This is a genomic window from Nonomuraea sp. NPDC047529 (genome assembly GCF_040642995.1).
In the GTDB taxonomy this organism is placed as follows: domain Bacteria; phylum Actinomycetota; class Actinomycetes; order Streptosporangiales; family Streptosporangiaceae; genus Nonomuraea.
Map to the genome: position 1 here is coordinate 27,400 of NZ_JBEYTJ010000021.1, position 115,343 is coordinate 142,742.

The window sequence follows — 115,343 nt, forward strand, 5'->3', positions numbered from 1 at the left end:
CTGGGGGGCGGGGGGCTCCCCCGGGGGTGGCGCCCCCATTGCCCGCGGGCCGCCCCCGGGGCCCCCCGGCGGGCGGGGGGGGGCGGGCGGGGCCGCGGGGAGAGGTCAGGAGATGGTGAGGGTGCCGTTCGTGTTGCGGGCGCAGGTGACGATCGTGCGGGGCGCCGCGGTCAAGGCGCCGGTCAGGCACTGGCCGAGGACCGTGTGGCCCGCGGCGTTGGGGTGCCACGACTCCTGGCAGGTCTGGAAGTAGGTGACGCAGGTGTTCGCCGCCCGCTGGATGCCGATCTTGTCCCAGCCGGACAGGCTCGTGATGAACGTGCCGGACGGCCCGTCCTGCACCCGGACCGGCGTCGCCAGCGCGCCCGCCGGGCTGTCGGGGTTCTCGCAGAGCCTGGCCCCGTCGAAGGCCTTCTGGACGTCCAGCACGCGCAGGTCGGCCGCCGGGCGTTCGGCCGCCAGCGTGGCGTACGCGTTCTTGACCAGGGAGCCGAGGTTCTGGGAGAACACGTGTCCGGGGGCGAGGCTCGCACGGTGGATCGGGCACCCGGCGGCGTAGCGCTCAGCGCCGAGGGCGCGGAACTTGTCGCGGGTGTCGGTGCGGCCGTCCTCGTCGTAGTACTGCGGGGCGACGTCGGGCGGCAGCGGGTTGGTGTAGGTCTGCAGAATCACCTGGTGGGTGCCGTCGGCGTCGATCTGGTCGAGGGTGTCGAGGATCTGGCGCAGGGCCGCGGCGGTCTCGGTGGTGGCGGCGGCGACCTCGGTGTCGGTGGCCAGGTCCGAGGCGGTGCAGGGTTTCTGCGGCACCTCGCCCTTCAGATAGGCCCAGAACTCCCACCAACCCGTCCAGGCGTCGGCGATGAAGCGGTTGGCGCACAGCGTGGCCACGTCGCCGAAGGTGAACTGGGTGTTGTTGGAGCCGAGTCCGACGAGGACGACGTCGATGTCGTGCGTCTGCGCGAGGGTGCGCAGCTGATCGAGTTGCGAGGCGACGGTGCGGCCCTCGTCCCGGGCGCTGGCGGGGTTGGCGATGTCGGCGGGCTGGGCGCCGGAGCACGCGAGGTTGAACCGTTGCTGGATGCCCGGGAGCGACGCCTTGAACACCGAGGCGTTCGCCGACCGGTGACAGAAGTAGGCGTTGCTGTTGGCCGCCGACCAGCCGGGGAAGGCCTGCGCCGTACCGGAGGCGTCGACGACGGGCTGGTAGTCCCCCGCGCCCTCCCCGCTGATGAAGCTGTCGCCGAGCGCTACGGCGGTGGTGGGCAGGGCCGCCTGCGCCGGTCCACTCTGCACGGCCTGGATGCCCGCCGCGCTCACCAGGAGCATGACAACCGCGGCGGCACGCTGGAGGAACCCCACAAGCGCCTCATTTCCTACTAAATAAGTACGAAATTCGCATATGTGGATCACAACATGCCGGACCAAGGGCGTCAACATGCCCGTGGGGTCAATCAGCGTGGACGGCGTGCGGCACCTTCCTACGGGATGCGGCCATCGCCGACCCAAGGATGAAGGCGGCGTATCCGCAGGCCACGGCCAAGCCCGCCCAGGGTGGGAGCGGGTGATAGCCGGCCAGCAGTGACGGGCCCACGTCCACATGCGCGAACGTAGGGACGCTCTGCGTGATCGCGAAGCCGGCGGCAGGGGTGATCATCAGTAGCCACGGCGCCAGACCCGCGGTCGCCAGCAGGTACGGCACGACGACCAGCACGACGGCCAGCCCGACGGCGACGACGGCCCGCTTGACCAGCGCGGCCAGGCCCAGAGCCAGCACGGCGGCGGCCGCCGTCAGCGCCGCGTAGCCGACGATCATCCGCAGTTCGGTGCCCGGCGTGATCGGCTGGACCGGGTTCCGATTCGCACGCAACATCGCCAGACCGGCCGGGACCACGCCCCCCGAGCTCACCAGCCCCGCCACGAACGCGACCACGCCGACCACCGCGGCCCTGGCCGCCAGCAGCCGCGCCGGATGCGGCTCACCCCGATGCGGCTCACCCTGATGCGGCTCGGCCGGTGGGCCGGGCCTGGTCGGTCGGCGACGGTGTTCCGCCGTGACGAACGTGACCGCCGCCACGAGCAGCGGGATCAGTCCCACGGCCCCGCCGATCAGCATGAGGTCGGCGCGCAGACCGCCCTCGACCGTGGCGGGCCCGATGTCACCGCCCCCGGTCACGATGAGCTTGTCGCCGGACTCGACGACCCCGCCCGGGTGATGGGGGGTCCTGCCGTCGGACTCCAGGACGACGCCGACGTCGTCGTGGCGCCACGAACCGTTCGCGCCCCGCAGCTCGATCCGGTCGAAGGTGGCGGTGGTCTGGGCGAAGGCCTGCGCCATGTCCCACAAGGCGCCTGGCGAGGTGGCGAACGGCCCGATCTCGACCGTCTCCGGCAACCCGGTCAACTCGGCCGTGCCGATCTCCGTCCACGTCTTGCCGTCGTCCGACTCGTAGCCGGTGATGGTGTCGCCCGACCTGGTCAGCCGCAGCCACTGCGGACCGTTGTGCGGACCGCCGGGCACGTCGTGGACGTAGTCGTACTGCATCCGCACGCCGTGATCCCCGGTGAGCATGACGGCGGCATACGGTGACCCCTGCTTGAGGCTCTGCCTGACCAGAAGGCCGGCCTTGGCCCACGGCACCACCCCCTCCTTGACGTTGCGCACCCCGGGTACGACGTCCGGCAGCCGGATCTGCCCGGTCATGTCCGACACGCGGGCGGTGATGCTGCCGTTCCCCTTGAGCGGCTGGTGCACGAAGTAGTACTTGTCCCTCACCGCCGTGCCGTCGGGTCCCACCAAGGGCGGGGGGCAGGGGCCCTCGCCCGTCCCGGTCACGCAGGCACTGTGGGCGCCCCCGGCGATCAGCAGTCCGAGCGACACGGTGACCAGCACGGAGGCCGCCACGGCGAGCACCCTGCCCCGGGCGGAGCGGAACCTGACCCACTCCGCGCGCAACATCTGGAGGAAGCGCCCGGACGGCGGGCCGGATCGGTGAGGCGAGAACGAACTCATGCCGACGGTTGTACGCGGCCCCCGGTTCCGGCCGGGTCGCGGCCGCCGCGACCCGGCTGCGACCGGGCGTCTGGCATCGTTGGCCCATGGCACCCCGACCCGGCGGCCCCGCCCGCACGACGACCTGCGGTGAGCGCCGATGAGGGTCCTCGTCGTCGAGGACTTCGAGGTCCTCGCCCGTTCCCTCGGAACCGGGCTGCGCCGCGAGGGCATGGCCGTCGACGTCGTCCTGGACGGAACCGCCGCCCTCGACCGCCTGGCCGCCACCCGCTACGACGTGGTGATCCTCGACCGCGACCTGCCCGGCGTCCACGGCGACGAGATCTGCCGGCGACTCACCCACAGCCGCGGCACGACCCGCGTGCTGATGCTCACCGCCTCCGGCACGATCGAGGACCGCGTCGACGGGCTCAGCCTCGGCGCCGATGACTATCTGCCCAAGCCGTTCGCGTTCGCCGAACTGGTCGCCCGCGTCCGTGCCCTGGGCCGCCGGGCCACCCCGCCGCTGCCGCCGACCCTGTCGTGCGGGGACATCACCCTGGATCCGGGCCGCCGTGTCGCGTCACGGGCCGGGCGGCGGCTTGAGCTGAGCCCCAGGGAGTTCGCCCTGCTCGAATGCCTGCTCGCCGTGCCCGGCCTGGTCATCTCGGCCGAGGAACTGCTCGAACGCGTCTGGGACGAGGCCGCCGACCCCTTCACCAGCGCCGTCAAGCACACCATGCACCGGCTGCGCGCCAAACTCGGCGATCCGCCCGTGATCGAGACCGTCCGTGCAGGCGGCTACCGCATCGGGCCGTCATGACCTCGCGGCGGCGCGCCAGAAGATCCCTTCAGACGCGGCTGGCACTCGCCTACGCGGCGGGCTTCTACGCCGCCGGGGTCTTCGTGCTCGTCCTCGTCGCCGTCCCGCTCGCCGGCATCGATGCGGCGACACCCGTAGGGCGCCCCTCATCGAGGGCGATCACCGGGACCGGGCCCGGGATCAGCCTGCCCCAGCTCCTCACGGGATCCGCCGTCGCTCTGGTCCTTCTGGTTCCCGTCGCCCTGGCGCTCGGCTGGTTCGTGTCCGGCCGGTTCCTGCGCCCGCTGCGCGCCATCACCGCGACCGCCGAGATCATCTCGACCGGAAGCCTCGACCGGCGCCTCGACCTCGGCGAGCCCATCGACGAGCTGACCGAACTCGGCCACACCCTCGACGACCTGCTCGCCCGCCTTCAGGCCTCCTTCGACGCCCAACGCCACTTCGTCGCCAACGCCTCCCACGAGCTGCGCACCCCTCTCGCCGGCCTGCGCACCCTGCTCGAAGTCGTCCTCGCCGACCCCGATGCCGACACCGGCACCCTGCGCTCGGCCTGCCAGGAGGCCCTCGCTCTCGGCGAGCACCAGGAGCGGCTCGTCCAGGCACTGCTCGCCCTGGCCACCAGCGAGCGCGGCGTCGCCCGCCGGGTCACCCTCGACCTGGCCCACATCGTCGAGGGAGTGCTCGCCTCCCGCCGCCGTCAAGCCACGGAACAAGGCATCGACCTCGCCGAACACCTGACGCCGGCGGTGACGGCCGGGGACCCGGGACTGGTCGAAAGCCTCGTCGCCAACCTCATCGACAACGCCATCCGTCACAACCACCCGGACGGGCAGATACAGATCACCACCCGGACCTCCGGCACGCAGGTGGCCCTGACGGTCACCAACAGCGGGCCGGTCATCCCCGAAGGCGACCTCCAGCGCCTCTTCCAGCCCTTCCAGAAGCTGGCGCCCGATCGTCGCGGCCTCAGCGACGGCTACGGCCTCGGCCTCGCCATCGTGAACGCCGTCACGCAGGCCCACCGCGCCCGCCTTGCCGTCCGCGCACGCCCCGAAGGCGGCTTGTCCATCACCGTGCACTTCACGCAGTGAAGACCTCTCGCCGACTGCTGCACCGGCTCATGAGGGTTCGGGACGATGCAAGGACCTGTGCTCGGGCGCGATCCGAGGCCGGCCTCATTCGTTGCGCAGGCGCGCGGCCAGGATCTTCGCGTACTTCATGGTCGCCTGCTCGTCGTCCTCGACCCGCAGGACGACGACGAGCCCGCCCGCCGCCACGAGGGCCTGATCCCGCTGGTTGTGCACGTTCACGTCGGGCCGCAGGTACGCGCCCTTCCCGAGGTCCGGCGGGCGGCGCATGAGGGGACCGTACTGCTCGTCGGACGCGCGCACGGCGGCCAGGATCCGGTCGGCGAACGAAGGCGTGGACGACAGCCAGGCGACGCCGATCCGGACGACATGCTCGTGTTCGTCGTGCGGGATCAGCGTGCAGGTGGCGTGTGGGGCGGAGAACCGGGCCGCCGGCCGGCGGTCGTACGGCCTGCCGCCACCGGGCAGCGTGTTCTCCGGGAGCAGCGTGCACGGGTCCGGCCAGGCGTCGAAGCGCGTTCCGTACACCTGGACCGCCTTCTCCTCGCGGTCCGCCCCCTCCAGGCGGTGAACGGTCACCGCGGGCCCGTCCGCGCCGACCGCTCTGACGACCACGGAGTCGCCCGAGACGCCGAGAATCGTGGCACCCCGTCGATGGACCGGGAGCGGAAAGATCGCGCGTCGCCCGTCCGCCAGCGAGCGGACGTCGAGGAACGTCACGACGTCGTCGGTGTTCGGGTTCAGGAGCGAATAGGCGAATCGGTGATCCGGGCTCACCACGGAGTCCTCGTCGTCGATGTCGAATCCCGCCACGCCGGGTTGCCTCCAGAGCGGCTTCGCCGTCCCGTCATAGGCCGTCAGCGACCGGCCGTCCTCGGCCGCCACGATGACCAGGCCGCCCTCCGGACGCCAGATCACCTGATCCACCGTGAGGCCGGAGCCGGGGACGCGGTGCCGTACGACGCCACCGGCTCCGACGAGTTCCAGCCCGCCGGAGGACTCCCGTACGACCAGATCCCCCAGCGCCCCGCGCAACGCGGTCGTCTTCCACTCACCGACGCGTTCCTCCAGCACCTGCGTGCCGTCGCGCGCGTCGAGGACCAGACGCCTGTAGCCGGGCTCGACCCCGCATTGCTCGTCCAGGACGGCGTACCGTCCCCATGACTCAAGACCGGTGGGGGCGCAGTCCAGTGGCTTCTCCCATGCCGTCCGCCCGCTGTCCGGCAGCAGCGCCTGAATGGTCGAACCCCACGTCAGGACCGCCTTGCCGCCGGCGACCACCAGGGCGTTCGCGTGCACCGGCAGCACCCGTGTCCACAGGTTCCGGTCCCGGCCCACGCCGAATCCGGTCACGACGCCGGGGCCCGACCGGTTCCCCGCCTGGACGAGGACGGAGCCGGCCATCACCGACAGGTCGTCGTCGAGGGGAAAGTCCTGGCGCCAGAACCGGGTCCGCCCGGTGGCCACATCGTGCGCCTCCAGGTCTCCGGACAGCGACGGGGTCGGCCCGCTCGGCAGGATCACCTCGGTGCCCACGACCGCCGCGAGACGCGTGGGCAGGCCACCGGCGAGCCTGGGCGAGGCGAACGACCACGTCTGGCTGATCCGGGTGGGCAAGGGCGGCGTCGGCGGCGTCGGCGGCGTCGCCCACCAGGCGGAAAGCGGTGACAAGTTCGCCGCGACGGCGATGGCCGCCGCCGCGACCAGCGCCATCACCGGCAGGAGACGCCGCACGCTCAGCATCCCGGCCCCCTGGCGCCCCGCGCGAACCGGGCTGCGACCTCAGGCGCGCGCAGGGCGCGGTAGCCTCGCGAGCCTCCTGCCGGGACGTACACCGTGCCGTACGTCCCGGGCGGGACGGCGCTCGTCACCCGGAACGGCCTGCCGTCGGCGTCGAAGACCTCCCTGGTCTCCGTCCTGCCGTCGTACGCGTAGTCGATCAGGATGGTGAAGTCGTAGACGCCGCGTCCCGGGATCACCGTCATGTCGAGCGTCTGCTGTTCGTCCCGCTTCAGCGAGATGGTCCTGGTCTCGAAGTACGGGCGGCTGCTCGGCGGCGCGCCCAGGAAGGCCGGTGACAACGGATCGAGACGCGCCACCATCTCGACCGTGCCCTCCTCCCCTTGCGTCTCGCAGGCGAGGAGGACGGCAGTCAGCGGCTTGCCGACGCGCTTGACGATCGGGCGGGCGCCGACGATTCGTACCGCCTTGCGCCCGCCGGTCAGCTCCACCCGCACCACGGCCTTGCCCACCACGGCGCCCTCGTGCCGCCACACCAGGCCGAGCAGTTGTCCCTCCTCGGTCTGTCCGCCGAGGAGGACGCTCCTGTCGGCCCCGCGCGGGCTCGTCCCGAGCGCCATGGTGGGCAGCTGCCCGCGCAACTCGATGACGGTCACGCCGAGGGCCGGGCGTCCGAGGGCGTCGTTCACGTGGTCGCCGGCCGCACCCGCGTCGGCAACCACGCCGAACAGCGTCGTGGACCAGCCTCCCCCCACCGCGAGCGCGATCGCGGTGCACCCCGTCGCCAGCCATGCGAACTTCTTGGCCCATTTCGAGCCGGCCGGCGTTCCGGCGTCAGCCTCTCGTGCCGCGTTCGCCTGGTCGTCATGACGCTCTGGACGATCATCACGCGATTTCATCCGACATCCTGTCCGTGGCTGGAATCGGGGGGAGGGCAGCAGGGTCACAAGGACTTCTGGACCCAGGGAATCGAGGCGAACCAGAGCCGGGGGATCCAGCTCGGCACGTTCGCGTCATGGACCAGGTTGGTATAGGTCCGCTTCTCCCTCGGGCCCGGGTTGGGAAGGGCGGCGCCGTAGGCCGTGAGGATCTTGTAGGTGTGGTCCATGCAGTTGTTGGCGAGGATGAGATAACCGCCGTTCTCCGCGGCGGAGACGGCCGCTCGGGCGGCTGACTCCTTCCACGCGGATACCTCGGCGCATTTGTACTGGCTGTATCCCTCGGCCTTGCGGAACGCCTCCCGCATCGTGGTGAGGTTGCCCGAGCCCCGCCAGGCTCCGTTGTCCTTGCCCGGGTCGATCTTCCACTGGGCCGTGGGGTTCTCCGTGGCGCCGTAGACGTACTCGTCCCGGCCGACCTGGAATCCCCAGCCGACATGGCCCAGCGTCACCGGGCCGACCGCCGGGCGCTTCGGCGCGAGGAAGACGCAGGCCTGCCCTGTCTTGAGCGGCTCCTCGGCGTCGGGCGTGCCCTTCCGGCCCTCGCGGGTGTCGTCCGGTTCCCTGGTACGCCGGCTGCCGCACTCGGGCACCTGGGTGGTGATGTCGCCGCCGGTGTCGAGCCAGACGTCGGGAATGTACCCGGTCCTGCCGTCGATCTCGGTGTAGTTCCAGTACGGGTTGGTACCGCCCCACCCGCTGATGCTCTGGCTGCCGCGCACGTAGCAACTGACCGTGCCCCGGTGACCGGTCGGGATCCGTGCGGGCACCTTCGAATCGACGCGCGGTTCCGACCGCAGGCCGACGTCGGGCACGGCGCGGACGACGCCGGTCACGACGGCGGCGTCGGCCGCGGACTGGCCGGCCAGGGCGGTGGCGAGCGGGAGGAGCGCCAGCAGAACGGTGCTTCGTTTCCAGAACATGTTCTCTCCCGGAGGGGGGTGGGTGGTCGTCGTGGACCATTTATCGCACCCGGCCACCTGGCCCGACAGTCGTGAAATACAGGGACAGAGGGGGACACGACCCGCCGCACGTGTGGTGCCGCCGAGCCGGTCTAGCGAACGTCGTCCATGGCCCGGCGGCAGGCGGCCAGGGTGGCCGCGCAGGCCAGACGGAGCTGCTCCGCGCCGACGGAGGCGGCCAGCTCGACCGCCTCTCGGGCCAGGGGCAGGGCCTCGGCCGCCCGGTCCAGGGCCAGCAGGTAGCGGGCGGCCCCGTGCAGCGCGCGGGCCAGCAGGCGTGGTTGCTCCGGCGTCAGGCCGCGGAGCAGCACGATCGCCTCGGTCGTCGTGTCCAGGGCGAGCCTGAGGTGTCCGCCGGCGAACTCGTGCTCCGATCGCGTGTACAGCTCCAGCGCCCGTTCGAAGGTCTCTTCCATCCGGTTCACGAGGCGCCTCCCGACGTCCAGCAGGCCCCTGCTTCCCGTGGTGCCGTACTCACATCCAGATCATGGACGTACGGCACCACTCGCGTCTGTCCCGGCCCCTGTCCCCATTTCGGGGGACAGAGGAAGGACGATCTCCACAGTGACGCCCCTCCCCGGTGCGGAGTCGATGATCACCGTTCCGCCCGCGCTCTCGATCCGGCCCTCGATCGACTGCCCGAGACCGAAACCTGGCCCGTGCCCGCGGGTGAAGCCACACCCGTCGTCGGCCACCCGTACCACGAGCCGTCCACCCAACAGTCGCGCGGTCACCTGGGCGTGCCTGGTGCCGGCGTGCTTGACCACGTTGGCCAGGGCCTCCTGAACAGCTCCAGCCATCGCGGCAACGCTGCCGGCAGGCAACGGCGGGCTGTCAGCGAGGTCGGAGACCACCTCCAGGCCGAGTGCCCGCGCACGCGTGATCACCGCCGCCAGGGATTCGCGCACGGTCGAGGGACCGTCTTCCCCCTCCAGGTATCGACGCAGCCAAACGGCCTGGTCGGCGACGTGTCCACGCAGTTGCGGATCGGCGACCTGATGCTCCCCCGTCAGCCGGTCGAACAGCCGCAGCACCCGTTCGCTGATCAGCTCGGCGTGGGCGGCGCGCTCTTGCTGCGCGGCCAGGTCCGCCGCCGCCTCGACCGCCTTCTCCCGGGCGGCGTCCACCTCGTCGGAGTAGTTCCGCAGGGTCCTGGCCACGTACCACGACATCACGGCGATGACGGGCAGGCCGACCGCCACGGCGGGGCGCTCGGGCTGCGGCACGCCGGCCGAGACCGCCACCGTCAGCGGCGTGATCGAGCCAACGAGGAGCGGAGCGGAAGCCAGGGCGAGACCCGCGCCGACGACGACCACATAGGCGTAGGGGTAGGTCCACCACTGACCGGTGGCGGGACTGCAGAACACGGCCGTGACCGCGACGAAGACCGCGTCCGCGACGAAGATCCACCCCGGTGAGAGGGCACGACGGCGGGCGACCCACACCACGAGCGCCGTCGCCTCCACAACGGCGGCGGCGAGGAAGAGAGGGAACCCGTCGAGACGGCCGCTGACGGCCGCCGCCACCAGTTGCACGCCGTACCCCGCCCGCAGGGCGACGAGGGCCAGCATCAGCGAGTGCTCGGTGCCCTTCCTGCCGAGCGCGTACGGCCTCATGGCCGGGCCACCCGGAACTCGACGTCGCTGCCCTCGCCCGGTGTGAAGATCACCTCGGTTTCGACCCCGGGATGTGCCCCCTCCTGGGCGGGCGGCCCCGGGTGGGTGATCGTGACCAGCGGGCCTGCGTCCACGACCTCAGCGAAGATCACGACTTTGCCCGGGACCCGCTCCGCCGCGGCCAGCCTGGTGACGTATTCGCGGACCGCGGTGGCGATCTCCTCCGGCACCGCCGGCCCGTCCGGCGATGTCAGCTCGGCAGCGAGACCGAGGCGGCGGGCATGGTCCGCGACCGCGCCCATTCCACCGTCCCCAGCCGTGCCCCGCCCGCCTGAGCCGATGAGCGTTCTGAGCCGCCCCGCCTCGGCCCTGACCTGATCCCGCAACTCCGGCCCCGCGACCCGTCCCTGGTGACCGAGCAGTTCCAAGGTCTGGAGCACCTGGTCATGGATGACGCGGGCGTGCGCGGCCCGCTCCCTCACGATCGCGGCCGCAGCCTCCGCGGTCATCGCCTCCTGGCGCGCCGCGTCCACCTCCGCTCCCCTTCTGCGTACGGCTCGCGCCACGAGAACCCCCACCATCGTGTTGACGGTGAGCGTGGCCAGGTCGAAGGAGGCGTCCGGAAGAGGATTGCCGGTCATCGGCGCGGCCGCGGTGACCGCGGCCAGCATCGGCGCCAGCGCGGGCAGGGAGACGCGCCATCCGCCGCCGCCCAATCCGATCCCGATGACGTACGGCACCGCGTAGTCGAACGGCCAGTTGTCCCACGCGTGCGGCCGGGCGCTGCCTGTCAGCACGACCAGCGTCATCGCGGCGAGGAACAGCCCGTCGGCCAGCACGGCCCAGCCCGGCGGCAGCCTGCCCGCCCGCCACGACAGCCCGGTCACCACCGCGCTCTCGGCCAGCGCGACCGCCATCAGCCAGTGGCGGGACTCGCCGCTCAACGCCATGGCCACGACGATGACCGCCGACGTGGTCCTGACGACCGTGAACGCCACGAGCAGCCAGCGTTCGGCGGCCGCCACGCCACCGGCGAGGCCGGCCGCGCCGCTCATTCCCCCGGAGGACGCAGGCCGAGTTCGTCCGCCGCGCGAACGAGGTCCGCCATCGCCCCCAGCCCCAGCTTGACCCTGATGCGCTTGATCAACGTGTCGACGGTCGACTCCGCCACGCCCATTCTGCTGGCGGTCTGCCTGCGGGTCCGCCCCTTGGCCAGATGAGCCAGCACTTCGGCTTCCCGCGGCGACAACGCCGGCCTGCCCGCCAGCAGCGAGGAGGGAGTGGCGAGCTGGCCGTGCAGGATGCCGGCCAGCCCGCTGCCGAGCACGAACCCCCCTGAGGCCACCGACACCACGGCGGCGTGGAACTCAGCGGGTTCGGAACTCTTGGTCAGATAGCCGCTGGCCCCCGCTTGGATGGCCGCCACCACGTCGGCCTGCTCGCCCGAGACCGACATCACCAGAACTCTGGACCTGGCCGACCAGTCGGCGATGACCGGTACCGATGGCCTGCCGTTCTGCAGATAGAGATCCAGCAGCAGGACATCCGCCTCATGGGGCACCTTGGCCGGGTCCGCGGTGCTCGCCACGACGGTGACCTGCGACGACTGCTCGAAGAAGCGGGTGATGCCTTCAAGCATGAATGGGTGATCGTCCACGACAGCGAGCTTGATCACTGCCCTGCCTTCATAGGGGTGGTCATATCAATTCATTCTTTACCCACCGGACATCGCGATCAAGAAATCGGCACCTCCTCATCTCCGTTTTCGTGGCACTTCATTCTCGGCGCCGGCAGGGCGGGGGACGTTGTCATCTGCGAGACCTCCCATCCTGGTCAGGCGGCCGAAGAGCCCGTGCTGCTCGAAGATTGTGCGGCCGTTGAACCGGCCCCGGGAGGCGCGGGATTGCCGCCATGCGCTGGATTTGCGGGCGGCCGCGGGAAGAAGAACTCGGACTTCGCCTGGCACGGGACCCGAGCCCCCGGCCTGAGTGGCACCCGTCTTCGCCGTTCCTCACAGATCCTCAACAGGACGTCAACAGCCGCCGTCCTACCTTCCTCTCACAAGCTCGAACGGAAGATCTCGACCGGAGGAAGCAGGACATGAAACCGATCATGAAGCTCACCACCGCCGTAGCCGTGACAGCGCTCTCCATGGGCATGGTGAGCACGACCGCGCAGGCGTCGGAGCGGGTCGGAACCGCGCGCGTCTCCAGCGTCACCGCGAGCGCCGCGGCCTCTCTGGCCGGCGGCTGCCAGGCCGCGAAGAGCAACTGGGGGAACATCAAGGCCTACTACTACACCCAGGGCAAGTACGACTACTTCAACCGGATCAACTGGTTCCTCGGCGGTCCCGGCCTGCGGAACAAGAACAACGTCCGGCTGCGGATCCGGCTGGAGCGGCGTGGACTGCCGGACAAGACGATCTGGTCGTACACGTCCGGGGACAACGTGTCGCCCGGCAGCGGCGGGAGGTCGGTCCCCAACCTCAGGGTCAAGCGGAGCGACAAGGTGCACGTCGACTTCAACTTCGTCTTCGACCGCAGCGGCAAGGACCCGCACTGCGGCGACCGTACCAACAGCCTCTGACCGCCTGAGACCGTCGCCGAGGGCGCGCCGTTGAGGCCCTCCGCTCCCCGAACGTGGCTCGTGGGGGCGGAGGCCGGTCAGCCTCGTCTGGTGCGCCAGCGGGAGGTGCGGAACCCGTCGGAGCGCTCCAGCAGGAAGGTCAGCCGGGCGGCCGTCTGGCGTACGCCGTCGTCGTGCCGGTGCCGCTTGTCGGGGGCGAGGCGGGAGCGCAGGTCGAGAATGTGGGCCAGCTCCCCGGCCACCTCCGAGACCACCCGGTAGCGGATGCCGAAGGAGTGCAGGTCGCCGTGCACGTCGTCGACCAGGTCCTCGTCCACGTGCCGGAGCAGGGGCTTGAGCTTGCCGAGCAGTTGGGCGTCCATTCCGGCCACGGGCGCCCTGCGGCGGGTGTCGTCGGCCGGCATGGCGACCAGGGCGCGGACCCGCGTGAACGCCAGCGCCCGTTCGGCGTCCGGGGTGGAAGGGTGTTCGGCGAGGTCCAGCAGGCGCCGCAGGGTCTCCTGCGTTTTGTCGTCGAACATGACGACAAGTCTATTCACTCCAGCTCAAGCGCTCTTCACGGCGACCTGGAGGCGGCGCCGCGGGGAGAGGACGGCTACCGGGCCAGGGCAGCCATGAGTTTGCCGGTGAACCGGTGCATGTGGGGGTCGAGGGTGTCGCCGGGCTCGGCGAGGACCTGTCGCAGCGGCAGCCACTTGATCGCTTCGAATTCACCCTCGTCGAAGGAGGTGACGGCCCCTGCCGCGGACCGCAGGACGTACCACAACGACACGTCGGTGTGCTGTTCGTACCTGCGGGTTCGAGTGACGGTCAGGAAGAACGGCCTGTTTCCGGAGACCGCCGACGGGACGGCCTCGGTGTGCAGTTCCTCTCTGCACTCGCGCAGAACCGTGTCCCACGGGTCCTCCATCGGCTCGACGTGGCCGCCGCTGGGAAGCCAGAGGCCGGCCTTGCGGTGGGCGACGAGCAGCAGCTCCGCGCGGGCCTCGTCGAGGGCCACGAAGTAGCTGACCAGGTGCATCGGCGGGACATCGGGCTTCCGCAGCCGGTACAGCGGAGCGCCGCTGGCGATCCACTCCACCGCCGTGGTGAGGTGCGCGCGCTCCTGCTCGTCCCAGGGGACGATGCCCTCCAGCAACTCGGTCAGCCGAGTCCGAAGAGGAACGTCCGGGCCGTCGATGGCAGTCACGTCTCTCATGATGCCAAGGCCGGGCGCACCGCTAGAGGATTGTGGCCGCTAGGGGCCATGCTCCGCGGTCCAGCAGGTCGAGGACGAGTGCCGCGATGTTCCACGCGTCGTCCTCGCCGCGGTGATGGCGTCCTTCGAGGGGCAGTCCGGCGATCTGCAGGGCGTGATCCATGCCGGGCTTCCTGGGCAGCCCGTACGCCGCCGCGAACACGGCCTTGGCGTTGGTGTGGGTGCGTTCCGTCGGATGGCCGAACGGGTAGGCCACCCCCTCGGCCTTGCTCTGCCGGGCGAACTGCCGGCGGTCGTACTCGCCCCAGCTCGCCCAGGGGCGCTGCCCGGCCTCGTACTCCTCGACGAGGATCCGGCACGCCTCGGCGAAGGTGACGCCCTGGTCCACCTCGGATCGCGTCAGGCCGGTCAGCTCAGTGCAGAAGTCACTCACGGCCGACCGGGCAGGACGGACCAGGATGCGGTGCCGGGAGACGCGGCGCCGGGCCGGCACGTCGACGACGGTGAGGCCGATCTCGATGATCTCGTTCACGGAGCCGGGCGGAGGTTGCCCGTCCCAGCAGGTGGCTTCCACATCGATGACGTTCAGCAGGGCGGATTCGTGGCGCATGGGGTGAGCGTAGGGACGCGCGCCCGGTTCCGGCACCCCGATTTCCGCGTGCCCGGACCGTCTACCGGGCCGACTCGCCGTAGAGGGAGGTCATCCAGATGTGGGTGAGGACCTCGACGAGGGTGTCCTCGTCGGCGAAGGGGGCCACGTCGAGGGCGGCGAGGTAGTAGAGGCGTTCGCCGAGCCAGGTCAGCGCCGCGCCCAGGGCGGCCGGATCGACGCCGGGCGCGGTGGCGTCGTCAGAGGTGATGCGTTCGGTGGTGGCGGCCGTGAAGCCCGCCATCTGGTCGCGCCACAGCGTGGTGAGCTCGGGGTCGGTGCGCCAGTTCTCCACGATGGCCCGCAGCACGGGCGCCTCCTCGCGCCACAGGCGGGCGCCGTGGCTGATGCCGTGCCGTACGGAGGCCCGCCGCTGGTCGGGTTCGTCGTGCGTGAGCCAGGGCTGCGCGACCTCGTGACCACGGGCGATGGCACGACGGACGAGCTCGGCCAGGACCTCGTGCTTGCTCGCGAAGTAGAAGTAGAAGCTGCCGCGCGCCACCTGGGCGGCGGCCAGGATGTCGGCCACGCTCAGCTCGTCGAAGCGCCGCTCGTCGAGGAGCCCGCGCGTGGCGGCCAGGATCACCTCGCGCAGGTCGCGGCCGTCGTCCTTCGGCTGTGGGGCGCGCCGGCCCGCTCTCGCCTCCATTCTCGGAATCCTAGCGTCTAGACAGCATGTCTAGACGCTATGTACAGTCCTCGCCATGAGATACACGACGTTCGGAACGAGCGGGTTGCGGGTCTCCGAGATGATCCTCGGGACGATGGGCTTCGGCGAGGACTGGGGCTGGGGCGCTCCCCTTGAGGAGTGCCGCAGGATGTTCACCGCGTACGCCGAGGCCGGCGGGAACATGATCGACACGGCCAACAGCTACACCGAGGGCTCCAGCGAGCGCATCGTCGGCGAGCTGATCGGCAAGGAGCGCGACCGGTACGTGCTCAGCACCAAGTACACGCTGTCGATGGACCGCGACGACCCCAACGCCTCGGGCAACCACCGCAAGAGCCTCAGGCGATCGGTGGAGGAGAGCCTGCGGCGCCTGGGCACCGACTACCTGGACCTGCTGTGGGTGCACATCTGGGACCCCGCCACCCCGATCGAGGAGACGTTACGCGCCCTCGACGACCTGGTACGCGCGGGCAAGGTGCTCTACCTGGGCTTCTCCGACGTGCCCGCCTGGGTGATCGCGCGCGCCAACACCATCGCCGAACTGCGCGGCTGGACGTCCTTCATCGGACTGCAGCTGTCCTACAGCCTGCTGGAGCGCGACATCGAGCGCGAGCTGCTGCCGATGGCCGAGACGCTGGGCCTGTCGGTGGCCGCGTGGGCGCCGCTGGCCCGCGGGGTGCTGTCCGGGAAGTTCACCCGCACCGACGCCACCGCCGGGTCCAGGATCAGCCGCGACGCCGTACCCGACCGCCATCTGGCGATCGCCGCCGAGGTCGACGCCGTCGCCGACGAGCTCGGCGTCTCCTCCTCCCAGGTCGCCCTCGCCTGGACCCGGGCGCACCGCCGCTGGATCCATCCGATCTCCGGCGCCAGGACGCTCGACCAGCTCACCGACAACCTCGCCGCCTGTGAGCTGCGGTTGCCGCCGGAGGTGGTGGAGCGGCTCGACGAGGCCAGCGCCTTCCCGCTCGGGTTCCCGCAGAACTTCATCGAGATGTCGCGCGAGTTCGTCTACGGCCCTTCGATCGGCCGCTTCGACCGCCGAGTGCCGTGAGGCGGTCGGCCGGCTTAGCCTTGACCGATGTCACTTGAGGGCACGGCAGGGTACGCCGATCCCGTACGGTTGCCGCCTTTGGTGCAGCGGGCGGTCGAGGTCGCGCGGCGGGCGGGCTTCGTGACGTCCTGCCGTCCCGAGCAAGGCCGGTTGCTGCTGGCGCTGGCGGCCGGGGCCGAGGTGATCGGGGAGACCGGGACGGGGTGCGGGGTGGGGCTCGCCTGGCTGGCGTCAGGAGCTCGGCCCGGGGCCCGGCTGGTCAGCGTCGAACGGGACGCGGATCGGGCGGCTCTGGCCGCCGAGGTGTTCTTCGACCAGCCACAGGTGTCGGTCGTCCATGGCGACTGGCGGGAGATCTACCAGGACGCGCCGTACGACCTGCTCGTCCTCGACGGAGGTGGCCAGGGCAAGCACGGCGAGCCGCCCGCCGACCCCCACCGGCTGCTCAGGCCCGGCGGGACGGTGGTCATCGACGACCTGACCCCAGCCCGGCACTGGCCACCCCGGTTCGACGGGAGCGTCGATCGGGCCCGGATGCACTGGCTCGACCACCCCGGCATGGACACGGCGGAACTGCGGCTCGCACCCGACCTGGCCGCACTGGTGGCCACCCGCCGCTTCGCCGAAGGCGTGACCTGAACCATCGTGCGGGCCCGTGCCCGGGCGGTCCGGACGTCTCCGCGACCCGTCTGCCCGATTCATGACGATGTCATGTGCAGCCGATGATCACGTCTCTGGTTCGTGTCGTCCCTGGCCAGCAGGGTTGTCTTCAGTCGATCTGAAGGAGACGTCATGACTTCCCTGCGCTGGAGAACCTGGCACGGCCCGCTCGTCGCCTGTGCCCTCGCGATGGCGGCGCTCGCGTTGGTGAGCGGCGTCGGCCTGGTGGTCGACGGGCGGACGGTCATGGGCGAAGGGGTGTGGCTCAAACCGTTCAAGTTCGCCGCCTCCTTCGCCCTGTACGCGCTCACCCTCGCCTGGATGATCAGCCAGGTGGAACGGTGGCGGCGGACCCTGTGGTGGCTGGGCACGGTCACGGTGGCGCTGTTCGTGCTGCCGGAGATCTCCGCGATCACCTTCCAGGCGGTGCGCGGGGTGCGCAGCCACTTCAACTTCGCCACCACGCTCGACAAGTCGGTGTTCATGCTGATGGGAGGGGCCGCCTACCTGGGCTGGGCGCTCACGCTGGCGCTGGGGATCTTCCTGGTCATGCAGCGCCGGGTGAACCGGGCGATGGCCTGGGCGATCCCGCTGGGGGTGGCGATCTCGCTGGCGGGCATGTCGGTCGGCTACCTGATGACCGCGCCGACGCCGGAGCAGGCCCAGGCGCTGGCCGGCGGCCTCAAGCTGATCACGATCGGCGCGCACACGGTCGGCGCGGCGGACGGCGGCGCGGGGATGCCGCTGCTCGGCTGGGCGACCGGCGGCGGCGACCTGCGGGTGGCCCACTTCGTCGGGCTGCACGCGCTGCAGGTGCTGCCGCTGATCGCGCTGTGGGTGCGCCGGGTCCCGCTGGTGATCGTGGCCGCGTTCGGTTACGCCGGTCTCACCGGGCTGCTGATCTGGCAGGCACAGCGCGGCCAGGCGCTCGTCCACCCCGACGGGACCACTCTGCTCGCCGCCGGCGCGCTCCTGGCGGTGGTGCTGGCGGCTGCGGCGGCCGTCCAGGTCCGCTTCACGCCGCGCCCGCGCCTGACGCAGGCGCAGGCCGCCCGTTCCTGACCGCACAGCCCCTGACAGCACAGGTCCCCGACAGCACAGCCCCTGATGTGACGCGCCGCGTGCCGCGACGCGTCACGTCGACGTCTTCGGCCGTGGACCGGTCAGCTCGCGGCCGGAACCGCGGGCTTGTCGTCCGTCCAGCCGGCCTTGTACGTCGTCACGCCGGACTTGCCGAGCACCGCCTTGCCGCCGTCCTTGAGGTCGGTGTACTCGGCCAGCAGCGTCATGGCCGAGGTGTCCACAAGGAGCTGCTGCTTGAGCGCCGTCCCCTTCCTGGACGAGACGGGCAGGGCGAGCTTCTGGCCCGAGCGGCCCAGCGGGTCCTTGTCCCGGCCGAGATCGCCGACGCCCTTGGTGGTCTTCAGCACCTGGTAGGCGGCGGCCCGGACCTTGTCGGGCACCGGGTTCACGTACAGGAGCTCGACCGCCCGCTCGGCGACATACCGGTCGAGGTTGACCAGCCAGTCGTTCCTCGTGGCCTTCGGGTCGGTGGTCTTCGCCTCTTCGGCGGCCTCGTCGATCCAGGCGTCGACCTCGGCGGTCAGCTGCTTCCTGAGCGCCTCGGCGTCCGTCGGCAGCTCTTGGAGCTGCTGGTACGTCACTACCTTCCCGCGCGACAGGAACCCGTCGGGCCGCCCCTTGGCCGCCCCCACCCAGCCCTTGCCGGGCTGGGTGGACAGGTGGATCTTCATGCCTTCCGTGCGGTAGTCCCAGGTGGTCGGAGATCCGTCGGCGCGCCAGGCGGCCTCGTCCTTCTTGGTCGCGGGCCTGGCTCCCAGCTCACGCATGCCGGTCCAGGCCTTGCCGTTCGGCGACAGCCACTCGGTGGTGACGTTGCGCTGGGTCAGGTGGTAGCCGCTGCCGACCGGGCGGGGGTGGGTGGTGGTGTAGATCGTCTCGACCCGCCAGTACGCCCCCTTCGGCGCGTCGGCGGACGCCGGGACAGCGGCCACACCGGCCAACAGCAGCCCGGCGGCGACGGCAAGGGTGATTCTCATGCGTTCTCCTTCAACGGGTTGGCATCCGCCCAGCGGCTGTCCTGGATCGCGGTGTACGTCAGGAGCAGGCCGTCCGCGGCGGATCGGACTTCGAGGGAAAGAGGTCTGCCGGAGGCGGGGTCGATCACCAGCCGGGTCCTGGTCGCCCCTCGGTGGTCCGGCGGCGCGAACTCGCCGGACTCGTACTCGACCGCCTGCCCGGCCCGGCCCAGCACGTCGGTCGCCTGCCCGACGGCGGCGACCCCGGGCAGGGAGGCGAGCAGCCGGTACGCGGCGGCCCTGGTCGCGTTCGTCACCGGCGCGAAGAACAGCAGCCGCGCCGCGGTGTCGATGGTCGTACGGTCGTCGGCGGCGAAGAACGCCTTCAGCCCTTCAGGGGTGTCGGGCACCTCGCTCATCTTGGTCAGGGGCTTGCCCGCCGTGAGGATGCGGAAGTCCCAGTCCTCGGTCGACCAGGTCCGCCGCTCGCCGGGTCCGGACCGTACGACACCGGAGCGCCCGGTTTCCGAGGGCTTGTCGTACGTCCAGGACGTCGGCGAGCCGTCGGCGGCCCACGCCGCCTCGTCCTGGGGCGTCGCGGGCCTGATCCCCTGAGGGGTCGAGCGGTACCAGGTGAGCCCTTCGGGGTCCGCGGGCATCCAGGTCTCGACCGACTCGCTCTCCCGCAGGACGTACCGTCCGCCCGGCTCGTGGAACTGCCGGCCGCGGACCTCCGTGCTGCCCCACCACCCGCCTTCGTCGGGCACGGCAGCCACTGAGGCGGCCGCGACCAGCAGGAACCGCTTGCCGTCCGCCTGGACGGCCACGCCATGAGAGGCGGGCACGCCGGCGGGCGCGACGTTCACCGCGACGATTGCGGCCGCCGCGGCGGCCCCGGCCAGGCCGAGCGCCAGCGCACTCCACCTGGTGCGGCCACGCCGTGGACGCTCCCGGGCGAAGGCGGCTGCCAGCCGTTCGCGCCCGGCCCGCTCGACCTCGGGTGACAACGGCGGCGGGGGCAGCAGGTCCCGCACCGCCCGGTAATCATCCATCAGACCCTCCAAGCAGCGGATTGACACCGCCCAGGGCGGCACGAAGCTTCCTGCGGACCCGCGACAGGCGGGATCCGACGGTCCCGTACGGGATGTCGAGCGCCTGGGCCACCTCCTGGTGGCTCAACTCGGCCAGCGCGCTCAGCAGCAGCACGTCCCGGTCGCCGTCGGACAGCGCCCGCAGCCCGGCCGCGAGCCGCCCCTGTGCGTTCGCGGCGTCCATGCGGGTGACCACGCGGTCCTCGTGGCCGTGCTCCCGGTCGTCGTCCACGCCGGCGCCGCGTTGCAGCGCGGCCAGCCGCCGGGCCTCGGCCCGCCGGTGCAGCCCGATCACGACGCCGGCGAAGCCGTACAACCAGGGACGGACCGTGCCACGCCGGGGATCGAACGTCCCACGCTTCTTGAACGCGGCCAGGAACACCTCGGCCGTGAGATCGTCAGCGGCCTGCCCGTCGAGCCGTCTGCCCAGGTAGGCGTGGATCTCGCGTACGTACCGGTCGTAGATCTCGCCGAAGCGGTCGGGTGACCGGCGTGACAGCTCCACCAGAGCCTCGTCGCTGATCGTCTCCCGCGGATCGGCGAGATCCGGAGCCGTCGAATTGGCAGTCACATCCCCTACTCATCCGATGCGGTGTTCTGCTTTCACGCCCTCCGCGACACCTGTCGGCCCTACCGCAGGAACGCCGACGTGGTGGCCACGAACCGGTCGGCGTCGTCGAGCCACGGGAAGTGCCCGGCCCGCGCCTGGACGACGAGCTCCGCGTGCGGGAACAGCCCGGCGAGCTCGATCACCGCGACGGGAGGGGAGTTCAGGTCCACCTCCCCCGCGACCACCTGCACCGGCGAGGTGAAGCGGGCGAGGGCGGCGCGGGTGGCGCCGGGGTCGAAGGCGCCCTCGGAGCCGAAGACCGCCGCCGCCTCGTCGTTGCGCTGCTCGTCCTCGGCGGCCCTGTGCGCCTGGGCCGTCTCGTCCCAGCGGCCGTACCAGAACGGCGCGATGGCCCGGAAGGCGTCGCCGGTGGCCTGTCCGGCCATGACGCTCTCCAGTGCCGCGGACGCCGCCGGGAACCAGGGCTCGCCCTCGCGCAGCCGGGCGATCTCCTTCCGGACGTCTGCGCTGATCGGGATGCCGACGGCGGCGACGCTCGGGGCGATCAGGGCGAGCCTGCCGACGCGTTCCGGGAAGCGGGTCGCGTACAGCAGGGCCAGGTTCGTGCCCGCGGAATGGGCGAGCAGGTCCATCCGGTCGAGTCCGAGGTGCTCGCGCAGGGCTTCGACGTCCTCGACCAGGCGGTCGCAACGGTAGGAGGCGGTGTCGTCCGGCACGGCGGACCGTCCGGTGCCCCGCAGGTCCGTCATGACGAGCTGCCGGTGCGCCGGGAGACCTCCGAGGTCGCCGAGATAGGCGGAAGCCTGCATCGGCCCGCCGGGCAGGCAGACCACGGGGGCGCCGTCGCCGAACCTGTGAAAGGCGAGCTCGGTGCCGTCGTAGGAGGTGAAGAAGTGCATGCTCCGCAGCCTGCGGGAGACCGGCACGGCTCGGCTATCGTTTAGCCACAGCTACATGATGAGGGTCGGATGGCGGTCGAGATCAGGTTCACCGCGGCGTCGGTCGCCAAGGTGCGATTCGCCGTCTCACCGCTGGGCGAGACGGTGCTGGCGCTGCGGATCCTGCTGGGCACGGGCGGCCACGCCGTCCATCGGCCCTGGGTGCGCCAGGCGCGTCCGCTGCTGGCGGGCGAACGCGAGCTGCCGCTGTTGCGGGCGCTGATCTCCGGACCGCTGCCGTCGTTCCTGTTCCCCACGCCGAGGGAGCGCCTGCCCTCGATGGCGTCCGAACTGGACCTGGTACGGGCCACGCCGGAGGACTTCTTCCGGCAGGAGTACGGCGCGGTCCTGGGCATGCCGGCCGAGAACGCCCCCGAGCCCGCGACCGTGCTGCCGCGGCTGGCCGAGGCGCTGCGTCGCTGCCACGAGCTGCTGATCGCGCCACAGTGGGGCCGGATGTGCGCCGTTCTGGAGGCCGACATCGGGCGGCGCGCGCTGACCCTGGTGGAGGGCGGGGTGCAGGCGCTGTTCACCGAGCTGCACCGGGACATCGCCTGGGACGACGACCAGCTCGTGGTGCACGGCCGGCGCGCTCCGCACTCCGTGCACACGGTCGACACCGGCGGGCACGGCCTGGTCCTGCAACCCAGCGTCTTCAACTGGCCGGACGTGGGCGTCGACAAGGCCCCGGTCACCGCCGCGTCGATCCGCTACCCGGCGACGGGCGTCGGCCTGCTCTGGGAGTCGCCCCCACCGGCGCTGACGGGCCTGGCCCCCGTGCTCGGCCACACGAGGACGCAGATTCTCGCCGCCCTGGCCGAACCCCTGGCGACCGCGGCGCTGGCCACCCGCCTGGGCATCACGCCGAGCGCGGTCTCCCAACACCTGGGCGCGTTGCGCGGGGCCGGTCTGGTGTCCACGCAACGCAAGGGCCGCACCGCCCTCCACCTGCGCACGGACCGCGCGACCCACCTGCTGGGCGGCCCACCGTGAGCTGAGCAGGCCGTACAGCAGGTCGGCGGCCTCCTCCGGCGGACAGACAACCCACCCCAGCCCCAATGACGGGGCCAAGCTCTGACAGCGCGCCCCGGCGCCGGGAACGGGGCCGGGGCGTTTCCCTGCCGTCCGGCAGCCGAGGGCGCGTTACTCCGCCAGGGCGCCGAAGACGTAGGAGCCGGGGGCGTCCGGGTCGTCGCCGGCCCAGAACTCCGTCCAGTGGACGCGGAACTCGTCGCGGGTGAGGTGGCCGTCGCCGTCCAGGTCGAGGCGCGGGAAGATCTCGTCGGTCGTCGAGGGCGCGCCGTTCCACGTCTCGATGAGCGCGCCGTACTCCGAACGGGAGATCAGGCCGTCGCCGTTGAGGTCGATGGCCTCGAACATGGCGTCGGCGGTGCCGGCGACGGCGTCGGCCAGGTCGCCGAGCCCGTCCACGACGTGGAGCACCTGGTCGAGCGAGACGGCCTCGTCGCCGTCGGGGCCGGAGGCGGCCCGCAGCACCGGCCACCAGCCCGTCATGACGGAGACCAGCCGCTCCGGCGGCACGGACCCCGCGACGGCCGTCCAGCGGTGGGCGAGCGCCTGGAAGTCGGCCTGGGTCAGCCGGCCGTCGCCGTCCAGGTCCATCGCCCGGAAGACTCCGCCGACCTTCTTGCGCTGGAACTCACTGGCCACTTCTGCCTCCACTCTTGGGAAGACTCAATGCTGTCGAGGCATTACCAACCGTGACCATAGTCATTTGAGTGACGAATACGTTACGGATCGTGGCTGCCGAGCACTCGAAGCGGCGAGGCGGCGACGCCCCAGGAGATGCGCAACAGTGGCAAGCGATTGCCACGCAACCCTGCCCACGTTCGTGGAGAAACCGCTGGCCACCACCGTGGACGACGCCGACCGCGTCCTGGAGGCGGCCCGCGCCCACGGCGCCCGCCTGTACGTCGGCCACAACATGCGTCACATGCCGGTCGTCCGCGAGATGCGCTCGCTGATCGGGCAGGGCGCGATCGGCGAGGTGACGGCCGTCTGGTGCCGCCACTTCGTCGGCCACGGCGGCGACTACTACTTCAAGGACTGGCACGCCGACCGCCGCAACACCACCGGCCTGCTGCTGCAGAAGGGCGCCCACGACCTCGACGTCATCCACTGGCTGGCCGGTTCGCGCACCGGCCTGGTGACGGCCATGGGCTCCCTGGGCGTCTACGGCCGCGTCACGGACCGCTCGCCCGGCCTGGACGAGCACTGGTTCGACCCCGGGCGCAACTGGCCGCCGCTCAGCCAGCGCGGCCTCAACCCGGTCATCGACGTGGAGGACCTGTCGATGGTCCTGATGCGGCTGGACAACGGCGTGCAGGCCAGCTACCAGCAGTGCCACTACACGCCCGACTACTGGCGCAACTACACGGTGATCGGCACCGAGGGCAGGCTGGAGAACTTCGGCGACCATCGGGGCACCGGCGTCGTACGGGTGTGGAACAGGCGCCGGCGCGACTACGACGCCGACGGCGACCTGGTCGTCACCGTGCCCGAGGCCGAAGGCGGGCACGGCGGGGCCGACCGGGCGCTGATGACGGAGTTCCTCCGCTTCGCCAGGGACGGCGGGGCCACCGACACCTCGCCCGTGGCCGCCCGGGACGCCGTGGCGGCGGCGTACCACGCGACCCTGTCGCTCCGCTCGGGGTCCACGCCGTGCGCGGTGCCGCCGGTATCCCCTGAGGTATCGGCCTATTTCGCGATCCAGGACGCTGGAATCACCGGGGGCGGCGTAGGGCGAGTGCCGGGCGCATGATTATGATCAAGATCGCGGCGGAAATGATCTACCGTTCCGCCGTGATGGCCGCCCCACCCCCGAAGGGATGCTATGCCCAAGCTCACCCGTGCCGCCGCGACCACGTTCGCGGCGGTCGCCCTGGCCGCGACCTGCTCCGCGCTGACCGCGCCCGCCAGCTCCGCGACCACCTCCGCCACGTCGTCCACCTCGGTCGCGGCGTCCACCTGGATCAAGTACGGCGACTACTCCAGCGAGGCGAAGTGCGTCGCCAAGGGCAAGCAGCTCAAGGCCAGCGGCGCCTACCTGTCGTACTTCTGCGAGTACACCGGTTTCTTCACGCTGATGGTCCTGACCAGGTAGTCGCCTGACCACCTCCGGCCCGGAGGTCATCTCCTCCGGGCCGGCGGTCTCGAACCTCACCCGCCGGCGGGCTCACCGAAGATCATGGTGTGCCCGAGCGGCCAGCCGGGGTCGCCGGTGCGGGCGAAACGCACCCAGGCGGCGTGCATCGCGTCGGCCACCGCCTGCGGCGCGTCCGGCCCCGCGGTGCGTGCGACGCCGGGCGCGTCCAGCACGTCGAAGACGAACGGCAGGTCGAGGTTGTGCACCGCGCCCACGCGTCCGCCGCCGACCGGGCTCTCGACGGGCGACTCCCACCGGAACTCGTAGCCGTGGGCGGGCCTGGCCTCGCGGATCCAGCGGGTCTCGCGGGTGAACAGGTGCTCGGTGACGGCGCGTCCGACGCGTTCGGCGGGCGTGCGGCCGGGTTCGTCCACCTGGACGCCGAGATGGTCCAGCAGGGCCTGCGCACCGGCCTCGTCGACATCGGCGGCCATCCGGCGGACGAACACGTCGGCCTCCTGGGACGTGCAGCCGACCAGCAGGGGCAGAGCCCCGCTCGCGCCCGCGCGCAGGGCGGCCAGCGGGACGTCCGGGATCAGGTCGCCGTCCACGACCGGCTTGACCGGCACCGACTCGTTCAGCCCGCCGGAGTCGCCGGTCAGCGGCGGCGGCTGTTCGGCGACGAGCGCCTCGGGGGACAGCGCGGCGAAGGCCGACCTGGTCGGGGCGATGCCCAGCCGGGCGGCGAGCGCCTTGGCATGATCGCGGGCCTCCTGCTCGCCGGCGACCAGGGTGGCCGAGCCGCTCATCACGATCGCGCGATGGAACAGCCCCTCGGCGCGGGGCATCGTCAACAGGGTGGCGACGGCGGCGGCGCCCGCCGACTGCCCGGCGACCGTCACGTTGCCGGGGTCGCCGCCGAAGGCCGCGATGTTGTCGCGCACCCACTCCAGCGCGGCCAGCCAGTCGAGGACGCCCCGGTTGAGCGGGGCGTCCTCCAGGGCCAGGAAGCCCTCGAAGCCGAGCCGGTAGTTGACGGCCACGCAGACCACGCCGTCGCGGGCGAAGCGGTGGCCCTGGTGCCAGGCCGCCCCGTTGCCGCCGATGGAGAACGCGCCGCCGTGGATCCAGACCAGGACGGGCAGCCCCGCCGGGCCGGTCCGCGGGGTGCGCACGTCGAGGTTGAGGCAGTCCTCGCCGGCCTGGAAGACGTCGGGCGCGTACAGGCCGATGTCCTCACCGGCCGCCTGCGGGGCGGCGGGGCCGCGCGTGACGGCGGGCCGCACGCCGTCCCACGCCGGTGGCGGGACGGGCGCGCCGAAGCGGTGCTCGCCGAAGGGCGGGGCGGCGTACGGCACCCCGAGAAAGGCGAGCACCCCCTCCTCGACCATGCCCTCGACCAGCCCCGACGCGGTACGCACGATCATGCCCGGCGCCATCCGGCCGTCCCTTCGACGATTCTGACGGCCGCCCGGGTGAGCGGCTCAAGCCCGGCCTCGTCCACCTTGTCCAGGGTGTCGGCCGAGTCGAACAGGTACATGGGAGCCGACAGGAAGTGCACGAGCGGCACCCCTTCGGGATGGAAGAAGGCCCCGTCGGTGGGCGGCATCGGCGAGAACACGTCCGGCGGCAGCACGAACGAGCGTCTCAGGTCCTCCGCGACGAGGGCCGCCGCCACCAGGCTCTCCAGCTCCGGCTTCCTGCTGGTGAACCACCAGCGGGTCTCGGGGTCGCCGGTGGGCGTGAGCTCGCCGTCCTCGACCACGCACCGCCGGGCGGCGTGCTCCAGGTGGAGCTGGAGGACGACGTCGTCCAGCAGGCCGCGGTTGTCCTCGATGAAGGCCCGGGTGCCGGCGGCGTGCGCCATGTGGCCCGCGGTCAGCAGGAAGAGCAGGTTGTGCGGCCGGTCGCGCTCGGGCACCGCGGCCCAGTACTGGGCGGCGGCCAGCACCAGCGCGATCCCGGAGGCGTCCTCGACGGCCGAGGCCCAGGGCGCGTCGTGGTGCGAGCCGATGATCACCCACTGGTCGGAGCGGCCGGGGAGCGTGCCGATCACGTTGTGCGAGACGGCCGGGCCCGTCTCCGACTCGACGGTGAGCGTGCCCGTGCAGGGCCCCTCGTCGACCAGGTCGAGCACCCGGCGCGAGTCGCCGCCCGACAGCCAGACGGCCGGCAGGTCGCGGTGGACGGCGTCGTAGGGCACGTAGTAGTCGCGGGTCTCCCACGGCACCCCGGTCAGCGCGCCCGCGAAGGCGGCGGCGCCGCCGTCGATGACGCCCTGGAGGACGTCGAGGTGGTCGAGCTGGAACGGCAGCGTCTGGACCAGCTCGCCGAAGACGTCCTCGGGGTCGTGCACGGCCGTCGCCAGGTCCCTGACGTAGGACTGCGGCAGCTCGGTGAAGGCGTACTCGGGCACGACGATCGCCCCCGGCACGACCTCGCGGCTGACCGGCGCGCGCACGACCGCCTTCGGCGTGGTGTAGGGCAGGGCGGAGGCCGCCACCCGGACGCCCCTGGACGGGTCGGCGTCCAGGCACACCTCCAGGGCCGCCGTCACCGGCCGCCAGACGGGCAGCTCGACCGGCGTCAGCCGGACGTCGCGCAGCCCGAACCCGGTGAAGCGCTCGGCCGCCCACGCGGCGGTCCAGTCGTCGGCCGGGTAGCCGGGACGCCTGACGCCCCGCGCGGTGACCGTCTCGATCCACGCCATCATCCGCGCGGCGCCGGGGACCAGGTCCGGGATCATCGTTTCAGCCCTCCGAAGGTGAGCCCCGCCACGTAGTAGCGCTGCAGCGCGACCATGAGGACGAACGGCGGCACGGCGGTGACCAGTGCCGCGGTGGTGGTCAGGTGGTAGGTGACGCCGACCTCGCTCTGGAAGTTGGCCAGCCCCACCGGCAACGGCCACAGCTCCTGCTCGTTGGCCACGATCAGCGGCCACAGCAGGTTGTCCCACTGCGCCAGGAAATGCACCAGGAACAGGGTGATGAGCGCCGGCTTGAGCAGCGGCACGGCGATGCGCGCGAAGATGCGGAACTCCCCCGCGCCGTCGACCCGCGCGGCCAGCAGCAGCTCCTTGGGGATGCCGAGGGCGAACTGCCGCACCAGGAAGACGCCGAACGCGCTGATCATGCCCGGCACCATCATGCCCTGGAACGTGTTGACCCAGCCGAGCTCCTTCACGATGAGGAACACCGGGATGACCAGGACCATCGGCGTGAGCGCCAGCGTGCCGACGACCAGCGCGAACAGCAGGCGGCGGCCGGGGAAGGACAGCTGGGCCATCGCATGCCCGGCGGCGGCCGAGAAGATCACGTCCAGGACGGCGGTGCCGACGCACAGGATGAGGCTGTTGCGCAGGTACGTGGGCAGGTTGCCGTCGCCGAACAGCACCCCGATGTTCTCGGGCAGGTGGAAGCCGTTGAAGACCAGCCCGCGCAGGTCGGTGTCGTCGGGCGCCGAGGCGACCACGATCATGGCGTAGACCGGCAGCAGCATGAACCCGACCGCGACGATCAGCCAGGCGGTACGCAGGACCCTCATTCGTCGCCGCCCTTCAGGAACGTGAACTGCAGCGCCGAGACGATCACCATGGCGGCCAGCAGCACCATGCCCATCGCGGCGGCGTAGCCCATGTGCTCGTAGGGGAAGGCGTTGGCCCAGATGTAGTAGGGCAGCACCTGGGTGGCGTCGGCGGGCCCGCCGCCGGTGAGCAGGAAGGCGGGCACGAACGCCTGCATCGATCCGGCCACCGAGATGACCAGGACGAACAGCAGGGTCCTGCGCAGCAGCGGGAGCGTGATCCGGGTGAACGTGGTCACCGGCCCCGAGCCGTCGATGGCGGCGGCCTCGTACACCTCGCCGGGCAGCGCCTGCAGCCCGGCGGTCAGGATGATCACGAACAGTCCCATGCTCTTCCAGACGACCATCACGACCAGCGCCCAGATGGCCAGGCCGGAGCTGGTCAGCCAGGACTGCGGCGCGACCCCGACCAGGCCGAGCAGGGTGTTGGCCAGGCCGCGGTCGGAGTAGATGATCACCCAGACCATCGACGTCGCGGCGAGCGGCATCACGGCCGGGATCATGACGAGCGCCCTGAGCCAGCGGTTGAGCCGTCCCGGCCTGCTCAGCGGCACGGCCACCAGCAGGGCCAGCACGATCGTCGGGACGACCGTGCAGACCGTGTAGACGACGGTGATCCACGCCGAGTTGAGGAAGCCGGGATCGGCGAACATGCGCTCGTAGTTGGCCAGCCCGATCCAGTTGGGCGTCCCGGCCATCTCGTAATCGGTGAAGCTGAGATAGATCGCCGACAGGAACGGGACAAGCCAGAACACCACGAAGAAGACGGCCACCGGCAGGGTCAGCGCCACGCCCGCCGTGGCCTCGGGACGGGCCCTGACCCTGCCGAGCACGCCCACCGGCCCACGCGGACGGGCTCCGACCTCGCCGAGCACGCTCACAGGGCCGGCCGCACGGCGGCGTCGAAGGTCGCCGCGGCCTCGGCGGGGGTCGCCTTGCCGTGCGCGACGGAGTCCACGGCGCCGGCCGCGGCCTTCGCCAGTTCGAGGGTGCCGGGGATGATCGGGCCGAAGTCGACGTGCGGGAGGCTGTCGGCGACGATCGTCATGATCTCGGACTTGCCGCGCGGCCCGGCGTCGCGCCAGCCCTTGGTGGGGATGATGATGCCGTTGTCCAGGTTGGCCGTCACCGACGGGCCGCCCTGGAGGTAGTTGACGAGGTGCCAGGCGGTGAACTGGTTGGGCGAGTCCTTGGCCACGCCCCAGCCCCAGGTGTAGGCGGGCACGACGGACGGGCCGCCGGCCCAGGTGGGCATGGGCGCGACGCCGTACTGCTTGCCGAAGGTGAGCTTGTCCTTGCCGAGCTTCTCCAGCGCCGGGCCGAGGAAGGCGCCGCTGACGACCATGGCGGCCTGGCCGGAGTAGAACAGGCCGAGCGCGCCCAGCGGGTTGGAGAGCTTGGGGTTGCCGATCCCCGACATGTACGTCAGGGCGCCGATGCCCTGCTCGGTGGCGAGCGACGCCTTCGTGCCGCCCGCCGTGACGAGTTCGCCGCCCTTGCCGCGGACGAGGGCGGTCAGCGCCATGAGGGCCCACTGCGGGTCGCCATAGAGCCATTGGAGGCCGACCCGCGCGCGGTCCTTCGAGGTGAGCTTGGCGCTGTACTCGGCGATCTCCTCCCAGGTCGCCGGAGGCTTGTCGGGGTCGAGCCCGGCCTGCTCGAACCGGTCCTTGCGGTAGTAGAGCATGCAGGGGTTGAAGTCGATGGGCACGCCGTAGGGAACGTCCTGATAGGTGAGCGGGGTGGTCGTGCCCGGCTCGTAGTTCTGCAGCGGCAGCGCCTTGGTGTCGACGGGCGCGAGCCGCTGCTTCCTGGCGTGGGCGGGGAAGCTCCAGTGGCCGATCTTGAAGACGTCGGGCGGGGCGCCGCCGCTGAAGGCGGTCAGCAGTTTGGCGTCGAGCTGGCCCACGGGCAGGTAGAGCAGCTTCACGTCGACCTTGAACTCGGCGATGTAGCGGTGCACGAGATCCTGGAACTGCTGGCCGGTGTCCTGCGAGCCGTGCAGCCAGACGGTGACCTCGCCGCGCGGCCCGCCGCCCGCGGCCTGCTGCCGGGGCTGGTCCTTGCCGCATCCGGCGAGCAGGGTGAGCGCGCCGGCGGCGAGGAGCCCACGCCGCGTCAGATCCGCCATGGTGGTTCTCCTAGGTGAGGTTCTTGAGCGCCTGGTTCTGCCAGGCGGTGTTGGTGGGGAGCTCGGGGGCGCCGCCGGTGAACGCCGCGCGGGCCTGGGCGTCGGCCTGGAGGCGGTACCTCAACCAGGCGGTCACGTAGCCGAGGAAGCCGCCGCCGGTGTTCTGGATGTCGTTGTGCCCGGCGCCCTTGAGCAGCGCCCGGCCCGCTCCGGCGGTGGCCTGGTCGTAGTAGCCCTGGACGGTCCCGGCCGAGGAGATCAGCCAGTCGTCCGCGCCGCTGAGGAAGAGCACCGGGCAGGTCAGGGCGGCCACCGAGAACTCGTCTCCGGGGCTGGCCATCCACTGCGCGGGCACGGCGATCGGCACGACGGTCTTGATCAGCCCGGCGGAGTGGTTGGCCGCGTTGACGACCCCGCCCGCGCCCTGGGAGTGGCCGACGGCGCCGACCTGGGCGGTGTTCAGCTTGCCGTGGAAGACGCTGGCGGGGTCGCCGCCGAGGCCGACGAGGTGCTGGGCGGCGGCGAGGATCTCGGCGCCGGTGCCCGTGGTGGTGTCGGTGGAGGCGACCACCGCGAAGCCCCAGGAGGCCAGGTGGTTGAGCAGCCCCGGATAGTTGTCGGGGGTGGCCCACGAGCCGTTGCCCCAGGTCACGATCGGGTGGGTGACGCCGCCCGCTCCCAGGTCGGCCGGGTAGTAGAGCCGGTGGCCGCCCGAGGTGCCGGTGGCGACCTGCCACGGACCCGTCGCCTTGTAGGTCGTCTCGATGGTGGAGGCGGCGCCGGCCTCGGTGGTCCACGACAGGAATCCGGCCGACATGAGGCCGAGTGCCCCTGCCCGCAACGCCTGCCGACGGGTGAAGTTCTCCATGGTCACCTCGTGGGATATTTGGAGACGTGAACGTCTCCTAAGAGAGGGAAGTACGATCGGTGAGCGATGTCAAGAGATGAACAGAAGGAAGTTCCGGCGGTCCGGCCACTTCCCAGAGGGCGGCACGGGCTCTCCCCCGACACGGTTCGCGAGTCCCAGCGCGACCGCCTCGTGGAGGCCATGCTGCGGCTCGTCGCGCGGCGCGGCTACGCCGCCACGAGCGTCCCGGACGTGATCGCCGCCGCGCGGGTCTCGCGCAACGCCTTCTACGCCCAGTTCGCCGACAAGGAGGCGTGCTTCCTCGCCGGGTGCGAGCGCGACCTGCCCGACATGATCGACGCGATCCACACGGCCGCGTCGGGCACGGGCGGCCGCTGGCGCGAGGCGTTGCGGCTGGGCATGGTCGCCTATCTGAGCTGGTGGCAGGAGCGCCCGGAGTACGCGCAGGCGTACTTCGTGGAGCTGCCCAGGGCGGGCGAGCGGGCCGTCGAGCAGCGTGACGCCGCCTACCGGCCCTTCCTGGACATGCTCGGGGCGCTGGCCGCGCGGGCCAGGGCGGAGGATCCCGCGCTGCCGCCGCTGCGCGCCCCGATCCCCCGCCTGATCGTCTACGGGACCACCGAGTACGTCGCCTCGGAGGTGCGCGCGGGCCGCGCCGCCACCCTGACGTCGTCGGCCGGCGACCTCTACCACTACACGGTCGCCCTGCTCGCGGGCCCCGATCACGGCATGGCGACCACCCCTTCCGCCTGAACCTGCCAGCCTTCGGGGAAACACCCCTCCGCCGCCATGTGGGCGACGGCGGCCAGCAGACCGCCGTTGCCCGGCAGGTAGAGCGGCAGCAGGCCGGCCCACTGGTGGTTGTGGCCGCCGGCCAGGTAGGTGTTCTTCGGGGCGTCCATCAGCAGCGCGTCCACGGCCGTGGCGGGCTCGCCGAGCCGGGCCGCGCACAGGGCGAGCATCGGGAAGTCCCAGCCCCAGGCGCTCTCCCAGTCCCAGTCGGCGAGCACGTCGTGCAGGGTGGCCCGCATGATTTCGGGGTCGATCAGCGGGGTGGGCGGCACGAACCCGAGCGCGCCGGTCATCGAGGGATGGTCGGTCCTGACCGTGTACGGCTCCACGCCGACGGCCGCGTAGACGCCGTCGCGCACCAGCGGCCGGGCCAGGCCGTCCAGGACCCGCGCCCACTCCGGGTCCGGGTCGAGGCCGAGCAGGCCCCGCCACCGCTGGGCCGTCTCCAGCCCCCACCACCAGTAGGCCAGCTCGAACGCGGGATCGCGCACCGTCCGCCTGGACTCGTGGTAGGACTCCTGCGCCGGGACCAGCGGCGGCCCCAGATGCCCGCCGCCGGCGAAGGAGGCCATGAACTCGGCCGTCTCGAACACCAGGTCCCGGTAGTCCTCCAGCGCCCCCGGGCGGGCCCGGCGGAGCAGCTCGGCGAAGTAGATCAGGTGCGGCTGCTGCCAGATGATGAACGCGCCGATCTCGCTCGGGCTCTCCCGGCCCTCCGGCCCCACCTGCTTGGGCCAGCGGGCGCCGCGGAACCCCTGCCGCGCGGCCGTGGCCCTGGCCCGCGGCAGGATCGAGCGGTACCACGGCAGGCTGCGCTCCAGCAGCTCCGGCCTGCCCCACAGGACGAAATGGGCGGCGTGCCACCAGTGCATCTCCAGGTGGAACTTGCCGCTCCAGGAGTTGACGACCAGCCCGGTCTCCTGCGGCGGGGTGGAGCCCGCGCAGTTGACCGCGGTGAGGTACTGCGAGAGCACGACCCGGCGTTCGAGCTCGGGCGCCCGCGGGTCGGTGCTGCCCTCGAAGCTCACCGCTCCGCCGCTCGTCCAGAACCGCTCCCAGTGGGCGGCGGCGGCCGTACGGACCTGGGAGAAGGACGGCAGGGCGGCGCCGACGGGCTCGCGGGCGAACTCGACGACGAGCTCCAGCTCGTCGCCCTGGATCAGGTACACGTGCGGGCCGGGCGAGGTGAGCCGCGCCGGTCCGGTCCACTCGGCCGCCACGTGGTAGCGGTCCTGATCCAGGACGCGGGTGAAGTCGCAGCGCGAGCCGCGCTGGCTGCACGTGGTGCTGTGCCGGTCGGGTCTGTCCCAGTCGGCGGTGGTGTGCCAGCCGTCGCTGGCGTAGGGGAAGGCGATCCTGATCCCCGTGCCGCCCACCACGCGTACGGCCAGCAGGTCCCGCTCGGGATGGCAGACCGTCTCCACCTCGTACGGCAGGCCGCCCAGCTCGAACGAGCTGGACAGCGTGCCGGTCCACAGGTCGAGGGTCTGCGCCGACCGGCCGAGCGCGGCGCTCTCGTCGGCGTCGAGGCCGATCCGCCCGAGATGCAGGCGGTGCGGGTTCACGTGCAGCCAGCCGCCCGCCTCGGTGGCCGGATACAGGTCCGGATAGCCGACGCCGTCGTAGTCGGTGAGCGCGTCCTCCAGCACGTGGCCCTTGGGGTTGGGCATCGTGTGCCAGCCCCACTGCGCCTGCGTGCCCAGCGGCGCGAAGGTCTGCAGCCCGGTGGCGTCGGCGGTGAAGGCGAACTCCCCGTTTCCCACGGTGAGCGGGCACCCGGCGTCGGCGACGGTGTGCCGGCGCACGAGTGCCCTCCTGTCCACGCTCACGCACACCCCGGCGTGCCGGAGGCGCGCTGCTGGCGCATGGCGGTCACGTCGCCCGCCACGTCCGACTGGGCCATCGGGCCGAGGTCGAGCACGACGTCGGTGAAGGCGAGCGACGCCTTGCGCATCACCGGCAGGTCGATCGCCTCGACGCCGAACTGCGGCGAGAACAGCGTCTTGGGCGCGGCGATGGGCGCGATGACGGGCAGCAGGTGCTGGTTGTACGGCGTGCCCTCGCCGCCGAAGCTGCAGTGGCGCGGGACCGTGGCGAGGTCGGCGGCCGACAGGCCCTTCAGGATCGCGGTGCGCCGCACGTCCCAGTACTCGATGTGGCCCTTGACGAGCTCGCGCAGCGGCGTGCTCTCGCTGACGGGGACCCACAGCAGCTCGGTGAGGTTGGGGCTGGCGACGAGCTGCTTGCCCGGCAGGCCGTTCGGCCTGGCGACCGCGTCGTAACGCTTGGCGCCGAGGTGTTCGAGCACGACGACGGAGGAGACCTTGCCCTGGTCGTACTCGGCGTCGAGCTGGGCGGCGAGCTGGCCCGCGCCGCCCTCCCGGACGTCGGGACCGGTCAGGTGCTGGTAGAGGTGGCCGGTCACGAACGCGAACTGCACGGTCCGCGGACGGCACGCCACCGGCAGCGACGACAGGTAGCGGGCCATCTCGATCATGGTGAGCGGGCCGTTGTCCCACACCGGGCTCATGCCGTCGGTGTGGCTCTCCACGACGATCTTCTGGGCGCTCCCGCCGGGCAGCGTGGCGAGCAGGGTGCGGGTGGTCGTCGGCGTCCAGGCGGCGTTCACGGTCAGCGCGGCCTGCACCGGCTGCCCGGCGGCCAGCGCGTCCTTGATCTGCTTGCCCTGGTCGGCGCCGACGTACGCGCCGGGCACGCCGTACGGCAGGCCCTCGTAGGGCGCGTACATGTCCTTGATCTGGGCGTGCGGGAGCTGGCTGATCTCGATCACGCCCAGCGCGCCCGCGGCGGCGGCCGCCTTGAGGTCGGCGTCGGCGGCGGCCGGGGCCTCCATCGACTCCGAGCCGAGCAGGTTGATCGTCATGCCCGGGTCGTACATGGAGTAGCCGAGCGTGGGCGGATAGAACAGCAGGTTGGGCACGTTGGTCCAGGGCAGGTCCCGGACGACGATCTTTCCGGCGGCGTTGGCCGCGGTGATGTTCGTCCCCGCGGCCAGGTGGACGAGCGGCGCCGAGACGCCACCCGCACCGGTCGAGGACGAGAACGGCACGGGCGCCGCGACCTGCACGGACGTGCCGCCGACGGTCAGGCCGGTGCCGAGGTTGTCCCAGCGGTCGATGGCGTAGGGCATGGAGGAGAGCTGGAGGCCGGGGATGGCCGCCATCTCCTGCTCCAGCCAGTCGACGTAGCCGGCGTGCGCGGCGGAGCCGGTCGGCCGGGGCCCGAACGCCTTCTGCTGCCCGGCCAGGGTGCCCAGGCGGGCCTCGGAGGCGAACGCGGCGGGGTCGACCCTGGCCGGGCAGGTGGTCGCGGCGGCCGGCCGGGCGAAGGCCGGTTGCGCGGGCGCGACCAGCGGGAGGAGAAGGGCTAGGAGAGCGAGTCGTCTCACGTGGGGGTCCTTCCATCGAATCGTTTTAATGCATGGTCCGCGGCAGTCCCCCGACGTGCGGCCGGCCCTCAGTGGCGAGGTGGTCCTGTGGTCCCGCGGACGATCAGCGTGGGCGACACCGACGACGCCACCGATCGCGTGCGTCCTTCGATGCGCTCGACGAGCAGGCGCGCGGCGGTCGCCCCGATCACCCGTCCGTCCTGGTCGACGCTGGTGAGCGAGATGCGTTTGAGCGAGGCGATGCCGATGTTGTCGTATCCGGCGACGGAGAGGTCCTCCGGCACCGACAGGCCCGCCTCGTCGGCGGCGCGCAGCACGCCGAGCGCCGCGATGTCGGCCCCGGCGAAGATCGCGGTGGGCCGGTCGTCGCGGGCGAGCAGTTCCCGCGCGCCCTCGAAGCCGCCCTCCTCGGTGAAGGAGGTGGCCAGCACGTCGTCGGCGAGCCCGTGGGCGCGCATCGCCTGGCGGTAGCCTTCGGCGCGCACCATGTGCGGCAGTCCCTGAGCGCGGGCCCGCTCCAGGTGGGTGATGTGGGCGATCCGGGTGTGCCCGAGCCCGACCAGGTGGTCGACCACGAGCCGGGCCCCCATCACGTCGTCGTCGACGACCGCGTCGTAGGCCGCGGCGCCGCCGTGCCTGCCCACCACGACGACCGGGGCGGCCGCCGCGATGACGGCGAGTTCGGCGTCCGTCATGACCGGCGAGATCAGGATGAGCCCGTCCATGCTCCGGTCGATCATGGCGTCGGTCATCCTGGCCTGCGTCTTGGGCTCGATCCCGCCGGGTCCGAGCAGCACCTGGTACTCGGTGTCGCCCAGCCGGCCGGTGATGCCCTCGATGATGTCGGGGAAGAACGGGTTGCGCGTGTCGGAGAGCATGACGCCGAGGGTGTAGGTGCGTCCACGCAGGGCGCGGGCCGCGGCGTGCGGGCGGTAGCCCAGCTCGTCGATGGCCTGCGTCACCTTGGCCTGCATCTCCGCGCTCACGCCGTAGGCCCCGCGTACCACCTTGGACACGGCGGCCGTGGAGACCCCGGCCCGCCTGGCCACATCGGCGATCGTCACTCGTCCGCTCGTCACACGCCGTCCTTCATGTGTCCCTGTAGAACGAACTACACATTTGCTGAGAGCAGAGGCTAACGCCCCACCACTCCTCAGGTCCACCCCCTTGACGGGCGTTTCTAGGATGCCGTAGAACGTTCTACACATTTCTCCCCCACACGAACAGGAGAACGAGCGTGAGAGCACCCACTCGTCCGCTCGGCGCGGCGCTCGGCGCCGTCCTCGCCCTGTCCCTCTCCGGCTGCGGGTCCTCCGCCCCCGAGGGGACCGGCCAGGTGAAGCTGACCATCTGGCACAACAGCGCGGATCCGGCGCCGCTGCTGGAGATGTACAAGAAGTTCGAGAAGCAGTCCGGTCACAAGGTCGAGCTGGTGTCCATCCCGTCCGACGGCTTCGAGGACACCACCCAGACCAAGTGGGCCACCGGCGACCGTCCGGACGTCCTGGAGTACCACGCGACGGTGAGCGGCCTGCTCGCCCTCAACCCGGCCGAGAACCTGCGCGACCTGACCGGCGAGGCCTACATCGCCAGGTCCGGCGACCTCTACCAGGCCGCCGGGTCCGTCAACGGCAAGGTCTACGCCGCCATCACCGGCTTCCCCCAGGTCTTCGGCCTCTACTACAACAAGAAGGTCTTCACCAAGGCCGGGCTGACCCCGCCCGCCGACTTCACCGAGCTCGCCGCCGCCTGCCCCAAGCTCAAGGCCGCCGGCGTCACCCCGGTCTTCGAGTCGGGCGGGTCGATCTGGCCGGTGCAGATCCTGCCCATCCTCTACCTGGCCGGCGCCAACCAGGGCAACGCGTACGGCAAGGCGATCGCGGGCCACAGCAGCACGCTGGCCGACCCCGGCTCGCCCTTCGTCGCCGGTCTGACCGCCTACGCCAAGCTCAAGGCCGACGGCTGCTTCAACAAGGACATCGTCACCGCCAAGTTCGAGGACTCCATGAAGGCCCTCGTCACCGGCGAGGCCGCCATGGTCGCCCAGCACTCCGACATGCTCCCGGCCCTGCTCGCGGCCGCCGGCGGCGACCAGAAGACCGTGGACGAGTCCGTCGGCTTCGTCGGCCTGTCCAGCGACAAGCCGCTGGTGACGTACGCGCCCGGCCCGATCGGCACGTTCTACCTGCCCAAGACCGGGGACGCGGCGCGGGAGAAGGCCTCGCTCGACTTCGTGCGCTTCATGACCGGCCCGGCCTACGCCGAGTACATCGCCGCGTCCAAGACCTTCCCCGTGCTCAAGGACGTGCCCGACCCGCAGGGCGTCTCGTCCGTGCTGCAGGACGTCAAGAAGGCCTACGACACCGGCGCGGTCATCGCCTTCAACTCCGACATCCCCGGCATGGGCGGGCTGGCCCAGCTCATGTCCGAGCTGATCGCCGGGCAGAAGGACCCGCAGAAGGCGGCGACCCAGCTCCAGGGCCAGGTCGAGCAGGCGGCCAAGGCGGCAGGGCTGCCCGGATGGTGATGCGGAACAGGGCGGCCTGGCTGCCGTGGGCCCTGCCCGCGATCGTGCTGGTCACGGTCTTCTTCGTCGCCCCGTTCCTGCTCAACGTGCGGTTCGCGTTCTCCTCCTGGACGAGCTTCCGGGCCGAGATCACCTGGAACGGGCTGGAGAACGTCCGCACGCTGATCGACCAGGACCTGCTGGCCAACGCGGTCACCGTGACCGTGCTGTACGCGATCCTGTGCATGGCGATCCAGAACACCGTCAGCCTCTCGCTGGCCCTGGCCCTCCAGCGGACCAGCCGGATCAACACCGTCTTCCGCTCGGCGTTCTTCCTGCCGACGCTCATCTCGCCGCTGGCCGCCGGATACATCTGGCGCGGCCTGCTGGCCCCCGACGGCGCGGTCAACTCCTTCCTCGGCATCGAGTGGGCGTGGCTGGGCGAACCGTCCACCGCGCTGGTGGTGGTCGCGTTCATCGACGCTTGGAAGTGGAGCGGGCTGATCACCCTCGTCTACATCGCGGGCCTCAACTCCATCCCGCAGGCGCTGCTGGAGTCGGCGACCGTGGACGGGGCCGGCCCGTGGACCCGGCTCCGGCGGGTGGTGTTCCCGATGCTCGCCCCGGCGCTGACCTTCAACGTGGCGGTCACGCTGGTGGGCGCGCTCAGCGCGTACGACGTGATCGCCGCCACCACCGGCGGCGGGCCCGGCGACCACACGCGGGCCCTGAACGTGGTGATGCGCCAGCAGTGGGGACAGGGCTTCTTCGGCTCGGCCAGCGCACTGGGGTTCACCGTGACGCTGCTGGTGATCGCCACCGCCGTGCCCCTGGTGTGGTGGCTGCGACGCAGGGAGGTGACGGGATGAGAGCGGCCCTCAAGTACGCGGCGCTGACGCTCTTCGCGATCCCGTGGGTGCTGGTGCCCGTCTGGCTCGTGGTCGTCAACTCCTTCAAGCCCGCGGGCGAGGCCGCCGAGCTCGGCCTCGGCCTGCCCAGGACGTGGGCGATCGCCGAGAACTACGGCATCGTGCTCGACCGCGGCGGCTACCTGACCGGGCTGCTCAACAGCCTCAAGGTGACGGTGCCGATCGTGGTGGCCGTGGTGCTCCTCGGCGCGGCGGCGGCGTGGGCCTTCGGGCGCAGCCGGTCGCGCTGGTTGCAGGCGGCCTACTTCGTGATGGGCCTGTCGATCCTGCTGCCGCCGTCCATCATCCCGACCGTCTACCTGCTGCGCGCCCTGTCGCTGGACGGCGGCTCGCTCGGCTACGTGCTGACGATGACCGGCTGCCGCCTGGGCATCGTGATCTTCCTGGCGACCGGGTTCGTCCGGGCGTTCCCGCCGGACCTGGAGCACGCCGCCGCCATCGACGGCGCCTCGCGCCCGCAGGTGTTCGTCCGCATCCTGCTGCCCCTGCTGCGGCCGGTGCTGTTCGTCGGCGGCGTGATCCTGATCATCAACGTCTGGAACGACTTCTTCTTCGCCCTCTTCCTGCTCCAGGGCAGCGCGAACGCCACGCTGCCGCTGAGCCTGTTCCAGTTCGCCTCCGGCACCTTGCAGAGCCTGAACTGGAACCTCGTCTTCGCCCACGTCCTGCTCACCACACTGCCCCTCGTGGCGGTGTACGTCGTCGCGCAGAAGCGCGTCCTGGCCGGCCTCACGGAAGGTGCACTGAAGGGATGACCACGCACGACATCGCGCTCGACTGGGTCAGGCGCGAGATCAAGGAGGGACGGCTGCCGTGCGCGGTGTTCGGCGCCGCCACCTCCGACGGGATCCAGGTGCTGGAGGCGTTCGGCGAGCACGACGGCCGCGCGACCAGGACCGAGGACCACTTCGCCCTGTTCTCGGTGACCAAGCCGCTGATGGGGCTGCTCGCCCTGCGCCAGGTCGAGCGCGGGCTGCTGTCGCTGCGCCGCCCGCTGCGGGACGCGCTGCCGAACTTCGCGCGGCCCGACGTGACGCTCTGGCACCTGCTCACCCACACCAGCGGCATCGCCGAGCAGACGCTCACGCCCGACGACCTGCTGGAGCACCTCGTCACCGCGCCGGCGATGTTCGAGGCGGGCACCCTCAGCCACTACTCCAACCTGGCCTTCGCCGGGATCGCGGAGATGGTCCGCGACGTCACGGGCCGCGACGTGGCCGACCTGATCGACTCCGACCTGAACACGCTGGTGCCGGGCGGCGGGCGCATCACGTTCGACCCGGCGTGCGAGGCGGCCGAGGTCCACGGCGTCGAACTGCTCGGCCCCGGCTTCGACTTCGACGCGTTCGTCCGGCTCCGCCATCCGGCGGGGGCGCTGTTCTCCCGCGCCGAGGACCTCCTGGCGCTGGGCGGGGCGCTGCTGCGCGGCGACCGCGCGCTGATCCACCCGACCACGCTGGCCGCCATGACGACCCCGCAGACGACGGGCCTGGTCAAGCTCCAGCCCGACCCGGTCAACGCCGGGCAGGACTGGGGCCTGACCTGGAACCTGCGCCACTCGGCCCCCGGGCTGCTCGAACGCCGGCTGTACGGCCACGGCGGCGCCTCGGGCTGCCAGTGGTGGATGTACCCGGAGCAGGACGCGTGCTTCGTGCTGCTGATCAACGTGATGGCGCCGAGCCTGTACGGCGTCGACGTCGACGGCCTGCACAACGCCTTCACCACCGGGCTAGATGCGTGAACCGGGAATCGGGGGTTCAGGTCTCGGGCGCGCAGACGCCCTACATCCGTTCGGTCCCGTCCGGTACGCGGGCGGGCCTGACGTGTGGTCTGGCGGATCCGGTGGGCGTGGACGAGCCGTCGCCCCGGCTGTCGTGGGACGCCCGGCTGCCCGAGGAGGCCACCGTGGTGCTGTCCGCGGACGGCCGCGAGGTGTGGCGGTCGTCCGTGCCCGCCGGAGCGCACGGCGTGGACGTGCCGGACGAGCGGCTGGCGCCGCTGACGCCGTACACGTGGCGGGTGGACGGGCACGCGACCGGCGCGTTCACCACGGGCCTGCGGGCGCGCGGTGAGTGGGACGCCGCCTGGCTGCCGGGCGACCCCCAGGCGGCGGTGGGCCTGCGCGGGTCGTTCACCTGGCGTCCCGCTCCGGGGCGCGCCTGGCTGGCCGCCACCGCGCTCGGCGTCTACCGGGCCCTGCTCAACGGGACGCGGCTGGGCGAGGAGGAGCTGGCCCCCGGCTGGACCGACTACGGCCACCGGACCCGCTACCGGCTGCTGGAGCTCACCGACCTGCTCGTGTCCGGCGAGAACGAACTGGAGCTGTGGCTGGCTCCCGGCTGGTACGCCGGTCACGTCGCCGGCGGCGGCCCGCGCCGCTACGGCGACCGGCCCGCCGCCAGCGCCCAGGTGCTCGTACGGGACGACGACGGCCCGCGCCGCGTGTTCGCCACGGACGCCTCCTGGACCCGGCGGGACCTCGGCCGCCCGCGCGCCGACCTGGTGATGGGCGAGACCGTCCAGGCGCCTTCCCCGCAGTCCGGACCGGCCGGGACGGCGGCCGCCCCGGAGATCCTGGTGGAGGCCGACCCCGCTCCCCCGGTACGGGTGATCGGCACGGCGCCCGCGGTGTCGGTGACCGAACCCGCGCCGGGCGTGCAGGTGGCCGACTTCGGGCGGAACGTCGTCGGGCGCGTCCGGCTGCGCGTCGACGCGCCGGGGCCCGTGCGGATCGTGGTGCGGCACGGGGAGGAGCTGACCGCGACCGGGCGGCTCTACACCGACAACCTGCGCACCGCGGACCAGATCGACGAGTTCGTCCTCGGCCCGGGATCGCACGTCGTGGAGCCCGCGTTCACCCTGCACGGGTTCCGCTACGCGGAGGTCACCGGCTGGCCGGGCGCGCTGAGGCCGGACGACCTGGAGGCGGTGCTGCTGTCGTCCGCGCTCGCCGTCACGGGCTCGCTGACCGTGAGCGACCCCGCCGTACGGCAGCTCGTCGCCAACATCGGCGCGTCGGCGGACGGCAACCTGGTCAGCGTGCCGACCGACTGCCCGCAGCGCGACGAGCGGACCGGCTGGACGGCCGACATCTCGGTGTTCGGCTCGACGCTCAGCTTCCTGCGGCACACGCAGGCGTTCCTGTCCGGCTGGGTGACGACGCTGATCGACGGGCAGCGCGCCGACGGCGCGGTCCCGCACGTCGCGCCGGTCCTGCCCGAGTACGGATACGACTCCCCCGTGTGGTCCGACGCGCTGGTCGAGGTGCCGTGGCTGCTGTGGCGGCGCTACGGCGACGACCGCACGCTGCGCCGCGCGTACGAGCCGATGCGGCGATGGGCCGACTACTGCCTGGCCCAGTCCGAGGACGGCGTCAGACCGGGCAGGGCGCTGGGCGACTGGCTGGCCCCCGGCACGGTCGAGACGCCCAAGAACCTCATCGCCACCGCCGCCCTGGCCCGCACCCTCCGCCTGGTCGCGCAGGCGGCCGACGTGCTCGGCGAGCCGCACGCCGCCGAGTACGGCGAGGCGTCCGCCCGCGTCACGGACGCCTTCCGGCGGGCCTTCCTCGACGGGCCGAAGCTGCGCACCGAGACGCAGACGGGCTACGCCGTCGCCCTGGCCTGGGACCTGGTCCCACCCGAGGACCGGGCCGCGTCGGCGCAGGCGCTGGCCGAGCTGGTCCGCGCCGCCGGACACCGGCTCATGACGGGCTTCGTCGGCACCCCCCTGCTGCTGCCCGTGCTGTCGGAGACCGGCCACCACGACCTGGCGTGCCGGATCTTCAACCAGGAGGGTTACCCGTCCTGGCGCTACCAGCTCCGCGCCGGGGCGACGACCATGTGGGAGCGCTGGGACGCCTGGCATCACCGGTACGGCCTGCAGACCCCCGCCATGAACTCCTTCAACCACTACGCCTACGGCTGCGTGGGCGACTGGCTGTTCCGGCACGTGGCGGGCCTGGGCGACGACCCGCGCGGGACGAACGGCGGCTTCGGCGAGCTGCTGCTGCGTCCGGGGCCCGTCCCGCTGCTGCGGCAGGCGCACGCCCGCTACGACAGCGCGTCGGGGACCGTCGAGTCGGGCTGGCGGGCCGGGCCGGACGGGGTGCAGTTCACGTTCGCCGTCCCGGAGGGCGTGACCGCACGCGCGGTGCTGCCCGTACGCGGCGCATGGGACGGGATGGCCGTCAACGGCACCTTCCTCATGGGCCTCGGCGAGCAGCTGCCGACCACCAGGCTGGCCGACGGGGGCTGCGCCCTGGACCTGCCGCCGGGCCGCTGGTCGTTCACCGCCCCCGCCGCGGCCACGTCCCACCTGCTCCAGGACTGGGACGACCTGGGCCGGTGACCCGCACGGGCGCACGGCGTCCACGGACGTCAGCCCGTGAGGTCGCCCAGCCAGCGCAGCGCGGTCAGGCTCGGCATGAAGCCGTACTCGCCGCCACGCGTGACGACGAACCGCGGCAAGGATTGCAGGCGCCGCCGTACGGGACGCCGGGGGATGGTGAAGTCGCCGGAGCCGTCGGCGGAGCCGGTCAGAGGATCCCTGGCCGGGCCCGCGCCGAAGAAGACGCCGTCGTTCATCCATTCGCTCTGGACGAACTCGAACTGCCGCCCGAGATGGGCGCCGACGAAGGCGAACATCAGCCCCCGGTCGGCGCCGTCGTCGTCCAGGACGCCGTCGGGCAGCGGCGGCCCGTAGACGGTGCCGCGCCTGATCATGCGGTGCAACCTCGGGACTCCGGCCACCTCCGCGTCACGAGGGTTGGCCCGGCGGATGTGGCAGCCGCCGGGCGTGGTGAGGCCCGCGGGGTCGTCCCGCCGGTACAGGAAGGCGTTGCGGCGGGCGGCGTCGGCGCCGAGGCCGGGGTCGTCGTGGAGCGGGGAGAGCGCCAGCGGCGCGCCGCTGCGCCAGCGTCCCATGATCTTCGCGGCCAGCAGTTCCTCGTCCTCCGGGCCGGTGGCGTTGTCCTTGAGGTAGCGCCGGAACAACGCGACCCGCTGGTGGAGCTTGCGGAAGGCCACGTAGGTGCCGTTGCGTCCGAGCACGTCGGGGTGCGGGGCCTGGGTGCCGCCGAGCTCGTCGGGGTGGCCGAGCACGAACTCGCCCGCCTTGAGCGGCACCTCCAGGGGGTTGGAACCGGCGACGCCGCTGCCCTCGACGGCGGGATGGCTGATGCCGTCGCGGTAGCCGAAGGGCTCGGTCTCGGTGGGCAGGGCGTGGCAGTCCTGCCGCCAGATCGCCGTCACGCCGGGCAGGGCCTCGTAGGCCGGGCGGGCGCGCTCGATCGCGGCCCGCAGCTGCGCGCTGTCGGGCGCGACCGCCACCAGCACCACGTGCACGTCGGGGGTGCCGAGCGGCGGCTCCCAATGGACGGGGGCGCTGTCCCCGGTGTCCCCCAGAGCGGCGGCGCGGGCGGCCATGCCCTGCCTGAACTCCCACGCGAACGTGTCCAGCGACCGCCGGGGGACGCCGAGGGCGTCCAGCCCGTGGTAGGTGAGCGCGACGCTGACCCACGTCTCCCCCAGGGGGCTCATGGCGTCGGCGGCGGAGGTCACCACGGCGCTCACCCGCCGCATCAGCTCCCGGCCCTGCGCGCGGTCGTCGATGCGGAACAGGAGGTACGTCGCCGCGTACGGGGTCGGCCGCGCGCCGAGGACGCCACGCTGGATGTCGTCCAGGTCGAGCAGGGCCGGAGTGTGTTCGTTCACCGGAGTTCGCTCACGTGGCTCTGACGAGGTTGTTCCAGAAGGCGCGCAGGCTGTCGTCCACGCCGAACAGCGAGCTGAAGATCGTGGAGTCGGCGAGGATCACGTCCCCGGCCCGGTCACCGCGCGGAGGAAGCCACAGGAACATGTTGAACTCGGTGTTCCCGGCCTCGACGAACGGGTGCGGCGGCCTGGTCAGGTCGACCGGCTGCCGGCCCAGCACCCGGACGGCGTCCGGGTCGTCGGTGGTCACGGCGTAGTGGGGAAGGTGCATGTGGAAGTTGAAGTGGGACACCCCGTCCAGCCACCCCCGGGTGTCCAGGTCCCTGGCGATGGTCAGCGGGGCGTTCGTGCCCGCGTCCGTCACCGCGGGACGCAGGCCGTATCGGTTCTCCACCGGCACGCCCAGCCCTTCCATCAGCGACCGGGTGTACCTGCCGAAGCGCTGCTGGCGGGGCACGAGCGCGTCGCCGTGATGGTGGTACTCCAGGTCGCGCACCGCCATGTCGTCGGTCGCGCCGACGTCGTGATGCGGCCCCAGAGCCAGACAGGTCCCTTCACGCGTGAGGAACTCGCGCAGCGCCTCGATCTCCGCCGGCGTGGCCTCCTGTCCCGTGATCATGTGGTCCAGCCCCCACACGAACAGGGTGTCGGTGTCGGCCAGCACCCGCTCGTCCAGCGGAGTGTGGAACCCGGCCTGGTCGACGCGCTGATACACGGGCACCGGGTACCCGGTGGCCTCCCGGACGAACCGCTGGAAGGGCAGCCAGCCCCAGAAGAACAGTTCCAGCCCGCCCGCGATGCCCTGCTGGAAGCGCATGGGGTCCGACCACTGCGGGTCCTCGTAGGCCGGCCACTGCACGCGGCGCACCTCGGTCATCGTGGAGAACCGGTTGTCCAGCACGGTCACGTCCCGGCCCGCTTCGGCCGGGTAGCTCCATGCGACGTAGATGCTCACCCGCCGCCGGCCGGGGGCGTACGGGCGCGGCACGTGGTCCTGGTTGTAGGTGCGCGCCGTCTTCGACTCACTCATCTGATCTCCTGCGCCGTGCGAGGCCGTCACTGCAACTGGTCGAGCATCTCCGACAGAGCGCCCTTGATCCGCAGGGCCTTCTTGATCTCGTCGGCGGTGACGTACGGGTACTCGCCGTACTCGATGAAGCTCGGGCAGTGATGCGCGCGGACGAACCTGACGAACGCCTCGGGGTTGGTCTTCCAGTCCTCCGGGAAGCCTTCGAGGTTCTCGAAGACCGTGCTCACCCCCGCCCGGGTGAACAGCGCGATGGCGTCCTCGGTGTACTTGTCGAAGTCGGTGTCGAAGATCCCCTGGTACATGAAGCGGGTGTCGTCGTCGAACAGCACCCAGCGCAGGTAGTGCAGTTTCAGGGGGGCCAGCAGGCCCGGGTCGTCCCGCAGCGCCTCGGCGAGGGTGTCGCCGTAGCTCCGGATCGCGTCGGCCCGGCCGGGCTTGACGCCGGCGATGATGGTGAAGCCGTAACACGCGGGGCTGCGCGGGAAGACGGGCCCGTACTTGCCCTGTTCCAGGTGGCCGGTCTCCTTCGGGATGACGACCGCCTGCGGCCTGATCTCCATGGCCGTCCTCTCCAACGTCGTGCTCGTGGGAGGAGGGCTGAAGCGACCTGACTGGCTCCATCGTCCCATAAGGGTGCGCCGCGTCGCGGTATCACACGCGGACGCCGGCCGCCGGGTCAGCGCGAGGAGTCGGGGAGGTGCTCGGCGCGGCGGGCCGCGAGGCGGTCGGGGGCCGGCCAGCGCACGCCTTGGGCCCAGCCCGCCCGCTCGAACCAGCGGATCAGCCGCGCGCTGGGGTCGAGCTGGCCCCTGAGCACGCCGTGCCGGGCGCAGGCGGGCTCCACGTGGTGCCAGTTGTGCCAGCCCTCGCCGAGCGTCAGCATCGCCACCCACCACACGTTGGACGAACGGTCCCGGGTGCGGAACGGGCGGTCGCCGAAGGTGTGCGCGATCGAGTTCACCGACCAGGTGACGTGGTGCACCACGGCGTACCGGACCAGGCCGCCCCACAGGAGCCCGCTCCACGCGCCCGACCACGACATCGACCACAGCCCGCCGGCCGCGGCCGGGAGCGCGAACGACAGCAGGACGACCCAGGGGTAGGCGGCGTCGAAGCGGCGCACGTCCGGGTCGGCCAGCAGGTCCGGCACCCAGTGGCGGCGGCTGGAGCGCTGACGGGCCGTGTAGAACCAGCCGATGTGGGCGTGCAGCATGCCGCGCAGCAGCGCCGGGCCGCTGTCGCCGTAGCGCCACGGCGAGTGCGGGTCGCCCTCGCGGTCGGCGTACTTGTGGTGGCGGCGGTGCTCGGCGGCCCATAGCGTGAGGGGGCCCTCGACGGCCATGCCGCCGGCCAGCATGAGCGCGATCCGCAGCCCCCGGTTGGCCTTGAAGGCGCGGTGGGTGAACAGGCGGTGGTAGCCGATGGCGATCCCGAAGATGCTCACCAGGTACATCACGACCGCGATCACCAGGTCGCCGGGGCCGATGCCCCAGCCCCAGGCGGCCGGCACCGCGAGGGCCAGCAGCAGCACGGGCAGGACGACCAGGACGACCAGATAGGCGGTGCGGCGGCCGGTGGGGACCGTCACCGTCTCCGCCGTGCCCGGCTGCGGCATGGGTGACGTCACGTTTCCTCCGATGAGCGGCACGGGGCGATCAGGCTCCTTATTCAATGACCAGGCCCATGGACTGCGGCAATGTCCTGACAGTGACGGAGTAGTTACTGTGAGGCACCAAACAATGCACTCTCCCGTCATGAAGAAAGGCTGTGACGCATCCCTAGATTGTGATTGCGCATCGTGATCATCCCTGTGCGCTCCGACATCAGGTGGAAGGTCCGCGGAATGGGTGCTGTCGATCAGGCGACGACGGGCGGCTATCTGGAGAGGTACGACGAGGCCCTGGCCAGGGACCCGATATCCGCGTTCGGCCTGGTCCGGGAGTGGATGCGGACCGACTGGCGGAGCCTGTTCGCCGAGCTGCGCGAGCGGCGTCCCGTCTTCGTCACCCCCGCCTTCACGGTCGTGACCCGCTTCGCCGACGTCGCCGAGGTGCTCTCCCACGAGCGGATCTTCTCCGTACGCGCCTTCGGCCCGCGCCTGGACGCCGCGCTGGGCGCCCCGTTCATGCTCGGCAGGGACGCCACGCCGATGAACTGGCGGGAGAAGGGCCTGATGCGGCTCCTGCTCGCCCCCGAGGACGCGGCCGACGTGCGCGAGCTGACCGGCCGCCTCGCCGACGACCTGCTCGACGCCGCCCGGCCCGGCGGACGCCTGGAAGCGGTCCACGGGCTGTTCCGCCCGATCGCCCTCGGCGTGTGCGCGCGGTACTTCGGCGTGCCCGGCCCCGACCCGCGGACCCTGGGCCGGTGGACGCGGGCGATCGTCGCCGACGGCTTCGCCAACTTCGCCGGCGATCCCGAGCTCCAGGCTGCCTCCGTCAAGGCGGGCGCCGAGCTGGTCGGACACGTGCGCGACCGCCTCGCCGAGCACCGCGCCACGCTGAGCGCCGGAGGCGAACTCCCCGACGACGTCTTCGCCCGCCTCGTCCGCACCTGCCTGCCCGCCGGGGCCGCCGTGACCGACGACCGCATCGTGGTCAACATGGCGGGGCTGCCGCTGGGCTTCGTGGAGAGCGCGCCCGGGGCCATGGTCGAGGCGGTCGAGCAGCTTCTGCTGCGCCCGCGGGTGCTCGCCGAGGCCATGGCCGTCGCCGCCGACCCCGGGCGGTTCGATCCGTACGTCTGGGAGGCGCTGCGGTTCAGCCCGTTCTTCAAGCTGCTTCCCCGGCTGTGCGAGCGCGACCACGTCCTGGCCGCCGGCACCCCGCGCGCCACGACGATCCCGGCGGGCACGTTCGTGCTGGCGGCGCCGGCCTCGGCCATGTTCGACGACGCCGTGGTGCCGGAGCCCGGCGAGTTCCGCCTCGACCGTCCCGGCCATCATCGGCTGTTCTTCGGGGCCGGTCATCACGCCTGCCTCGGCGTGCACGTGGCCGACGTGGTGATCGCCGAGACCGTGCGCCGCCTGCTGCTGCGTCCCGGGGTGCGGCTGCTCCCGCCGCCGGAGGGCCGCGTCGAGCGCACGCTCGGCATCTTCCCCGACGCCTTCACCCTCGGCTTCGGCCCCGAACGCAAGGACGGCTGACGATGGCGCCCCGAGCACGCAGCATCGCCACGGACGGCCTGTCCAACCGGCTCAGGTTCCTCGCCCTGACCAGCGGCCGGCCGATCTGGGACCTGCTGCAGAGCAGCCGCCCGGTCCGCCGCCGGATCAACGCCTCGCTGATCGACCACGCGATCCGCGAGATGCCGCCACGCCCCGAGCCGCTGAGTACCATGGCCGACTACACCTCGTGGGCCTCCCTGACCGACCGCACCTACAGCGGCCGGCACCTGCCCCCGGTCGCCGTCGCCGAAGGGAGGCTGCCCGGCGCCGAGAGGGCCGCCGACCTGTTCACCCGCGGCGAGTCGATGATCCCCTGCCCGCGTTCCACGGTGCTGTTCGCGTACTTCGCCCAGTGGTTCACCGACGGTTTCCTGCGCGGCGACACCAACGTCCCACGCGATCCGCGCAAGAACAGCTCCAACCACCACATCGACCTCAACCAGGTGTACGGCCTCGACGAGGCGGCGACCGCCGCGCTGCGCGCGTTCGACGGCGGGCTGCTCAAGAGCCAGATCCTCAACCGCGGCGAGTTCCCGCCCTACCTGTGCGAGAACGGCAAGATCAAGCCGGAGTTCGCCCCGCTGAGGGTCGTCCGCTTCGACCACCTGTCCGACGCGCGGCGCGACACGCTGTTCGCCACCGGCAGCGACCGGGGCAACGGCCAGGTCGGCTTCACCATGCTCACGGTGCTGTTCCTGCGCGAGCACAACAGGGTGGCGCGGCTGCTGGCCCGGGAGAATCCGCGCTGGGACGACGAGCGGCTGTTCCAGACGGCCCGCAACATCCTCATCGTGCTGCTGATCAAGCTCGTCGTCGAGGAGTACATCAACCACATCACCCCCTACCACTTCCGGTTCACCCTCGACCCGTGGCTGCCGGCGCGCCTCGACCACGCGGCCTGGCACCGGCAGAACTGGGCCTCGGTGGAGTTCAACCTCGTCTACCGCTGGCACAGCCTGGTCCCGTCCCGCCTGTCGGTGGGCGGGCGCGAGCTGCCGATGGCCGAGACCTTCTTCGCCGGCGACCTGATCCCCGAGCCCGGCCTCGGGCGGCTGTTCGAGGACGCCTCCCGCCAGCGCGCCGGCCGCATCGGCCTGTTCAACACCGACCCCGTGCTGCGCGAGATCGACGTGGCCAGCATCGCCGACTCGCGGGCGCTCGGACTGGCGCCGTACAACGGCTACCGGGAGCACTGCCGGTTCCCCGCCGTGCCCACGTTCGAGCAGATCACCGGCGACCGGCGGGTCAGCGGCGCGCTGCGCGAGCTCTACCGCGACGTCGACGACGTCGACCTGTACGTCGGGCTGTTCGCCGAAGAACCCGGCTCCCCCGAGGCGATCCTGCCGCCGCTGCTGACCAAGATCATCGCCATCGACGCGTTCTCCCAGGCGCTCACCAACCCGCTGCTGGCCCCGCGCATCTTCAACGCCGCCACGTTCTCCCCGCAGGGCCTGCGGATCATCGCGGCCACCCGCACGCTGTCGGACGTCCTGCGCCGCAACACGCCGGAGGACCCGGCCCCCCGCCAGGTCGGCATGTCGCGGCGGCCCCGGCCATGACCGAGCGGGACGATCCTGCCGCCGGGCCACTGCGCGACCTGGCCCGCGAGCTGGTGGACGTCGCGGTCACGATCCAGGACGCGGCGGCGCACGCCACGGCCGCGCTCACCGACGACGCGCTGCTGCGCGCCCTGCCGCGCGCTCCCGGGGCGGCCCGGCCCGCCTACCGCGCGCTGCTCCGGGCCACGACGAACCGCCGGGGCCTCGGCTACTCCTTCGCCGGCGGCCGGGTGGCCACCGCGGCCGCCAAGGCCGGCGCCATGCTGGGGGCCGAGAGCCTGGCCGTACGGGTGCTGGCCACGTCGCTGCGGCTGCGCGTGGCGGCCGTGGCGGTCACCCATCCGGAGCTGACCGGGGACCCCATGCTCGCCCGGCTCATCGACGCGGCCGCCGCCGACCGCGACCTGGAGGCCGTCCGGGCCCTGCGCGCGCTGTTCAAGGACCGTGGCGCGGTGCGCGCGCTCAGCCAGCTCGCGCCGGTCTTCGGTGAGGTCCTCGCGCTGCGCGCGCTGCTGGACGAGAACCCGCTCAACGACGCCACCGCCTGGCTCATCGCGACGGGGAGGGGCTTCGCCACCGCCGATCCGGTCATCGGCCTGAGCAACAGGGCGATCGCCGTCCTCGACGTCGGGGAGGGCGCCGCGCGCCGGGCCGAGCTGACCACGGCCGAGTCCGCCCGGCTGTGCACGCGCGGGTCGCTGCTCGGCTTCCTGGCCAACATCAGCACGATCGGCACCACCGGGCGGGCCCTCATCCAGAGCGTCGAAGGCCCCGACGGCGTGATCCGTCACGTCCTCCACGCACCGGGCATGCGCATCGGACGTCCCGACGGCGAGTCGCCCCAGGACCTGCTCGGCGCGTTCAGCAGCGCCGTCCTGGCCGCCAGCCCCTACAGCCGCGCCCTGGCCCAGGCCGTCGCCGACTACGGGCCGCCGCCGGGCGCCGAACTGGCGCTCGTCGGGCACAGCGCGGGCGGCGCGGCGATCATGAACCTGGCGCAGGACCCCGCCTTCTGCGCCCGGCACACGGTCACGCACGCCGTCGCCGTCGGCTCGCCCGTCGACTTCAAACGGCCCGCCGACCAGCGCACCTGGGTGGCCAGCATCACCAACCAGCACGACATCATCCCCACCCTCGACGGGCAGGGCGCCGGCACCTGCTTCGACCTGCACCCCGACTGGTACGTGGTGGACTACTGCGATTCCACCCACCTGTTCCCGCAATGCCACAGCATCGAGCGCTACCTCGCCAACATCGCCGACGACCTGCCCGAGGCCCGCGACCTCATCGAGGAGCGGCTCGCGCCGTTCCGGGGGCGGGTCGTGCGTTCCCAGGCGTACCTGCTGTTCGACCGGCCGCCCGACCCGGCGGAGTTCCCCTTCCCGGCCGTGCCCGCCCACGCCGTGAACGGTCCTGGGGGCACCGCCGGCCTGCCTGTCAGGTGTCACGACGGCGACGCCCTCACGGCGTACTTCGCCGTGAGCCCGGTGGCGGCGGCCGGCCTGCTGGAGGGGACGGGGCTGGGCCCCGCCGTCCAGGTGGGGGGCCGCGCGCTGGTCGCCGTGCACGCCGCGTGGAACCGGCGGACCAGCGCGGGGGGTTACGCGGAGATGCAGGTCGGCGTGGTCGTCCCCGGCCTGTTCCACGCCCGTCCTGGGGGGTTCCGCGCTTCCGGGCGGTCCGGGCCGTCCGGCCTGACTCGGCGGGGTCTCGGCTGGCCCGGCGGGCTTGACCTGCTGCGGGAGGCCGGACACCGGCGCTCGGGAAGCCTTCTCGTCGGTTCCATGGTCGACTCCCCGGCCGTGCACGCGTTCGGCCCGCGGCTCTGGGGCGGCGAGACGTACCTGACGCCCTTGGAGCTTCGGCTCGGTGCCCGGACCGCCCATCTCGCCGCCGCGCAGGTCCTCACCCTGCGCGGACGGCTCGGCCCGGGACTGTCCGTACGCGACCCCGGCCTGGTCGGTTACTCCGGCACGGCCGGCGACGTCCTGCGGTCCTGCGTACGTGCCCGCGGGCGGGCCCGGTTGCACGTGGCGCCGTCACTGCGGCTGGCCGTCGAGCCCGGCTCGGACCATCCACTGGCCGGACGGCTCCGCGAGCTGGCCCTCGACGGCGCCCGCCCGCTGCTGTGCCTGTCGGCCACCACCCGCCGGACGCTCCGGGACGCCGCCGTCCCGGTGCCGCCGGGCTGACGGAGGAGCCATGTCCGCCCGGATCGCAGCGATCATCGCCCACGCCGAAGTCCTGCGTGCCGACGCCCGTGCCCTCACGGCCTGCGCCGAGCGCCTGCGCACGATCGAGGCGGGGCTGAAGGCCGGCGACGGGACGCCGCCCTGGCTGCGCGCGGCGGTGACCGCCCACCTGACGTCCTGCGTCACGGCCGCCGCCGACCTGGAAGCCTCCGCCCAGCACCTGCTGCGCTACGCCGACCGGGCAGGCGCCGCCGACCGGCGTGACCCGGGACGCCGCCCGTGGTCCCCTCACACCTGAACCTCGGCCCGCCGGTCACGACGATCCGGGGCCACGGTTCCGGGTCGCCGCTGCTCGCGGGCGCCCGCAGGTACCGCGTCGCGATCGTGACGATCTCGCGCGGGCGACGCGGCCGCCCAGGGTCACCGGCAGCAGCGCCACCCCGGCGGCCACGAACCAGGCGATCATCATTCCGGTCCGTCCTGTCCTTCCAGCGCCTCGCGCAGCGCCGCGGCCACCTCGGGCGTCACCGTGCCGACGAACCGCTGCACCGCCGCCACCACGTCGCCGGCCTCCTCCAGCGCCGCGCGCATGGCCTCGGCGACGAAGGCGTCCTTGCCCGCGGTCGCCTTGTAGAGATGGGCCCGCCCGACGCGCTCACGGGCCACCATGCCCTTGTTCGCCAGGCGCATCAGCACGGTCAGCACCGTCGTGACGGCGGGACCGGAGGGCAGACCGGCCGCGAGGTCGTGGGCGAACATGCCCTCAGGATGCCGCCACAGGGCTTCCATGATCGAACGTTCGAGGTTGCCGAGCCGCACCCTCGCCTCCTCGCGCCTTCTACCTGGAGTAGAAGGTTACCGTGACCGCGACCGGCCCGGCCGGGACGGCTGATCCCGGCTCGGGCGTCCGTTCGTCAGAGGGCGCGGCGCGGGCCCGCCTGGGCGCGGATGGCGGTGGTCGCGGCGTTCAGTTCCTGCTCGTCCTTGATGGTGCGGTTCTCCTCGTACGTGACCCCGGGCGGCGGGGCGTCGTGGCCGAGCGGGTCGGCGTCCCAGAAGTTGCCCCGGTAGACGACGTTCTCCAGCGGCGGGCCCACGTGCAGCACCGCCGTGTTGTCGGCGCGCGCGACGACGTTCTCCTCCACCCGCACCCAGGAGGCGCCGTAGTCGGTGTAGAGCCCGAAGTTGTACGGCGTGCGGGTGTCCTCGATGACGTTGCCCAGCACCAGCGCCCCGTCGTCATGGGAAGCGCCCTGCGGCCCCGACACGTACACGCCGCCGCCGTCGGCCAGCACCTGCATGGTGTCGGCGGTCCGGTTACGGACGATCCGGGTGCCCTCGCCGGGCCCGGCGGTGATGCCGCAGTGCGGCACGTCCCTGACCTCGTTGTGCGCGACGACGCAGCCGGACGTCCCCATCACCGCGATGCCCGGTGAACCCGGATATTCGAGCCCGACGCCGCGCACCAGGTTGTCCTCGATCACCGTGCCCCGGCTGCCCGTCACCACGACGGCCCCCGCCGAGAGCGTGTCGAAGTCGCAGCCGCGCACGACCTGTTCCTCGCCGCCGGACACTCCCAGCCCGAACGCCCCCAGCCTGGTGAACCGGCACCCCTCGATCACCACGTCCGAGCAGTCCTCGAACGTGACGCAGGCGGGAATCGTCACGGAAGCCGTCGGATACGTCACGGACGCCCCCTCGCCCAGCTCCGCCACGCCGACGCCGCCGCCCTCGTAGAAGCCGCTGCCGTGATAGTGCACGAAGCCCTCGGGACGGCTCGGGCGCAACCAGGTCGCCTCGGCGAACGTCAGCCCGCGGAAGGTCACCCGCCGCGCGCCGGACCCGCGTACCAGGGTCTCCAGCTCCGGGGCGACCACCCGCGTACGCTCCGGGTCCTCGCCCGGGCGGGGGAGGTAGCGCAGCACGTGGTGGCCCGGCCGGGAGCGGTCGAGCACGAACGTGCCCGGCTCGCGCAGGAAGCTCGGGTCGTTCTCGATCCTGGTGGGCAGGCCGGGCCCGGCGGAGGTGGTGCCCTCCCAGGTGGAGTTGTACAGCTCGGCGGCCCATCCGAAGGCGGGCGCCGCCATGGTGATCACGGTCCGGTCGCCGTCCTGGGCGACGTCCGCGACGGGCAGGCGGCCCTCGGTCCACGGGTACACGCCGCGGTGGACGAACTCCACGTCGCGCGGGCTGGTCCAGGCCAGCGGCGCGGCGCTGTCGGTGACGTAGCCGGTGGCGGTCGCGGCCGGGGACGAACCGGGCAGCTCCTCGATCGCGGCCCGGGCGGCGCGGCGGCCGTCCACGTAGAGCTGGCGGGTCTCCAGGTCGCCGACGTCGGCCAGCCAGACGCCGTCGCTCACCTGCCAGCCGGTGATCGTCCGGCCGCCGCTCAGCACGGCGTCCTCCTGGTCGGGGGTGCCGTGGCCGTACGCCTGGTAGACGGTGCCCGAGTCGGCGTCGGTGAGCTCCAGCGGCTCGCTCAGCACGTGGACGCCACCCCTGAGGTGGACGACGGACTCCCCGCCGGACTCCCTGGCGGCCTCGCGGGCGCGTTCAAGGGTGGCGAAGGGGCGTTCGAGGGAGCCGGGCCAGGAGTCGTCCCCGCCGGGTGCGACATGGAAGTGGAACACAGGTTTCCCCTTTGCTGTTTATGGCGTACACGGAGTAATACACCATAAACGAGGGAGGTGCCAATGGCACGAGGTGTGGCGGGGAACCCGGACCACGGGGTCGAGCTGCTGTGGCGGGACGCGGAACGGGAGCCGCGGCCCGGCCTCAGCCTGGGCCGGATCGTGCGGGCCGCGGTCGAGCTGGCCGACGCCGAGGGCCTGGAAGGGTTGTCGATGCGCAAGGTCGCCGACCGGCTGGGCTTCACGACCATGTCCCTCTACCGCCACGTCCCCGGCCGTGACCAGCTCGTGGACCTGATGCGCGACGAGGTGCTGGGCGAAGCCCTCGTCGCCGCCCCGGACACCGGCCCAGAATCCGCCCCGGCCGCCGCCCCGGACGCCGACGGCGGCTGGCGGGGGCGGCTGGAGGAGGCGGCCCGGCGGGCGTGGGAGCTCCGCATCCGCCACCCGTGGCTGGCCGAGGTGCGCGGCTCCCGCCACCTGCCGGGCCCGAACGCGGTCGCCCACTACGACCACATGCTCGGCGCGCTGACCGGCACCGCGCTGCGGCCGTCCGAGGTGGTCGCGGTGGTCGGCCTGCTCGGCCGGTTCGTGGACGCCGAGGCGCTGCTCCTGGCCGAGACCCGGCGCGAGGAACGCCGCAGCGGCGTGTCCGAGCAGGAGTGGTGGGGCGCCCGCGACTCCCTGTACGAACGCCTCGACCGCTATCCCGCCCTCTCGCGCCTGTGGGAGACGGGCGGCTGGGACGACCCGGAGGACTCCTTCACGTTCGGCCTGCGCCGCCTCCTGGACGGCGTCGAGGTGCTGATCCGAGAGCGTGACGAAAGCCGTGACGAAAAGTGCCCCGAGTGCGGCACACCACTGGAAACCGCCCCCTCGGGCCGCCCCCGCGTCTACTGCTCGCGGGCCTGCCAACAACGCGCCTACCGCAAGCGCAGGTCCACCGGCTGACCCAGCCCGGCGGCCGTCCCTGCCGACCTGCGACCAGGCCGCCGCCCGGAGGCCTGGATCTCAGTCGTCGCCGGAGGTTTAGCGATCTCCGTGCATGTCAGGGGGAAGGGCATGACGGACGACTTACAGCCCATGCCCGATGACTGGACCAGAGCCCTGGCCGTCGTGGCCCACCCCGACGACATGGAGTTCGGCAGCGCCGGCGCCGTGGCCGCCTGGACCGGGGCCGGCAAGCAGGTCGGCTACCTCCTGCTCACCCGCGGCGAGGCGGGCATCGACTCGATGCCGCCGGAGCAGGCGCGGAAGGTGCGGGAGGAGGAGCAGCACGCGAGCGCCGCCATCGTCGGCGTCTCGTCGGTGGAGTTCCTCGACCATCCGGACGGCGCGATCGAACGTTCCCCCCGGCTCCGGCACGATCTGGTGGCGGCGCTGCGCAGGCACCGGCCCGAGCTGGTGATCACGTTCAACCACCACGACCTCACCTTCACCGGCAAGTGGAACAGCCCCGACCACCGCGTCACCGGACGGGCCGTGCTGGACGCGGTCCTCGACGCGGGCGACCGCTGGATCCTGCCCGACGCCGGCGCCGAACCGTGGGACGGCGTCAAGTACGTGGCGATCGCCGGGTCCGTCCGGCCGACGCACGCCGTGGACGTGACCGGGTACCTGGACGCGGCGCTGGCCTCGGTCGAGGCGCACGCGGCGTACCTGTCGGCGCTCGGGGTGCCGCCAGGCGGGGCGCGGGTGCCGCTGGAGGGGTTCGTGAACGCCGCCGGTCAGCGGTTCGGCGGCCGTCCGGCGGTGCCGTTCGAGCTGATCGCCTGCTGAGCGGCCCCCCGGCCCGGCTTGTCACCGCCGGGCCGGGGGCGGACCCGTCAGCCGACCTCGTCGACGTATTCGGCCAGGCGTTCCTCGTTCACGACCAGGAACGGGTCCGAGGTCGGCAGGACCAGGCCGGCGTCCTTGAAGCGTTTGAGAAAGAATCCGACGCGCGATCGGGTGGTGCCGACCATGCCGGACAGTTCTTCCTGGGTGATGCGTTCCTCGATGGCCCGCACATTCGGGGCACGGTGCTTACCGATCTTTCTGGATAAGCGCAGGAGAACGGAGGCGAGGCGCTGCTCGCTGTCCATCGTGACCATTGTCGCGATCACTTCCTGCTGTTCTCGCAGGCGTAACGCGAGATAGTCGATGAACCCGTCCATGAGCTCGTTCTCGGCCATGGCGGCGCGGAAGCGGGCGGCCGGGATGCGGCGGACCCAGGTGGTCCGCATGGCGGTGGCGGTCTCGCTGCGATCGGCCCCGAGCAGGGAGGACTCGCCGAAGATGTCGCCGGCGGTGAAGATCGACAGCAGACACTCCTTGCCGCAGCGGGCGTACATCTGGGTCTTGATCTGACCGCTCTCGATCACGTAGATGTTGCTGTCGCGCTGACCGCAGTTGTAGATGTTGGCGCGTCTCGGCACCCGGATCGAGCAACCGCCGGACGTTTCCTGCGAGACGAGGGAGCGCAGTCCGGATCTAAGTCGCGCGACGTCGGATGACTTCATTTTTCCGCCCCTCGGCTTTATTTCACGTCGCCGTTGCCTCTACCCATCAATCGACTGATTAACAAGGCATACCACAATTCTCTGACATGTCCGGAGAATTGCCTGGAGGCGGATTTCGGTCTTTATCGGGCCGTCGCGGAATCAATAAAGTCGCGCGCCATATCCATCAACTCCGGGTCACCCTTGAACAGCGAGATGTGATCGCCGTGCGCCCGGAGATGCAGGACGGCGTCCGGCAGCGCGGCCGCCACCGCCTTCGACCCCGCGGGGTGGGCGGTCTCGTCGTCATGGCTGGAGACCACCAGGACGGGCTGGTCGATCGCGCCCAGCCAGGGGCTCACGTCCGTCGTCATGATCTCGCCGTTCAGACGGCAGTAGCGGTGCAGCAGCTCGGGCGTCGCGTACGGATAGACCACCAGGTGCGCCAGGTCGGGCGGCACCGAGGCGAGCATCGTCTGGCAGAGCACGGGATGGATGGCGGCGGCCCGGTCGGGACCGGTCGCGGCCATCTCCATGAGCGCCACCAGGTTCTGCTGGTGGTGGGTGCGGTCGGCGCCCTTCACCGCGGCGAAGTCGCCGTGCCAGAGGCTGAGGGACTCGACGCGGCCGGGGGCGAGGTGCGCGGCGGCCAGGCCGATGACGGCTCCGCCGCACAGGCACATCACGTGAGCGCGGCGGACGCCGAAATGGTCCATGACCGCGAACAGGTCACCGGCCTGCGCCGTCACCCCCACGTCGGGGACGTCCGCCGCCGGGGCCTGCCCGAACAACGCGCGGGTCTCCCAGGTCAGCACGCGATGGGTGCGGGACAGGAAACGCATCCACTGCTCGCACAGGCGGGCCGGCATGCCGCAGGCGGCCACGATCACGACCGCCGGGGCCGCCGGGTCGCCGGCCGTGTAGGCGGGCAGCGGCGGGCCTCCGTCCGCCGGTGCGACCTCGTCGCGGACGCACAGCCCCTCGAAGCCGTCCCGCGCCGCCTCGTCCACGACCTCGTCGGCGACGGCCGGCGGCAGGTCCTCGCCCATGCCGTCACGCAGCGCGAGATGGTCGCTGACCAGGCGCTCGAAGGTGTCGAGCGAGCCGTGGTCGTCCAGTGCGAACTCCGGTGCGCCCAGCCGTCGGGTCACACGGCCCAAGAGGGAGGCGAGGCCGGGCGGGCCGGCCAGGCGCACCGGATGCCGCAGGACGTCCACCAGCGGGCGCGCCTCCTGCACGGCCCGGGTCAGACGTCTCAGTTCGGCGGCCACGAGATGATCACCGCATTCCGTGGGTCGGGGAAGGCCGCGCGGTCGCCGCGCGACGGGGACAGGGACGGGGAGAGGCCACCGGGGGCCTCATCGGGTGGTGAAGGGGTGGCCGGTGGTGGTCGCCGTGGCGATCCGGTTGCCCGGGTTGGTGTTCCGGCCGGTGACCAGGACGGCGCCGTACCGGTCCAGGCTGACCCGGCCGCCGTACTCCTCGATCTCGTCGGTGTCGGGGTAGACGTCGACCTTGGTCGGGACGTACCGCGCGGCGAAGCCCAGGCGCATCTCGTCGGTCAGGCCCTTGTGCGGCAGCGAGGCGTGCATGAGCGTCGACCAGAACAGGATGGCCTCGCCCGGCCGCATCACCATGGAGACGGCCTGCGACTCGTCGGGCTTCCAGTCGGGGTCGATCTGCAGGTCGCGGTAGTCGTAGCCGAAGAAGCCGCGCCGGACGCCGTCCTTGTCCTCCTGGTTGATCTTGTTGGGGTCGTAGTGCATGCGCTTGGTCTCGTCGTAGAACATCGTCTCGTGGGTGCCGGGGATGAACTGCAGGCACCCGGTGTCCTCGTTCGCCTCGGTGAAGGCGGTCCAGACGGTGATCGTGCCGCCGAACTCCTCCGCCTGCGGCCAGACGATCTGCGGCTTGCCGGAGGCGTTGGCGAAGGTGTCGGCCTGGTGCCAGTCGGTGCCCTCGTCGCCGGGGTACTTGGGGAAGAACTCGGTGCGCCAGCAGAGCACGTCCGGGCCGAGCACGCTGACCACGCGGTCCACGATCTGCGGCCGGCTGATGTGGTCGGCCAGGAAGGGCGAGTCCAGGTGCCGGTCGTAGTTGGAGATGTTGGTGTTGCCCGAGGCGGCGTCGTCGCGGTAGACGGCGTTGCTGCGGTCCATGAGACGCATGCGCTCGCGCCGCCAGTTCTGGCGCATCTCGTCGATCTCGTAGACCTTGAACGGGCCGAAGTAGCCCTGGGTGTGGAAGGTCTTCAGCTCCTCGGGGGTCATCGAGTGCTCGCCCCGGACGGTGGTCTCGTGCATGGTCTATCCCCTCACGGTCAGTCGTTCCTCGACGCAGGAGGCCAGGGCGGCGACCGACGCCTCCTCCTCCAGCTCGCGTCCCGTCAGCTCCAGCCCGAAGCGCTCGTTCACCTGGGCGATGATGCGGGTCATCGCCAGCGAGGTGGCGCCCAGGTCGAACAGGTCCACCTGTGGTGGCACCTCGTCGCGTTCGAGCACGTCCTCGGCGATGCGCTGCACGACCTTGGCGGCCGACGATGCCTGCGCGGACCTGGCCAGAGCGGCGCGGTCCGCCTTTCCCTGCGGCGTCATGGGGATCTCCGACACGATGTGGTAGGTGGACGGGCGGGCGTGCGCCGGCAGCCGGCTCGCGGCCCGCTCGGTGAGCTGCTCGATCAGGTCCGGCCCCGCCTCGCCGTCGGGGACGACGAAGGCCAGCAGCCGGACGTCGCCCTCTCCGTAGTCGCGGTGGGCCACCACCGCGTGGGCGACCCGCGGATGGCCCAGGAGGCACAGCTCGATCTCCCTGGGCTCCAGGCGGAACCCGCGGACCTTGATCTGGTCGTCGGACCGCCCGAGGTAGGCGTACTCGCCGCCGGGCAGCCGGGTGACGACGTCGCCCGAGTCGTAGCGGCGCCCGCCGTCCGGCAGGGCCCTGAAGCGCTCGGCGGTCAGCTCGGGCCGGTCGAGGTAGCCGCGGGCGAGCCCGGGGCCGGAGACGTGCAGGTTGCCGGTGGTGGCCGGGCGTCCGTGCTCGTCGAGCACGTCGAGGCGCAGGTCCGGGATGGGCACGCCGATCGGGCTCAGCTCCGGGTGGTCGAGGTCGGCCGCGCGGACGCGGCGGTAGGTGACGTGGACGGTGGTCTCGGTGATGCCGTACATGTTGACGAGGTGCGGGCGGTCGTCGCCGTAGCGGTCGATCCACGGGGCGAGCAGGTCGACGTCCAGCCGCTCGCCGCCGAAGACGACCCGGCGCAGCCGGTACGGCGAAGGCCGCTCCTGCCGGGCGTCGGCGGCCACCAGGTGCCGGAACGCGGAGGGCGTCTGGTTCAGCACGGTGACGCCCTCGTCCAGCAGCAGCCGCCGCAGCGACTCGGGCGACCTGGCCACCTCGGCCGGGACGATCACCAGCCGGCCGCCGTACAGCAGCGCGCCCCACAGCTCCCACACCGAGAAGTCGAAGCTGACGGAGTGGAAGAGCGTCCAGACGTCGTCGTCGGTGAAGCCGAACCACTGCTCGGTCCGCTCCAGCAGGCGCACGACGTTGCGGTGCTCGACCAGCACCCCCTTGGGCGCGCCGGTCGAGCCCGAGGTGTAGATGACGTAGGCCAGGTCCTCGTCGCCGGCCGTGGCCGCGGGCCGGCCCTGCGGCGGCTCGGCGTCGGCCAGCACGACCTCGCCGGGCAGGACGCCGCCGAGCCGGGCGGCCACGCCGGACGTGGTGACCACCGTGCGCACCCCGCTGTCCTCCAGCAGGTACGCGATCCGCCCGGCCGGGTAGCCGGGGTCGATCGGCACGTACGCGCCGCCCGCCTTGAGTATCGCGAGCAGCCCCGCCACCAGGTCGATGCCGCGGTCCGCGCACAGCCCCACCAGCACGCCGGGGCCGGTGCCCGCGGCCTGGAGGAGGCAGGCCAGCCGGTCGGCCCGGTCGTCCAGGTCCGCGTAGGTGATCTCCTCGGTGCCGCAGGTCACGGCGATCCGGTCGGGGGCCTTCGCGGCGCGCTCGGCGAAGATCTCGTGCAGGCAGCGGCCGCTCATGTCGCGTACATCCCCCAGTGGTGCGGGGTGAGGCCGGTGTCGGTCATGCTGCCGGGCACGAACATCCTGGCCCAGGTGCCGCCGCCGCGCTCGGGCGCGATGCGCTGCTGGAAGTACAGGTCCCGCACCTTCTCGTCCTTCACGTGCAGCGCCAGGACCTTGTAGTAGGTGCTCAGCGACTTCATGTGGATCAGCCAGTGGATGCGGTCGGCCGCGCCGAAGGCCTCCTCGTAGACGAAGACGGTCGCCTCGCCGGGCAGGTTCTCGTTGATGGACTCGGCGGCCTCGCGGGCGAACGTGCGCCCCTCGGACCGGAAGTCGTAGTCGAGCTGGGCGGTCCGGTGCAGCAGCAGGCCGCAGTTGCCCGAGTGCACGAGCTGCTCGTAGGGCTGCGGCACCTGCTCGCGGGCGCCGGGCAGCCCGGTGATCTCGCCCTCCTGGAGGTAGACCGTGGACTGCTTCTCGCGCTCGCCGTCGACCGCGGTGCCGTACATGCCCCAGAACTGCGGCAGCAGGACGGTCTCGGTCATGCTGCCGTCCACGAAGATCTCGTCCCAGCCGCTGTCGGCGGTGTTGTCGCGGTACTCGCCGTCGGAGGTGCCCATGTGCACCATCTGCTCGTACGCGTGCAGCGAGCTGAGGTGGATCAGCCAGTGCAGCCGGTCCTTGGTCCCGAACGTCTCCTCGTACAGGAAGACGCTGGCGACGCCGACCTGCTTGGCGGTCACCATCTCCGCCATCATGCGGGCGAACTTGCGCCCCTTGGCGTGGGAGCCGTTCCTGACCTGCGCGGTCCGCTCGACGATCACGCCGGCCGTGGCCGAGTTGATCAGATCCGCCGCGGGTACCGAGGTCTGCTGCTCGGCCGGCGGGATGACGGGATTCGGGTTGGTCATCGTTCCACTCCGTCTGTCGGCTTGTTCGTCACGCTAATGAGGGGCCGCCGTGCTGCCTGCTCAATAGTGAGCAGGGGCTTCACAGCGGGATGTTGGTGTGGTCGCCGCGCAGCGGCACGGCCTTGAGCAGGGCTTCGGCGAGCCTCAGCCGGGTGCCGGCGGGCTCGATCACCTCGTCCACGACGCCGATCTCCACGGCCTTGCCGACGCCGCCGGCCTCCCGTTCGTGCTCGGCGACGAGCCGGCGGCGCAGTTCCTCGCGGCCGTCCTCGGGGCCGTCGCGCAGCTTCCTGCGGTGCAGGATGTCCACGGCGGCCTCGGCGCCCATGACGGCCACCTCGGCGGTGGGCCAGGCGTAGACCGCGGAGGCGCCCAGGGCGCGGGAGTTCATGGCGACGTACGCGCCGCCGTAGGACTTGCGCAGCACCAGCGTCACCCGGGGCACGACGGCCTCGGCGAAGGCGTGCAGCAGCTTGGCGCCGCGCCGGACCACGCCGTCCCACTCCTGACGGACGCCGGGCAGGTAGCCGGGCACGTCCACGAGCACCACGAGGGGCACGCCGAGCGAGTCGCACATGCGGACGAACCGCGCGGCCTTCTCGGCCGCCGCCGCGTCGAGGCAGCCGCCCTTGCGCAGCGGGTTGTTGGCGATGACGCCGACGGTCCTGCCGGTCAGCCGGCCGAGCGTGGTGACGAGGTTGGGCGCCCACTTCGGGTGCAGCTCCTCGCCGGGGCCGTCGAGCAACCGGGCGACGATGGGGTGCACGTCGTAGGCGCGGTTGGCGCGTTCGGGGAGCAGGTCGCCGAGCCCGGGGTCGGCGCGGGCCTCCCAGGGGCGCAGCTCGCCCTGGCCGCCGAGCAGGGCGGTGATCCGGCGGGCGGAGCCGATGGCGCCCTCGTCGTCCGGGGCGGTGAGGTGGGCCAGGCCGCTGCGCCTGCTGTGCGGGACGGGGCCGCCGAGTTGCTCCATGTCGACGTCCTCGCCGGTGACCTTGCGGACGACGTCCGGGCCGGTGACGAAGACGCGGCCGCTCTCACTCATGATCACCACGTCGGTGAGCGCCGGTCCGTAGGCCGCGCCGCCGGCGGCCGGGCCGAGCACGACGGAGATCTGCGGGACGACGCCGGAGGCCCGGACCATCGCGGCGAACACCTGCCCGACGCCGTCGAGCGCGGTGACGCCCTCGCCCAGCCGGGCGCCGCCGGAGTGCCAGAGGCCGACGACGGGCGCCCGCTCCCGGACGCCGAGGTCGATCGCCCGGACGATGCCGGCGCAGCCCTCCGCGCCCATCGCGCCGCCCATGCGGCCGGGGTCGGTGGCGTAGGCGACGGCCGGGCCGCCGCCGATGCTGCCCCGGGCGGCGAGCACGCCGCAGCCGTCGTCGCCGGGCAGCGGCCGGACGGTGCCCGGGTCGAAGAGCGCGCGGACCCGGTCCCGCGGGTCGCGGCTCATCCCCAGGTCACCGGGAGCGCGTGGACGCCGTACACGAACATGTCGGAGCGGAAGGGCACCTCCTCCAGCGGCACCGCGAGGCGCAGCCCCGGGAGCCGGGCGAACAGCGTGGACCAGGCGACCTCCAGCTGGGCGCGGGCCAGGAGCTGGCCCATGCACTGGTGGATGCCGAAGCCGAAGGACAGATGCTCCTGCCGGTCGGCGACGTCGCCGAAGCGGCCGAAGTCGAGCCGGTCCGGGTCGGCCCAGACCTCCTCGTCGCGGTTGGCCGCGGCCAGCACCACGACCACGCCCTCGCCCTTCCTGACGAGCCGGCCGCCGACCTCGACGTCGGCGGTGGCCGCGCGGCGGGCGCCGTAGTCGATGACGGTCTGGTGGCGGATGATCTCCTCGATCGCGGCGGGCAGCGCCTCCGGGCGTTCGCGCAGCTCGGCCAGGCGGGCGGGGTTCTCCAGCAGCGCGACGGTGCCCACGCCGATCTGGTTGGCGATGGTCTCGTAGCCGGCCACCATCAGCAGCGTCGCGATGCCGACGACCTCCTCCCGGCTGACCTTGGCCGCCTCGCGGTGGGCGCCGAGGCGGCTGAGCAGGTCGTCGGCGGGCCGCTGCTCGCGCTCGGCGACCAGCCGCTCCAGGTAGTGGCGCAGGTCCTCGCGGACCTTCATGCGCTGCTCGGGCTCCACGTTGCGGTCGCCGATGACCTTGGTCGTCTCGTGGAAGTAGTCGCGGTCCTCGTACGGCACCCCGAGCAGCTCGGTGATGACCTGGGACGGCAGCGGCAGGGCCAGCGTCTGGACCAGGTCGGCCGGCGGCCCCTGGGCGGCCATCTCGTCGACGAGCGTTTCGGTGATGCGCCGGATGGCCGGGCGCAGCGCCTCGACGCGCCTGCGGTTGAACTCCGGCAGCAGCAGGCGGCGCAACCGCGAGTGGTCGGGCGGGTCCATCCTGATGAAGGTGCCCGGCCCCGGGGGCTGCGAGGTGAGCCGGGCCGGGAAGCCGGGGGTGGCGAAGTCGGAGCTGAAGCGGGCGTCGCCGAGCACGGCGCGGGCGTCCTCGTACCGCGTCACCAGCCAGACCTCGCTGCCGTCGAAGTCCAGCCGGACGCGCGTGATGGGCCGCCCCGCCTGAAGGTCCCGGTACTCGGACGGCGGGTCCAGCGGGCACGTCCTGGGGAGGGGGTAGGAGTCCATGTCAGCAGCCTCGCCCGCGCGCCCGCGCCCGTCTGCTCAACTGTGAGCAGGCCCGGACGAGCGGGCCCGTGCGGGCGGACATGGCGATGGCGGGGCCGCGCACGGCCCCGCCACCCGGTGGACCGGGGTCACGCCCTGGCGGCACGCCCCTGGTTGCGCGCGGCCTGCTGGTCCGCCTTGCCCGCCTTCGACCTGCCCATGGACATGTCGCGCAGCGGGACCTCCTTCAGGAACAGGCTGGCCACCAGGCCGATGCCCACCGCGATCGCGCAGGCGAGGAACAGGTCGCCCAGCGCGTCGGCGAGCACCGCCGGCGCGACGCCCTCGCCGCCCTGACCGGCCACGCCGAGCCGGGACGACATGATCGAGCCGAGGATCGCCAGCGAGACCGGCCCGGCGATCATCCGCCAGAACTGGATCTGGCTGGTGCCGACGCCCACCTGCTCCATCGGGATCGCGCTCTGCGTGACGGCCGTGGCCATCGGGAACGCGATGCCGATGCCGACGCCGATGAGCACCATGGCGACGATCGGCAGGCCCTGGCCGCTGTCCGGCCCGACGGCCGACAGGATCAGCAGCCCGGCGACGATGGCGGCCATGGCGAACACGCCGAGCAGCCGGTAGCGCGGCATGGCCGTCATCGCCTTGCCGGCGATCGGGGCCATGAGCATCAGGCCGAGCATCATCGGGATCAGCAGCGTGCCGGAGTGGGTCGCGCTCACGCCGAGCACGCCCTGGTAGAGCAGCGGCACGTAGAAGGCCGTGCCCATCATGGCGAACGCCGAGAAGAAGGCGATCACGGCCATGACGGACACCTGGTTGCTGCGGAACAGCGCGAACGGCACCAGCGGGTTCTTGGCCACCCGCGTCTCGACGAAGTAGAACACGACGAGCAGCACGGCGCCGCCGACCAGCAGCGCGAGCACCTCGGGCGACGTCCAGGCGTGCCCGTCGCCGGTGAGCGTGAGCCCGACCAGGATCGGGACGAGCCCGGCCACGAGCGTGACGACACCGGCGAAGTCGATGTCGCGCCAGCTCGCGCCGCTGCGCACGAACGGCACGCCGATCAGCACGGCGGCGATCGCCAGCAGCCCGACGGGCACGTTGACGTAGAAGACCCAGCGCCAGCTCCAGTTGTCGGTGATGAGCCCGCCGAGCGGCGGCCCGATCACCATGCTGAGACCGGAGAAGCCGAAGAAGACGCCCTGCATCTGGGTGCGGCGCTCCGGGGTGTAGACGTCGGCGAGCAGCGTGAAGACGTTGGCCATCAGCACGCCGCCGAACAGCCCCGCCAGCCCTCGCGCCCCGACGAGCTGGGGCATCGTCTGGGCCGCGCCGCACAACCACGACGCCACCAGGAAGCCCGTCAGGCCGACGAGGAGCACCGGTTTGCGGCCGAACATGTCGCCGAGTTTCCCCGCGATCGGCACGACGACGGCGGCCGCGACGGCGTAGGAGACCCCCACCCACGCGTACATCGACAGGCCGTGCAGGTCGGCGGCGATCCGGGGCATCGCCGCCCCCACCACCGAGACGTCGATCGACGCCAGGGCCAGGGCCAGGAGTGCGCCGATGGTGGCGAACAGCTGGCCGCGCGTACTCGAACCGGTTTGGTTCATGTCATCGCCTCCCTTGTTCTTGGCAGCCGTCCCACTTCTTCGCGGACCCATGCCGCATCAAGCCCACACGAGATCGCCCTCCGGGTCTGCTCAACACTGAGCATCCGGGGAGCGCCGGGCTTCCTACCATCGGCCGCATGACGACGAACCCGGCAGAACTGGTCAGCGCCCGTGCGGGCGATCACGTGGCACTCGTCGTGGACGGCGAGCGCGAGCTGCGGGTGGCGGACTGGACCGCCCGGTCGGAGGAGCTGGCCGCGCGGCTGGCCCCGGTCCGGACGGCGCTGCGGCACGACGACTGGATCGAGCACGCCGTCGCCGCCGTCGCCGTGCACCTGGCCGGCGGCACCGTGCTCGGCCTGCCGCCCGCGCTGCCGGAGGACGAGACGCGGGCCCGCCTGGCCGAGTGCGGGGTGGGCCAGGTCCTGCCCGGCCCCCTGGACGACGCGGCGGGCGCGCGGGACGACGACGTCGCCGAGATCCTCTACACCTCGGGCACGACCGGCCGTCCCAAGGCCGTGGCGGTGCCCGTCGCGAACCTCACCTACGGCCACGAGGGCCGCGGGAAGCTGTTCACCGGCGTGGACGGGGTGCTGGCGGCCGTCCCACTGGGCACGAACGCCGGGCACAGCGCGCTGATGACGGCGATGACCGCCCCGGCGACCACGCACGTGCTGACCGACCTCGGGCCGGAGAACGTGGCCCGCATGCTGGACAAGCTGCGGGTGCCGATGGCGATCGTGCCGCCGTCCACCGCGACCCGGATGGTGGCGCACGGCTGGCACGAGCGGTACGACCTGTCCGGCCTGCGGGCGCTCATGCTGGGCTCGGCGCCGGTGCCGATGGCCACGGTGGCCCGGCTCATGGAGGCGCTGCCGGGCGTGCGGATCGTCATCGGCTACGGCTCGACGGAGTCGGCCCCCGCCTTCGTGCACCGCCCGATCGAGACCGCGCCCACCGAGGCCGACGAAGGGCTGCTGGGCCTGCCGAGCGCGGGCACCGAGGTGAAGATCACCGACGCGGGCGAGATCTGCCTGCGCTCGGCCGCCCCGCGCCGCCGCTACCTGAACGACCCCGCCGCCGACGAGAGCACCTTCCGCGACGGCTGGACCCACATGGGCGACCTGGGCGAGCTGGACGGTGAGGGCCGGCTGCGCGTCTTCGACCGCGCCGCCGACGTGATCACCGCCGGCGGTCGCCGGATCTCCTCGCTGCGGGTCGAGCACGCCCTGCACTGGCATCCCGAGGTGGTCGAGGCCGCCGCGTTCGAGGGGCCGGAGGGCGTCACGGCGGCCGTCGTGCTGCGCTCCCCCGTGCCCGAGGACGAGCTGCGCGCCTTCGCCGCCGACCGGCTGGAACCGGCCGAGCGGCCGGCGCGGTACGTCGTCACCGGGTCGCTGCCGCGCGGGCCGATCGGCAAGACGCTCAAGCGCCTGCTGGCGGGTTAGCCGGCGGCCAGTTCGTGCAGCTTGGAGACGGTCTTCCAGTTGCGGGCGGTGGCGGTCACGCCGAGCTTCTTCTCCCAGAAGGCGTAGGACAGCTTGGTGTTGCGCACCCCGTCGGGGCACCAGACGTAGATCTCCCTGCCGACGTGCCGGAACACGTCCGGCTTGAAGGCGTCGGGGTCGAGGGCCTTGATCGGCTTTCCGTCGGGCCTGCTCGACAGGAACGTGACGAGGTAGAGGGCGTCGTCGGCGGCGACGTCGCCGAGCGGGTTCGCCTTGAGGATCTCGCCCAGCTCGGTGCCCGTCCTGGCCAGGACGGGCACCTGGACGCCCAGGTCGCGGGCGAGCGTGGCCCGGATCTCGGCCGCCGCCTCGTCGGGGCTCTTCCCGCTGGTGTAGACGACGTTGCCGCTCTGCAGGTGGGTTCTGACGTCCTCGAAGCCGAGGCCCTCCAGCAGCTCGCGGAGCTGGGCCATGCTCACCATGTTCCGGCCGCCGACGTTCACCCCGCGCAGCAGCGCCACCTGCCTGGACATGTCGCTCAACCCCTTCTGCCCGCCACCGCCTGGGGACGGAACTGCCTGATGCGCTCGACCAGATAAGCCGCGTCGTCCTTTACCCACCAGATGAGCGCCGAACCGTAGGAGTGCTGGCACTGCATGCCGAGGACGTACAGGCCGGGGGCGGCGGTCACGCCGCGGTCCTGCTCGATGCCGCCGCCGTCCGCCACGACGGGCGCGTGCACCCAGGAGTAGTCGTAGCGGAAGCCGGTCGCCCAGACGACGGCGTCGACGTCGGCCGAGCGGCCGTCCTCGAAGCGCATCGTACGGCCCTCGGCGTCGACCGTACGGCCCACGAGCTCGAAGCGGTGCCGCTTGGCCAGCTTCTTCAGGCTGGGCCCGACCAGGATCGTCTTCTTGTGCAGCCGGTCGCGCTCGCCCATCAGCGGCTTGGCGATCAGCCCGAACTTGTCGCCCCACCAGTGCAGCCCCTTGCCCAGGAAGCGGCGGCCGAAGTGCGGCAGCGGCGAGCCCTGCGACAGCAGGACGCGGCGCCCGGCGGCCAGCTCGGGCGCGATCTGGGCGCCGGAGTTGGCGGCGCCGACCACGACGACGGTCCCGCCCGGCACCTGGGACGGGTTGCGGTAGCGGCCGGTGTGCACCTGGAAGACCTCGGGGTCCAGCTTGCCGGCGAGCTCGGGCAGCTTCGGCACCCGGTAGGCGCCGGTCGCGATGATCACCTGCGGCGCCTCGTACGTGCCCTTCGTGGTCTCCAGCCGGTAGCCGCCCTCGATCGGCTCCAGCGACGTGACGCGGGTACCGAGCCTGACCGGCAGGTCGAACTCCTCGCCGTACGCCTCGATGTAGTCGGCCATCTCCTCTTTGCTGGGGAAGCGGTTCTTCCCGCCGGGGAAGCGCAGGCCGGGCAGGGCACAGTACTCGGCGATCGTGAACAGCTCCAGGGAGTCCCAGCGCTGCCGCCACGCCGCGCCGAGGCGGGGTTCCTCGTCGAGGATGACGAAGGGGATGCCGGCCTGCTTCAGGTAGTAGCCCGCGACGAGCCCGCTCTGGCCGCCACCGACGACGATCACTTCAGTGTCCATGCGGCCATCGTCGCGCGCGGGCGCGAGGCGGTCTGCTCAACACTGAGCAGATCCTGACATGCGAGTACGCGGGGCCCCCGGCCCCGCGTACTCGCATGTGTCGGCCCTACTTGAGGTTGAAGTTGAGGGTGACCTCCGCCGAGCCGTCGGTCTTGGAGACGTACCCTCCCTTGCCGCTCAGGCCCTTCAGCTCGTCGGTGCCGGAGTTCGGCACGACGGACCAGTCGGCCTTGGCCACGCCGCCGTCGAAGGTGCCCGTCGCCTGCAGCACGAAGGAGCCCTTCTTGCCGCGTACGCTCCCCACGACCTTCTGCAGGCCGACGAAGCTGGCCTCGGTGTCGCTGGCGTAGGCCATCAGGTACTCGGCGTGGCCCTCGCCCTCGATGTCACCGCTCCAGGCGTTGGTGACGTGGGCCTGACTGAGCTTGGGCTGGCCTTTCTTCTCCTCGTAGGGCTTCTCGTCCCATCCGGTGATCTGGTACGAGCCCTTACCTTGGGTGGTCATGTCAGCTCCCTTTTTTGCTCTCTTTTTCGCTACCCCTGACCCTGGGCGCTATGCGTCGGCCGTCGGTCAACGCTCACGCCCGAGGACTATGCAGGTGTTGAAGCCGCCGAACCCGAAGCTGTTGGACAGCGCGTAGCGGATGTCGGCGGCGCGCAGCCTGCCGGGTGCGAGCCGGCAGTCGCGGTTGATCGGATGGCGCAGGTTGAGGTTGGGGTGGACGAAGCCGCGGCGCATCTGCACCACGGTCGCGATCGCCTCCACCACGCCGGCCGCGCACATGCAGTGGCCGACCAGCCCCTTGGTGGAGTTGACCCACGGCCGGCCGAAGCTGTCCCCCAGCGCCCTGCGCAGCGCGGCCAGCTCGGCCACGTCGCCGCTGGGCGTCGCCGTGGCGTGGGCGTTGACGTAGTCGATGTCGCGTGGTCCCACTCCGGCGTTGGCCATGGCGTTGACCATCACCTTGGCCTCGCCTTCCTCGCGCGGGTCGGGCAGGCTGTTGGCGTCCAGCTTCAGGTCGTAGCCGCACAGCTCGGCCAGCGCCGTCGCGCCGCGGGCGGCGGCCGAGCGGCCGCTCTCCAGCACCACGCACCCGGCCCCCTGACCCGGCACGAACCCCTCGTGGTCCTCGTCGAACGGCCGGCACCTGGCCTGCTGCGGCTCCTCGACGCCCGCCACCGCGCCCAGCGTGGCCAGGCCGCGCTTCTCCATCGGCGACAGGTCGGTCATGGCGCCCACCACCAGGCAGACGTCCACGGCCCCCGACTCCACCAGCCGGCTGCCGTTGATGATCCCCACGTTGCCGCTGGCCGAGGCGCCGCCCACGGTGTAGCCCTCGCCCCTGATGCCGAAAACCTGGCTGAGCGTGCCCACCCGGTCGGTGTCCATGAAGTGCAGGGCGAACCTGGCCGGCAGGTGGGCGGGGTTGTCCTCGTACTTGGGGTGCAGGTCGTGGGCGTAGCCGGAGCTGAGGTTGTGCCCGGCCACGACCAGGCCCATCCGTTCCGGGTCGGCCCGCGCCTCGTGCAGCCCCGCCTGCTCGTACGCCTGCATGGCGGCGACCAGGTCCATCTGCAGCGGCTGCGGCGAACGGCCGGCCGCGCGCAGGGCGCTGCGCGCGATCTCCTCGGGCAGGCGGCGGGCGGCCACCGCGTTCTGGAAGCGGAAGCCCCTGACCAGGGCGGCCAGCCGAGGGCCGCCGTCGCCGGGGTCGGGCACCGGCCCGATCCCGCACCGGCCCGCCCGCAGCGCCCTGGTGAACGACGGGACGGTCGAGGCGATCGAGCAGACGACGCCCATGCCGGTGACGACGACCCTCATGCGTGCCTCGCCAGCAGGTCCACCAGGGACCGGATGTCGTGCACCTCCTGGAACTCCGACACCGGCACGGTCAGCCCGAGGTCCTCCATGCTCATGGTGACCACGTCGGCCCGGTCGACGCTGTTCGCGCCCAGGTCGGTCAGGGTGCCCTCGGTCGTCACGTCGCCGGGCCGCAGGTCCGGCAGCACCCTCAGGACGTTCTGCTTGACGGTCTCGAAGATCTCCGCGTTTGTCATGGTGCCAGCCATTCGTAGGTTCGGTGGTAGTCCTTCGTCCCGGTGTTCACCAGGAGGTCGCGGTCGAAGCGGGCGCGGCTGAGCAGGTGCTCGTACGCGCCCACGTCGACCTGCCTGTCCCGCTCAGGCACGAGACAGGTGAGGGTGTCGGGCAGCAGCGCCGCGTACTCGTCGAAGCCGAGCTCGCAGCGGCCGTCCAGGTGTTCGCCGATCCGCATCCCGGCCAGCGTGCTCGCCGACTCCTCGTCGACCAGGCCGCTGAAGAACTCCGACGAGCAGCCCGAGCCGTAGGAGTAGAGGCCGACCCGGGCCGGGCCGTCCAGGGCGGCGTGGTCGATCAGGCTGGCCAGGGCCAGGTAGACCGAGCCGGAGCAGAGGTTGCCCACCCGTCTCGGGTAGGCGAGCGAGGGCAGCACCCGCCGCTCGAAGTCCTCCTCGACCGACGCCGTGCCGCCGCCCGACTCGCGCATCAGCTTGCGGTGCGCGGCCTTGACCATCCCGGCGAACGGGGTGTGCATGGCCAGGTGGTCGAAGGTGGTGGCGAAGTCGGCGTCCTCCACCCTGGACCGGTAGCCGGCCAGGCAGCTCGTGAGGCAGTCGAGGTAGGCGAACAGCGAGCGGTCGGAGTCGGCGATGTCGAACGTCGGCCCCGGCCGCGCCGAGTCCATCGTCTCGTAGCTGTGGTTGCCGAACGCCCCCAGATCCAGGTCCAGGACACGCGGCCGGTCGCTGATCAGCACGGCGGCGGCCCCGGCGCCCATGGCGGGCTCGGCGTAGGCGGCCCGCTCATCCACCAGCGCCACGTCCGTCGCGATGACCAGCGCCTTCGCGCCGGGCGACACCCCCGAGGCGACGTACGCGGCGGCGAGCTGGACGGCCGCCGTGGCCGCGTAGCACGCCTGCTTGACCTCCACGACCCGGCAGCTCCTGGGCAGGCCCAGGTACTCGTGCACGTAGGAGGCCACCGACTTGCTGTAGTCGAGCCCGGACTCGGTGGAGGTGATCAGGATCTCGATGCGGTCCTCGCCGGCGGCGATCGGCCGGGCGGCGTTGACGGCGTTCGTCACGGGGTCCTCGAAGGGCAGGCCGACCGAGCGGTTGCGCATCATCAGGTTGCCCAGGCGCTCGGCGTCGAGCCCGCGCCCCTCGAACAGCTCCGGCACCGGGATCTGGGCCAGGCCGCAGTAGACGTTGAGTGCCTCGATTCCGACGTTCACCTCACACGCTCCCACAGGAAGTCGACCAGGGCGTCGACGCTGGGCACGCCGCCGAAGGAGGACAGCGGCTCGCGGACGCCGAGCCGGTCGAGCACGGCCATGATGATCTCGACCCGGTCCACGGAGTCCGCGCCCAGGTCCTTCAGGTGCGCCCGGCCGTCGATCTCGACGCCGGGCAGGATCTCGTCGATCGCCTTGTGCACGACGCCCTCGACGTGTTCACGCGTCGCCATCGGTGTCTCCCCTCCTGAGCACGCGCAGGGTGCTGACCGCGATCACGCGGCCCCGGTCCTCCATGACGAGGTTGACGATCTCCTCGTCCTCGCCCTCGCCGTCCGGCGCCGGCCAGCACTCCAGGCGCAGCCGCAGCACCGAGTCGGCGTTCGCGTTGCCCAGGTAGCAGAGCCGCTGGTCCAGGACGACGCGGCGGAGGAAGTCGGCGACGCCGAGCCCCCTGTGCCGCCAGAAGCGCAGCAGCACCCAGTCGACGATCGCGAAGTAGGAGGCGAAGTAGAGCAGGCCCACGCCGTTCAGGTCCCTGGACGGCTCCACCGGGTAGTCGGCGGTGAACGTGACCGGATCGTCCGGTTTGCGGGCCAGGAACGTGCCAGTGCTCCTGGCGTGGCCGTACACCTTCCTCGGCGAGTACGCGCCGGGCAGCGTCGGCAGGTGCTCGTGCCTGAAGTCCACCGGGGACGACTTGACCAGCCCCTCGTTGCTGCCGGGCGCGCCGCGCGAGATCCACCGGTTGAAGGTCTCGACGTAGATGCAGCCGGGGTCGTCGAAGGCGTAGAAGCGGTCCGGGTCGAGCTCGCCCGTCCGGCCGCCGCCGCGGCCGATGCGGTGCAGGGCGAGCACCGACTCGCTGCCGAAGCCGAACAGCCTGGACGTGACCGCCAGCTCGTCGCCGAACGTCAGCGCGTTGACGTGCAGGTCCCGGCTGCCCCTGACGTGGAAGTAGTAGAACGACAGGTACGTCGGGTCGCCGGCGGCGTTGCGCGCGTCGAAGGCGTTGGTGCCGCACAGCGCGCTGACCGTGTCCCAGGTCCAGTCGCCGACCTCGCCCATGAACAGCGAGCTGGGCCCGCACATGCCGGGCTTGACCACCTCTGTCCTGGTCACGGTGCTGTCGTCAATTCGTTTCATCATGGAACTCGCAGATCAGCCGGTTGACGTGGTCGGGGCTGGTGAGCTGGGGGAAGTGACCCGCGTCGGGGATCTCCTCGTAGCGGGAGTCGGGGATCATGGCGTGCAGCAGGTGCGCGGTCTTGGCCGGGATGACGGTGTCGTACCGGCCCTGGACGATCAGCGTGCGGGCCCGGATCTCGGCCAGCCGGTCGCCCAGGTCCGGGCGTTCGGCGAACACGTCCAGGTAGCGCAGGCCCACCTGCGGGGCCATGCTCTCCGCGCGCAGCAGCAGCCGCATCAGGCCGGCGCGCCGCTTGCGCAGCCGCTTCGATCCGCTGCCCTCGACGACCCGGTCGAAGTCCTGGGTGGCCACCACCTCCAGCTTGTCGATGTCGCCGACCCGGTTGCCGATGCGGCAGGAGCTGCCGATCAGGATCAGCGACTCGGTGTCGTCCGGGTGGTCGAGCGCGTACGTCAGGGCCACCAGTCCGCCGAACGACGCCCCGGCCACGTGCGCGGGGCCGCCCGCCACGTCGTGGCAGAGCCGGGCCAGGCCGCCGAGCGACAGGTCGGCGGCGGCGGTGGTCGCGCCGACGCCCGGATGGTGCACGGACGTCACCCGGTAGCGGTGGGCCAAGCCCTTGAACTGGGCGGCGTAGACGCCGGCGCCGATGTTGAACGGGTGCATGAGCAGCAGCGGCGGTCCCGAGCCTGCGCTGAACAGTTCGACGTCGCCGTCCGGGGTGGTGAGGATCTCGTGTTCGACGTCGGGGTTGTGCTCGCGCAGGATCGCCAGGTTGGGGTTGCCGGCGTCGCTGCGGCGGGCTCCGGGTTTGCCGCGGGTTCCCCGGGGGTTGTCGGCCGCTTCGGGGGTGGTGGGGGCCAGGAGGGTGGAGAGGCGGGCGGCGGCGTCCTTGGCGTCCTCGACGCTCAGGCCGACCGGCACCGCCAGGCGCACCACGCCCTCGCGGCCGAAGTGCGGAGCGCCCCTGATGCCCGTCTCCCGGAAGATCCGTACGTGGTCGGCGTCCTTGAGCAGCACGCAGTGACCGCCGGGCGGGCCCTCCAGCGGAACGCCCGCCTCCGACAGGCCCTGCCGCAGCGCCGCGACCGCGTCCCCCCGGGCGCGTACCTGCTCGGCCACCGTCTCGCGGTCCTCCAGCGCGGCCGCGATGATCCGGCGGTTGGCCAGGCCGACGTCCCTGCCCCAGGTCTCCAGCCGTTCGGCGACCCGCTCGCGCAGCGCGTCGTCGCGGGTGGCGAGCAGGCCGCCGAACGGCACCCCGAAGTCCTTGGACAGGCTGATCGTGGCGCTGTCGGCCAGTTCGAGGATCTCGCGGACGACCTCCCACACGTCCCGGCCGTCCGCGACCGCCACGGCGTTGTCCACCACGCGGGCGCCGTCGACCACCAGCGGGACGCCGTGCCGGGCCGCGGCCTCCTTGACCGCGCGCAGGTTCGCCAGGGACGTCGGCGCGCCGCCGGCCGCGTTGTTCCCGACCTCCACGCAGACGAACGACACCGGCTCGTCCCCGGCCAGCTCCGCCCGCAACGCCTCGACGTCGACCTCCGGGCCGCCGGGGAGCTCGACCGGCTTGAAGCCGTGGTCGGCCAGGTTCAGGAACCACGTCGGGAACAGGCCGTTGTGCAGCACGCGTCCCGGCCGGCCCGGCCACGACCGGCACAGCAGCGCCTCGGCCGCCCGGCCGGAGCCCGTCGGGACGATGCAGGGGAACGGCAGGCCCGTGATCTCCGGGTCCGGGCGGGCGGCCGACCGGTCCGTCAGCCGTCGCAGCCGTTCGGCGATCCAGGGGGCGTCCAGCTCGGCCCAGGAGTCGGTGATCAGGTCGGTGGTGACGTGGTGGGCGGGGACGCGGGCCGGCTCGCCGCCGTACCGGGCCAGCAGCTCGACCCGGGCGGGCTCGGCATCGGCGGGCTCTTCGTTCGCAGACCCTTTGTCGGTGGGTTCGTTGTCGGTGGGGGTTGTGTCGGTGGCGGGGCGGAGGTCGGGGTCGGCGATCATGAGGATGATCTCCGACACCGGCGTGCGGTCCTCCTCTTCCGGCTGGCACAGGTAGATGGGGACGTTCACCGGCCGGAACTTGTTCTTGAACTGGAAGTTCCCCTCGCCGAATATCCCCGCCGACCGCAGCTCGTCCAGCGCCTGCCGCACGTCCGGGGCGGCGTTGGCCGACTCCTCCGTCTCCACGCCGAAGCTGGCGCCGAAGCTGAACATCGAGCATCCCTCGTCCACGAGCTGCTCGATGATCTGCACGATCGCGAACTCCAGCCCGCCGAGCGGCATGCCCTTGGGGTAGAACTCGACGTCCAGCAGGTAGCCGTTCTCCGACGGGATCTTCGTGATGACGACCGCGTTGGCCACCTCGTCGTCCAGGTAGGTGACGAAAACCCGGTGCCTGCGGTCCAGGCGGCCCTCCTCGATCTCCCGCCGGACGACCGACACGTACGGGTTGACCATCTGCTTGCGTCCGGCCCACTCGTCCACCAGCCCGGCCAGCCTGCGGTCCATCGCGGGGTCCTCGCCCGAGCGGTACTCGGCCGTCCGGCACTCGCCCGCCTTGCAGAAACGCCGGACCATGTACCGCAGGCGTTCCATCCGCCCGCCCTTCAGCGTGAAGGACCCCAGGTCCTCCAGCCGCTGCACGGCCCCGAACGGCGTCGCGCTGTACGGCTCCCCGCCCACCTCGCGCACCGGCAGGAGGGACAGGAAGTTGGGCCGCAGGCCGCGCGCCTTCGCGTAGGCGGTGTACTCCTCGACCAGCTCGTGGAAGTACTCCTCGGAACCGGCGTAGCTCCAGGCCAGCAGGTTGCCGGCGTTCTCGGAGACGTGCAGGTAGCCCTTCCTGGCCGAGCCGATGAAGGCCAGGGGCGCGATGTCACGTCCGGCCAGGCCGCCTTCCTTGGCGTGCCGGCGGTCGATGTCGGCCACCAGGGCGCGCAGGTCCGGGTGCCGGTGCAGGTCCCGCTTCAGCAGCACGGCCGGCTCGCCGTCGCGTGCCCGCGTCTCGTGCGTGGCGAGCCCGTCCTGCTCCTGCGGGGGGTGCACGGACTCGACGCCGCGCTCGTCGTGCAGGTGCGCGGCCAGGTCGGCGAGCGTGGGATGGTCGAACAGGAGGGTCTTGCGCAACGCGCCGACCTGCTTCTCCAGGACGCTCACCACGCGCAGCATCTCGAAGGAGGTGAGGCCGTTGTCGGCGAAGCTGCGGCGGGGGTCGAGCGCGCGCTCGGTGATCGCGCCCACCAGCTCCGCGAGCCGGCCCTCCAGGTCGGACGCCTCCTGTCGCGCGGGTTCCGGGGGCTTCCGCCGCGTGGATTCCGGGGCCTTGCGTCGCGCGGGGTCGGGGGCCGGTTTCCTGGTGGGCTTCGGGGCGGGGTCGGGTTCTCGGGTCGGGGTGGGGGCGGTGGATTCGGTGATGGCTGATTCCACGGCGCGGGCGAGCCGGTCCACCGTGTCGTACTCGTACAGCTCGGCTGCCTGGAGGTCGAGGGAGAAGGCGGTGTTGATCGCCTTGACCAGTTCCATCCGGAAGATGGAGTCGAGCCCCAGCTCCTCGAAGGGGGTGTCCACGTCCACGCCGTCGGGGTCGGCGTCCAGGATCGTGGAGAGCCGCTCGCGCAACATCTCCTCGACCCCGGCGGGCCCTCCGGCGGGCGCGGCCGGCGTCTCGTCCGGCCGCGTGGCCTCCGTACGCGCGGCGGGGGCGGGCGCGTCCGGCGTCCTGCCGCCCTTGGCGGCGCGCAGGCGCACCTTCCCGTCGCTGGTCCGCCGCACGGCCCCGCCGTTCTGAGCGACGGGCGGCGCGGCCGGCCCGACGGTCCCGGCGTCCTGGACGGCGGGCGACTCGGGGGCGGTGAACCAGTGCTCGACGCGGGCGAAGGGCGGGCCGGGCAGCGAGACCCGCACCGGGCGCGGGCCCTGCCACAGCCCCTGCCAGTCCACCTCGCTGCCGGAGACCCACGCCTCGGCCAGGTCCTCCGGCCCGGTCCCCCACGGCGCCGGGGCGTCCCTGCGGGCGGTGCCCCTATGCACGCCCGCCGGCTCGCCGCTCAGCGCCCGGACCGCCTGCTCTCGATCCGTGACCACCACGGCCAGCCGTTCGGCCAGGTGGCGGCGTCCGTTCTGCAGGGTCCAGGCGATGCGGTCGAGGCCGATCTCCGGATGTTCCCGGATGTGACGGGCGACGTCCCGCGCGTACTCCTCCAGGGCTTCGCGGCGGCCCGCCGACAGGACCAGCACCCGCGGCTCCCCCGCCGTCTCCGCCGGGATCGGCTGCCGGTACGCCTCCAGCACCACGTGCGCGTTCGTGCCGCCGAAGCCGAACGAGCTCACCCCGGCCACCCGGTCCGCCCCGTCCCACGGCGTGAGCCGCGTGTTGATGGTGAACGGGCTCCCCTCCAGCCGCACGTACGGGTTGGGCCGCTCGTAGTGGATCGACGGCGGCAGGGCCCCGTGGCGCATGCAGAGCAGCACCTTGAGCAGCCCCGCGATGCCGGCCGCCGCCTCCAGATGGCCGATGTTGGTCTTCACGGTGGCCAGGGCGACGTGCGGGACGTCCGGCGCGGGCCGCCCCCGGTCGGCGTACAGGCGGGCGAACGCCTTCTTCATGCCCTCGATCTCGATCGGGTCGCCGAGCCTGGTGCCGGTGCCGTGCGCCTCGATGTAGGTGACGCGGGAGGGGTCGACGTCCGCCTTGCGGTAGGCGTCGACCAGCACGCGCGCCTGCGCCTCGGGGTTGGGCGCGGTGAGCGAGCTGGCCCGCCCCCCGTGGTTGACCGCGCTGCCCCTGATCACGGCGAGGATCTGGTCGCCGTCCTCCAGCGCCGTCTTCAGCGGCTTGAGCAGGACGGCTCCGCAGCCCTCGCCCCGGCCGTAGCCGTCGGCGCGCTCGTCGAACGTCTTGCAGACGCCGTCCTCGCTGATCATGCCGGACTTGGCGAACGCGATGTAGAGCCCCGGGCTCAGCGTCAGGTTGACGCCGCCGGCGATGGCCGCGTCGCACTCGCCGCCCTCGATGGCGCGGACCGCGTGGTGCAGGGCGACGAGGGAGCTGGAGCAGGCGGTGTCGACCGCCTCGCTCGGGCCGCGCAGGTCCAGCAGGTGGGAGACGCGGTTGGCCAGGATGCAGTCGGCCACGCCGCTGGCCGTGTGGGCCTCGACCGGCACGCCGTACTCGCGCAGCAGGTCGTCGTAGTCGCACGCGGACACGCCCGCGAACAGGCCCGTCCTGGTGCCGGCCAGGTCGGCGGGGCGGTGGCCGGCGTCCTCGACGGCCCGCCAGACGGTCTGGAGGAACAGCCGCTGCTGCGGGTCCATCATCGCCGCCTCCTTGGGCGAGATGCCGAACAGCGCGGCGTCGAAGGAGCGGACGTCGTCGAGGAAGCCGGCGCGGACGTTCGCCGTCTCGGGGTTCTCGCGCAGCTCGCGCCGGTCGTCGGGGACCGGGCGGGTGAGGTCGTGGCCCTCGGCGAGGTGACGCCAGAAGTCGTCCAGGTCGGTGGAGCCGGGGAACAGGCCCGCCATGCCGACGATCGCGATCCCGCCCGTCACGGCCCTCTCCGTCGCGGTGCTGTCTGTCGCGGCCCTCTCTGTCACGGTGCTGTCCGTCGTGGCCGGGGAGGTCCCGGCGCCGGGGGGTGGGGGCGTGGTCACGGTCTCCGGCGCCGGGCCTGGCTCGGCGTCCTCCTGCCGCCCGGCAGGGGCGGCGGGAGGTTCTTCGGCTGGCTTCTCTGGAGGGCTGGGTGAGGCGTGGGCGGCGGCGAGCTCGGCCGGGTGCTCGGCGAGCAGGTGCTCGCAGAACGTGGCCAGGTCGGTCGCCTCGAAGAGCACGGTCGGCAGCAGGTCCAGCTTGTACCGTTCGTTCACCTGGTCCACCAGCTCGGCCATGGAGATCGAGTCGAACCCCATGTCCATCAGCTCGGCGTCGAGGTCCACGTGCTCCTCGCCCACCATCAGGAATCCGGCCGCCGCGCGGCGCAGCTCCGCCCGGACCGCCTCGGTCAGATCGTCGTCGGGCCCGGTCGTCTCCGGCGCGGACATGGGCTCACTCATCTCCATAACCTCGGATTCGGGGGTCGCGGGCGGCTGGGAGCGTTCGGGGGCGGGCTCGGAGGGGCCTTCGACGACGGCGAAGCTCGTCTCGGCCCCGGCCAGCCCTCTGGCGAAGGCGGTCAGACCGGCGGCGGTGCTCATCGGGACGCTGCCCCAGCGGCGTGCGAACAGCCGGCGGGTGGCGTCGTCCACCTTCATGCCGCCCTCCTCCCACAGCGGCCAGCCGACGGCGAGCGTCCTGCCGTGCCCGAGCCGCTCGCGCAGCTCGGCGAAGTGGTTGAGGAAGGCGTTGGCGTAGGCGTAGTCGATCTGCCCGATGTTGCCGGTCTCGGCCGCCACCGACGAGAACAGCGCCAGGAAGTCCGGCGGCTGCCCGCGCAGGGCCTCGTCGAGCAGGACGGTGCCGAGGATCTTGGGTCCCAGTACGGCCCGCGTGTCCTCGGGACGTTTGCGCACGGCCCGCGCGTCCAGGTGGATGCCGGCGGCGTGGATGACGCCGTGGAAGGGGCCGTACCGGTCGCACAGGTCGCGCAGGTCGGCGGCCGAGCACACGTCGGCGCGCACGTAGACGGCGGGCAGCCCGGCGATCCGGCGCGCGATGTCGTCGCCGGGGCCGGACCGGCCGGTCAGGACCAGCTTCGCCGCCCCGCGCTCGGCGAGGAAACGGGCGAACGCCAGCCCGATGGCCCCGGCGCCGCCGATGATCAGGTACGTGCCGTCCGGCCGGACGTCCAGCCCGGGTGGAGGCGGCTCGTACGGTTCCATGCCCTTCAGCAGGCGGGCGCCGTCGCGGTAGGCGACCTCGGAGACCCGCTGCTCGGGGGCGGTTCCGGCGGCGGGCGCGCGCAGCTCGGCCGCGACCTGCGCCGGGGTGGCGCCGGTGACGCACACGCCGCTGAATCCGGTGTGCTCCAGGGCCAGCGTTCTCAGGGCGGCGGCCAGGGCGGTGTGGTGAGGCTCGCCGGCCTGGACGGACACCACGACCCGGAGCGGACCGCCGTCTCGCAGGACGGCTGTGGACGTCCGGAGCAGGGCCTCGAAGGCGGCGGTCCCGGGGAACGGGTCGGACGGGGCGATCACGATCGCGTCCGGGGCCCGGCCCAGGTCACCGACCGAACGTCCGCCCCTTGCGGCGTCCGTCGGAGATGCGTCGCCGGGGTGGAGCCGGAGGCCGCCGAGTGCTTCGGCGAGCCGGTCGTCCTCGGTGAGCACTACGAGCGCTTCTGGTTCCCGGGTTCCTTCGGGGAGGGGGGCGGGCGTCCAGAGGGGCCGCAGGTAGGTGCAACGCCCGTCAGCGGCTCCCGCCTCGCTCGGGGAGCCCTCTCCAGAGCCCGGCTTGGGAGCGGGACCGGCGGCCGGCGCGGACGTCAGCCCAGAGACGGGCTCGGGAGCCGGCGCGGCGGCCACCCCGGAGCCAGGCTCGGGGGTCGGCTCAGGGGTCCGAGCGGAGGTCGCCGTGGACAGGCCGGGGGTGGGGGTTTGGTCGGAGGTGGGGGTTTGGGTGGGGGTGGAGGGGAGCCAGTAGGGGCGGTGGTCGAAGGGGTAGGGCGGGAGGGTTACGCGGCGCGGGTGGGGGGCGGGCCATTTGCTGCCCCAGTTCACCCGGGCGCCCGCGACCCACCCCGCCCCGAGCCCCTCCGCGCCGTCCTCCGGCGGAGGCTGGTCGGCGCCGGTCTCCGCCGTCCCCACGAGGACGCCGTCCGCCTCGCCGTCGTCGGCGAAGGAACGCAGCCGGGCGGCGAGCTCGTCCAGGGTGGCGGCCCGGACGGCGAGCCGTTCGGGCAGCTCGGCCCGGCCCACCTGGGTGGTGTAGGCCAGCTCCGCCAGCCCGGCCCGCCCGCTCGCCGCGACGTCGGCGACCCGGCCGGCCATGGCGCGGAGCTGGTCGCGGGTACGGGCCGACAGCAGGATCACCTGCTCGGCGGCGTCGGCGGGCTCGGACGGCGTCCCGGCGGTGGGCACGTACTCCTCCAGGACCACGTGCACGTTGGCCCCTCCGGCGCCGAACGAGCTGACCCCCGCGCGGCGCGGGAACGTCTCGCCGTCGAGGACGGGCCGCCGCCAGTCGGTCAGCCGGTCCGGCGGCCGGAAGGGGGACGCCGAGAAGTCGATCTTCGAGTTGGGCGTCTCCAGGTTCGCGCAGGGAGCCACCTTGCCGTGCTGGAACTGCAGCAGCACCTTCGTCAGCCCGGCGATGCCCGCCGCGCCCTCCAGGTGCCCGATGTTGGCCTTGACGGAGCCGACCAGCCGGTCCACGCCGTCCCCATCCCCGCTCCCGGCCTCGTTCCGGGGAACGTGGGAGGTGAAGGCTCTGGTCAGGCTGGCGATCTCGATGGGGTCGCCGAGGGCGGTGCCGGTGCCGTGCGCCTCGACGTAGGAGATGGTCCGAGGGTCCAGCCCCGCCCGCCGGACCGCCTCGGAGACCAGGTCGGCCTGCGCGCTCGGATTGGGCACGGTGTATCCGGCGGTCTTGCCCCCGGCGTTGGCGAAGGCGCCCTTGATGACGCCGTAGATCCGGTCGCCGTCCGCCTCGGCGTCGGCCAGGGGCTTGAGCAGCACCGCCCCGACGCCCTCCCCCGGTACGAACCCGTCCGCCGCCTCGTCGAACACCTTGCAGGCGCCGTCGGCGGCGAGCATGTTCAGCGAGCAGAGCGCGACGAAGTGGGCGGGGTGCAGGATCAGGTTGACGCCGCCCGCGATGGCCTGCGCGCACTCGCCGCGCCGCAGGCTCTCGCAGGCGAGCTGGAGGGCGGTCAGCGACGACGAGCAGGCCGAGTCGACGGCGAGGCTCGGCCCGCGCAGGTCGAAGAAGTACGACACCCGGTTGGCGATCGACCAGTACGCCGAGTGCGCCCCCGCGTACCTGCCGTCCGGCCAGCCCTCGGCCGCCGCCATGCGCCCGTAGGAGCCGTACATGGTGCCGACGAAGACGCCGGTGCTCGGCTGCCTGGTGTGCTCGCTCAGGTAGCCGGCGTCTTCGAGCAGGGTCCAGGCGGTCTCCAGGAACAGGCGTTCCTGCGGGTCGGTGATCTCGGCGTCGCGCGGCAGGATGCCGAAGAACGGCGCGTCGAACTGCTCCACGCCCTCGATGAAGCCGCCCCACTTGCTGTAGGTGCGCTGCTTGCGTCCGCGTTTGGGGTCGTACAGGGCGTCCAGGTCGAAGCGGTCCGCCTCGGTGATGCAGTTCGCGCCCTTCGCGAGGTTGCTCCAGAAGGCGTCCAGATCGGGGGAGGCCGGGTAGCGGCCGGTCATCGCGACCACGGCGATGTCGAGGGCCTGCGTGGCGGGCTCGCGTCGCGTCGCGGCCCGCGCCGGCTCCTCCCGCGCGGGCTGGTCTCCCAGGGCCGCGCGCAGGCGCTCGCCGTGCTCGCCCTCCAGGTACGCGGCCAGCTCCTCGATCGTCAGGTTCTCGAACAGGAGCGTGGACGGCAGCGGCCCGAGGTCCTGCTCGAACCGGTGGATGACGTTCTGGCTCACCAGCGAGTCGATGCCGAAGGTCTCGAACGTGGCGCGCTCGTCCAGGTCGGTGGTGCCGTACTTGAGCACCTCGGCGAACACCCGCTTGACGTAGTCGCGCGCGCCGGTGGCGGCGGCGGTGGTGGACGCCGTCTCGCCCACCAGGACGCACTGGTCGAGCTCCTCGACGGGCGTGCCGGGGATGCCGAGGGTGCGGGCGGGGGTGAGACCGGCCTCCCTGAACGCCCGCTGCCACTGGACCGCGCCGAGCAGCGGGCTGTGCGGCAGGCGCAGTTCCTCGTCCGTGAAGCGCCACCATCCCGGGGTCAGCCCGAACGTGAGGGTCAGGAAGTCGGCCGCCCTGGTCACCTCGTTGACCAGCAGCCGGCCGCCGGGACGCAGCAGCGAGGCGGCGTTGCGCAGCGTCCGGCCGACGTCGGCGGTGGCGTGCAGGACGTTCGTGGCCAGTACGACGTCGTAGGCCCCGGTCTCGAAGCCCTGCCCGGCCGGGTCGCGTTCCACGTCGAGGAGGGCGAGGACGAGGTCCGGGCGGCGTCCGGCGAACTCGCGCTCGCCGTGGCGCAGGAAACCAGCCGAGATGTCGGTGTAGGTGTACTCGACGTCCTGGCCTTCGAGGGCGTCCAGGACGAAACCGGTGCTGGCTCCCGTACCGGCCCCGATCTCCAGGACGCGGCGGGGGCCGCCGCGGGCGGCCTCCTCGGCGAGCAGGCGGTTGAAGTGGTCCGAGACCGCCTGCCCCTTGTAGACCTGCTCGACCAGGCTCATCGAGCCGCCGGGGAACAGCACCTCCATGGGGTCGCGCTCGCCCGCCAGCACGCCGGGCAGCGCCTCGACGCAGGCGGTCAGCAGCTTGACGTGCGGCTCCAGGTCGGGGAACCGGGCCAGCACCTCCTCCGGCGACGCCTCCCGCGCGGGCCGGTCCAGCAGGTCGAGGACGGCGGCACGCAGCCGCCGGCGGTCCTCGCGCACGTTCCCGACGGCTCTGACCCGGTCGGCCGACCGGCGCAGCAGCCCGCGGGCCAGCTCGTCCAGCTCGGCGAACGCCGTCCGCGCCCGCTCCAGCTCCCCTCCACCGCCGGTCCGGGCGTGCTCGGGGGCGAGGTCCGGGGTGCGGACGCCGATGTGGGCCAGTCCCTTCGCGTCCGCCTTGACGACGAGCGCCTGCCGCGCGCCCGACCTCAGGACGGACTCCAGCGCCGCCATGCCCTCCCCGGGCTCGATCGAGCCGATGCCCAGCTCGGCGAACCGGCCGTCGTAGCCGCCTCCGGAGACCGCGCCGACGCTCCCCCAGTAGCCCCAGTTGATCACGCTCACGGGCCGGTCGCGCAGGCTCAGCGCGTAGGCGTCCTCGAACGTGCCCGCGGCCGCGTAGTTCGCCTGCCCGCCCACCTCGACGAACGAGGCCGCGGACGAGAAGTAGGCCAGGAAGTCGAGCGGCAGGCCCGCCAGCGCCTCAGCGAAGACGGCGGCACCGGCGACCTTGGGCGAGAGCACCTGGGTGAACGCGTCGTCGTCCATGTTGGCGAGCGTCATGTCGCGCAGCACCAGAGCGGCGTGGAAGGCGCCGTGGAGCTCGCCGAACCGCTCCCGCGCGACCTCGACGGCCCCGCCGAACGCGGTCCGGTCGGCCACGTCGGCCCGCAGGTACACGGCCCGCCCGCCGAGCGACTCGATCTCGGCGAGCTGGTCGCGGATCTCCGGAGTGATTGCCCGCCGTCCGACCAGCGCCAGCCGTGCTCCCACGGTGGCGGCCAGATGCCTGCTCAAGGTGCGTCCGAGCCCGCCGGTCCCGCCCACGATCAGGTACGCCCCGCCGTCCCGGTACGGCCCGTCGCCCTCGGCGGGCAGGGGCAAAGGTTCCAGGGTGCGGACGTGGCGGTGGCCGTCGCGGAGGGCGACCAGCTCGTCGGCGCAGCTCTCGGCGCGTACCAGGCGGGCGAGGTCGGCGGGCGGCCATGGCCCGGTGCCGACGTCGATGGTGGCGACCGTCCAGTGCGGGTGCTCGGCGGCCAGAGCCCTGGTCAGGCCGATCACGCCGGCCGCGTGCGGGACGATCTCCTCGTCCCCGGCCCGCACGGCTCCGGCGACGACCACCTTCACCGTGGGCGTCCACCCGCCCCGGCCTCGCTCGGAGAGCCGCTTGACCAGGCGGAACACGTCGTGGGTGGTGGGGTCGTCGGCGGGCGGGCCGTCCGGGCCGGTCAGGGCGAGGACGTACACCGTGTCGTACCGTCCCTCCGGCGGGGCGGGCGGGGCCAGCGGCGCCAGGCGGCCGTCCTCGTGCTCGTCCAGCAGGGCACGGGCCAGCGGTTCGGCGGCCGGGGTGTGCAGGACGAGCGCCCGTCCGCCACCGGCCTCCTCGGAGGCGACGGCGGGTCGCGTCCTGTGCCAGACCGGGGCGAAGGTCATGCCCTCCGCCGACGGACGAGCCGGTCGGGCCGGTCGGGTCCGCAGGACGACCCCGCGGAACTCCGCCCTGACCTGCCCTTCGGCGTCGGCGAGGCGGACCGTGTAGCCGTCCCGGCCCTCGTCGGTGACGTGGGCGTAGGAGGGGCCGGTGATCGGGCCGTCCAGCTCGGCCGACTCCACGCTGAACGGCATCGCGGGCTCACCGTCCTCGGGACGCAGCGCCGCGACGGTCTGGAGGGCGCCGTCCAGGAGCGCCTCCCAGCGGGCGCCGTCGCGCAGCACGCCGAGCGCCTCGCCGTCGCCGACGCGGACCTCGCGCAGCACCCGGAACCCGGGCCCGTAGTGCAGCCCGGCACGGTCGAAGGCGCGGTAGAGGTCGTCGGCCGGACGACTGTCCGCGCAGCGCGCCCCGATCGCCGCGACGTCCAGCGGGCGCAGTGCGCCGTCGCCGGTCCGCAGGGTGCCGCGCGCGTGCCCGTCCAGCTCGAAGCCGCCGTCGTCGTGGACGACCACGTCCAGGGGACGGGCCTCGCGCACCTCGAACGGGCGCAGCCACCGTACCCGCTCGAACCGCACCGGACCGGACAGCCCGCCGCGCTCGGCGGCGATCGTCAGGAAGGCCACGCCGGGCAGCACGGGGGTGTCGCCGATCCGGTGGTCGGCGACCAGCAGGTCGTCGGGGCGGATCCGCGTGTCTCCGGTGGGCGGGGTCGGGTGGCCGTCGCGGCCCACCCAGTGGCGCCGGTCGTCCGCGAACGGGTGGCCGGGCAGCGGCACCCGCCGTCCGCCCGCCGTCAGGTCTTCCCAGTCGTCCCAGGAGAGGTCGTCGCCGCCGGTGTACCGCGCGGCGAGGCGTCCCGCCTCGCCGGATGCCGGGCGGGCGCCGTCGCGCAACTGGCCGCGCAGGTCCGCGAGATCCCCGGCGACGTACGCGCACCGGGCCCCCGCCAGGTGCGGCCGGCCCACGGCGAGCGTACGGGCGACGTCGCGCACGTCCAGCTCCGGGTGGGCGTCGAGGTGGCCGGCCAGGCCGGTGCGCAGCCGCGCCAAGGTGCTCTCGTCCGGGGCCGACAGGGGCACGACGACGTCCTCGCGCCCGCCGGCACGCGGTTCGCGGGAGGGCGCCTCGGCGACCACGACGTGGCAGTTCGTCCCGCTGAAGCCGAAGCTGCTCACGGCCGCCACCCGCTCGCGCGAGCCGCCGGCCGTCCAGGGCGACAGCTCGGTGACCACTTCGAGCGCGCCGTCCGCGAAGTCGATCTTCGGGTTGGCCCGGGTGAACCCCGGTGACGGCGGCAGTTGCCGGTGCCGCAACGCCAGCAGCGTCTTGAGCAGCCCGCCGATCCCGGCCGCCATGGTGGTGTGGCCCACGTTCGCCTTGAGCGACCCGATGCGGCACGGGCGCTCCCGGTCCGCGCCGAACACCTTCGCCAGCGCCTTGACCTCGATCGGGTCGCCCAGCTCCGTCCCGGTGCCGTGCGTCTCGACATAGTCGACCGCGCCGGGGCCGATCCCGGCCCGCCGGTGCACCTCGGTGAGCAGTTCGGCCTGGGAGGAGGCGCTGGGGGCGGTGATGCCGTTGCTCGCGCCGTCGCCGTTGACGCCGCTGGCCCGGATGACGCCGTGGACGTGGTCGCCGTCCGCCAGCGCCCGGTCCAGGCGCTTCAGCACGACCACGCCGACGCCCTCGCCCAGCACGATGCCGTCGGCCGACTCGTCGAAGGGCGCGCACGTCCCGGTGGGCGAGAGCATCCCGGCCTTGCTGCACCAGATGTGCATCCTCGGGGTGTTCATCACCGCCACCCCACCCGCGATCGCCGCCTCGCACTCGCCGCGCCGGATGCTCTCGCAGGCCAGGTGCACGGCCACCAGCGAGGACGAGCACGCGGTGTCCACGGCCATGGTCGGCCCGCCGAAGTCCAGCAGGTACGCGATCCGCGCGGGCAGCACCGACGAGGCGTTGCCGAGGAAGGCGTGCCCGGTGTCGTCGCGGCCGGCCGCCGCGAGCAGGCTCGCGTAGTCGCCGGCGCCGCAGCCGACGAAGCAGCCCCACGGTCTGCGGCCGGACCTGCCCGCGTAACCGGCGTCCTCCAGGGCGTGCCACGCCTCCTGGAGGAACAGCCGCTGCTGCGGGTCCATCGTCTCGGCCTCCAGCGGCGAGATGTTGAAGAAGCCCGCGTCGAAGGCGTCGACATCGGTCAGCATGGCGGCCCATTTGCTGTACGTCCGGCCGGGCGCCATGCGGTCGGCGTCGTACACCCGCGAGACGTCGAACCGCTCGGGCGGGACCTCGCGGATACTGCACCGGCCGTCCGCCAGGTTCCGCCAGAACGCCTGGAGGTCGGGCGCGTCGGGGTAGCGTCCGGCCATGCCGATGACGGCGATGTCCTCCTCGCGGGCGGCGGGCTTCTCGGGCTTCCCGGGCTTCTCGGTGGGCCGCACCGCCTCCAGGGTGATCGTGCCGGTGCGCTCGGGGGGCTTTTCCGCCACGGGTTCCGGCTTCGCGCGGTCGCCGTCGAGCGAGGGCAGCCGGACCCGTCCCGCCTGGTCCGGGGTGGGTTGCTCGGGGACGAGAGGGCGCTCCTGCGGGGTCTCCTGTTCGGGGGCCGGACGCGGTGGGGGCACGGTGAGGCGGTCGGCGGCCACGGCGTCCCGGACGGCCTCCACCAGCGCGGGGACGGTCGGATGGTCGTAGACGGCGACGGAGTCGAGGTCCAGCCCGAAGCTGCGGTTCAGGTCCCGGACGATCTCCACGGCCCCGATCGAGTCCAGCCCCATCTCGCTGAAGCTCAGCGAGTCGTCCACCTCGTGGGCCTGGAGGTAGAGGTGGCTCATGAGGGTGCCCTCGATGACCCGCCGCACCTCCCCCGGCTCGGGCCCGCCCTTGGGGGCCGCCGGGTCGGCAGGCGTGGCCGGGTCGGCAGGCGTGGCCGGGTCGGCGACTGCGGCCTTGGGGGGCTCCGGGGTGGCGGCTGCGGCCTTGGGGGGCGCCGGTTCGGCGGGGGTGGTCGGTTCGGTGGGTGCGGCCTCGGGGGTGGCGGCCTTCGAGGGGGTGCCCTTGAAGGTGTCCACCTTGGCGAAGTAGTCGTCGACCCGGGCCAGCGACTCCTGCCCGAGCACGCGCTCGTGCATCCCCGACTCCCCCGCGATGACGCCGGGCAGCCGGTCGAGCACCCGTCCGGCCAGCTCGGACTTGAGCGCCCGCAGGGCGGGCAGCGGCAGCGCGGCGATCGAGCGGGCGTGCCTGAGCGCCGCCTTCAGCACGGCGGCCTGCGGCAGGACGGTCACCCCCGCCCCCCGCCGGGCCAGCTCCTCACCCGTGACGGAACGGCCGGTGTAGAGCATCTCGTGCGCCGCCGACCGGCCGAGCCGCTCTTCGAGGATGTACGTCGCGCCCATCCCCGGCGTGAAGCCGAACTTCATGAAGTTGGCGCTGTAGACCCCTTCGGCCGCCATGACGACGAGGTCGGCGAACAGCCCGAAGGCCAGCCCGCCGCCCGACGCGTGCCCCTGGACGGCGGCGATGACCGGCCGGTCGCACCGCAGCAGGCCCTCGTACAGGAAGGGCACGTCCGTGAAGCGACCCTGGCCGCCGGCGAGCGTGCGCAGCGCCTCCGGGGTGGCGCCCATGCTGAAGACGTTGCCGCTGCCGGTGAGCACGACCGCCTTGACGTCCTCGCGCCGGGCGATCTCGGCGAACGCGGCCTGGAGGTCGTCGATGAGCTCCCGGGTGAACATGGACGCCCCGGACCCCATCACCACCAGCGCCACCCCTTCGGGCAGCACCTCGAACCGCACCCCTTCCCCGTCCGGCACGAGCTCCACGGCCTCCTCCTCCGGCATGTCCACGGCGAGCGGTCCGACGGGCGTGATGGCGGGAGTGTCCAGCGAGGGCGAGGTGGCGGGCGCTTCCACAGCGGGTGTGGCGCCCAGGGGCGCGGCAGGCGTGGTGGAGCGTTGCCAGCGGCCGAGCCAGCAGCTCTCCTCCTGGAACGGGTAGACCGGCGCAGGCATCAGCCGCCCGCCGTCGTGGCACTCGCGCCACGGCACCTCGGCTCCCGAGGCCCAGGCCGCCGCCACCTCCTCCAGCCGTCCGGCCCGGAACAGCCGGACGCAGTCGTCCGCCGACGGCGTCCCGTCCCCGCCGCCGGTCGGGGAGCCGGTCGAGGAGCCGGTGAAGGAGCCTGGGCCGGGGGTCTCGCCTCGCGCGTACGCCTCCAGCCCGGCCCGCAGCCCGGCCAGGTCGTCCACGACGAGCGCCAGCCGCTCCGCCATGCCGGTACGTCCGACCTGCGAGGTGTAGGCGAGGTCGGCCAGGTCCGTTCCAGGGTCGGCCAGGTCGGCGACGGTGTCGTCCAGCGAGACCCCGTGCCCGAGCTGGATCAGCGCGGCCGGGTCGAGGCCGAGGTCGCCCAGCGAGTCGGCCGGGTCGAGCTGGTCGGCGGGGATGCCGAGCAGCGCGGCCACCCGTTCCGCACCGCCCGGGGACCGTCCCTCCGACGGGAACCCCGGAGAATCGGCCTCCGCCAGGAAGCCGGCCCAGGCGCGGGCGTAGTCGCGCAGCGCCTCCGGCGTACGGGCGGAGAGCACGAACACGCAGGGCCCGCCCGCGCCCGGCCCGGGGGCGGGCTCCGGGGCCTCCTCGACCAGGACGTGCGCGTTCGTGCCGCCCGCGCCGAACGCGCTGACCCCGGCCCGCCGGGGCGTGCCGGCGGCGCGGGGCCAGGGTTCCAGCGCGCGCTGCACGTGGAAGGGCGTGGCGTCGAAGTCGATCTTCGGGTTCAGCTCCTCCGCGTGCAGGGACGGCACCAGCCGCCCGTGCCGGAGCTGGAGCAGCACCTTGGTGAGCCCGGCGATCCCGGCGGCGCCCTCCAGGTGGCCGATGTTGGACTTGACCGAGCCGATCGCGCAGTCCGCGTCCTGCGGCAGGGCCTGGCGCATGCCCTCGACCTCGATCGGGTCGCCGAGCGAGGTGCCGGTGCCGTGCGCCTCGATGTAGCCGATGCTCGCCGGGTCCCAGCCGGACCTGCGGATCGCCGTGCCGATGAGCGCGGCCTGCGAGCGCGGGCTCGGGACCGTGGCGCCGCTCGTCCTGCCGGTGTGGTTGACGGCGGTGGCGGCGATGACGCCGTAGATGTGGTCGCCGTCCGCCCTGGCCCGCGAGAGCGGCCTGAGCAGGACGGCCCCGACGCCCTCGCCGGGGACGTACCCGCTGCCGCCGGCGCCGAAGGCGCGGCACCGGCCGTCCTCCGACAGCCAGTGTCCCTGGGCGAGCTGCAGGTACTTCTGCGGATGGACGGTCGCGTTCACGCCGCCGGCCAGGGCGAGGTCGCACTCGCCGCGCCGCAGGCTCTCGACGGCCAGGTGCACGGCGGTCAGCGAGGAGGAGCAGGCGGTGTCCAGCGCGATGCTCGGGCCGTGGAGGTCGAGGGTGTAGGAGACGCGGTTGGCGATGGAGGCGTGCATGGCCGTGGGGGCGACGCCGCCCTCCCCGCCCTCGACGAGCTGGTAGTGGTTCCACATGACGCCCGCGAACACGCCGACGCTGTGCGCCGACAGCGACTCCGGCGGGTGGCCGGCGTCCTCCAGGGCGTGCCAGCAGGTCTGGAGGAACAGCCGTTCCTGCGGGTCCATGCGTTCGGCGTCGCGGCGGGAGATGCCGAAGAAGGCGGGGTCGAAGCGGTCGACGCCGTCGAGGAAGCCGCCCCATTTGCCGTACGTCCTGCCTCGGGCGCCCTTCTCGGGGTCGTAGATCTCGTCGTGGTTCCAGCGGCCGTCCGGGATCTCCTCGATGCAGTCGCGTCCCTCGGCCAGGTTGCGCCAGAAGGTGCGCAGGTCGGGGGCCTGGGGGTAGCGCCCGGCCAGCCCGACCACCGCGATGGGCTCCTCGACGCGTGCCTCCCGCTCCTCGGTGTACGCCACGGAAGACGCAGGCCGGGGGGCCGGTCGCGGTGGCGCGGCGGGCAGCAGGTCCGGGATGCGGCCGGGGTCGCCGTGCAGCACCGTCAGGACGTCCCCGGTCCCGCTCAGGGCGCGGTCGAGCACGTCGAGGGCGGCCTCGGTGGGCAGCGGGACCATCCCGGTGGCCGTACGGGAGCGCTCGACCGTCTCCGGCCCGACCCGCATCCCACCCTCGGCCCAGTACGGCCACGCGACCGCCAGCGTCCGGCCCGGCCGGTCCCCCCGGGCCGCCCGCCGGCGCGCGAACTCCTCCAGGTACGCGTTGGCGAACGCGTAGTCGGCCTGCCCCGGGTTGGCCAGGGACGCCGACACCGACGAGAACACCACGAAGCAGTCCAGGTCGTCGTCCTTGGTGGCGGCGTCCAGGTGGCGGGCGCTGAGGGCTTTGGCCGCCACCACGGCCTCGATATCGGCGGCCCGCTTGCCCGGGTAGAGCCCGTCGCGGTTGACCCCCGCGCAGTGGAAGACGCCGTCGATGCGGCCGTGGCGCTCCCGGACCGTGGCGAGGGCGCGTTCGACCTGATCCGGGTCGGTCAGGTCGGCGGAGATCTCCGCGTTCCTGCTGACGGGCACGGCCCTGGCCTGGTGGCGGCGTTCCAGGTGCTCGGCGAGGACGCGGCCGATCCCGCCCGTCCCGCCGGCGATCACGTACACGCCGCCCTTCCTGACGGGGACGGCTCCGCCGCCCTCGGAGGGCTCGGCCGGGAGCCAGCGGCGCACCAGGCGTTCGCCCCGCCGGTAGCGGATCTCGGGCTCGGCGGAGGCGTCCCGCAGCGGGTCGGCCTGGGCTGAGGTGGGGGCGGCGGCGGGGTCCAGGCGGATGCTGCGGCAGCGGATCAGCGGGGTCTCGGCGGTGATCGTCCGGGCCAGCGCGCCGACGGCCTCGTGGGCGGGGTCGTCGCCGGTGTGCGCGTACGTGAGGGTGACCGGTCGCTCCGGCTTCGCGTCGAGGACGGCCTTCGCGGTCTCCCAGACGGCCAGGCACGGGTCGGCGGGCTCTCCGGGCGTGGCCCGGATGAGGAGGTGCCGGGAGCCGTCGTACCGGGCGCCGGGGGTGATCTCGCGGTACTCGCCGGGGTCGTCGCCGTCCTGCGGCAGCGGCACCCAGACGTCGCGGAAGCACAACGTCTCGCCCGGCCCCGACGCCGGCTCCGGCGATGGCTCCGGCGATGGCTCCGGCTGTTCCAGGGTGAGGTCGTAGGCGGAGGAGAGGTGGGCGGCGAGGCTGTCGATGTCGCCGTACTCGAAGAGCAGCGTCGGGTAGAGCCGCCGCCCGACGATCTTCTCCAGCCGCTCGCCGATGTCCACGAGCGTGACCGAGTCCAGGCCGAGGTCGTAGAAGCCGGTGCCGGTGGGCACGTCGCCGGGCGAGCGGCCGAGCGGCCCGGCCACGAGCTCGCGCAGGCGTCCGACCAGGTCGCCGGAGCCGTTGTGGCCGGTGGCGGGCGGCTCCGGACGTCCGGGGTCGCCGAGCAGCCGCTCGATCAGCCGGGGCGACCTGATGCGCTTGCACGACAGCCCGCCGAACCCGGCGACGAAGTGTCCCCGCTCGTCATAGAGGCCGAAGTCGTTGGTGATCACGTCGCCGGACGGCGCGATGGTCTCCGGACTCGGCGCGTACACGTGGAAGGCCGCGTCGAGCCGCCGGGGCGCGCGGAACTCGGCGATGTAGACGGGGATGAACGGCTCCTGCCCCGACGCCTGGGTCTGGCCCAGCCCGGCGAGCGTGGCCGCGTCCAGGCGGGCGGGGTGCAGGTGGAAGCCTTCGTGGCCGGGGGCGGGCGACTCCTGCCGCAGCTCGGCGAGCAGGTAGCCGTCGCCGTGGTGCAGCCGGCCGGTGCACTTCATGAGCTCGCCGTGGCTGATGTCCTCGGCCCTGGCGCGGGCGTACAGGTCCTCCATGTCGCCCTGCCGCCGCGCGCCCCGGCGGAGGGCGTCCAGGTCGATCGGGGCGGGCGCGGGGGTGCTCGGCGTGCCCACCTTGCCGGTGAGGTTGCGCCGCCAGTCGGACAGCGGCTGCCCGTCCCTGCTCCAGCGGCTCTCCGCCCGCACGTCCTCGCCCTCGACGGTGACGCGGATCTCGCGGTCGGCCTCCGGCTTGGTGACGATCGCCTCGGTGAACAGCACCTCGCGCAGGACGATCTCACCGGGGTCGCGCCCGGTCGCCATCAGCGTGCGGAACACGAGATCGAGGAACGTCACCCCGGGCATCACGGAGACGTCGTGCACCCGGTGGTTCCGCATGATGAAGTCGGTGTGCTTCAGCGTGGTGTGACACTCGATCGCGGGCATGGAGTCAGCGCCTCCCCGTGGTGATGTTCAGGTCGAGCAGCGAGCTGGCGTCGTCCGGCGGGCCGGGATCGGGCCTCCGGCCAGGGGCGGGGCTTGGGGCGGGGTCGGGGCTCCGGCCGGAAGCGCTGGGCGGGGCGGGGTCGCGCTCCAGCCACAGCCGCCTGCGGCGGAAGACCGGCGCGGGGGCGGGCTCGCGTACCGGCCCCGCACGCAGCCGCGGGTCCGGCTCGCTCAGCACGAGGTGCGCGTTGGTGCCGCCGAGCCCGAACGAGCTGACGCCGGCGACCCTCGGCGAGGGCCAGTCCCGCGGCTCGGTGACGGGCTCGAAGGGCGAGGCGGCGAAGTCGAACCGCGGGTTGGGCCGCTCGCAGGACAACGTCGGCGGGATCCGTCCGTGCTCGACGGCCAGCGCCGCCTTGATCAGCCCGGCGATCCCGGCCGCGCTGAGCGTGTGCCCGATGTTGGTCTTCACACTGCCGATCGCACACGTGCCCGGATCGCCGCCCTCGTGGAAGACGCGGGTCAGGGCTCGCAGCTCTATGGGGTCGCCGATGAGGGTGCCGGTGCCGTGCGCCTCGATCAGGCCGATCTCCCTCGGCCTGCGGCCGGCCGCCGCCAGGGCCCGGCGGACCACGTCGGCCTGGGCCTCGGGGTTGGGCGTGGTGACGCCCATGGTGCGGCCGTCGTTGTTCACGGCGACCGCCTCGATGACCGCGTGCACCCGGTCGCCGTCGGCCAGCGCCGCGCTCAGCGGCTTGAGCAGGACGACCCCGCAGCCCTCCCCCGGCACGAACCCGTCGGCACGCTCGTCGAACGTGTGACACAGCCCGGTGGGCGACAGCGCCTTGGCCGCGCTGAGCTGGAGGTAGTCGTTCTCGTCCAGGAGCACCTCCACCCCGCCCGCGAGGGCGACCTCGGCCTCCCCGGCGAGCAGGCTCTGCGCGGCGAGCTGCACGCCGACCAGGGAGGAGGAGCACGCGCTGTCCACGACGAGGTTGGGGCCGCGCAGGTCGAAGTGGTGGGCGACCCTGGCCGCGATGAAGTTCTGGTCGGAGGCCAGCCCGCCCGGCCGGATGCCGACCCGGCGCCCGTAGTCCGACATCCGGGCCCCCGCGAACACGCCGGCCCGGCGTCCGCGCAGCTCGGCGGGGTCGTAGCCGGCGTCGGCGAGGCAGGTCGCGCAGCACTCCAGGAACATGCGGATGGCCGGGTCGAGGGCGCGGGCCTCGTCCTCGCCCAGGCCGAAGTAGTCGTTGTCGAAGTCCTCGATGCCGTCGACGAAGCCGCCCCACTTGCTGATGCTGCGGCCGAGGGCGGGCTCGGGCGCGTACAGCTCGCGGTGGTCCCAGCGGGAGGCGGGCACCTCGCGCACGTCGCACCGGCCCTCGGTGAGGTTCCGCCAGAACGCGGCCACGTCGGGGGCGCCGGGGAACCGGCAGGCCATACCGATGATCGCGATCCTGCGATCCTCGGAGCCTGCCGGTCGGACGGGCTCCAGAGCAGGGGCAGTGGTCTGGGCAGTGTCCGGCGCGGTCTCCCGGGGCTCGTGCGGGGCGGTCTTCCCCGGGACGCCCGGGACGGTCTTCTCCGGGACGCCCAGGCGGTCGCGGAGCTGCTCCAGCGTCGGGTGGTCCAGCAGCAGCGACGGTTCCAGGCTCTCCCCGAGCCGTTCCTCGATGCGCTGCACCAGCTCGGCCAGCATCACCGACTCGACGCCGAGGTCCCCGAACTCCGCCGTCGGGTCCAGCGCGTCCACGGGGATGCCGATCGTCTCGGAGAACAGCTCGGCCAGCCAGTCGGGCTCCCCGGCCGGCGCGGGCTCGGGGACGGGACGGCGGTCGGGCCGTTCCGGCAGCCTGATCAGCGCCGGGACGTCCACCGAAGCGCCGGACGGCGGGCACGGCAGCACGGTCGCGCCGCGCGGCAACCCGATCACCCGGTCCAGCACCCGCAGCCCCTCCCGGTCGCCGAGGGACGCGAGACCGACGGCCTCGCCGACGTTCGGCTTCCCGCGCGCCCCGCCGGACTCCCGCCATTGCGGCCAGTCGACCGACCGGAACTCGGCCCGGCCGGACCGCCGCCTGACCCCGGCGCAGAGGTCGAGGAAGGCGTTGGCGGCCGCGTAGTCGGCCACCCCTGCGGCCAGCGCCGGCACGGCGGCGCAGACGGAGGAGAAGGTGACGAAGAAGGCCGGACGGTCCCCGGCGCACGCCTCGTCCAGCGCCTCCAGGAGGTCGGCCTTGGGTGCGAGCACGGCCCGCAGGTCGTCGTCGGACTTGTGGGCCAGCGACGGGCGGCCCTGGCTGGAGCGTCCCGCGCAGTGGACGACGCCGCCGATCGGGCCCAGCTCGCGTCGTACGCCGTCGAGGAAGGCGGCCACCCCGGACGGCGGCCCGGTGTGCACGACCACCCGCGCGCCCATGTCTTCCAGGCCGAGGACGGTGGCGACGGCCTCCTCGCCGGAGCCGTCCCACTGGTCGCGCGGCGGCAGCGGCCGGACACCGAGCAGGGCGAGCCGGCGCGCGCCGCGTCCGGCCAGGTGGCGGGCCACCAGCGCGCCCAGCCCCCTGGTGCCGCCGCTCACGACGTAGACGGACTCGGGATCGAGGTCCGGCTCCACGTAGGGCGCGGACAACTCCCGCAGATCTGGACGGAACCGCCCGCCATCGCGGTAACAGACCTCCCCGTACGGCTCGGCGGACGCCCACTCGGCGCGGATCTGCGCGGCCGAGGGCCGGTCGCTGTCCAGCACGGTGGCCGTGACCGACGGGTACTCGGCGGCCAGCATCCGCACGAACCCCGCCATCCGCGCCCCCGCCAGGCTCGGCGGCGCGCCGTCGAGGTCCAGCAGGCCACTGGTGACGTGCAGGATCCGCAGCGGGCGGCGCCGGGCCAGGGCGTCCCGCAGGACGGCGAGCCGTCGCAGCTCGTCACGCGGGTTCGCCTCGCCCAGGTCGCACAGGTCGATCCAGCCGGTGAACTCCTCCGGGACGGGGTCGCCCGCGCGTACGGGCACGACCTGGTCGCCGAGCGAGCGCGCCAGTTCCTCGGAGTCGTCGCCGTACAGGCACACCACGGTCCCGCCGTCCAGGGTTCCCGGGTCGCGGGCGGGCCGCTCGGACGCCGCCCACGTCCGCTCGAAGAGCGGCGTCTCGGACACGACCGATTCCGGCGCCCCGGACGCCGGCTCGCCGGACGATGGCTCCTCTGACGATGGCTCGCCGGACGCCGCCGGTTCGAAGGGCCAGCACCGCATCCGGTCGAACGGGTACGACGGCAACCCCACCAGCCGCGCGCCCGGAGGCGGCGTCCAGTCCACGTGACCGCCCTCCACCCAGTACCGCCCCACTTCCAGCAGCTCACCGGGCGTGCCGGGCTTCCCGGACGACGGGTCGCCGGGCTTGCCGGATGGCGGGGCGCCTGGGCGGGGCCGGCCGCGGAGCACGCCGGCGGGCTCCGACCGGGCGAACCGCTCCAGCCGTCCGCACAGCTCCCCCACGTCCGGGGCGACCAGCGCGAGCCGTTCGCGCAGCGGCTCCCGTCCGGTCTGGAGGGTGTGGGCGACGTCGGCGAGGCTCTCGGGCGTCGCGCGCAGGTGCCCGGCCAGCCGGCCGGCCATGGCGCGCAGCCGCCTCTCGTCGTGGGCCGACAGCACGATCAGCTGCGGCCCCGGGTCGGGCGTGCCGGATTCGGCGGGCGGGGGCTCCTCGACCACGGCGTGCGCGATCGTCCCTCCGGCGCCGAACGAGCTGATGCCCGCCCGCCGGGGCGCGCCGCCGGGCCCCTCGGGCCAGTCGGCCGCCTCGCGCTGCACGCGGAAGGGGATCTCGTCCCAGGCGATGTCCGGGTTGAGGTCGTCGGCGTGCAGGGAGGGGACGAGCCGCCGGTGCCGGAACTGGAGCACGATCTTGGTGAGCCCGGCGATGCCGGCGCCCGACTCGACGTGCCCGAGGTTGGACTTGACCGAACCGATCGGGATGCTGCCCGGGGCCGCGCCCGTCCGTCCGAACACCCGCATGAGGGCGTTGATCTCGATGGGGTCGCCGAGTGCGGTGCCCGCGCCGTGGCATTCCAGGTAGCCGATGCCGTCGGGGTCCACGCCCGCGTCGGCGAGCGCGCGGGCGACGAGCTCGCCCTCCTCGACCGGGCTCGGCACCACCCAGCCGTTCGTACGGCCCGAGTGCACGACGGCGGTGCCCCTGATCACGGCGTGGATCCGGTCGCCGTCCGCCTTCGCCCTCGCCAGCGGCTTGAGCAGGACGACCCCCGCACCCTCGGCGGGCACGAAACCGTCGCCGCCCGCGCCGAAACTGTGGCAGCGCCGGTCCCCGGCGGTGAGCCGCATGCGGGCGTGCTGGACGAACTTGTTCGGGTGCAGGTTGAGGTTGACGCCGCCGGCGATCGCCAACTGGCACTCCCCCTGGCGCAGCGACCGTACGGCGAGATGCAGCGCGGCCAGCGACGACGAGCACATCGTGTCGACCGACATGCTGGGCCCCTTGAGGTCCAGGTGGTAGGAGACGCGGTTGGCCACGCCGCCGAGGGTCGCGCCGGTGTCCTGGGACGTGCCGCGCAGGCTCTGCTCGACGCCGAAGAAGGGGTACTCGTTGTACATCACGCCCGCGTAGACGGCGACGTCGGAGCCATGCTGGTCGCGCAGGCGGGTGCGCGGGTAGCCGGCGTCCTCCAGGGCCTCCCAGGCGACCTCCAGGAAGACGCGCTCCTGGGGGTCCATGAGTGCCGCGTCGCGCGGGGTGATGCCGAACAGCAGCGGGTCGAAGTCGGTGACGCCGTCGAGGAAGCCGCCCCACATGAGGTCCACGGGCCAGCCGTCACGGGTCCGGTCGCCGGGGACGCGGGAGAGCGAGTGCCGTCCGGCGGCCAGGTTCTCCCAGAACGCGGCCAGGTCGGGGGCGTCGGGGTAGCGTCCGGCGATCCCGATCACGGCGATCGCGCCCGCGTCGTCAGGATCGTCGGCTTTGTCGAGCCGGTCGGGCTGGTCGGGCTGATCGGGGCGGTCGGGCTGGTCGGGGCGGGGCGTCGGCGGGGCCGGGGCTCTGGTGGCCAGTGCGGCGGCGACCCCGGCCAGGTCCTTGTGCTCGAAGAAGAGGGTCCGCGACCGCTCCCCCAGGTCCCGTTCCAGCCGCGCGTTGAGCTCGACGATCTGGTACGACGTCAGCCCGTACTGCTCCAATGGCACCCGCACCCCGAGCCGGTCGGCGTCGATGCCCGAGACCTCGGCGTAGACGCCCTTGAGGTACTCCTCCATGTCCCCCGTGGCGGCCCGCGGCGTGTCCGGCTCCGTCCGCTCGATCCAGTACGGCTCGGCCTCGAACGGGTAGGACGGCAGCGCCACCCGTCCGGGCGGCTCCGGCCAGAACCGTTCCCAGTCCACGTCCTGCCCGGTCACCCAGGCGGCGGCGGCCTCGGCCTCCGTACCCGCCGAACCGGCGCCTCCGCCGACGCGACCGGCGAGCACGGACGGATGCGCCCGGCCCGCCGCGAACGCCTCCAGCGCCTCCCGCAGCCCGGCCGCGTCACGGCAGACCACGGCGAGCCGGTGCGCGAGAGCGGAACGTCCGGTCTGGGTGGTGTAGGCGATCCGGCGCACGTCCTGCTCCCCGGCCCCGGCGGCCAGGCGGCGGGCGGCGGTCACGAGCTGCTCCGGCGTCGCGGCCGAGACCAGGACGGCGTGCTCGCGGCCGTCGTCGGCCGCGCTCCCCCCGGTCTCCTCGGGCAGGGGCGCGCGGACGACGGCGTGGGCGTGCGTGCCGGTCGCCCCGAAGGCGTTGATCAGCGCCCGCCGCTCACCGGTCCAGGGCCGGGCCTGCTCGGGCACGCTGACCGCGTCGGTGGGCGGCTCGGCGACGAGGGTGGGCGCCAGCCGTCCGTGCCGGAGCTGCAGCAGCACCTTGGCGAGCTGGGAGGCGCCGGACGCGGCTTCGAGGTGGCCGATGTTCGGCTTGAGCGTGCCCGCCTCGACGGGCTCGGGCCGCCCGCCGAAGACCTCGGCCAACGCCTCCGCCTCGGCCGCGTCGGCCAGGGCGGCCCCGGCCGCGGCGCACTCGACGTAGGAGACGTCGCCGGGCCCGGCGCCGGCCCGCTCCAGGGCGCCGCGCATGGACGCCGCCATGGCCTCGGCGCTCGGCGCGGTGAACCGCCCGGTACGCCCGGTGTGCGCGACCCAGGTGGCCTCGACCACGCCGTGGACGGCGTCCCCCGCCCGGACGGCGTCCGCGACGGGCCGCAGCAGGAAGGAGCCGACGCCCTCGCCCACCGTCCAGCCGGGCCGGTCGGCGTCGAAGGCGGCGGCGCCGGCCTCCTCGGCCAGCAGGCCCAGCCCGGCCAGCAGCGCGGCGTGGTAGGGGTCGGCGAGCAGGTTGACGCCCGCGACCACGGCCGCGTCGCAGTCGCCCGTACGGATGGCCTGGGCGGCCAGGTGCAGCGCGGTCAGCGTGGACGAGCACGACGTGTCCACGGCGATGCTCGGCCCGGTGAACCCGAAGAAGTACGAGACCCGGTTCACCATGTCGGACGCGGTCGCCGACACCACGGCCGGGCCGCCCGCCTGCCAGGCGGCGGCGCCCGCGTGCTGGTAGTCGTGCCACATCGAGCCGACGAAGACGCCCACCCTGGGGGCGGTCCGGCGCAGGGAGTCCGGGGTGTGCCCGGCGTGCTCCAGGCACTCCCACACGCTGTGCAGCAGGAGCCGGAGCTGCGGGTCGAGCGTCGCGGCCTCCTTCGGCGAGATGTGGAAGAGCAGGCTGTCGAAGCGGTCGATGTGCTCCAGGTAGCCGCCGGGACGCTCGCCCCTGGGGTCGGGGCGCAGGCTGCGGGCGCCGGTGCTGAGGTTGTGCCAGAAGCCGTCCAGGTCGTCGGCGCCGGGGAAACGTCCGGCCATGCCGATCACGGCGAGACCGGCCGCCGGCTCCGCCCGCCGCGCGGGCTCGGGGCGAGGGGCCGCCGGCTCGGGATGCACGGCTGCCGGTTCCGTCGCCGGGGTGGCGAAGACGGGGGTGGCGTCGCCGGTCGCGTGCTCGGCCGGGCCGCCCAGGAACGCCTGGAGGAAGCGGTGGCCGTCGTCGAGGTCGAACTGGTCGCGGACGCGGTCGAAGGCGACCTCGCCGATGGGGCAGAGCCCGATGCCGCAGGCCGCCTGGCCGGTCATCAGGAGCTGGCCGAGGTAGCCCGCCTCCAGGGTCAGGTAGCGCAGGCTCTGCTCGCCGTACAGGGGTTCGATGCCCTTGGTCTGGCCGATGAGGTAGAGGCTGAAGCCGGCGCGGTCGTACAGGTCGCGGTTGTAGACGAAGTGGACCGTACGGTCGAGCTCGGGGTGGGCGTTCACCAGGTGGAGGGCGTGCTCGCTCGGGTTGTAGTAGTAGATGCCCTCGGGGACGCCGTCGATCGCGCCCCTGGTGACGTGCAGGTACGCCTGCACGGCGTAGGTGTCCCCGGCCGACGGGTACAGGTGGCGCTCGCGGTCGCCGAGCCGCCGTTCGCGCAGCAGGCCGAGCAGCCGGCACAACGACCGGTACGGCAGCGAGCCGGGCTCGAAGTCGCGCACGCTGGCCCGCCAGGCGAAGTGCTCGTCTGGCACGTCGAGGCGGTCCAGGCGGATGAGGCTGGCGTCCGGCTCCAGCGGGCGCAGGTTCCACCGGGCCGCCTTGAACGCCTCCCGGTCCTCGGGCGAGAAGAAGTCCACCTCCCCCGGCCCGCCCGCCTCGGCCTCCACCTCGGCCTCCGCCGGCGCGGGCTTCTGCGAGGGGCGTTCCCTGGTGGGAGGAGCGGCGGGCGGGTCGGCGGGCGGGTCGGCGGGCGGGTCGGCGGGCGGGTCGGCGGGTGGGTCGGCGGGGCCGCCCACGACGGCGGCGATGCCGTTGACGGTCGGGTTCTCCAGCAGCAGCGCCACCGGCACCCGCCTGCCGTACCGCTTCCGCAGCGCCTTGGAGACCTGGACCATGGTGAAGGAGGTGACGCCCTGGTCCCAGAGGTCCTGGCCGGGGTCCACCTCCTCGACCCCGATCAGCTCGGCGAACAGCTCGGCGATCTCCGTCACGGCCCGCCCCGCGACCTTGGGCTCAGGCTCGGGCTGGGGCTGGGGCTGGGAGTGGGGGCGGGGCTCCGGTTCGAGCTCGGGCTGGGGGTGGGAGTGGGGGCGGGGCTCCGGTTCGGGCTCGCGCTGGGACTCCGGTTCGGGCTGGGGCTGGGGCGCCGGCTCCGGGGCGGGATCCGGGGTGCGTTCGGTGAGGGGCCACGGGAGGGCGTCCCGGTCCAGTTTGCCGTTGGACGTGGCCGGGAACGTGCGCACGAACGCCACGTGGTTGGGCACCATGTACGCCGGCAGCGTCCCGGCCGCGTGCGCCCGCAGCTCACCGACGTCCGGCTGCGCACCCTCGGCCATCACGTACGCGACCAGCTTCCGCTCCCCCGAGCGATCGTCGCGGGCCAGGACGACGACGTCCCGCACCGCCGGGTGCTGCCGCAGCCGGTGCTCGATCTCGCCCAGCTCCACCCGGAACCCGCGGATCTTCACCTGGTTGTCGGCCCGCCCGAGGAACGTGATGTTCCCGTCGGGCAGCAGCGCCGCCCGGTCGCCGGTCCGGTACATGCGCCCGCCCGCGAACGGGTCCGGCACGAACCGGTCGGCGGTCAGCTCGGGCTGGTTGCGGTAGCCGACGCTCAGGCACCTGCCGCCGATGAACAGGTCGCCCTCCTCCCCTTCGGGGCAGGGCCGCCGGTCCTCGTCGAGGATGTAGTAGAGCGCGTCGTCGATCGGCCGGCCGTACGGGATGCTCCGCCACGACGGGTCGATCTCCCCCACCTCGAACCAGTTCGACCAGACGGTGGCCTCGGTGGCGCCGCCCAGGCTGACCACCCGCGCCCGCGGGAAGGTCGCGCGCACGGCGTCCGGCAGCGGCAGCGGCGTGTAGTCGCCGCTGAGGAAGACCAGCCGCAGGTCGCCGGTGCCCTCGCCGCCCTGCCGCTCGGCCAGCAGCGGGGCGAGCTGGTTGAGCGTCGTGGGCGCGGAGTTCCAGAACGTGACCGGCTCGTCGATGAGGACGTCCAGCAGCAGTTCGGGGTCGCGCTGCTGGCCCTCGTCGGCGATGTAGAGCGAGGCGCCCCGGCCGAGCAGGCCGAAGATGTCGAACACCGACAGGTCGAAGCCGAGCGAGGTGACGCAGAGCCCGACGTCGGAGGCGTCGAAGTCGAAGGTGCGGTAGCACCAGTCGAGCAGGTTGAGCAGCGGCCGGTGGCTGACCTCTACGCCCTTGGGCTTGCCGGTGCTGCCCGAGGTGAAGATCACGTACGCGAGGTCGTCCACGGCGCCTACGAGGGGCGGGTCGCCGCGGTCGTCCCCGCCGGCGTCCAGCTCGACGGCGCGCACGTCCTCGGGCACGGCCCAGCCGGACGTCTCCGCGCAGGTCAGCACGATCCCGGCGGCGGCGTCGTCCAGCATGACCGCCGCCCGCTCGTCCGGCAGGGACGGCTCCACGGGCAGGTAGGCGCCGCCCGCCTTGAGAATCCCGAGGACGGCGGCCACCATGTCCGGCCCGCGGCACAGGCGCACGCCGACCACCGTCCCCGGCCCCACGCCCAGCTCCTTCAGCCGCCAGGCGGCGGCGTTGGCCCGCCGGTTCAGCTCCCCGTACGTCATGGTCCCGCCGGCGTGCCGCAGCGCGACCGCGTCGGGCCGGGCGGCGGCCTGCCGCTCGAACAGCCGGTGGACGGGACGCAGCCGGTCCTCGAAGGCCGCGAACAGCTCGGCCAGGTCGGGGAACTCCGGCTCCAGAGCGTCCCAGTGGTAGTGCAGCCGGTCGCCCTCCCTGATGACGATGCAGTCGAGGGCGACGTCCGGGGTGTAGGTCATCCAGGGGCCGGCCTCGACGCCGTCCGGGAGGGGGTGCTCGGTCAGGTCGAGGGTGCTGGTGTAGACGACGGGGAAGGCGTAGGCGCGGCGGCGACGCTCCCTCATGACGTGGCCGCGCAGCGTGGCCAGGCCGGTCAGGGCGCCGTTCGCGGCGTCGGCGGCGATCCGGTCCGGGTAGGACTCCTCGTCGGTGACCCAGCTCAGGGCGGTGAACTCGCCGGGGCGCAGCGGCTCCGACTCGGCGGTCCAGCGCACCACGGACACGCTGAACGGGTCGGGGAAGCGCCCGCGCAGCGCGCCGGCCAGGGCGGCGAAGACGGTCTCGTCGGAGACCGCGGCGACGCTGCCGCTCAGCCGGACGCGGCGGGCGGGCGTGGTGGCCACCTCGGGCCCGGGCGGCAGGTCGCGGAACCGCTCGTCCCAGTAGCCGTCCCCGTGCGGGTACTCAAGGGGGGACGCCTGGGAAGGCGGGCGCGGCTCGGCCGAGGGGTCGGCGTAGAGCCTGAACAGCTCGCGCAGCACGATGTGGATGCTCCGCCCGTCGAGCACGGTGAGGTCGACGGCCGCGTGCACGGTCTCTCCGCTGACCCGCAGCTCCCACTGCGGCCAGCGGCCCAGCGCGAACGCCCGTCCGGCCATCTCCTCGGGCTCGACGCCGGGGACCTCGGGGATGGCCCAGTTCTCCGGCGCGTGCGGCCTGATCCGCAGCGTCCCGTCGTGCGTGACCTCCGAGCGCAGCGCGTCGTGGGCGGCCACCAGGCGCAGCCAGGCCCGTCCGAGCCGGTCCCGGTCCAGGTCGCGGACGTGGAAGCTGTGGTAGACCTGGCAGCCGTCGTACTCGTGCGAACCGCCCGCGCGGGCCACGAAGTACGCCTTCTGCAGCTCGTTGAGCGGCCGGATCTCGCCCTCGCCGCTGTCGGCGGCCAGGGCGCGCAGCGCGTTGGTGAAGCGGGCGAACAGGGTCTCCGGCTCGCCGGGCGCGAAGCAGCCGGGCACCAGGTCCCAGCGCACCCGCAGCTCGCCGTCGTGCTCCCACATCTGGTGGTCGAGCGCGACGCCGGAGGTCTGGCTGAGCGCGTACGACACCGGCGGCACGGCGTCGTCGGGCCGGGCGTCCAGCAGGCTGGTGAAGACGACGGGCAGGGCGGTGCGCTCGCGCAGCTCCCGCATGACGGTCACGCCGGGGACGCCCGCGTGGCCGAGGTCGCGCCACAACCGCCGGTGCACCTCCCGGACCGCCTCCTCCAGCGGCTCGCCGAGCGTGCTCTCGGCGGCGAACACGGCGGTGCCGGTGAACGGCCCGACCACCTCGTCCACCTCGCGCGGCAGCCAGGCCCGGCCGGTCGTGGTGACGGCCAGGGAGCAGTCCGCGCCCCTGCCGACCGTCTCGGCGAACAGGGTCAGCACGAGGGCGGTCGGCGAGACGTCCAGCTCGGCGGCCCTGGCGCGCAGGGCGCCCCACTGGGCGGCGGTCAGCGAGCCGGTCAGCGCGGCGCGCGGCGAACCGTCCGGGACGCCGGCGGCGGGGCCGGGCGGCAGGTCCGCCAGGCGTTCCCGCCAGTAGTCCAGGTCCTCCTGGTGGCGGGGGCCGCGCCGCCGGGCGTCCAGCGCCAGCAGACAGTCGCGGACGGAGAGGCCGCCGTCCTCCAGCCGATGGCCGGGGTCGCGGTAGCAGCGCCACCAGTCGCGCAGCAGCACGTCGAGCCCGCGCCCGTCGGTCACGCTCGCGTCGATGCCGAAGTGCACGGTCCCGGGCGTGGTGACCTCGACGGCGAACGGCGGCCAGACGCCGGGCTCGTACCGCCGGTGCGCGAGGCGTTCGCGGGCGCCGGGCTCGTCCACCGGCAGGTCCCAGGAGGGGGCCTGGTCCAGCACCCGCTGGGTGCCGTCCTCGCCCAGCTCCAGGCGCAGGGCGTCGTGGTGGTCCACGACGCGCTGCCAGGCCGCGCGCAGGCGTTCGGGGTCCACGCCGGGCACCTCGAACTCGCGGTAGACCTGGCAGCCGACCGGGTCGGGGGTGGCGTCCTCGTCCGCGCCCATGACGTACGCCTGCTGCAGGGGCGTCAAGGGGAACGGCTCGTGCCGCTCGCCGGGAGCCGGGCTGATCACTGGGCCGGCCGGGACGGTGTCCTCGGTCGTCCCGGCCAGCTCGGCGATCCGCTCGGCCAGCTCGGCCGGCGTCCCGCAGTCACCCAGCCGCTCCACGGGGAAGTCCAGCGAGAACTCCCGCTGGATCTCGAACCACACCCGTACCGCGGAGATCGAGTCGAGTCCGCTGTCCTTCAGTGAAGCGTCGGGGGTCAGCTCCGCACCGCCGGGCAGCACCTCGGCCAGCAGGCGGATGACCGTCTCCGTCACGCGCTCGTCGTGCTCCATGGGCCTCCTCCCTCACTGCGACGCTAGTGAGGACGACGCGCGCTGCCTGCTCAAGACTGAGCAGGCGGCGGAAGACGATCGGCCGTAACCTTCGGATCATGCCTGGTTCCTGGATAGCGGGCGGCGGACCCAGAGCCGACGCCCGGATCAGACTGTTCTGCTTCGCGCACGCGGGAGGCGGCTCCGCGCTGTTCCGCAGATGGGACGAACATCTGTCCCCGGACGTCGACGTCTGCCCGGTGGTGCTGCCGGGGCGCGAGTCGCGCCTGCGCGAGCGGCCCTACAACCGCATGGAGCAGCTCGTGGGCCCGCTGTCGGAGGCCATCGAGCCGTACACCGACCGGCCCTTCGCGCTGTTCGGGCACAGCATGGGCGCGGTCGTGGCCTGGGAGACGGCCCGCCGGTTCCCGCCCGCGGTGCTGTTCGTGTCCGGACGCCGCGCGCCGCAGCTCCCGACCCGCCGCCGCCTCTTCAGCGACCTGTCGGAGGAGGAGATGCTGGCCGAGATGGGCAAGCTGAACGGCACGCCGTCGGAGGTGATGGGCCAGCGCGGCCTGCTGGAGGTGTTCCTGCCGAGCCTGCGCGCCGACTTCGAGCTGAACGAGTCGTACACGCCGTTGCCCGGCCCGCGTCCGGACTGCCCGATCTCGGCGCTGCTCGGCGACGCCGACCCCGAGGTGGACCCGGACGAGATCAGCGCCTGGGGCGACGCCACGGGCGGCGGCTTCACGCTGCGCGTGTTCGGCGGCGACCACTTCTACCTCAAGGGCCCGCGGCCCGAGGTGCTGGCGGCGGTCCAGGAGGACCTGGACCGCCACCTCCTCCGGGTCTAGCAGGGTCTGATCAAGTCTGACCGTCCTTGGTCAGGTCGCGCAGCCGGGCCTCCAGCAGCCCGGCGGCGGCCTCCATCAGCCGGTCGGCGATGACGTCGACGTGCCTGGCCCGCCAGTCGGCCAGCTCCGTGCCGGCCACCCACCGGTTGAACGCCCCCATGGCGGGCCCGCAATGGACCTGGTAGTCCACCTGCCGTCCGGCCTCGCCGCGCAGCGCCAGCCTGATCGTGTGGACGAAGTACCAGCGGAAGACGAGCGCCATGCGGTGCTTGGGGTCGCGTTCGGCGCGAGCCAGCTCGCCCGGCCTGCGCGCGGCCAGGAACGCCCGCGTCTCCTCCCACACCTCCGCGAAGGAACGGCGGAAGAACTTGTCCTGGATCGTCCGTCTGGTCCGCTCGTCGATCTCCTCCAGCGAGCCGTACTGGCGGTAGAGCTGGTAGAGCTTGTTCGCGCGGGCCGGGAACAGCGTGCCCTTCCTGGCCACCTGCACCTGCGCGCCCAGCTCGAACAGGTCGCCGGCCGGGGCGTAGGCGGTGTCCTGCACGTCGAGCCCGGCGAGCAGGTCCTTGACGGCGTCGGACGTCCCGGCCTCGGGGGTGCACTGGTTGACGCTGCCGGTGACGATGAAGTCGGCGCCGAGCACGAACGCGGCCGCGGCCGCCTCCGGGGCGCCGATCCCGCCGGACGCGCCGACCCTGATGCGCCTGGCGTAGCCGTGCGCGGCCATCGCCTCGTCGCGCAGCCGCAGGATCGCGGGCATCAGCGCGTACGGCGAGCGCCCGTCGGTGTGCCCGGCCGAGTCGGCCTCGACGCAGACGTCCGCGCTGACCGGCAGCTCCGCGGCGACCTCCGCCTCGGCCGCGCTCAGCGCGCCCTCCCGGACGAGCCGCTCCAGGACGGCCTTCGGCGCGGGACGCATGAAGGCGGCGGCGACCTCGGGCCTGGAGACCTTGGCCACCACGTGCCGGACGGCGACCGGCCGCCCGGAGGCGTCGCGGTGCGCGCCGCTGTAGCGGTAGCGCACGAGGGGGGCGGTGAGGTGCGGGTAGGCGGCGGCCTCGATGTGCCGCACGTCGCGGCGGAGCAGCAGGTCCACCGTCTCGCGTTCCAGGCCCTCCTCGCCGAGGCCGTGGAGCAGGTTCACGCCGTACGCGCCGTCCGGCCCGAGGGCGCCCTGGATGGTGTCGAGGGCCGCGGCGATCTCGTCCGGGGTGAGCCCGCCCGCGCCGAAGAAGCCCATCAGCCCGGCCCGGCCCATCCTGATCACGAGGTCGGCCGACGCGATGCCCTTGAACATCGATCCGGCCAGGTAGGCGTGGCGGACCCGGTAGTCGGCGCGGAACTCGGCCGACCCGAGCACGACCCCGGCCTCCCGGACGGCGGGCGTCACCGGCTCCCGGACGGCGGGCGTCGCCGGCCGGGCGGGCATCGCCGGTTCCTGGGGGGCGGGTTCCGGCGGGTGGCGGCGGGTGACCTGCCACAGCTTGCCGAGCACGTCGCCGGGCCCGATCTCCTCCAGCTCGGACACGCCCTGCGCCATCAGGTACCGCAGGCCGTCCACCCACCGCACCGGGTTGCAGATCTGGCGGCGCAGCAGCTCGGCCGCCTCGCCCGCCCGGTACGGACGTCCGGTCACGTTGGAGATGACGGGCACCCGCGGCTCCTCGATGCGGACGCCCTCCAGCGCCTCGGCGAAGGCGGCGGCGGCCGGTTCCATGTAGCGCGAGTGCGAGGGGACGCTCACGCTCAGCGGCACCCACTTGCCGGGGGCGCCGCGGCGGAGCGCGTCCAGCTCGTCCTTGGGCCCGGCCAGGACGACCTGTTCGGGGGAGTTGTAGTTGGCGACGTCCACGCCGGTGCCCGCCAGCAGCTCCTCCAGCCGTTCGGGGTCGGCGCCGAGGACCGCCGCCATGGCGCCGCCGTCCGCCGCCGACATCAGCTCGCCGCGCCGCTTGACCAGGGCGAGCGCGGTCTCGAAGTCGAAGCAGCCGGCCGCGAACAGCGCCGCGTACTCGCCCAGGCTGTGCCCGGCCAGGTAGTCGGGCCGTCCGCCCGCCTCCTGCCGCGCGAGGAAGCTCAGGGCGTTGACGGTGAAGAGGGCGGGCTGCACGTAACGGGTGTCACGCAGCCGCACCGGGTCGTCGCACAGCTCGGCGACGGAGTAGCCGAGGATCTCGTCGGCGCGCTCGCACAGGCCGGGGTACCGCTCCAGGGCGCCCGCCCCCATGCCCTTGCGCTGCGACCCCTGCCCGGGGAAAACCCACACGACGGACATCAGGCGCGTTCCTCTCTAGCGTTCCCAGGGGAATCTCTTCTCGGTCGCGTAGTCCACGAGCCTGCGGCGCACCTCGGGGCTGGACATCAGCCGGCCGAACTCCTTGACCGCCACCTGCTCGGTCTCGTCCGACAGGATCCACAGCTCGCGGAAGTAGCGCTTCATGTCCGTGACGATCGACCGGTCCAGCTTGGTCAGCCGGTACGCCAGCCGCCGCACGAGCGCCTCCGGGTCGTCCGACACCTCGTCCACCAGGTGGAAGGCGGCGGCCTCGGCGGCGCTCACCGGCTGGGTGCTCAGCGTCATCGCGTACGCCTTCTGAAAGCCCGTGCGCCGGATCAGGAACGGCAGCACGCAGCACGGCAGCAGCCCCCACAGCGCCTCGGGGAGGCTGAAGGTGCTGCGCCCGCTGGCGAAGACGAAGTCGCTGGCCGCGGCCAGGCCGACGCCGCCGCCGGCCACCCGGCCGTCCACGCGGGCGACCACCGTCACCGGCGTCTCGGTGAAGCGGCGCAGCAGCCCGTAGAACGCCCGGCCGCCGTCGGCGACGTCGGCGCCGGCCGCCTCCTCCAGGTCCATGCCGGTGCAGAAGACGCCGTCGCCGCCCTCCAGCAGCAGGATGCGGCAGCCGGGGGTGCGCTCGGCCTCGTCCAGGGCGGCGCCCAGCTCGTCGATGGCGCGGTCGTCGATCGTGCGACGGCGCAGCGTGTGCCGCAGGGTCGCCGAGGTCAGCTCCATCTGTACTCCCGGTGGAAGTCCGCGATGCGGTCCAGCACCAGCAGGCCGCGCCCGCCGAAGGCGTCCTCGTACAGGTCGCCGTACGGCTTGGGGTCCAGCACCGCGTCCCGCACCCCGAAGGCGCGGTCGGCGCTCAGCTCGGTCAGCGCGTCCAGCTCCTCGACGCCGATCTCGCGCCGCTCGTCCAGCGCCCTGGCGATGCCGCTGCGTCCCTGGGCCGGGATCACGCCGCTGAAGAACTCCGACGCGCAGCCCGACCCGTACGAGAACAGCCCCGCCCGCCTCGGCGCGTCGAACGCGCCGTGGTCGATGAGCGAGCACAGCGCCAGGTAGAGCGCGGCCGAGTAGGTGTTGCCCACCCGCACGCCGTAGGCCAGGGACGGCGTGACCCGCGCCGCGAAGTCGGCCTCGATCTCCTCCGCCCCCATGCCCTTGAGCTTGCGCAGCAGCATCCGGTGGGCGCCCTTCACCATCCCGGCGAACGGCGTGTGCAGCGCCAGGTAGTCGAAGGTGTCCACGATGTCGGCCCCGGCCACCCGCCGCCCGTAGGCCGCGAAGCACTCCTCGGCGCAGCGCATGTACGCCAGCAGCGACAGGTCGGGATCGACGGCGTCGGTGTCGTGGCGCGGCCGGGCCGTGTCCATCACCTCGAAGGTGTGGTAGCCGCTGGCGCCGGGGTCCAGCCGGAGCACCCGCGCGTCCTCGCCGACCAGCATCGCCACCGCTCCGGCGCCCTCGGAGGGCTCCCAGTAGGTGGACTTGGCCGTGCCGCTGGCCGCGTCCGTGGCGATGGCCAGCGCCTTCACCCCGGGGATCGGGCTCGCGCCGACGACGGCCGCCGCGCACTGCAGCGCGGCCGTCCCGCCGTAGCAGGCGTGTTTGACCTCGAACGAGCGGCATGCGGGGTTCAGCCCGAGGTGGTGGTGGATGTAGGTGCTGATCGGCTTGCCGAAGTCGAGGCCCGACTCGGTGCCGACGACCAGCAGCTCGATCCGGTCCTTCTCCTCGGGGGTGAGCGCGTCCAGCAGCGGGCGGGCGGCGTTGACCGCGTTGGTGACCGGGTCCTCGCAGGGCAGGTTGACCGAGCGCTGCTCCATCATCAGGTTGCCGAAGCGGTTCACGTCCAGGCCGCGCGCGTCGAACAGCGCGCGGACGTCCGTGTACGCCCTGCCGACGTACGCGTTGATCGCCTCGATCCCGAGAGCCATGGCCTAGGGCACCATCAGGACGTCGTGGATGCTGGTCGGCACGAACAGCCGGTCCCACTGCCCGCCGCCGTGCCGTTCGGGGACGCGTTCCACGTCGTAGACCTCCTTGCGCATGCCCTCGCTGCGGTCCAGCTCCCGCACGGCCTGGTAGTCGTCCAGTTCGCGCAGGTGGATGAGGGCGTGCAGGCGGTCCTGGCGGCCCCACGTCTGCTCGTAGATGTAGGCGGTGGCGCGGCCTTCGAGGTCGGCGTTGACGTACCGGGACCAGTCGTAGAGGAACTGCCGTCCTTCTTCGCGCAGCTCGTAGCGCGCGTCGGCGGTGCGCAGCACGATCGCGCCGGCGGTCGCCGAGTTGAGCTGCTCCTTCTGGGTGGTCTGGTGCGTCGCGGGCGGCACGAAGGTGCCGGGCACGTCGTGCACGTCGTCGGTGAACCCGTGCTGCGGGCACATGACGGTCTCCTGGAGACTGCCGTGGACAAACATCTTCTCCCAGTTGCCGCCGCCCTTCTTGGGCAGCCGGTCCTTGAGCGAGATCTGCTGGAACGCCTCGTCGTGGTCCACCATCTCGATGAGCTTGCTGTACTTCTCGGGGGACTTCATGTGCACGAACCAGTGCAGCCGCTCGCGGACGCCGAAGACCTCCTCGTAGCAGAAGGTCGTGGCGACGCCGGCCTGGGCGCGGTTCATGTAGTCGAGCAGGTCGACGCTGAAGTCGCGGCCCTCGCGGGCCATGCCGTACTCCAGCATCCCCACGCGGTGGACGATCAGGCCCGCGTTGCCCGAGTGCAGCAACTGGTCGGGGGGCAGGGTGGTCTGATACTGCGCCGGCTTCGTCATGCCCCGAATGTCGCCCACGGGCGCGGGAAGCTCCGCTCAATATTGAGCAGGGCCCCCGACCAGCGGGCGGGCGGGCTCAATATTGAGCAGCAGGACGGGCGCCCGATCGGCCTAGCCTCTCCTGTGCCTGACATGCCTCTGGGAGCCCACGACCTGCTGGTCTTCATGCTGCAACTGGGCCTGCTCCTCGGTCTCGCCGTCCTGCTCGGCCGGCTGGCCGCGCGCCTGCGCATGCCCGCCATCGTCGGCGAGCTGACGGTGGGCGTGCTGCTCGGCCCGTCCCTGCTCGGCCACGTCGTCCCCGCCCTGACGTTCACCCGGCTCCACCTGCTGGACGCGGTGGGCCAGGTCGGCGTCCTGCTGCTGGTGGCCATCACCGGCATCCAGCTCGACTTCGGCCTGGTCCGGCGGCGCGGCGCCACGGCCGCCAAGGTGAGCGTCGCCGGACTGGTCGTCCCGCTGGCGCTCGGCGTGGCCGCCGGTTACCTGCTGCCCGCCTCGCTCCTCGTCGAGGGCACCAGCGTCACCGTCTTCGCCCTGTTCCTGGGCGTGGCCACGTGCGTCAGCGCCATCCCCGTGATCGCCAAGACGCTGACGGACATGAAGCTGCTGCACCGCGACGTCGGCCAGCTCTGCCTGACCGCCGGGATGGTGGACGACGCGTTCGGCTGGTTCATGCTCTCGATCGTCTCGGCCATGGCGACGACGGGTGTGCGCACCGGCCAGATCGTGTTGTCGCTGGTCTACCTGGCCGCGCTGGTGCCGTTCGCGCTCTGGGTCGGCCGGCCGCTGGTCCGCTGGACGATGCGGGCCGCCACCCGGTCGGCCGAGCCGGGCACGGCCGGGGCCGCCGCCGTGGTGCTGGTGCTGCTGGCCGCCGCCGGGACGCACGCGCTCGGCCTGGAGGCCATCCTGGGGGCGTTCGTCTGCGGCGTCCTCCTCGGGCGTTCCGGCCACGCCGACGCGTCGTGGCTGGCTCCGCTGCGGACGATCGTCCTCAGCGTGCTGGCTCCGCTGTTCTTCGCGACGGCCGGTCTGCGCATGGACCTCACGCTCCTGGCCCGGCCCGACGTCCTGGCCGCGTCCGGGGTCGTGCTGGGCGTGGCGATCGTCGGCAAGTTCCTGGGCGCGTACCTGGGGGCGCTGTTGAGCCGGATGAGCGCCTGGGAGGCGTTCGCGCTGGGGGCCGGCATGAACGCGCGCGGGGTCATCGAGGTCATCGTGGCGATGGTCGGCCTGCGGATCGGCATCATCGACACGGCGATGTACACGATCGTGATCGTCGTCGCGATCGTCACCTCGCTCATGGCCCCGCCGATCCTGCGCGTCGCGATGAGACGCGTCGAGCTCACCGCCGAGGAACGCCTGCGCCGGGCCGAGCACGACCAGCTCGTCGAGCCCGGACGGCGCGCCTGACCTACCGGGGGACGACGATCGCCGTGGCCAGCAGCCCGTGGCCGGCCGTCCAGCGGCCCGCGAACCCGGGCACGGGCGCGTCCGGCGGCAGCAGCCTGGCGCGGAAGCGGCCGTCGAGGGAGAAGGTCAGGGAGCCGTCCTCGAACCCCAGCCACTCGCCGGTCAGCGGGAACCACGCCTTGTAGACCGCCTCCTTGGCGCTGAACAGCAGCCGGTCCCAGTGGGTGCCCGGCCTGAGGGCGCCGAGCTCGCGCACCATCGCGGCCTCCTCGGGCCGGGCGATCATGCGGAAGACGCGTTCGGGGAGGGGTTCGTGCGGTTCGGCGTCGATCCCGATGCTCCGCACGTCCGACGCGCCGGCCACCGCCGCCGCGCGGAAGCCCGCGCAGTGCGTCATGCTGCCCACCGCGCCCGCCGGCCAGCGCGGCGCGCCGCGCCGGCCGGGGACGATGGGCGCGGGCGGGATGCCCAGGGCCGCCAGGGCCTCGCGGGCGCAGTGCCGTACGGTGGCGAACTCGCGCCGCCGTTCGGCGACCGCCTTCCTGACCGCCGCCCGCTCCTCGGGGAAGAGCGGCACGCCGGGCGGGTCGCCGTACGCGGTCGAGACGACGACGTTGTCCGGGACGAGCCTCTCGATCACCTACCGCCTCCCGTCCGCTCCCCCTCCGTCTACCCACACCCGGCCGATCACGCCTCAGGGCACGGTCGCGGGGGCCGCCCCCGCCGTTACGGGCGACCGGCGTGCGGTACGGGATCCAGGTCGGCACCACGGACTCGACCCGGCTCCCGCCGTCGCGGCCGACGGTCGCCCGGCTATCCCTGGTCGCCGAGCGGTTCGAGGACGAAGACCGGGATCTGGCGCTCGGTCTTGCGCTGGTAGTCGGCATAGTCGGGGTACGCCGCCACCGCCCGCCGCCACCAGGCGTCCTTCTCCTCCCCCGACACCTCGCGCGCCCGGTACACGCCGGTCGCCGTGCCGTCCTGGAGCTCGACGACCGGCTCGGCGACCACGCTGGCGTACCACTGGGGGTTGACCGGCGCGCCGCCCAGGGACGCGACGGCCGCGTAGCGCCCTTCGTGCTCGACCCGCATCACCGGCGTCCTGCGCAGCTTGCCGGTCTTGGCGCCCCGGTAGCTCATCAGCACGACGGGCAGGTCCTTGATCGTGACGCCGTCGGTCGTGCCGGTGCGCATGATCTGCTCGACGTGCTCGCGGACCCACGCC

General features: G+C 72.8%; 81 protein-coding genes (1 of these 81 running past the window's edge). 24 read left to right on the plus strand and 57 right to left on the minus strand.

Features of this window, described 5'->3' with window-relative positions:
• Positions 1-105 precede the first annotated feature (105 nt).
• Together ABZ815_RS29435 and ABZ815_RS29440 are read right to left on the minus strand one after the other, a co-directional pair.
• Entirely contained in the window at positions 106-1,359 is a 1,254-nt protein-coding gene (locus ABZ815_RS29435) for a hypothetical protein (RefSeq protein WP_357703483.1), read from the minus strand.
• 88 nt (positions 1,360-1,447) lie between these two features.
• Positions 1,448-3,010, minus strand: coding sequence for a hypothetical protein (locus ABZ815_RS29440; RefSeq protein WP_357703485.1), 1,563 nt, complete (start codon positions 3,008-3,010; stop codon positions 1,448-1,450).
• A gap of 139 nt (positions 3,011-3,149) precedes the next feature.
• On the opposite strand from ABZ815_RS29440, the gene ABZ815_RS29445 reads away from it, so the two are divergent.
• Both ABZ815_RS29445 and ABZ815_RS29450 read left to right on the plus strand, forming a co-directional pair.
• On the plus strand, positions 3,150-3,812 hold the full coding sequence (locus ABZ815_RS29445) for a response regulator transcription factor (protein WP_357703487.1): 663 nt from the start codon (positions 3,150-3,152) through the stop codon (positions 3,810-3,812).
• On the plus strand, positions 3,809-4,903 hold the full coding sequence (locus ABZ815_RS29450) for a HAMP domain-containing sensor histidine kinase (RefSeq protein ID WP_357703489.1): 1,095 nt from the start codon (positions 3,809-3,811) through the stop codon (positions 4,901-4,903). The genes ABZ815_RS29445 and ABZ815_RS29450 overlap by 4 nt, the downstream gene beginning before the upstream one ends.
• Positions 4,904-4,987: 84 nt before the next feature.
• Here ABZ815_RS29450 and ABZ815_RS29455 read toward each other — a convergent pair whose 3' ends face one another.
• From ABZ815_RS29455 to ABZ815_RS29485, 7 genes are all read right to left on the minus strand, one after another.
• Positions 4,988-6,634 carry a hypothetical protein gene (locus ABZ815_RS29455; RefSeq protein WP_357703491.1) on the minus strand — a complete coding sequence of 549 codons (1,647 nt, stop codon included), beginning with the start codon at positions 6,632-6,634 and terminating at the stop codon, positions 4,988-4,990.
• 2 nt (positions 6,635-6,636) lie between these two features.
• Entirely contained in the window at positions 6,637-7,539 is a 903-nt protein-coding gene (locus tag ABZ815_RS29460) for a hypothetical protein (protein WP_357703494.1), read from the minus strand.
• Positions 7,540-7,583: 44 nt separating this feature from the next.
• On the minus strand, positions 7,584-8,501 hold the full coding sequence (locus ABZ815_RS29465) for a hypothetical protein (RefSeq protein ID WP_357703496.1): 918 nt from the start codon (positions 8,499-8,501) through the stop codon (positions 7,584-7,586).
• 131 nt (positions 8,502-8,632) lie between these two features.
• On the minus strand, positions 8,633-8,965 hold the full coding sequence (locus ABZ815_RS29470) for a hypothetical protein (protein ID WP_357703498.1): 333 nt from the start codon (positions 8,963-8,965) through the stop codon (positions 8,633-8,635).
• A 60-nt stretch (positions 8,966-9,025) separates the two neighbouring features.
• The gene (locus ABZ815_RS29475) at positions 9,026-10,156 is read right to left on the minus strand and encodes an ATP-binding protein (protein ID WP_357703500.1); all 1,131 of its coding nucleotides are present in this window, start codon (positions 10,154-10,156) and stop codon (positions 9,026-9,028) included.
• On the minus strand, positions 10,153-11,211 hold the full coding sequence (locus ABZ815_RS29480; protein ID WP_357703502.1) for a hypothetical protein: 1,059 nt from the start codon (positions 11,209-11,211) through the stop codon (positions 10,153-10,155). Before ABZ815_RS29480 ends, ABZ815_RS29475 begins: the two co-directional genes overlap by 4 nt.
• On the minus strand, positions 11,208-11,831 hold the full coding sequence (locus ABZ815_RS29485; RefSeq protein ID WP_357703505.1) for a response regulator transcription factor: 624 nt from the start codon (positions 11,829-11,831) through the stop codon (positions 11,208-11,210). The genes ABZ815_RS29480 and ABZ815_RS29485 overlap by 4 nt, the downstream gene beginning before the upstream one ends.
• Positions 11,832-12,256: 425 nt before the next feature.
• Between ABZ815_RS29485 and ABZ815_RS29490 the strand changes: the two genes are divergently transcribed.
• Positions 12,257-12,742, plus strand: a complete 486-nt coding sequence (locus ABZ815_RS29490; RefSeq protein ID WP_357703507.1) for a hypothetical protein — start codon at positions 12,257-12,259, stop codon at positions 12,740-12,742.
• A gap of 77 nt (positions 12,743-12,819) precedes the next feature.
• On the opposite strand, the gene ABZ815_RS29495 is transcribed toward ABZ815_RS29490, so the two are convergent.
• The 4 genes from ABZ815_RS29495 to ABZ815_RS29510 all read right to left on the minus strand — a co-directional run bounded on the left by ABZ815_RS29495 (position 12,820) and on the right by ABZ815_RS29510 (position 15,238).
• Positions 12,820-13,263 (minus strand): hypothetical protein, encoded by a 444-nt coding sequence (locus ABZ815_RS29495; protein WP_357703509.1) that lies wholly within the window; start codon positions 13,261-13,263, stop codon positions 12,820-12,822.
• Positions 13,264-13,337: 74 nt separating this feature from the next.
• A complete protein-coding gene (locus ABZ815_RS29500) occupies positions 13,338-13,931 on the minus strand; it encodes an NUDIX domain-containing protein (RefSeq protein ID WP_357703512.1) in 594 nt (197 codons plus the stop codon).
• A 31-nt stretch (positions 13,932-13,962) separates the two neighbouring features.
• Positions 13,963-14,550, minus strand: coding sequence for a 3'-5' exonuclease (locus ABZ815_RS29505; protein ID WP_357703514.1), 588 nt, complete (start codon positions 14,548-14,550; stop codon positions 13,963-13,965).
• Between the two features lie 61 nt (positions 14,551-14,611).
• Complete coding sequence (locus ABZ815_RS29510; RefSeq protein ID WP_357703517.1) at positions 14,612-15,238, minus strand: helix-turn-helix domain-containing protein; 627 nt, start codon at positions 15,236-15,238, stop codon at positions 14,612-14,614.
• Positions 15,239-15,293: 55 nt separating this feature from the next.
• Here ABZ815_RS29510 and ABZ815_RS29515 point away from each other — a divergent pair, with 55 nt between their 5' ends.
• The 3 genes from ABZ815_RS29515 to ABZ815_RS29525 all read left to right on the plus strand — a co-directional run bounded on the left by ABZ815_RS29515 (position 15,294) and on the right by ABZ815_RS29525 (position 18,035).
• The gene (locus ABZ815_RS29515) at positions 15,294-16,313 is read left to right on the plus strand and encodes an aldo/keto reductase (protein ID WP_357703519.1); all 1,020 of its coding nucleotides are present in this window, start codon (positions 15,294-15,296) and stop codon (positions 16,311-16,313) included.
• 27 nt (positions 16,314-16,340) lie between these two features.
• Positions 16,341-16,952 carry a class I SAM-dependent methyltransferase gene (locus ABZ815_RS29520; protein ID WP_357703521.1) on the plus strand — a complete coding sequence of 204 codons (612 nt, stop codon included), beginning with the start codon at positions 16,341-16,343 and terminating at the stop codon, positions 16,950-16,952.
• Between the two features lie 153 nt (positions 16,953-17,105).
• Positions 17,106-18,035 (plus strand): hypothetical protein, encoded by a 930-nt coding sequence (locus ABZ815_RS29525; RefSeq protein WP_357703523.1) that lies wholly within the window; start codon positions 17,106-17,108, stop codon positions 18,033-18,035.
• A 101-nt stretch (positions 18,036-18,136) separates the two neighbouring features.
• Here ABZ815_RS29525 and ABZ815_RS29530 read toward each other — a convergent pair whose 3' ends face one another.
• Genes ABZ815_RS29530 through ABZ815_RS29545 form a run of 4 tightly spaced genes read right to left on the minus strand, consistent with a single transcriptional unit; the run spans position 18,137 to position 21,573 of the window.
• The gene (locus ABZ815_RS29530; protein WP_357703525.1) at positions 18,137-19,033 is read right to left on the minus strand and encodes a hypothetical protein; all 897 of its coding nucleotides are present in this window, start codon (positions 19,031-19,033) and stop codon (positions 18,137-18,139) included.
• On the minus strand, positions 19,030-20,064 hold the full coding sequence (locus ABZ815_RS29535) for a hypothetical protein (protein WP_357703528.1): 1,035 nt from the start codon (positions 20,062-20,064) through the stop codon (positions 19,030-19,032). The genes ABZ815_RS29530 and ABZ815_RS29535 overlap by 4 nt, the downstream gene beginning before the upstream one ends.
• Entirely contained in the window at positions 20,057-20,674 is a 618-nt protein-coding gene (locus ABZ815_RS29540) for an RNA polymerase sigma factor (RefSeq protein ID WP_357703531.1), read from the minus strand. The genes ABZ815_RS29535 and ABZ815_RS29540 overlap by 8 nt, the downstream gene beginning before the upstream one ends.
• 59 nt (positions 20,675-20,733) lie before the next feature.
• Positions 20,734-21,573 carry an alpha/beta hydrolase gene (locus ABZ815_RS29545; RefSeq protein WP_357703533.1) on the minus strand — a complete coding sequence of 280 codons (840 nt, stop codon included), beginning with the start codon at positions 21,571-21,573 and terminating at the stop codon, positions 20,734-20,736.
• A gap of 69 nt (positions 21,574-21,642) precedes the next feature.
• On the opposite strand from ABZ815_RS29545, the gene ABZ815_RS29550 reads away from it, so the two are divergent.
• Positions 21,643-22,605, plus strand: a complete 963-nt coding sequence (locus ABZ815_RS29550) for a DUF5937 family protein (RefSeq protein ID WP_357703535.1) — start codon at positions 21,643-21,645, stop codon at positions 22,603-22,605.
• A gap of 150 nt (positions 22,606-22,755) precedes the next feature.
• On the opposite strand, the gene ABZ815_RS29555 is transcribed toward ABZ815_RS29550, so the two are convergent.
• Positions 22,756-23,283, minus strand: a complete 528-nt coding sequence (locus ABZ815_RS29555; RefSeq protein ID WP_357703538.1) for an EF-hand domain-containing protein — start codon at positions 23,281-23,283, stop codon at positions 22,756-22,758.
• A gap of 145 nt (positions 23,284-23,428) precedes the next feature.
• On the opposite strand from ABZ815_RS29555, the gene ABZ815_RS29560 reads away from it, so the two are divergent.
• A complete protein-coding gene (locus tag ABZ815_RS29560; RefSeq protein WP_357703540.1) occupies positions 23,429-24,394 on the plus strand; it encodes a Gfo/Idh/MocA family oxidoreductase in 966 nt (321 codons plus the stop codon).
• A 72-nt stretch (positions 24,395-24,466) separates the two neighbouring features.
• Positions 24,467-24,736 (plus strand): hypothetical protein, encoded by a 270-nt coding sequence (locus ABZ815_RS29565; protein ID WP_357703542.1) that lies wholly within the window; start codon positions 24,467-24,469, stop codon positions 24,734-24,736.
• Positions 24,737-24,792: 56 nt separating this feature from the next.
• On the opposite strand, the gene ABZ815_RS29570 is transcribed toward ABZ815_RS29565, so the two are convergent.
• Genes ABZ815_RS29570 through ABZ815_RS29595 form a run of 6 tightly spaced genes read right to left on the minus strand, consistent with a single transcriptional unit; the run spans position 24,793 to position 31,299 of the window.
• Entirely contained in the window at positions 24,793-26,145 is a 1,353-nt protein-coding gene (locus ABZ815_RS29570; protein ID WP_357703545.1) for a carboxylesterase family protein, read from the minus strand.
• A complete protein-coding gene (locus ABZ815_RS29575) occupies positions 26,142-27,464 on the minus strand; it encodes a M28 family peptidase (protein ID WP_357703548.1) in 1,323 nt (440 codons plus the stop codon). The genes ABZ815_RS29570 and ABZ815_RS29575 overlap by 4 nt, the downstream gene beginning before the upstream one ends.
• A complete protein-coding gene (locus ABZ815_RS29580; RefSeq protein ID WP_357703550.1) occupies positions 27,461-28,261 on the minus strand; it encodes a carbohydrate ABC transporter permease in 801 nt (266 codons plus the stop codon). The genes ABZ815_RS29575 and ABZ815_RS29580 overlap by 4 nt, the downstream gene beginning before the upstream one ends.
• A complete protein-coding gene (locus ABZ815_RS29585; protein ID WP_357703553.1) occupies positions 28,258-29,181 on the minus strand; it encodes a sugar ABC transporter permease in 924 nt (307 codons plus the stop codon). The genes ABZ815_RS29580 and ABZ815_RS29585 overlap by 4 nt, the downstream gene beginning before the upstream one ends.
• Complete coding sequence (locus ABZ815_RS29590; protein WP_357703555.1) at positions 29,178-30,431, minus strand: extracellular solute-binding protein; 1,254 nt, start codon at positions 30,429-30,431, stop codon at positions 29,178-29,180. Before ABZ815_RS29590 ends, ABZ815_RS29585 begins: the two co-directional genes overlap by 4 nt.
• Before the next feature lie 10 nt (positions 30,432-30,441).
• A complete protein-coding gene (locus ABZ815_RS29595; protein ID WP_357703556.1) occupies positions 30,442-31,299 on the minus strand; it encodes an alpha/beta hydrolase in 858 nt (285 codons plus the stop codon).
• 66 nt (positions 31,300-31,365) lie between these two features.
• Between ABZ815_RS29595 and ABZ815_RS29600 the strand changes: the two genes are divergently transcribed.
• The gene (locus ABZ815_RS29600; protein ID WP_357703558.1) at positions 31,366-32,052 is read left to right on the plus strand and encodes a TetR/AcrR family transcriptional regulator; all 687 of its coding nucleotides are present in this window, start codon (positions 31,366-31,368) and stop codon (positions 32,050-32,052) included.
• Here ABZ815_RS29600 and ABZ815_RS29605 read toward each other — a convergent pair.
• From ABZ815_RS29605 to ABZ815_RS29615, 3 genes are all read right to left on the minus strand, one after another.
• The gene (locus ABZ815_RS29605) at positions 32,022-33,896 is read right to left on the minus strand and encodes a hypothetical protein (protein ID WP_357703561.1); all 1,875 of its coding nucleotides are present in this window, start codon (positions 33,894-33,896) and stop codon (positions 32,022-32,024) included. The two genes, ABZ815_RS29600 and ABZ815_RS29605, sit on opposite strands and share 31 nt — an antisense overlap.
• A 20-nt stretch (positions 33,897-33,916) precedes the next feature.
• Positions 33,917-35,500 (minus strand): hypothetical protein, encoded by a 1,584-nt coding sequence (locus ABZ815_RS29610; protein WP_357703563.1) that lies wholly within the window; start codon positions 35,498-35,500, stop codon positions 33,917-33,919.
• 68 nt (positions 35,501-35,568) lie between these two features.
• Positions 35,569-36,579 (minus strand): LacI family DNA-binding transcriptional regulator, encoded by a 1,011-nt coding sequence (locus tag ABZ815_RS29615; protein ID WP_357703565.1) that lies wholly within the window; start codon positions 36,577-36,579, stop codon positions 35,569-35,571.
• A gap of 158 nt (positions 36,580-36,737) precedes the next feature.
• Between ABZ815_RS29615 and ABZ815_RS29620 the strand changes: the two genes are divergently transcribed.
• The 5 genes from ABZ815_RS29620 to ABZ815_RS29640 are packed head-to-tail and all read left to right on the plus strand — an operon-like array spanning position 36,738 to position 43,285.
• Positions 36,738-38,027 (plus strand): ABC transporter substrate-binding protein, encoded by a 1,290-nt coding sequence (locus tag ABZ815_RS29620; protein ID WP_357703567.1) that lies wholly within the window; start codon positions 36,738-36,740, stop codon positions 38,025-38,027.
• Positions 38,021-38,875 (plus strand): sugar ABC transporter permease, encoded by an 855-nt coding sequence (locus ABZ815_RS29625; protein ID WP_357703570.1) that lies wholly within the window; start codon positions 38,021-38,023, stop codon positions 38,873-38,875. The genes ABZ815_RS29620 and ABZ815_RS29625 overlap by 7 nt, the downstream gene beginning before the upstream one ends.
• Complete coding sequence (locus ABZ815_RS29630; RefSeq protein ID WP_357703572.1) at positions 38,872-39,690, plus strand: carbohydrate ABC transporter permease; 819 nt, start codon at positions 38,872-38,874, stop codon at positions 39,688-39,690. Before ABZ815_RS29625 ends, ABZ815_RS29630 begins: the two co-directional genes overlap by 4 nt.
• On the plus strand, positions 39,687-40,676 hold the full coding sequence (locus ABZ815_RS29635) for a serine hydrolase domain-containing protein (protein ID WP_357703575.1): 990 nt from the start codon (positions 39,687-39,689) through the stop codon (positions 40,674-40,676). The genes ABZ815_RS29630 and ABZ815_RS29635 overlap by 4 nt, the downstream gene beginning before the upstream one ends.
• Positions 40,673-43,285, plus strand: coding sequence for a family 78 glycoside hydrolase catalytic domain (locus ABZ815_RS29640; RefSeq protein ID WP_357703578.1), 2,613 nt, complete (start codon positions 40,673-40,675; stop codon positions 43,283-43,285). Before ABZ815_RS29635 ends, ABZ815_RS29640 begins: the two co-directional genes overlap by 4 nt.
• 29 nt (positions 43,286-43,314) lie before the next feature.
• On the opposite strand, the gene ABZ815_RS29645 is transcribed toward ABZ815_RS29640, so the two are convergent.
• From ABZ815_RS29645 to ABZ815_RS29660, 4 genes are all read right to left on the minus strand, one after another.
• On the minus strand, positions 43,315-44,649 hold the full coding sequence (locus tag ABZ815_RS29645; protein ID WP_357703580.1) for a Dyp-type peroxidase: 1,335 nt from the start codon (positions 44,647-44,649) through the stop codon (positions 43,315-43,317).
• Between the two features lie 10 nt (positions 44,650-44,659).
• On the minus strand, positions 44,660-45,679 hold the full coding sequence (locus ABZ815_RS29650) for a hypothetical protein (protein ID WP_357703583.1): 1,020 nt from the start codon (positions 45,677-45,679) through the stop codon (positions 44,660-44,662).
• Positions 45,680-45,705: 26 nt separating this feature from the next.
• Positions 45,706-46,239 carry a hypothetical protein gene (locus ABZ815_RS29655; RefSeq protein ID WP_357703585.1) on the minus strand — a complete coding sequence of 178 codons (534 nt, stop codon included), beginning with the start codon at positions 46,237-46,239 and terminating at the stop codon, positions 45,706-45,708.
• A gap of 116 nt (positions 46,240-46,355) precedes the next feature.
• Entirely contained in the window at positions 46,356-47,306 is a 951-nt protein-coding gene (locus ABZ815_RS29660; protein ID WP_357703587.1) for an acyl-CoA desaturase, read from the minus strand.
• A gap of 216 nt (positions 47,307-47,522) precedes the next feature.
• Between ABZ815_RS29660 and ABZ815_RS29665 the strand changes: the two genes are divergently transcribed.
• The 4 genes from ABZ815_RS29665 to ABZ815_RS29680 are packed head-to-tail and all read left to right on the plus strand — an operon-like array spanning position 47,523 to position 52,894.
• Positions 47,523-48,824 carry a cytochrome P450 gene (locus tag ABZ815_RS29665; protein ID WP_357703590.1) on the plus strand — a complete coding sequence of 434 codons (1,302 nt, stop codon included), beginning with the start codon at positions 47,523-47,525 and terminating at the stop codon, positions 48,822-48,824.
• A gap of 2 nt (positions 48,825-48,826) precedes the next feature.
• Complete coding sequence (locus ABZ815_RS29670; RefSeq protein WP_357703592.1) at positions 48,827-50,404, plus strand: peroxidase family protein; 1,578 nt, start codon at positions 48,827-48,829, stop codon at positions 50,402-50,404.
• A complete protein-coding gene (locus tag ABZ815_RS29675) occupies positions 50,401-52,596 on the plus strand; it encodes a hypothetical protein (RefSeq protein ID WP_357703595.1) in 2,196 nt (731 codons plus the stop codon). The genes ABZ815_RS29670 and ABZ815_RS29675 overlap by 4 nt, the downstream gene beginning before the upstream one ends.
• A 10-nt stretch (positions 52,597-52,606) precedes the next feature.
• The gene (locus tag ABZ815_RS29680; protein WP_357703598.1) at positions 52,607-52,894 is read left to right on the plus strand and encodes a hypothetical protein; all 288 of its coding nucleotides are present in this window, start codon (positions 52,607-52,609) and stop codon (positions 52,892-52,894) included.
• 167 nt (positions 52,895-53,061) lie between these two features.
• Here ABZ815_RS29680 and ABZ815_RS29685 read toward each other — a convergent pair whose 3' ends face one another.
• Both ABZ815_RS29685 and ABZ815_RS29690 read right to left on the minus strand, forming a co-directional pair.
• Positions 53,062-53,415: a BlaI/MecI/CopY family transcriptional regulator gene (locus tag ABZ815_RS29685; RefSeq protein WP_357703600.1), complete on the minus strand. Its 354-nt coding sequence runs from the start codon at positions 53,413-53,415 to the stop codon at positions 53,062-53,064.
• A gap of 95 nt (positions 53,416-53,510) precedes the next feature.
• Positions 53,511-55,226 (minus strand): right-handed parallel beta-helix repeat-containing protein, encoded by a 1,716-nt coding sequence (locus ABZ815_RS29690; RefSeq protein ID WP_357703603.1) that lies wholly within the window; start codon positions 55,224-55,226, stop codon positions 53,511-53,513.
• A 63-nt stretch (positions 55,227-55,289) separates the two neighbouring features.
• Between ABZ815_RS29690 and ABZ815_RS29695 the strand changes: the two genes are divergently transcribed.
• Together ABZ815_RS29695 and ABZ815_RS29700 are read left to right on the plus strand one after the other, a co-directional pair.
• Positions 55,290-56,177: a TetR/AcrR family transcriptional regulator C-terminal domain-containing protein gene (locus tag ABZ815_RS29695; RefSeq protein ID WP_357703605.1), complete on the plus strand. Its 888-nt coding sequence runs from the start codon at positions 55,290-55,292 to the stop codon at positions 56,175-56,177.
• A gap of 111 nt (positions 56,178-56,288) precedes the next feature.
• Complete coding sequence (locus ABZ815_RS29700) at positions 56,289-57,005, plus strand: PIG-L deacetylase family protein (RefSeq protein ID WP_357703606.1); 717 nt, start codon at positions 56,289-56,291, stop codon at positions 57,003-57,005.
• 47 nt (positions 57,006-57,052) lie between these two features.
• Here the strand turns inward: ABZ815_RS29700 and ABZ815_RS29705 are convergent, their stop codons facing one another.
• From ABZ815_RS29705 to ABZ815_RS29740, 8 genes are all read right to left on the minus strand, one after another.
• Entirely contained in the window at positions 57,053-57,727 is a 675-nt protein-coding gene (locus tag ABZ815_RS29705) for a Crp/Fnr family transcriptional regulator (protein WP_357703608.1), read from the minus strand.
• 122 nt (positions 57,728-57,849) lie between these two features.
• A complete protein-coding gene (locus ABZ815_RS29710) occupies positions 57,850-58,977 on the minus strand; it encodes an alpha/beta hydrolase (RefSeq protein ID WP_357703610.1) in 1,128 nt (375 codons plus the stop codon).
• A gap of 87 nt (positions 58,978-59,064) precedes the next feature.
• Positions 59,065-60,009, minus strand: coding sequence for a chlorinating enzyme (locus tag ABZ815_RS29715; RefSeq protein ID WP_357703612.1), 945 nt, complete (start codon positions 60,007-60,009; stop codon positions 59,065-59,067).
• Between the two features lie 3 nt (positions 60,010-60,012).
• Positions 60,013-61,749 (minus strand): amino acid adenylation domain-containing protein, encoded by a 1,737-nt coding sequence (locus ABZ815_RS29720; protein ID WP_357703615.1) that lies wholly within the window; start codon positions 61,747-61,749, stop codon positions 60,013-60,015.
• Positions 61,746-62,645 carry a DUF6039 family protein gene (locus ABZ815_RS29725; RefSeq protein WP_357703618.1) on the minus strand — a complete coding sequence of 300 codons (900 nt, stop codon included), beginning with the start codon at positions 62,643-62,645 and terminating at the stop codon, positions 61,746-61,748. The genes ABZ815_RS29720 and ABZ815_RS29725 overlap by 4 nt, the downstream gene beginning before the upstream one ends.
• Before the next feature lie 79 nt (positions 62,646-62,724).
• On the minus strand, positions 62,725-64,098 hold the full coding sequence (locus ABZ815_RS29730; protein ID WP_357703620.1) for a carboxyl transferase domain-containing protein: 1,374 nt from the start codon (positions 64,096-64,098) through the stop codon (positions 62,725-62,727).
• Positions 64,095-65,288, minus strand: a complete 1,194-nt coding sequence (locus tag ABZ815_RS29735) for a cytochrome P450 (RefSeq protein WP_357703623.1) — start codon at positions 65,286-65,288, stop codon at positions 64,095-64,097. Before ABZ815_RS29735 ends, ABZ815_RS29730 begins: the two co-directional genes overlap by 4 nt.
• 128 nt (positions 65,289-65,416) lie before the next feature.
• Complete coding sequence (locus ABZ815_RS29740) at positions 65,417-66,907, minus strand: MFS transporter (protein WP_357703626.1); 1,491 nt, start codon at positions 66,905-66,907, stop codon at positions 65,417-65,419.
• Positions 66,908-67,044: 137 nt separating this feature from the next.
• On the opposite strand from ABZ815_RS29740, the gene ABZ815_RS29745 reads away from it, so the two are divergent.
• Positions 67,045-68,355 carry a fatty acid--CoA ligase family protein gene (locus tag ABZ815_RS29745; RefSeq protein ID WP_357703628.1) on the plus strand — a complete coding sequence of 437 codons (1,311 nt, stop codon included), beginning with the start codon at positions 67,045-67,047 and terminating at the stop codon, positions 68,353-68,355.
• On the opposite strand, the gene ABZ815_RS29750 is transcribed toward ABZ815_RS29745, so the two are convergent.
• The 10 genes from ABZ815_RS29750 to ABZ815_RS29795 form a co-directional block, all read right to left on the minus strand.
• The gene (locus ABZ815_RS29750; protein ID WP_357703630.1) at positions 68,352-68,888 is read right to left on the minus strand and encodes a DUF1697 domain-containing protein; all 537 of its coding nucleotides are present in this window, start codon (positions 68,886-68,888) and stop codon (positions 68,352-68,354) included. The two genes, ABZ815_RS29745 and ABZ815_RS29750, sit on opposite strands and share 4 nt — an antisense overlap.
• Before the next feature lie 5 nt (positions 68,889-68,893).
• Entirely contained in the window at positions 68,894-69,955 is a 1,062-nt protein-coding gene (locus ABZ815_RS29755) for an NAD(P)/FAD-dependent oxidoreductase (RefSeq protein ID WP_357703633.1), read from the minus strand.
• A 106-nt stretch (positions 69,956-70,061) separates the two neighbouring features.
• Positions 70,062-70,460, minus strand: coding sequence for a DUF3224 domain-containing protein (locus tag ABZ815_RS29760; protein WP_357703635.1), 399 nt, complete (start codon positions 70,458-70,460; stop codon positions 70,062-70,064).
• A gap of 66 nt (positions 70,461-70,526) precedes the next feature.
• On the minus strand, positions 70,527-71,777 hold the full coding sequence (locus tag ABZ815_RS29765) for a beta-ketoacyl synthase N-terminal-like domain-containing protein (RefSeq protein ID WP_357703637.1): 1,251 nt from the start codon (positions 71,775-71,777) through the stop codon (positions 70,527-70,529).
• A complete protein-coding gene (locus ABZ815_RS29770) occupies positions 71,774-72,013 on the minus strand; it encodes a phosphopantetheine-binding protein (RefSeq protein WP_357703640.1) in 240 nt (79 codons plus the stop codon). Before ABZ815_RS29770 ends, ABZ815_RS29765 begins: the two co-directional genes overlap by 4 nt.
• Positions 72,010-73,230, minus strand: coding sequence for a hydroxymethylglutaryl-CoA synthase (locus tag ABZ815_RS29775; RefSeq protein ID WP_357703643.1), 1,221 nt, complete (start codon positions 73,228-73,230; stop codon positions 72,010-72,012). Before ABZ815_RS29775 ends, ABZ815_RS29770 begins: the two co-directional genes overlap by 4 nt.
• Positions 73,227-73,463: a phosphopantetheine-binding protein gene (locus ABZ815_RS29780; protein ID WP_125645256.1), complete on the minus strand. Its 237-nt coding sequence runs from the start codon at positions 73,461-73,463 to the stop codon at positions 73,227-73,229. Before ABZ815_RS29780 ends, ABZ815_RS29775 begins: the two co-directional genes overlap by 4 nt.
• Positions 73,450-74,352 (minus strand): LnmK family bifunctional acyltransferase/decarboxylase, encoded by a 903-nt coding sequence (locus tag ABZ815_RS29785; RefSeq protein WP_357703646.1) that lies wholly within the window; start codon positions 74,350-74,352, stop codon positions 73,450-73,452. Before ABZ815_RS29785 ends, ABZ815_RS29780 begins: the two co-directional genes overlap by 14 nt.
• A 10-nt stretch (positions 74,353-74,362) precedes the next feature.
• Positions 74,363-94,567: an SDR family NAD(P)-dependent oxidoreductase gene (locus ABZ815_RS29790; protein WP_357703649.1), complete on the minus strand. Its 20,205-nt coding sequence runs from the start codon at positions 94,565-94,567 to the stop codon at positions 74,363-74,365.
• Positions 94,568-94,571: 4 nt separating this feature from the next.
• Positions 94,572-106,811: an amino acid adenylation domain-containing protein gene (locus tag ABZ815_RS29795; RefSeq protein ID WP_357703652.1), complete on the minus strand. Its 12,240-nt coding sequence runs from the start codon at positions 106,809-106,811 to the stop codon at positions 94,572-94,574.
• A 98-nt stretch (positions 106,812-106,909) separates the two neighbouring features.
• On the opposite strand from ABZ815_RS29795, the gene ABZ815_RS29800 reads away from it, so the two are divergent.
• Positions 106,910-107,644 (plus strand): alpha/beta fold hydrolase, encoded by a 735-nt coding sequence (locus ABZ815_RS29800; RefSeq protein ID WP_357703654.1) that lies wholly within the window; start codon positions 106,910-106,912, stop codon positions 107,642-107,644.
• Between the two features lie 10 nt (positions 107,645-107,654).
• On the opposite strand, the gene fabD is transcribed toward ABZ815_RS29800, so the two are convergent.
• The 4 genes from fabD to ABZ815_RS29820 are packed head-to-tail and all read right to left on the minus strand — an operon-like array spanning position 107,655 to position 112,702.
• Entirely contained in the window at positions 107,655-109,919 is a 2,265-nt protein-coding gene (fabD, locus tag ABZ815_RS29805; protein WP_357703656.1) for an ACP S-malonyltransferase, read from the minus strand.
• Positions 109,920-109,934: 15 nt separating this feature from the next.
• Positions 109,935-110,657: an enoyl-CoA hydratase-related protein gene (locus ABZ815_RS29810; protein ID WP_357703657.1), complete on the minus strand. Its 723-nt coding sequence runs from the start codon at positions 110,655-110,657 to the stop codon at positions 109,935-109,937.
• Positions 110,648-111,865: a hydroxymethylglutaryl-CoA synthase gene (locus tag ABZ815_RS29815; RefSeq protein ID WP_357703660.1), complete on the minus strand. Its 1,218-nt coding sequence runs from the start codon at positions 111,863-111,865 to the stop codon at positions 110,648-110,650. Before ABZ815_RS29815 ends, ABZ815_RS29810 begins: the two co-directional genes overlap by 10 nt.
• 3 nt (positions 111,866-111,868) lie before the next feature.
• A complete protein-coding gene (locus ABZ815_RS29820; protein WP_357703662.1) occupies positions 111,869-112,702 on the minus strand; it encodes a DUF6039 family protein in 834 nt (277 codons plus the stop codon).
• 132 nt (positions 112,703-112,834) lie between these two features.
• On the opposite strand from ABZ815_RS29820, the gene ABZ815_RS29825 reads away from it, so the two are divergent.
• Positions 112,835-114,118, plus strand: coding sequence for a cation:proton antiporter (locus ABZ815_RS29825; RefSeq protein ID WP_357703664.1), 1,284 nt, complete (start codon positions 112,835-112,837; stop codon positions 114,116-114,118).
• Between the two features lies 1 nt (position 114,119).
• On the opposite strand, the gene ABZ815_RS29830 is transcribed toward ABZ815_RS29825, so the two are convergent.
• Together ABZ815_RS29830 and ABZ815_RS29835 are read right to left on the minus strand one after the other, a co-directional pair.
• Positions 114,120-114,758, minus strand: a complete 639-nt coding sequence (locus tag ABZ815_RS29830; RefSeq protein ID WP_357703667.1) for a 4'-phosphopantetheinyl transferase superfamily protein — start codon at positions 114,756-114,758, stop codon at positions 114,120-114,122.
• A 173-nt stretch (positions 114,759-114,931) separates the two neighbouring features.
• A protein-coding gene (locus tag ABZ815_RS29835) for a nitroreductase/quinone reductase family protein (RefSeq protein WP_357703669.1) crosses the window boundary here: on the minus strand, positions 114,932-115,343 show its 3' portion. The gene runs 509 nt beyond the window's last position; the window shows 412 of its 921 coding nt (coding positions 510-921); the start codon falls outside the window, past its right edge — the gene reads right to left on this strand; it ends in the stop codon at positions 114,932-114,934.

What these genes read in the sequence shown, in the direction of transcription:
- ABZ815_RS29790 (WP_357703649.1), bottom strand. Translation starts at nt 94,567, where the DNA reads ATGCCCGCGATCGAGTGTCACACCACGCTGAAGCACACCGACTTCATC.
- ABZ815_RS29525 (WP_357703523.1), top strand. Translation starts at nt 17,106, where the DNA reads ATGACTTCCCTGCGCTGGAGAACCTGGCACGGCCCGCTCGTCGCCTGT.
- ABZ815_RS29720 (WP_357703615.1), bottom strand. Translation starts at nt 61,749, where the DNA reads ATGAGCGGCCGCTGCCTGCACGAGATCTTCGCCGAGCGCGCCGCGAAG.
- ABZ815_RS29505 (WP_357703514.1), bottom strand. Translation starts at nt 14,550, where the DNA reads ATGCGCCACGAATCCGCCCTGCTGAACGTCATCGATGTGGAAGCCACC.
- ABZ815_RS29575 (WP_357703548.1), bottom strand. Translation starts at nt 27,464, where the DNA reads ATGATCCCGGACCTGGTCCCCGGCGCCGCGCGGATGATGGCGTGGATC.
- ABZ815_RS29460 (WP_357703494.1), bottom strand. Translation starts at nt 7,539, where the DNA reads ATGAAATCGCGTGATGATCGTCCAGAGCGTCATGACGACCAGGCGAAC.
- ABZ815_RS29440 (WP_357703485.1), bottom strand. Translation starts at nt 3,010, where the DNA reads ATGAGTTCGTTCTCGCCTCACCGATCCGGCCCGCCGTCCGGGCGCTTC.
- ABZ815_RS29770 (WP_357703640.1), bottom strand. Translation starts at nt 72,013, where the DNA reads ATGACAAACGCGGAGATCTTCGAGACCGTCAAGCAGAACGTCCTGAGG.
- ABZ815_RS29545 (WP_357703533.1), bottom strand. Translation starts at nt 21,573, where the DNA reads ATGCACTTCTTCACCTCCTACGACGGCACCGAGCTCGCCTTTCACAGG.
- ABZ815_RS29675 (WP_357703595.1), top strand. Translation starts at nt 50,401, where the DNA reads ATGACCGAGCGGGACGATCCTGCCGCCGGGCCACTGCGCGACCTGGCC.
- ABZ815_RS29530 (WP_357703525.1), bottom strand. Translation starts at nt 19,033, where the DNA reads ATGAGAATCACCCTTGCCGTCGCCGCCGGGCTGCTGTTGGCCGGTGTG.
- ABZ815_RS29665 (WP_357703590.1), top strand. Translation starts at nt 47,523, where the DNA reads ATGGGTGCTGTCGATCAGGCGACGACGGGCGGCTATCTGGAGAGGTAC.
- ABZ815_RS29695 (WP_357703605.1), top strand. Translation starts at nt 55,290, where the DNA reads ATGGCACGAGGTGTGGCGGGGAACCCGGACCACGGGGTCGAGCTGCTG.
- ABZ815_RS29820 (WP_357703662.1), bottom strand. Translation starts at nt 112,702, where the DNA reads ATGACGAAGCCGGCGCAGTATCAGACCACCCTGCCCCCCGACCAGTTG.
- ABZ815_RS29715 (WP_357703612.1), bottom strand. Translation starts at nt 60,009, where the DNA reads ATGCACGAGACCACCGTCCGGGGCGAGCACTCGATGACCCCCGAGGAG.
- ABZ815_RS29795 (WP_357703652.1), bottom strand. Translation starts at nt 106,811, where the DNA reads ATGGAGCACGACGAGCGCGTGACGGAGACGGTCATCCGCCTGCTGGCC.
- ABZ815_RS29745 (WP_357703628.1), top strand. Translation starts at nt 67,045, where the DNA reads ATGACGACGAACCCGGCAGAACTGGTCAGCGCCCGTGCGGGCGATCAC.
- ABZ815_RS29590 (WP_357703555.1), bottom strand. Translation starts at nt 30,431, where the DNA reads ATGGCGGATCTGACGCGGCGTGGGCTCCTCGCCGCCGGCGCGCTCACC.
- ABZ815_RS29740 (WP_357703626.1), bottom strand. Translation starts at nt 66,907, where the DNA reads ATGAACCAAACCGGTTCGAGTACGCGCGGCCAGCTGTTCGCCACCATC.
- ABZ815_RS29580 (WP_357703550.1), bottom strand. Translation starts at nt 28,261, where the DNA reads ATGAGGGTCCTGCGTACCGCCTGGCTGATCGTCGCGGTCGGGTTCATG.
- ABZ815_RS29725 (WP_357703618.1), bottom strand. Translation starts at nt 62,645, where the DNA reads ATGACCAACCCGAATCCCGTCATCCCGCCGGCCGAGCAGCAGACCTCG.
- ABZ815_RS29535 (WP_357703528.1), bottom strand. Translation starts at nt 20,064, where the DNA reads ATGGATGATTACCGGGCGGTGCGGGACCTGCTGCCCCCGCCGCCGTTG.
- ABZ815_RS29670 (WP_357703592.1), top strand. Translation starts at nt 48,827, where the DNA reads ATGGCGCCCCGAGCACGCAGCATCGCCACGGACGGCCTGTCCAACCGG.
- ABZ815_RS29565 (WP_357703542.1), top strand. Translation starts at nt 24,467, where the DNA reads ATGCCCAAGCTCACCCGTGCCGCCGCGACCACGTTCGCGGCGGTCGCC.
- fabD (WP_357703656.1), bottom strand. Translation starts at nt 109,919, where the DNA reads ATGTCCGTCGTGTGGGTTTTCCCCGGGCAGGGGTCGCAGCGCAAGGGC.
- ABZ815_RS29625 (WP_357703570.1), top strand. Translation starts at nt 38,021, where the DNA reads ATGGTGATGCGGAACAGGGCGGCCTGGCTGCCGTGGGCCCTGCCCGCG.
- ABZ815_RS29550 (WP_357703535.1), top strand. Translation starts at nt 21,643, where the DNA reads ATGGCGGTCGAGATCAGGTTCACCGCGGCGTCGGTCGCCAAGGTGCGA.
- ABZ815_RS29650 (WP_357703583.1), bottom strand. Translation starts at nt 45,679, where the DNA reads ATGAGTGAGTCGAAGACGGCGCGCACCTACAACCAGGACCACGTGCCG.
- ABZ815_RS29730 (WP_357703620.1), bottom strand. Translation starts at nt 64,098, where the DNA reads ATGAGCCGCGACCCGCGGGACCGGGTCCGCGCGCTCTTCGACCCGGGC.
- ABZ815_RS29480 (WP_357703502.1), bottom strand. Translation starts at nt 11,211, where the DNA reads ATGAGCGGCGCGGCCGGCCTCGCCGGTGGCGTGGCGGCCGCCGAACGC.
- ABZ815_RS29445 (WP_357703487.1), top strand. Translation starts at nt 3,150, where the DNA reads ATGAGGGTCCTCGTCGTCGAGGACTTCGAGGTCCTCGCCCGTTCCCTC.
- ABZ815_RS29520 (WP_357703521.1), top strand. Translation starts at nt 16,341, where the DNA reads ATGTCACTTGAGGGCACGGCAGGGTACGCCGATCCCGTACGGTTGCCG.
- ABZ815_RS29510 (WP_357703517.1), bottom strand. Translation starts at nt 15,238, where the DNA reads ATGGAGGCGAGAGCGGGCCGGCGCGCCCCACAGCCGAAGGACGACGGC.
- ABZ815_RS29760 (WP_357703635.1), bottom strand. Translation starts at nt 70,460, where the DNA reads ATGACCACCCAAGGTAAGGGCTCGTACCAGATCACCGGATGGGACGAG.
- ABZ815_RS29475 (WP_357703500.1), bottom strand. Translation starts at nt 10,156, where the DNA reads ATGAGGCCGTACGCGCTCGGCAGGAAGGGCACCGAGCACTCGCTGATG.
- ABZ815_RS29450 (WP_357703489.1), top strand. Translation starts at nt 3,809, where the DNA reads ATGACCTCGCGGCGGCGCGCCAGAAGATCCCTTCAGACGCGGCTGGCA.
- ABZ815_RS29600 (WP_357703558.1), top strand. Translation starts at nt 31,366, where the DNA reads ATGTCAAGAGATGAACAGAAGGAAGTTCCGGCGGTCCGGCCACTTCCC.
- ABZ815_RS29465 (WP_357703496.1), bottom strand. Translation starts at nt 8,501, where the DNA reads ATGTTCTGGAAACGAAGCACCGTTCTGCTGGCGCTCCTCCCGCTCGCC.
- ABZ815_RS29825 (WP_357703664.1), top strand. Translation starts at nt 112,835, where the DNA reads ATGCCTCTGGGAGCCCACGACCTGCTGGTCTTCATGCTGCAACTGGGC.
- ABZ815_RS29515 (WP_357703519.1), top strand. Translation starts at nt 15,294, where the DNA reads ATGAGATACACGACGTTCGGAACGAGCGGGTTGCGGGTCTCCGAGATG.
- ABZ815_RS29570 (WP_357703545.1), bottom strand. Translation starts at nt 26,145, where the DNA reads ATGATCGTGCGTACCGCGTCGGGGCTGGTCGAGGGCATGGTCGAGGAG.
- ABZ815_RS29780 (WP_125645256.1), bottom strand. Translation starts at nt 73,463, where the DNA reads ATGGCGACGCGTGAACACGTCGAGGGCGTCGTGCACAAGGCGATCGAC.
- ABZ815_RS29705 (WP_357703608.1), bottom strand. Translation starts at nt 57,727, where the DNA reads ATGAAGTCATCCGACGTCGCGCGACTTAGATCCGGACTGCGCTCCCTC.
- ABZ815_RS29635 (WP_357703575.1), top strand. Translation starts at nt 39,687, where the DNA reads ATGACCACGCACGACATCGCGCTCGACTGGGTCAGGCGCGAGATCAAG.
- ABZ815_RS29700 (WP_357703606.1), top strand. Translation starts at nt 56,289, where the DNA reads ATGACGGACGACTTACAGCCCATGCCCGATGACTGGACCAGAGCCCTG.
- ABZ815_RS29815 (WP_357703660.1), bottom strand. Translation starts at nt 111,865, where the DNA reads ATGGCTCTCGGGATCGAGGCGATCAACGCGTACGTCGGCAGGGCGTAC.
- ABZ815_RS29765 (WP_357703637.1), bottom strand. Translation starts at nt 71,777, where the DNA reads ATGAGGGTCGTCGTCACCGGCATGGGCGTCGTCTGCTCGATCGCCTCG.
- ABZ815_RS29810 (WP_357703657.1), bottom strand. Translation starts at nt 110,657, where the DNA reads ATGGAGCTGACCTCGGCGACCCTGCGGCACACGCTGCGCCGTCGCACG.
- ABZ815_RS29630 (WP_357703572.1), top strand. Translation starts at nt 38,872, where the DNA reads ATGAGAGCGGCCCTCAAGTACGCGGCGCTGACGCTCTTCGCGATCCCG.
- ABZ815_RS29750 (WP_357703630.1), bottom strand. Translation starts at nt 68,888, where the DNA reads ATGTCCAGGCAGGTGGCGCTGCTGCGCGGGGTGAACGTCGGCGGCCGG.
- ABZ815_RS29680 (WP_357703598.1), top strand. Translation starts at nt 52,607, where the DNA reads ATGTCCGCCCGGATCGCAGCGATCATCGCCCACGCCGAAGTCCTGCGT.
- ABZ815_RS29655 (WP_357703585.1), bottom strand. Translation starts at nt 46,239, where the DNA reads ATGGAGATCAGGCCGCAGGCGGTCGTCATCCCGAAGGAGACCGGCCAC.
- ABZ815_RS29595 (WP_357703556.1), bottom strand. Translation starts at nt 31,299, where the DNA reads ATGGAGAACTTCACCCGTCGGCAGGCGTTGCGGGCAGGGGCACTCGGC.
- ABZ815_RS29800 (WP_357703654.1), top strand. Translation starts at nt 106,910, where the DNA reads ATGCCTGGTTCCTGGATAGCGGGCGGCGGACCCAGAGCCGACGCCCGG.
- ABZ815_RS29735 (WP_357703623.1), bottom strand. Translation starts at nt 65,288, where the DNA reads ATGGACTCCTACCCCCTCCCCAGGACGTGCCCGCTGGACCCGCCGTCC.
- ABZ815_RS29495 (WP_357703509.1), bottom strand. Translation starts at nt 13,263, where the DNA reads ATGTTCGACGACAAAACGCAGGAGACCCTGCGGCGCCTGCTGGACCTC.
- ABZ815_RS29490 (WP_357703507.1), top strand. Translation starts at nt 12,257, where the DNA reads ATGAAACCGATCATGAAGCTCACCACCGCCGTAGCCGTGACAGCGCTC.
- ABZ815_RS29755 (WP_357703633.1), bottom strand. Translation starts at nt 69,955, where the DNA reads ATGGACACTGAAGTGATCGTCGTCGGTGGCGGCCAGAGCGGGCTCGTC.